The organism is Cellulomonas sp. URHD0024 (genome assembly GCF_000426185.1).
GTDB lineage: Bacteria > Actinomycetota > Actinomycetes > Actinomycetales > Cellulomonadaceae > Cellulomonas.
The window spans coordinates 113,050-226,283 of record NZ_AUEW01000008.1; the positions used below are offsets into that span (position 1 = coordinate 113,050).

General features: G+C 71.7%; 116 protein-coding genes and 1 pseudogene (2 of these 117 only partly in view). 47 read left to right on the forward strand and 70 right to left on the reverse strand.

Annotated features, from left to right (window positions below; all coding sequences use genetic code 11):
* Positions 1-1,095, reverse strand: partial view of a penicillin-binding transpeptidase domain-containing protein gene (locus I847_RS0109595; RefSeq protein ID WP_081680713.1) — the 5' portion only. The gene continues 900 nt to the left of window position 1, outside the view; only the first 1,095 of its 1,995 coding nucleotides appear in the window; it begins with the start codon at positions 1,093-1,095; its stop codon lies beyond the left edge, outside the window.
* A 101-nt stretch (positions 1,096-1,196) separates the two neighbouring features.
* Complete coding sequence (locus tag I847_RS0109600) at positions 1,197-2,114, reverse strand: SDR family oxidoreductase (protein WP_028049524.1); 918 nt, start codon at positions 2,112-2,114, stop codon at positions 1,197-1,199.
* A gap of 74 nt (positions 2,115-2,188) precedes the next feature.
* Between I847_RS0109600 and I847_RS0109605 the strand changes: the two genes are divergently transcribed.
* From I847_RS0109605 to I847_RS0109615, 3 genes are all read left to right on the forward strand, one after another.
* The gene (locus I847_RS0109605; protein ID WP_028049525.1) at positions 2,189-3,028 is read left to right on the forward strand and encodes an aldo/keto reductase; all 840 of its coding nucleotides are present in this window, start codon (positions 2,189-2,191) and stop codon (positions 3,026-3,028) included.
* A 99-nt stretch (positions 3,029-3,127) separates the two neighbouring features.
* Positions 3,128-3,469, forward strand: coding sequence for a YciI family protein (locus tag I847_RS0109610; protein WP_028049526.1), 342 nt, complete (start codon positions 3,128-3,130; stop codon positions 3,467-3,469).
* The gene (locus I847_RS0109615) at positions 3,466-4,668 is read left to right on the forward strand and encodes an RNA polymerase sigma factor (RefSeq protein ID WP_028049527.1); all 1,203 of its coding nucleotides are present in this window, start codon (positions 3,466-3,468) and stop codon (positions 4,666-4,668) included. The genes I847_RS0109610 and I847_RS0109615 overlap by 4 nt, the downstream gene beginning before the upstream one ends.
* 12 nt (positions 4,669-4,680) lie before the next feature.
* On the opposite strand, the gene I847_RS0109620 is transcribed toward I847_RS0109615, so the two are convergent.
* From I847_RS0109620 to I847_RS0109640, 5 genes are all read right to left on the reverse strand, one after another.
* Positions 4,681-5,313, reverse strand: coding sequence for a GNAT family N-acetyltransferase (locus tag I847_RS0109620; protein WP_028049528.1), 633 nt, complete (start codon positions 5,311-5,313; stop codon positions 4,681-4,683).
* Between the two features lie 204 nt (positions 5,314-5,517).
* Positions 5,518-6,750 (reverse strand): RNA polymerase sigma factor, encoded by a 1,233-nt coding sequence (locus I847_RS0109625; protein WP_028049529.1) that lies wholly within the window; start codon positions 6,748-6,750, stop codon positions 5,518-5,520.
* Positions 6,751-6,773: 23 nt separating this feature from the next.
* A complete protein-coding gene (locus tag I847_RS0109630) occupies positions 6,774-7,199 on the reverse strand; it encodes a YciI family protein (RefSeq protein ID WP_028049530.1) in 426 nt (141 codons plus the stop codon).
* Between the two features lie 111 nt (positions 7,200-7,310).
* Entirely contained in the window at positions 7,311-7,982 is a 672-nt protein-coding gene (locus I847_RS0109635; protein ID WP_155856087.1) for a hypothetical protein, read from the reverse strand.
* A 253-nt stretch (positions 7,983-8,235) separates the two neighbouring features.
* Entirely contained in the window at positions 8,236-9,048 is an 813-nt protein-coding gene (locus tag I847_RS0109640; protein ID WP_028049532.1) for a putative protein N(5)-glutamine methyltransferase, read from the reverse strand.
* 86 nt (positions 9,049-9,134) lie between these two features.
* Between I847_RS0109640 and I847_RS0109645 the strand changes: the two genes are divergently transcribed.
* Positions 9,135-9,932, forward strand: a complete 798-nt coding sequence (locus tag I847_RS0109645; RefSeq protein ID WP_028049533.1) for an arylamine N-acetyltransferase — start codon at positions 9,135-9,137, stop codon at positions 9,930-9,932.
* Here the strand turns inward: I847_RS0109645 and I847_RS22925 are convergent.
* Positions 9,929-10,876: a diacylglycerol kinase family protein gene (locus I847_RS22925; RefSeq protein ID WP_034609843.1), complete on the reverse strand. Its 948-nt coding sequence runs from the start codon at positions 10,874-10,876 to the stop codon at positions 9,929-9,931. The genes I847_RS0109645 and I847_RS22925 overlap by 4 nt on opposite strands.
* Before the next feature lie 114 nt (positions 10,877-10,990).
* Here I847_RS22925 and I847_RS0109655 point away from each other — a divergent pair, with 114 nt between their 5' ends.
* Together I847_RS0109655 and I847_RS0109660 are read left to right on the forward strand one after the other, a co-directional pair.
* Positions 10,991-11,335, forward strand: a complete 345-nt coding sequence (locus tag I847_RS0109655) for a helix-turn-helix transcriptional regulator (protein WP_028049534.1) — start codon at positions 10,991-10,993, stop codon at positions 11,333-11,335.
* Between the two features lie 5 nt (positions 11,336-11,340).
* The gene (locus I847_RS0109660; RefSeq protein WP_034609847.1) at positions 11,341-11,817 is read left to right on the forward strand and encodes an SRPBCC domain-containing protein; all 477 of its coding nucleotides are present in this window, start codon (positions 11,341-11,343) and stop codon (positions 11,815-11,817) included.
* Here the strand turns inward: I847_RS0109660 and I847_RS22930 are convergent.
* Positions 11,814-12,947, reverse strand: coding sequence for an AI-2E family transporter (locus I847_RS22930; protein WP_081680715.1), 1,134 nt, complete (start codon positions 12,945-12,947; stop codon positions 11,814-11,816). The two genes, I847_RS0109660 and I847_RS22930, sit on opposite strands and share 4 nt — an antisense overlap.
* Before the next feature lie 111 nt (positions 12,948-13,058).
* On the opposite strand from I847_RS22930, the gene I847_RS0109670 reads away from it, so the two are divergent.
* Both I847_RS0109670 and I847_RS22935 read left to right on the forward strand, forming a co-directional pair.
* On the forward strand, positions 13,059-14,240 hold the full coding sequence (locus tag I847_RS0109670; RefSeq protein WP_028049536.1) for an MFS transporter: 1,182 nt from the start codon (positions 13,059-13,061) through the stop codon (positions 14,238-14,240).
* 37 nt (positions 14,241-14,277) lie between these two features.
* Complete coding sequence (locus I847_RS22935; protein WP_051274694.1) at positions 14,278-16,665, forward strand: DEAD/DEAH box helicase; 2,388 nt, start codon at positions 14,278-14,280, stop codon at positions 16,663-16,665.
* Here the strand turns inward: I847_RS22935 and I847_RS22940 are convergent.
* The gene (locus I847_RS22940; protein ID WP_034609741.1) at positions 16,662-17,522 is read right to left on the reverse strand and encodes a DNA-3-methyladenine glycosylase; all 861 of its coding nucleotides are present in this window, start codon (positions 17,520-17,522) and stop codon (positions 16,662-16,664) included. The genes I847_RS22935 and I847_RS22940 overlap by 4 nt on opposite strands.
* A 9-nt stretch (positions 17,523-17,531) precedes the next feature.
* Positions 17,532-17,654, reverse strand: coding sequence for a hypothetical protein (locus I847_RS27560; RefSeq protein ID WP_255346373.1), 123 nt, complete (start codon positions 17,652-17,654; stop codon positions 17,532-17,534).
* A 278-nt stretch (positions 17,655-17,932) separates the two neighbouring features.
* Here I847_RS27560 and glsA point away from each other — a divergent pair, with 278 nt between their 5' ends.
* Complete coding sequence (glsA, locus tag I847_RS0109690) at positions 17,933-18,937, forward strand: glutaminase A (protein WP_028049537.1); 1,005 nt, start codon at positions 17,933-17,935, stop codon at positions 18,935-18,937.
* A 27-nt stretch (positions 18,938-18,964) separates the two neighbouring features.
* Positions 18,965-19,897 carry a CAP domain-containing protein gene (locus I847_RS25580; RefSeq protein WP_155856088.1) on the forward strand — a complete coding sequence of 311 codons (933 nt, stop codon included), beginning with the start codon at positions 18,965-18,967 and terminating at the stop codon, positions 19,895-19,897.
* Positions 19,898-19,921: 24 nt separating this feature from the next.
* Here the strand turns inward: I847_RS25580 and I847_RS26695 are convergent, their stop codons facing one another.
* The 6 genes from I847_RS26695 to I847_RS25590 form a co-directional block, all read right to left on the reverse strand.
* Entirely contained in the window at positions 19,922-20,530 is a 609-nt protein-coding gene (locus tag I847_RS26695) for a copper resistance CopC family protein (protein ID WP_051274698.1), read from the reverse strand.
* A gap of 5 nt (positions 20,531-20,535) precedes the next feature.
* Positions 20,536-21,288, reverse strand: coding sequence for a YcnI family protein (locus I847_RS0109705; protein ID WP_028049538.1), 753 nt, complete (start codon positions 21,286-21,288; stop codon positions 20,536-20,538).
* A 66-nt stretch (positions 21,289-21,354) separates the two neighbouring features.
* The gene (locus I847_RS22955) at positions 21,355-21,963 is read right to left on the reverse strand and encodes a hypothetical protein (RefSeq protein WP_051274700.1); all 609 of its coding nucleotides are present in this window, start codon (positions 21,961-21,963) and stop codon (positions 21,355-21,357) included.
* Positions 21,964-22,006: 43 nt separating this feature from the next.
* On the reverse strand, positions 22,007-22,282 hold the full coding sequence (locus I847_RS0109715; protein ID WP_028049539.1) for a hypothetical protein: 276 nt from the start codon (positions 22,280-22,282) through the stop codon (positions 22,007-22,009).
* Between the two features lie 7 nt (positions 22,283-22,289).
* The gene (locus I847_RS0109720; protein WP_028049540.1) at positions 22,290-22,586 is read right to left on the reverse strand and encodes a DUF4287 domain-containing protein; all 297 of its coding nucleotides are present in this window, start codon (positions 22,584-22,586) and stop codon (positions 22,290-22,292) included.
* Between the two features lie 257 nt (positions 22,587-22,843).
* A complete protein-coding gene (locus tag I847_RS25590) occupies positions 22,844-24,646 on the reverse strand; it encodes an HNH endonuclease signature motif containing protein (protein ID WP_051274702.1) in 1,803 nt (600 codons plus the stop codon).
* Positions 24,647-24,939: 293 nt separating this feature from the next.
* On the opposite strand from I847_RS25590, the gene I847_RS22965 reads away from it, so the two are divergent.
* A complete protein-coding gene (locus I847_RS22965) occupies positions 24,940-25,269 on the forward strand; it encodes a PGPGW domain-containing protein (RefSeq protein WP_081680721.1) in 330 nt (109 codons plus the stop codon).
* A gap of 39 nt (positions 25,270-25,308) precedes the next feature.
* On the opposite strand, the gene I847_RS0109735 is transcribed toward I847_RS22965, so the two are convergent.
* The 3 genes from I847_RS0109735 to I847_RS0109745 all read right to left on the reverse strand — a co-directional run bounded on the left by I847_RS0109735 (position 25,309) and on the right by I847_RS0109745 (position 28,268).
* Entirely contained in the window at positions 25,309-26,241 is a 933-nt protein-coding gene (locus tag I847_RS0109735) for an aldo/keto reductase family oxidoreductase (protein ID WP_028049541.1), read from the reverse strand.
* 53 nt (positions 26,242-26,294) lie between these two features.
* Entirely contained in the window at positions 26,295-27,176 is an 882-nt protein-coding gene (locus I847_RS0109740) for a discoidin domain-containing protein (protein WP_028049542.1), read from the reverse strand.
* A 117-nt stretch (positions 27,177-27,293) separates the two neighbouring features.
* A complete protein-coding gene (locus I847_RS0109745; protein WP_028049543.1) occupies positions 27,294-28,268 on the reverse strand; it encodes a phosphotransferase family protein in 975 nt (324 codons plus the stop codon).
* Between the two features lie 69 nt (positions 28,269-28,337).
* Here I847_RS0109745 and I847_RS22970 point away from each other — a divergent pair, with 69 nt between their 5' ends.
* Complete coding sequence (locus I847_RS22970; protein WP_034609744.1) at positions 28,338-29,420, forward strand: serine hydrolase; 1,083 nt, start codon at positions 28,338-28,340, stop codon at positions 29,418-29,420.
* A gap of 119 nt (positions 29,421-29,539) precedes the next feature.
* On the forward strand, positions 29,540-29,725 hold the full coding sequence (locus tag I847_RS26700; RefSeq protein ID WP_155856090.1) for a hypothetical protein: 186 nt from the start codon (positions 29,540-29,542) through the stop codon (positions 29,723-29,725).
* Positions 29,726-30,160: 435 nt separating this feature from the next.
* On the opposite strand, the gene I847_RS0109760 is transcribed toward I847_RS26700, so the two are convergent.
* Together I847_RS0109760 and I847_RS0109765 are read right to left on the reverse strand one after the other, a co-directional pair.
* Positions 30,161-30,484, reverse strand: coding sequence for a helix-turn-helix transcriptional regulator (locus tag I847_RS0109760; RefSeq protein ID WP_028049544.1), 324 nt, complete (start codon positions 30,482-30,484; stop codon positions 30,161-30,163).
* Positions 30,481-30,963 (reverse strand): SRPBCC family protein, encoded by a 483-nt coding sequence (locus I847_RS0109765; RefSeq protein WP_155856091.1) that lies wholly within the window; start codon positions 30,961-30,963, stop codon positions 30,481-30,483. The genes I847_RS0109760 and I847_RS0109765 overlap by 4 nt, the downstream gene beginning before the upstream one ends.
* 98 nt (positions 30,964-31,061) lie before the next feature.
* On the opposite strand from I847_RS0109765, the gene I847_RS0109770 reads away from it, so the two are divergent.
* The 5 genes from I847_RS0109770 (at position 31,062) to I847_RS0109790 (ending at position 34,957) form a co-directional block, all read left to right on the forward strand.
* Positions 31,062-32,366 (forward strand): CoA transferase, encoded by a 1,305-nt coding sequence (locus I847_RS0109770; RefSeq protein ID WP_028049546.1) that lies wholly within the window; start codon positions 31,062-31,064, stop codon positions 32,364-32,366.
* 208 nt (positions 32,367-32,574) lie between these two features.
* Positions 32,575-33,069: an FBP domain-containing protein gene (locus I847_RS0109775; protein WP_028049547.1), complete on the forward strand. Its 495-nt coding sequence runs from the start codon at positions 32,575-32,577 to the stop codon at positions 33,067-33,069.
* Positions 33,070-33,228: 159 nt separating this feature from the next.
* Entirely contained in the window at positions 33,229-33,834 is a 606-nt protein-coding gene (locus I847_RS0109780; RefSeq protein WP_028049548.1) for a dihydrofolate reductase family protein, read from the forward strand.
* Positions 33,834-34,361 carry a GNAT family N-acetyltransferase gene (locus I847_RS0109785; protein ID WP_028049549.1) on the forward strand — a complete coding sequence of 176 codons (528 nt, stop codon included), beginning with the start codon at positions 33,834-33,836 and terminating at the stop codon, positions 34,359-34,361. The genes I847_RS0109780 and I847_RS0109785 overlap by 1 nt, the downstream gene beginning before the upstream one ends.
* Complete coding sequence (locus tag I847_RS0109790; RefSeq protein ID WP_028049550.1) at positions 34,361-34,957, forward strand: alpha/beta fold hydrolase; 597 nt, start codon at positions 34,361-34,363, stop codon at positions 34,955-34,957. The genes I847_RS0109785 and I847_RS0109790 overlap by 1 nt, the downstream gene beginning before the upstream one ends.
* Here I847_RS0109790 and I847_RS25595 read toward each other — a convergent pair.
* The 4 genes from I847_RS25595 to I847_RS0109810 all read right to left on the reverse strand — a co-directional run bounded on the left by I847_RS25595 (position 34,950) and on the right by I847_RS0109810 (position 38,902).
* Positions 34,950-36,182 (reverse strand): hypothetical protein, encoded by a 1,233-nt coding sequence (locus I847_RS25595; RefSeq protein ID WP_155856092.1) that lies wholly within the window; start codon positions 36,180-36,182, stop codon positions 34,950-34,952. The genes I847_RS0109790 and I847_RS25595 overlap by 8 nt on opposite strands.
* Positions 36,179-36,721, reverse strand: coding sequence for a sigma-70 family RNA polymerase sigma factor (locus I847_RS22985; RefSeq protein ID WP_034609752.1), 543 nt, complete (start codon positions 36,719-36,721; stop codon positions 36,179-36,181). The genes I847_RS25595 and I847_RS22985 overlap by 4 nt, the downstream gene beginning before the upstream one ends.
* A 95-nt stretch (positions 36,722-36,816) precedes the next feature.
* Positions 36,817-37,974, reverse strand: a complete 1,158-nt coding sequence (locus I847_RS0109805; protein WP_028049552.1) for a peptidoglycan-binding protein — start codon at positions 37,972-37,974, stop codon at positions 36,817-36,819.
* A gap of 139 nt (positions 37,975-38,113) precedes the next feature.
* The gene (locus I847_RS0109810; protein WP_028049553.1) at positions 38,114-38,902 is read right to left on the reverse strand and encodes a DinB family protein; all 789 of its coding nucleotides are present in this window, start codon (positions 38,900-38,902) and stop codon (positions 38,114-38,116) included.
* Between the two features lie 93 nt (positions 38,903-38,995).
* Between I847_RS0109810 and I847_RS25600 the strand changes: the two genes are divergently transcribed.
* Positions 38,996-39,454, forward strand: coding sequence for an NINE protein (locus I847_RS25600; RefSeq protein ID WP_051274706.1), 459 nt, complete (start codon positions 38,996-38,998; stop codon positions 39,452-39,454).
* Positions 39,455-39,456: 2 nt separating this feature from the next.
* On the opposite strand, the gene I847_RS0109820 is transcribed toward I847_RS25600, so the two are convergent.
* The 18 genes from I847_RS0109820 to I847_RS0109905 form a co-directional block, all read right to left on the reverse strand.
* Positions 39,457-39,642: a hypothetical protein gene (locus tag I847_RS0109820; protein WP_028049554.1), complete on the reverse strand. Its 186-nt coding sequence runs from the start codon at positions 39,640-39,642 to the stop codon at positions 39,457-39,459.
* A 55-nt stretch (positions 39,643-39,697) separates the two neighbouring features.
* Positions 39,698-41,710 carry an aminodeoxychorismate synthase component I gene (gene pabB / locus I847_RS0109825; protein WP_028049555.1) on the reverse strand — a complete coding sequence of 671 codons (2,013 nt, stop codon included), beginning with the start codon at positions 41,708-41,710 and terminating at the stop codon, positions 39,698-39,700.
* Entirely contained in the window at positions 41,707-42,450 is a 744-nt protein-coding gene (locus I847_RS22995; RefSeq protein ID WP_051274708.1) for an aminotransferase class IV, read from the reverse strand. Before I847_RS22995 ends, pabB begins: the two co-directional genes overlap by 4 nt.
* The gene (locus tag I847_RS0109835; protein WP_034609755.1) at positions 42,450-43,610 is read right to left on the reverse strand and encodes an NAD(P)/FAD-dependent oxidoreductase; all 1,161 of its coding nucleotides are present in this window, start codon (positions 43,608-43,610) and stop codon (positions 42,450-42,452) included. The genes I847_RS22995 and I847_RS0109835 overlap by 1 nt, the downstream gene beginning before the upstream one ends.
* The gene (locus I847_RS23000) at positions 43,607-45,121 is read right to left on the reverse strand and encodes a class I adenylate-forming enzyme family protein (RefSeq protein WP_051274710.1); all 1,515 of its coding nucleotides are present in this window, start codon (positions 45,119-45,121) and stop codon (positions 43,607-43,609) included. The genes I847_RS0109835 and I847_RS23000 overlap by 4 nt, the downstream gene beginning before the upstream one ends.
* The gene (locus I847_RS0109845) at positions 45,121-45,966 is read right to left on the reverse strand and encodes a hypothetical protein (protein ID WP_028049557.1); all 846 of its coding nucleotides are present in this window, start codon (positions 45,964-45,966) and stop codon (positions 45,121-45,123) included. The genes I847_RS23000 and I847_RS0109845 overlap by 1 nt, the downstream gene beginning before the upstream one ends.
* Positions 45,963-47,345: an AMP-binding protein gene (locus I847_RS23005; protein ID WP_051274712.1), complete on the reverse strand. Its 1,383-nt coding sequence runs from the start codon at positions 47,343-47,345 to the stop codon at positions 45,963-45,965. The genes I847_RS0109845 and I847_RS23005 overlap by 4 nt, the downstream gene beginning before the upstream one ends.
* On the reverse strand, positions 47,321-48,058 hold the full coding sequence (locus tag I847_RS27075; protein WP_028049558.1) for a hypothetical protein: 738 nt from the start codon (positions 48,056-48,058) through the stop codon (positions 47,321-47,323). The genes I847_RS23005 and I847_RS27075 overlap by 25 nt, the downstream gene beginning before the upstream one ends.
* The gene (locus I847_RS0109860; protein ID WP_028049559.1) at positions 48,055-48,279 is read right to left on the reverse strand and encodes an acyl carrier protein; all 225 of its coding nucleotides are present in this window, start codon (positions 48,277-48,279) and stop codon (positions 48,055-48,057) included. The genes I847_RS27075 and I847_RS0109860 overlap by 4 nt, the downstream gene beginning before the upstream one ends.
* Positions 48,276-49,208, reverse strand: coding sequence for a hypothetical protein (locus I847_RS0109865; RefSeq protein WP_028049560.1), 933 nt, complete (start codon positions 49,206-49,208; stop codon positions 48,276-48,278). The genes I847_RS0109860 and I847_RS0109865 overlap by 4 nt, the downstream gene beginning before the upstream one ends.
* Complete coding sequence (locus I847_RS23010; protein ID WP_051274714.1) at positions 49,198-50,715, reverse strand: class I adenylate-forming enzyme family protein; 1,518 nt, start codon at positions 50,713-50,715, stop codon at positions 49,198-49,200. Before I847_RS23010 ends, I847_RS0109865 begins: the two co-directional genes overlap by 11 nt.
* Positions 50,708-51,814 (reverse strand): SDR family oxidoreductase, encoded by a 1,107-nt coding sequence (locus I847_RS0109875; RefSeq protein WP_028049561.1) that lies wholly within the window; start codon positions 51,812-51,814, stop codon positions 50,708-50,710. Before I847_RS0109875 ends, I847_RS23010 begins: the two co-directional genes overlap by 8 nt.
* Positions 51,811-52,050: an acyl carrier protein gene (locus tag I847_RS0109880; RefSeq protein ID WP_028049562.1), complete on the reverse strand. Its 240-nt coding sequence runs from the start codon at positions 52,048-52,050 to the stop codon at positions 51,811-51,813. Before I847_RS0109880 ends, I847_RS0109875 begins: the two co-directional genes overlap by 4 nt.
* The gene (locus tag I847_RS0109885) at positions 52,047-52,910 is read right to left on the reverse strand and encodes an alpha/beta fold hydrolase (protein ID WP_028049563.1); all 864 of its coding nucleotides are present in this window, start codon (positions 52,908-52,910) and stop codon (positions 52,047-52,049) included. Before I847_RS0109885 ends, I847_RS0109880 begins: the two co-directional genes overlap by 4 nt.
* The gene (locus I847_RS23015; RefSeq protein WP_051274716.1) at positions 52,907-54,391 is read right to left on the reverse strand and encodes an MFS transporter; all 1,485 of its coding nucleotides are present in this window, start codon (positions 54,389-54,391) and stop codon (positions 52,907-52,909) included. Before I847_RS23015 ends, I847_RS0109885 begins: the two co-directional genes overlap by 4 nt.
* A 522-nt stretch (positions 54,392-54,913) precedes the next feature.
* Positions 54,914-55,639: a DUF998 domain-containing protein gene (locus tag I847_RS0109895; RefSeq protein ID WP_028049564.1), complete on the reverse strand. Its 726-nt coding sequence runs from the start codon at positions 55,637-55,639 to the stop codon at positions 54,914-54,916.
* A gap of 51 nt (positions 55,640-55,690) precedes the next feature.
* Positions 55,691-56,878: a hypothetical protein gene (locus tag I847_RS0109900; RefSeq protein ID WP_155856094.1), complete on the reverse strand. Its 1,188-nt coding sequence runs from the start codon at positions 56,876-56,878 to the stop codon at positions 55,691-55,693.
* A gap of 97 nt (positions 56,879-56,975) precedes the next feature.
* Positions 56,976-57,764: a hypothetical protein gene (locus I847_RS0109905; protein ID WP_155856095.1), complete on the reverse strand. Its 789-nt coding sequence runs from the start codon at positions 57,762-57,764 to the stop codon at positions 56,976-56,978.
* A gap of 174 nt (positions 57,765-57,938) precedes the next feature.
* Here I847_RS0109905 and I847_RS0109910 point away from each other — a divergent pair, with 174 nt between their 5' ends.
* The 4 genes from I847_RS0109910 to I847_RS0109925 are packed head-to-tail and all read left to right on the forward strand — an operon-like array spanning position 57,939 to position 60,352.
* Entirely contained in the window at positions 57,939-58,391 is a 453-nt protein-coding gene (locus tag I847_RS0109910; protein WP_028049567.1) for a hypothetical protein, read from the forward strand.
* Positions 58,388-59,617: an NRAMP family divalent metal transporter gene (locus tag I847_RS0109915; protein ID WP_028049568.1), complete on the forward strand. Its 1,230-nt coding sequence runs from the start codon at positions 58,388-58,390 to the stop codon at positions 59,615-59,617. The genes I847_RS0109910 and I847_RS0109915 overlap by 4 nt, the downstream gene beginning before the upstream one ends.
* Complete coding sequence (locus tag I847_RS0109920; RefSeq protein ID WP_028049569.1) at positions 59,614-60,009, forward strand: hypothetical protein; 396 nt, start codon at positions 59,614-59,616, stop codon at positions 60,007-60,009. Before I847_RS0109915 ends, I847_RS0109920 begins: the two co-directional genes overlap by 4 nt.
* The gene (locus I847_RS0109925; protein ID WP_028049570.1) at positions 59,996-60,352 is read left to right on the forward strand and encodes a hypothetical protein; all 357 of its coding nucleotides are present in this window, start codon (positions 59,996-59,998) and stop codon (positions 60,350-60,352) included. The genes I847_RS0109920 and I847_RS0109925 overlap by 14 nt, the downstream gene beginning before the upstream one ends.
* Positions 60,353-60,609: 257 nt before the next feature.
* Here the strand turns inward: I847_RS0109925 and I847_RS23020 are convergent, their stop codons facing one another.
* The 6 genes from I847_RS23020 to I847_RS0109960 all read right to left on the reverse strand — a co-directional run bounded on the left by I847_RS23020 (position 60,610) and on the right by I847_RS0109960 (position 67,192).
* Positions 60,610-61,596 carry a discoidin domain-containing protein gene (locus I847_RS23020; protein WP_196804526.1) on the reverse strand — a complete coding sequence of 329 codons (987 nt, stop codon included), beginning with the start codon at positions 61,594-61,596 and terminating at the stop codon, positions 60,610-60,612.
* A 192-nt stretch (positions 61,597-61,788) separates the two neighbouring features.
* Positions 61,789-62,508, reverse strand: a complete 720-nt coding sequence (locus tag I847_RS0109940) for an MBL fold metallo-hydrolase (protein WP_028049571.1) — start codon at positions 62,506-62,508, stop codon at positions 61,789-61,791.
* 141 nt (positions 62,509-62,649) lie between these two features.
* On the reverse strand, positions 62,650-63,564 hold the full coding sequence (locus I847_RS0109945) for a pseudouridine synthase (RefSeq protein WP_028049572.1): 915 nt from the start codon (positions 63,562-63,564) through the stop codon (positions 62,650-62,652).
* Positions 63,565-63,729: 165 nt separating this feature from the next.
* Entirely contained in the window at positions 63,730-63,978 is a 249-nt protein-coding gene (locus I847_RS27080) for a hypothetical protein (protein WP_028049573.1), read from the reverse strand.
* A gap of 157 nt (positions 63,979-64,135) precedes the next feature.
* Positions 64,136-65,512: a hypothetical protein gene (locus I847_RS25610; RefSeq protein WP_051274720.1), complete on the reverse strand. Its 1,377-nt coding sequence runs from the start codon at positions 65,510-65,512 to the stop codon at positions 64,136-64,138.
* A gap of 66 nt (positions 65,513-65,578) precedes the next feature.
* Positions 65,579-67,192, reverse strand: a complete 1,614-nt coding sequence (locus I847_RS0109960; protein WP_028049574.1) for an FAD-dependent oxidoreductase — start codon at positions 67,190-67,192, stop codon at positions 65,579-65,581.
* Between the two features lie 101 nt (positions 67,193-67,293).
* On the opposite strand from I847_RS0109960, the gene I847_RS0109965 reads away from it, so the two are divergent.
* Both I847_RS0109965 and I847_RS25615 read left to right on the forward strand, forming a co-directional pair.
* Positions 67,294-67,767: a hypothetical protein gene (locus I847_RS0109965; protein ID WP_028049575.1), complete on the forward strand. Its 474-nt coding sequence runs from the start codon at positions 67,294-67,296 to the stop codon at positions 67,765-67,767.
* Positions 67,768-67,811: 44 nt separating this feature from the next.
* Positions 67,812-68,258 carry a GNAT family N-acetyltransferase gene (locus tag I847_RS25615; RefSeq protein ID WP_051274722.1) on the forward strand — a complete coding sequence of 149 codons (447 nt, stop codon included), beginning with the start codon at positions 67,812-67,814 and terminating at the stop codon, positions 68,256-68,258.
* Positions 68,259-68,297: 39 nt separating this feature from the next.
* Here the strand turns inward: I847_RS25615 and I847_RS0109975 are convergent, their stop codons facing one another.
* From I847_RS0109975 to I847_RS0110000, 7 genes are all read right to left on the reverse strand, one after another.
* Complete coding sequence (locus I847_RS0109975; protein WP_231384161.1) at positions 68,298-68,600, reverse strand: hypothetical protein; 303 nt, start codon at positions 68,598-68,600, stop codon at positions 68,298-68,300.
* Between the two features lie 103 nt (positions 68,601-68,703).
* Positions 68,704-68,946: a hypothetical protein gene (locus I847_RS26705; RefSeq protein ID WP_155856096.1), complete on the reverse strand. Its 243-nt coding sequence runs from the start codon at positions 68,944-68,946 to the stop codon at positions 68,704-68,706.
* 207 nt (positions 68,947-69,153) lie between these two features.
* Positions 69,154-69,450 carry a hypothetical protein gene (locus I847_RS0109980; protein ID WP_155856097.1) on the reverse strand — a complete coding sequence of 99 codons (297 nt, stop codon included), beginning with the start codon at positions 69,448-69,450 and terminating at the stop codon, positions 69,154-69,156.
* An 11-nt stretch (positions 69,451-69,461) separates the two neighbouring features.
* A complete protein-coding gene (locus tag I847_RS25620) occupies positions 69,462-70,775 on the reverse strand; it encodes a putative T7SS-secreted protein (protein ID WP_155856098.1) in 1,314 nt (437 codons plus the stop codon).
* Positions 70,775-71,146 carry a hypothetical protein gene (locus tag I847_RS0109990; protein WP_028049579.1) on the reverse strand — a complete coding sequence of 124 codons (372 nt, stop codon included), beginning with the start codon at positions 71,144-71,146 and terminating at the stop codon, positions 70,775-70,777. Before I847_RS0109990 ends, I847_RS25620 begins: the two co-directional genes overlap by 1 nt.
* 145 nt (positions 71,147-71,291) lie before the next feature.
* Positions 71,292-72,107: an MBL fold metallo-hydrolase gene (locus tag I847_RS0109995; RefSeq protein WP_028049580.1), complete on the reverse strand. Its 816-nt coding sequence runs from the start codon at positions 72,105-72,107 to the stop codon at positions 71,292-71,294.
* Complete coding sequence (locus tag I847_RS0110000; RefSeq protein WP_028049581.1) at positions 72,107-72,697, reverse strand: dihydrofolate reductase family protein; 591 nt, start codon at positions 72,695-72,697, stop codon at positions 72,107-72,109. Before I847_RS0110000 ends, I847_RS0109995 begins: the two co-directional genes overlap by 1 nt.
* A gap of 72 nt (positions 72,698-72,769) precedes the next feature.
* Between I847_RS0110000 and I847_RS0110005 the strand changes: the two genes are divergently transcribed.
* Positions 72,770-73,270 carry a helix-turn-helix domain-containing protein gene (locus tag I847_RS0110005; RefSeq protein WP_028049582.1) on the forward strand — a complete coding sequence of 167 codons (501 nt, stop codon included), beginning with the start codon at positions 72,770-72,772 and terminating at the stop codon, positions 73,268-73,270.
* A 97-nt stretch (positions 73,271-73,367) separates the two neighbouring features.
* Positions 73,368-74,171, forward strand: a pseudogene (locus I847_RS23045) (FAD-dependent oxidoreductase); the annotation flags it as partial.
* 237 nt (positions 74,172-74,408) lie between these two features.
* On the opposite strand, the gene I847_RS0110015 reads toward I847_RS23045, so the two are convergent.
* Together I847_RS0110015 and I847_RS0110020 are read right to left on the reverse strand one after the other, a co-directional pair.
* Positions 74,409-74,993, reverse strand: coding sequence for an SMI1/KNR4 family protein (locus I847_RS0110015; protein ID WP_028049583.1), 585 nt, complete (start codon positions 74,991-74,993; stop codon positions 74,409-74,411).
* Positions 74,994-74,995: 2 nt separating this feature from the next.
* The gene (locus I847_RS0110020) at positions 74,996-77,173 is read right to left on the reverse strand and encodes a hypothetical protein (protein ID WP_028049584.1); all 2,178 of its coding nucleotides are present in this window, start codon (positions 77,171-77,173) and stop codon (positions 74,996-74,998) included.
* A gap of 449 nt (positions 77,174-77,622) precedes the next feature.
* Between I847_RS0110020 and I847_RS23050 the strand changes: the two genes are divergently transcribed.
* From I847_RS23050 to I847_RS0110080, 12 genes are all read left to right on the forward strand, one after another.
* Complete coding sequence (locus tag I847_RS23050; RefSeq protein WP_304412681.1) at positions 77,623-78,567, forward strand: GMC oxidoreductase; 945 nt, start codon at positions 77,623-77,625, stop codon at positions 78,565-78,567.
* Positions 78,568-78,628: 61 nt separating this feature from the next.
* A complete protein-coding gene (locus I847_RS0110030; RefSeq protein ID WP_028049585.1) occupies positions 78,629-79,066 on the forward strand; it encodes a VOC family protein in 438 nt (145 codons plus the stop codon).
* Positions 79,067-79,254: 188 nt separating this feature from the next.
* Positions 79,255-80,994, forward strand: coding sequence for a fatty acyl-AMP ligase (locus I847_RS23055; protein WP_081680729.1), 1,740 nt, complete (start codon positions 79,255-79,257; stop codon positions 80,992-80,994).
* On the forward strand, positions 80,991-82,676 hold the full coding sequence (locus tag I847_RS23060; RefSeq protein ID WP_051274727.1) for an acyl-CoA dehydrogenase family protein: 1,686 nt from the start codon (positions 80,991-80,993) through the stop codon (positions 82,674-82,676). The genes I847_RS23055 and I847_RS23060 overlap by 4 nt, the downstream gene beginning before the upstream one ends.
* Positions 82,669-84,435: an acyl-CoA dehydrogenase family protein gene (locus I847_RS23065; protein ID WP_051274729.1), complete on the forward strand. Its 1,767-nt coding sequence runs from the start codon at positions 82,669-82,671 to the stop codon at positions 84,433-84,435. Before I847_RS23060 ends, I847_RS23065 begins: the two co-directional genes overlap by 8 nt.
* On the forward strand, positions 84,432-84,692 hold the full coding sequence (locus I847_RS0110050) for an acyl carrier protein (RefSeq protein ID WP_034609764.1): 261 nt from the start codon (positions 84,432-84,434) through the stop codon (positions 84,690-84,692). The genes I847_RS23065 and I847_RS0110050 overlap by 4 nt, the downstream gene beginning before the upstream one ends.
* Before the next feature lie 2 nt (positions 84,693-84,694).
* The gene (locus I847_RS25625; protein WP_051274731.1) at positions 84,695-85,282 is read left to right on the forward strand and encodes a 4'-phosphopantetheinyl transferase superfamily protein; all 588 of its coding nucleotides are present in this window, start codon (positions 84,695-84,697) and stop codon (positions 85,280-85,282) included.
* Entirely contained in the window at positions 85,279-85,947 is a 669-nt protein-coding gene (locus I847_RS23075; protein ID WP_155856099.1) for a TetR/AcrR family transcriptional regulator, read from the forward strand. Before I847_RS25625 ends, I847_RS23075 begins: the two co-directional genes overlap by 4 nt.
* 11 nt (positions 85,948-85,958) lie before the next feature.
* Entirely contained in the window at positions 85,959-86,315 is a 357-nt protein-coding gene (locus I847_RS0110065) for a DoxX family protein (RefSeq protein ID WP_196804527.1), read from the forward strand.
* A 9-nt stretch (positions 86,316-86,324) separates the two neighbouring features.
* The gene (locus tag I847_RS0110070; protein ID WP_028049588.1) at positions 86,325-87,944 is read left to right on the forward strand and encodes a class I adenylate-forming enzyme family protein; all 1,620 of its coding nucleotides are present in this window, start codon (positions 86,325-86,327) and stop codon (positions 87,942-87,944) included.
* Positions 87,944-88,846, forward strand: coding sequence for a hypothetical protein (locus I847_RS0110075; RefSeq protein WP_028049589.1), 903 nt, complete (start codon positions 87,944-87,946; stop codon positions 88,844-88,846). Before I847_RS0110070 ends, I847_RS0110075 begins: the two co-directional genes overlap by 1 nt.
* Positions 88,843-89,403 (forward strand): hypothetical protein, encoded by a 561-nt coding sequence (locus tag I847_RS0110080; RefSeq protein ID WP_155856100.1) that lies wholly within the window; start codon positions 88,843-88,845, stop codon positions 89,401-89,403. Before I847_RS0110075 ends, I847_RS0110080 begins: the two co-directional genes overlap by 4 nt.
* A gap of 33 nt (positions 89,404-89,436) precedes the next feature.
* Here the strand turns inward: I847_RS0110080 and I847_RS23080 are convergent, their stop codons facing one another.
* Together I847_RS23080 and I847_RS0110090 are read right to left on the reverse strand one after the other, a co-directional pair.
* Complete coding sequence (locus tag I847_RS23080) at positions 89,437-89,826, reverse strand: hypothetical protein (RefSeq protein ID WP_051274735.1); 390 nt, start codon at positions 89,824-89,826, stop codon at positions 89,437-89,439.
* Positions 89,823-90,983: a hypothetical protein gene (locus tag I847_RS0110090; protein ID WP_028049591.1), complete on the reverse strand. Its 1,161-nt coding sequence runs from the start codon at positions 90,981-90,983 to the stop codon at positions 89,823-89,825. The genes I847_RS23080 and I847_RS0110090 overlap by 4 nt, the downstream gene beginning before the upstream one ends.
* Positions 90,984-91,082: 99 nt before the next feature.
* On the opposite strand from I847_RS0110090, the gene I847_RS0110095 reads away from it, so the two are divergent.
* Positions 91,083-91,700, forward strand: a complete 618-nt coding sequence (locus I847_RS0110095) for a LysE family transporter (protein WP_028049592.1) — start codon at positions 91,083-91,085, stop codon at positions 91,698-91,700.
* A gap of 46 nt (positions 91,701-91,746) precedes the next feature.
* Here the strand turns inward: I847_RS0110095 and I847_RS0110100 are convergent, their stop codons facing one another.
* Positions 91,747-92,748, reverse strand: coding sequence for a LacI family DNA-binding transcriptional regulator (locus I847_RS0110100; protein WP_034609769.1), 1,002 nt, complete (start codon positions 92,746-92,748; stop codon positions 91,747-91,749).
* Between the two features lie 166 nt (positions 92,749-92,914).
* Between I847_RS0110100 and I847_RS0110105 the strand changes: the two genes are divergently transcribed.
* The 4 genes from I847_RS0110105 to I847_RS23085 all read left to right on the forward strand — a co-directional run bounded on the left by I847_RS0110105 (position 92,915) and on the right by I847_RS23085 (position 98,918).
* On the forward strand, positions 92,915-94,270 hold the full coding sequence (locus I847_RS0110105) for an MFS transporter (RefSeq protein ID WP_081680735.1): 1,356 nt from the start codon (positions 92,915-92,917) through the stop codon (positions 94,268-94,270).
* Complete coding sequence (locus I847_RS0110110) at positions 94,270-96,732, forward strand: beta-glucosidase (protein WP_034609771.1); 2,463 nt, start codon at positions 94,270-94,272, stop codon at positions 96,730-96,732. The genes I847_RS0110105 and I847_RS0110110 overlap by 1 nt, the downstream gene beginning before the upstream one ends.
* Positions 96,733-96,857: 125 nt before the next feature.
* Positions 96,858-97,868, forward strand: coding sequence for a S66 peptidase family protein (locus I847_RS0110115; RefSeq protein ID WP_028049596.1), 1,011 nt, complete (start codon positions 96,858-96,860; stop codon positions 97,866-97,868).
* Positions 97,869-97,895: 27 nt separating this feature from the next.
* A complete protein-coding gene (locus tag I847_RS23085) occupies positions 97,896-98,918 on the forward strand; it encodes an alkaline phosphatase family protein (protein WP_034609773.1) in 1,023 nt (340 codons plus the stop codon).
* A gap of 83 nt (positions 98,919-99,001) precedes the next feature.
* On the opposite strand, the gene I847_RS0110125 is transcribed toward I847_RS23085, so the two are convergent.
* The 5 genes from I847_RS0110125 to I847_RS0110145 all read right to left on the reverse strand — a co-directional run bounded on the left by I847_RS0110125 (position 99,002) and on the right by I847_RS0110145 (position 105,945).
* Positions 99,002-99,538 (reverse strand): putative immunity protein, encoded by a 537-nt coding sequence (locus I847_RS0110125; protein ID WP_028049597.1) that lies wholly within the window; start codon positions 99,536-99,538, stop codon positions 99,002-99,004.
* Between the two features lie 119 nt (positions 99,539-99,657).
* Entirely contained in the window at positions 99,658-100,581 is a 924-nt protein-coding gene (locus I847_RS0110130; RefSeq protein WP_028049598.1) for an NADP-dependent oxidoreductase, read from the reverse strand.
* A 28-nt stretch (positions 100,582-100,609) separates the two neighbouring features.
* Positions 100,610-101,911: a 3-phosphoshikimate 1-carboxyvinyltransferase gene (gene aroA / locus I847_RS23090; RefSeq protein WP_051274737.1), complete on the reverse strand. Its 1,302-nt coding sequence runs from the start codon at positions 101,909-101,911 to the stop codon at positions 100,610-100,612.
* Between the two features lie 35 nt (positions 101,912-101,946).
* Positions 101,947-105,366: a DUF11 domain-containing protein gene (locus I847_RS0110140; protein ID WP_028049599.1), complete on the reverse strand. Its 3,420-nt coding sequence runs from the start codon at positions 105,364-105,366 to the stop codon at positions 101,947-101,949.
* An 81-nt stretch (positions 105,367-105,447) separates the two neighbouring features.
* Complete coding sequence (locus I847_RS0110145) at positions 105,448-105,945, reverse strand: DUF427 domain-containing protein (RefSeq protein WP_028049600.1); 498 nt, start codon at positions 105,943-105,945, stop codon at positions 105,448-105,450.
* 94 nt (positions 105,946-106,039) lie between these two features.
* Between I847_RS0110145 and I847_RS0110150 the strand changes: the two genes are divergently transcribed.
* Positions 106,040-106,504 (forward strand): hypothetical protein, encoded by a 465-nt coding sequence (locus I847_RS0110150; protein WP_028049601.1) that lies wholly within the window; start codon positions 106,040-106,042, stop codon positions 106,502-106,504.
* A gap of 21 nt (positions 106,505-106,525) precedes the next feature.
* On the opposite strand, the gene I847_RS0110155 is transcribed toward I847_RS0110150, so the two are convergent.
* Positions 106,526-107,347: a tryptophan-rich sensory protein gene (locus I847_RS0110155; RefSeq protein WP_028049602.1), complete on the reverse strand. Its 822-nt coding sequence runs from the start codon at positions 107,345-107,347 to the stop codon at positions 106,526-106,528.
* A 156-nt stretch (positions 107,348-107,503) separates the two neighbouring features.
* Here I847_RS0110155 and I847_RS0110160 point away from each other — a divergent pair, with 156 nt between their 5' ends.
* Positions 107,504-111,265, forward strand: coding sequence for a fibronectin type III domain-containing protein (locus I847_RS0110160; RefSeq protein ID WP_155856101.1), 3,762 nt, complete (start codon positions 107,504-107,506; stop codon positions 111,263-111,265).
* Between the two features lie 38 nt (positions 111,266-111,303).
* Here I847_RS0110160 and I847_RS0110165 read toward each other — a convergent pair whose 3' ends face one another.
* Entirely contained in the window at positions 111,304-111,717 is a 414-nt protein-coding gene (locus I847_RS0110165; RefSeq protein ID WP_028049604.1) for a cupin domain-containing protein, read from the reverse strand.
* Between the two features lie 41 nt (positions 111,718-111,758).
* Positions 111,759-112,778: a zinc-dependent alcohol dehydrogenase family protein gene (locus I847_RS0110170; RefSeq protein ID WP_028049605.1), complete on the reverse strand. Its 1,020-nt coding sequence runs from the start codon at positions 112,776-112,778 to the stop codon at positions 111,759-111,761.
* A gap of 143 nt (positions 112,779-112,921) precedes the next feature.
* Here I847_RS0110170 and I847_RS0110175 point away from each other — a divergent pair, with 143 nt between their 5' ends.
* Positions 112,922-113,234: the beginning of a helix-turn-helix transcriptional regulator gene (locus tag I847_RS0110175; RefSeq protein WP_028049606.1), read on the forward strand. The gene runs 572 nt beyond the window's last position; the window shows 313 of its 885 coding nt (coding positions 1-313); it begins with the start codon at positions 112,922-112,924; its stop codon lies beyond the right edge, outside the window.

A 113,234-nucleotide genomic window follows, 5' to 3' on the forward strand; every position in this document is an offset into this window, starting at 1 on the left:
GGCGGGCTGGACGCCCTCGATGGGCACCACGCCGGTCAGCACGTTCTCCGCGGCCTGCTGGAGGTTGAGGTCGAGCGTCGTCTGCAGCGGTGTACCAGGCACCGGCTCCTGCTTGTACAGCTCGCGCACCGCGGCACCGTCCGGCGACGACGCGTCGATGGTCAGGCCGGGGAACCCGCGCAGCTGCGCGTCGTACTGCCGCTCGAGACCGGACAGGCCCGTGAGGTCACCGGCCGCGATGGCGCCGTCGGACCGGTCGATGATCTCCGCGGTCGCGTCGCCGACCGTCCCCAGGATCGGGCGCGCGAACGAGCGGGTCGGTGCGAGCGGGATGGTGTCGGGGACGATGTTGACGCCGGCGATCTCGCCCAGCTCGCCGAGGTCGTACCCCGGGTCCCCGTCGCGCACCACGATCGCCTCGACGAAGGCCTTCGCCCCGGCGGCGGCGACCTTCGCCGCATAGGCGGCTGGATCCATCTCGAGCCGGGTCGCGAGCGCCTGCGCCGAGGCGGCCTGCGCCGCAGGATCGGTCAGGTGGGTCTTGTCGATGCCGATGCGGTTCACGGGCCGCGGCTGCACGATCGGCGTGCCTCCTGCGCCGAGCACCTCGGCCCGTGGGGCCGTCGTCCGCTTGACGTGGAGCTCCTCGGCTGGACTGAGGTCGGGGGCGAGAAGCGTCGGAGACCAGGAGGCCCGCCAGAGGTCGTCGTCGCCCCGGGTCAGCCTCGCGTGCGTCTCGTAGGTCCAGTCCTGGTCGCTGGCGTCCACGTCCCACGTGAACCGCAGGACCGCCGTGGCGGCGTCCTTGTCCTTCGCGTCGACCGTGCTGGACGCGACCGCGACGGTCGGCTTCCACGGGTCGAGACCCTTGTACGCGGCGGCCCACTGGGATGCGGCCGTGCTCGCGTCCGCGGGCGCCAAGGGCGCCGAGGTGAACTTCCCCGACGACAGCGCGGCCGCCAGCGCCTTGCTCGCCGCCTCCGGGCCCGGCGGATCCGCCGAGCACGCCGCCAGCCCGAGCGTCAGCCCGACGGCCGCAGCCAACGCCCCCGCGGCGCCTCGCAACGCCCTGCTTCGTTCCCCTGCGAACGTCATCCGACCCTCATGTTCGTCGTGCGCGCGCGTTTCCGGCGCAGCGCGGGCACAGCCTCGCAGACCAGGCGCCTGCGAGTGAGGCAATTCCGCCGATCGGACGATCAGGACGGGAGCGTGGTCTCCGTCAGCTCCTGCGCCACGCCCCAGAGGCGGGCGGCGGTCTCGTCGTCGCGCATCCGGCGGTTCAGCCGCGCAGGTCCCGCCGGGCCGACGAGCGCGAGGGGGCCCGTCGGCCCGTAGTACCCGCCCTGGGCGGCCTGCAGGCTGGTCGCTCCGACCAGCATCGGCTCGGCTCCCTGCGGGGGCAGCTGGGACGGAACCAGCGGCAGCGTCGCGATCCACGCCGTGTGCACCCCTTCGCGCCCGAGGGAGGCTCCCGCGGTCTGCAGGTTGGTCCGCGTGTAGCCCGGGTGTGCGGCGTTGCTCATCAGGGGCCAGCCACGGCGGTCGGACACGTGCGCCAGGTGCCGAGCGAGCAGCAGGTCGGCCAGCTTGGACTGCGCGTACGACCGCGACGGGCTGTACCGGCGCCGGGTCCACTGCAGGTCGTCGAACCGGATGCGCCCGACGTTCGCCATGCCGCTGCTCATCGTCGTGACGCGCGGGGCCGGCGCCGCCAGCAGGAGCGGCAGCAGGCGGTTGGTGAGCGCGAGGGGGCCCAGGAAATTGGTGCCCAGCTGCAGCTCGAAGCCGTCGTCGGTCTCCAGGCGGACCGGAGGCGTCATGACGCCGGCGTTGTTGAGCAGGACATCAAGGTGGGGCAGGTCACGCGCGAGCCCGTCGGCGAACGTGGCGACCGACGCCAGCGACGCGAGGTCGAGCAGCCGGACCTCGGCGCGGGCGTCGGGGTGGGCGCCCCGGATCTCCGCGAGCGCATGCTCCCCCTTCGCCGCGTCGCGCACGGCGAGCACCACGTGGGCGCCCGCGGCGGCCAGGCGTTCGGCGGCCTCCCGGCCGGTTCCGCTGTTCGCTCCGGTGACGACGACGGCGCGGCCTGTCAGGTCCGGAACGGTGTACATGGGGGCACGGTATGCCCCGCGGCTCGGGTGGTCACCCAGAGGCACGCGACGCCCATCGGCGGTGTGATGGATGCATGAGCACCGTTCCGCACCTCACCCTGAACAACGGCGTCGAGATCCCGCAGCTCGGCTTCGGCGTCTTCCAGATCCCGCCCGAGGACACCAAGGACGCGGTGCTCCAGGCGTTCGACGTGGGCTACCGGCACATCGACACGGCGCAGAGCTACCGCAACGAGGACGGCGTCGGCGAGGCGCTGCGGGAGTCCGGTCTGGCCCGCGAAGACGTGTTCGTCACGACCAAGCTGAACAACGGTGCCCACGCTCCGGAGGCGGCCGTGGAGGCGTTCGAGCGGTCGCTGGAACGGCTCGACACCGACTACGTCGACCTGTTCCTCATCCACTGGCCGCTGGCGATGCTGAGCGACTTCGTCGACACCTGGAAGGCCCTCGAGGACATCTACGGCTCGGGACGGGCCAAGGCGATCGGCGTCTCGAACTTCCAGCTCCCCCACCTGCGGCGGCTGCTGGTGGAGACGACGATCCTTCCGGCCGTCAACCAGATCGAGGTGCACCCGTACCTGACGCAGCGCGAGCTGGCGGCCTTCGGGCGCGAGCACGGCATCGTCATCGAGGCCTGGTCGCCGATCGGCCAGGGCACGGTGCTCGACGACCCCACGCTCCAGCGGATCGCCCGCGACCACGACCGGTCGGTCGCCCAGGTCACGCTGCGCTGGCACGTGCAGCGCGGCCACGTCGTCTTCCCGAAGTCGGTGACACGCTCGCGGGTCGAGGAGAACTTCGCCCTCTTCGACTTCGAGCTGTCCGACGAGGACCTGGCGGACATCGACGCGCTGAACCGGGACGAGCGCACCGGCCCGGACCCCGACACGTTCGACAGGGTTCCGCCGGCGTGATCCCGTCTGCCTGAGGACGCTGTCGATCCGGACGGCCTCCGTCCGTACAGAGGGTGAGACGCTGGCCGACGGTCGGCGACACACATCGAGGAGGACGCCATGACCCGCTACCTGCTGAGCGTGATCGAGCCCGACGGCCCGATGCCCGCTCCCGAGTTCCTGGAACCGATCATGAAGGCGGTCGGTGTCGTCGACGACGCCATGCACGACGCCGGCGTCTGGGTCTTCTCGGGTGGCCTGCACAACCCGAGCACCGCGACCGTCCTGCGCGCGAACGACGGGCAGGTGCTCACCACCGACGGCCCGTACGTCGAGGGCAAGGAGCACCTCGGGGGCTTCACCGTCATCGACGTGCCCGACCTCGACGAGGCGATGTCCTGGGGCGGCCAGCTGGCTCAGGCCACGACGCTCCCGATCGAGGTCCGGCCGTTCCGGGAATGACGATCTCCGACGACGACATCGCGGCCGTGTTCCGCACGGAGCACGGCCGCGCCGTCGCGGTGCTGACCCGGGCGTTCGGGTCGCTGGACGTGGCCGAGGAGGCCGTCCAGGACGCGTTCGTCGCGGCGGTCCGGCACTGGCCGAGCGAAGGGCTGCCCCCGAGCCCCGCCGGCTGGATCCTCACGACCGCCCGGCGCAAGGCGCTCGACCGGCTGCGGCGGGAGGCATCGCGCCACGACCGGCACGCCCAGGCCGCGTTGCTGTTCGCCCAGGAGCACGTGGAGGTGGGACCGGTGCGCGACGACCAGCTCCGGCTCGTGTTCACGTGCTGCCACCCCGCGCTCTCGCCCGAGGCGCAGGTGGCGCTGACGCTGCGGATGGTGGGCGGGCTGACGACCGAACAGATCGCGCACGCCTTCCTGGTGCCGGTCTCGACGATGCAGCAGCGGCTGGTGCGGGCCAAGGGCAAGATCCGCGACGCGCACATCCCCTACCGCGTGCCGTCGGACGCGGACCTGCCTGACCGGCTGCGCGCCGTGCTCGTGGTGGTCTACCTGGTGTTCACGGAGGGCCACCAGGCGTCCAGCGGGCCGTCGGTGGTGCGTGACGACCTCTGCACGGACGCCATCCGGCTCGGTCGGCTCCTCGTCGAGCTCATGCCCGACGAGCCCGAGGCGGCCGGCCTGCTGGCCCTGATGCTCCTGGTCGACGCGCGCCGGGCTGCCCGCCCCACGCTCGTCCTGCTCGCCGACCAGGACCGGTCGTTGTGGGACCGCGCGATGATCGACGAGGGGCTCGCCCTGCTCCGAGAGTCCCTGCGCCGCAACCAGCCCGGGCCGTACCAGCTGCAGGCGGCGATCCAGGCCGTGCACACGTCGGCTGAGTCCACCTCGGACACCCCGTGGTGGCAGGTCGTCGCGCTCTACGACCAGCTGCTGACGATCGCGCCGAGCCCAGTCGTCGAGCTGAACCGGGCGGTCGCGGTCGCGGAGGTCGAGGGACCGGCCGCGGGGCTCCGCCTCGTCGACGACCTGCCGCTGCAGTCGTTCGCGCTCTTCCACGCGGTACGCGCCGACTTCCTGCGCCGGCTGTCCCGCCGGGCCGAGGCCGCCGACGCCTACGCCCGGGCGGCCGCGCTCACCGGGAACGCCGCCGAACGCACGTTCCTCGACTCCCGTCGCGCCGCCGTCCTCACCTGAGCTCTGAACCCGTCACCCCAACCGGCCCACCAGACCTGAGCGAACCTGCGGCCACTCGGAGGCGACGATCGAGTAGTACGCCGAGTCGCGCACCGTGCCGTCGGTCGCGACCGTGTGCGCGCGCCGGACGCCCTCGAACCGGCCGCCTATCCGCTCGATCGCCGTGCGGGACGCGCTGTTGCGCGCATCGGTCTTGAGCGTCACGCGCAGCACCTTCCAGACCTCGAACGCGTGCGTGAGGAGCAGCAGCTTGGTCTCGGTGTTGACCGCCGTCCGCTGCGCCGACGCGGCGTACCAGGTGCTGCCGATCTCGGCGACCGACGGCGGACGCTCGTCGCTCGGCTCGATGCCTCCGACCACCCCGGGAGGCCAGGGCGCGGGCGTCTGGAACACCTCGAGGTCCAGGAAGCGCGTGCTGCCGACGACCGCATCGTCGGCCATCCGCCGAACGGCGAACGGCACCGACCGTGGCAGCTCGAGCGCGCCGCGCACGTAGCGCTCGGCGTCGTCGCGCCCCGCGGGAACCCAGGTGTACCCGAAGCTCCCGCGCTCCCCGGACGCAGCCTCCGCGAGCGCGTCCGCGTGGTCAGGGGTGAGCGGCTCGAGCCGCACGTGGCGGCCCTGGAGGACGAATGGCGCGATCACGGGCTCATCCTGCCCCGGCTCTCGCGCCGAGCCCCACCAGATTGAGCCGCCCCCGTCGGCGGCGCCCTCGAGTTCGTGCGTTCGAACCGAGTTCGTCTGTTGGAACGAACGAACTCGGTTCAGACGCACGCACTCACCGACCGACGCTGCCACCGCCGTAGGTGCGTCGGGAACCTCCACCGGGCTCGTGACCGGTTCACGGCCCTAGTCCGCGACCGCCGCAGCGGCCCGCTCGAGCAGCAGGTTCCGTTCGCGCTGCGTCGGCGCCAGGTCGGCGGCGCGCTCCAGCTCGGCGGCGGCTTCGTCCGGTCGGCCGAGCTGCGAAAGGACCTCGGCACGGACGGCGCCGAACAGGTGGTACCGCGCCATCCGGGGGTCCCCGGCGATCGCGTCGAGGGCGTCCAGGGCCGCCCGCGGGCCGTCGGCGTGCAGGACCGCGACGGCGCGGTTGAGCCCGACGACGGGGCTCGGCGCCAGCTGGGCGAGCGCGTCGTAGAGCGCGACGACCGCCTCCCAGTCGGTGCTCTCGAACGACGGCGCACGGCTGTGGCACGCCGCGATCGCGGCCTGCACCGTGTACGGACCGAGCGGCCGACGCAAGGCGATCGCGGCCTCCAGTGCCCGTAGACCGTGCTCGATCAGGGCGCGGTCCCAGAAGCGGCGGTCCTGGTCCTGCAGCAGCGTGCCGGCACCGCGAGCGTCGAACCGCGAGGCCTGCAGCTCCATGAGCGCGACCAGCCCGTGCACCTCGGGCTCACGCGGCAGCAGCCCGGCGAGCACGCGGCCCAGGCGCATCGCCTCGTCGGCGAGGTCGCGGCGCACCCAGTCGTCGCCCGAGGTTGCCGCGTACCCCTCCGTGAAGATCAGGTAGACCACCTCGAGCACCGAGCCGATGCGCGAGGGCATCTCGTCCGCCTGCGGGATCTCGAACGGGACGTGCGCCTCGGCCAGCGTGCGCTTGGCGCGGGAGATCCGCTGCCCGATCGTCGGCGACGGGGTCAGGTAGGCCCGGGCGATCTCGTCGGTGGTCAGCCCGCCGAAGAGGCGCAGCGTCAACGCGATCCGGGACTCCTTGGGCAGCACCGGGTGGCAGGTCAGGAAGACGAGGCTGAGCAGGTCGTCGCCGACGGGGTCCTCGACGATCCCGTCGGCCGGCACCTCGTCCGTGAGCTCCCGCACCAGGACCGCGTACTTCGCGTCACGGTTCCGCTCCCGCCGGACCACGTCGATGGCCCGGCGCCGGGCGGTGGTCATCAGCCAGGCGCCGGGCTTGTCCGGGACGCCGTGCGTGGGCCACTGCTCGAGCGCCGCGACGAAGGCGTCCTGGGCGAGCTCCTCGGCCAGGCCGACGTCCCTGACCAGACGGGTGAGCGAGGCGATCACCCGCGGCGACTCGATGCGCCACACGACCTCGACGGTGCGCCGCGCGTCGGCCATCGCCCCACTCCTCGCCCGGTCGCTCAGGCGTTGGACCTGGACCGCTCGATGATGTCCTGCTCCTTGGCCAGGATCTCCGGCGAGACGACCTGCGCGAAGTCCTCCATCTCGAAGAACGGCCGCACCTCGAGCACGGATCGCATCCCGGGCGTCGAGGGGCAGCGCTTCGCCCACTCGAGCGCCTCGTCCATCGAGCCGACCTGCCAGATCCAGTAGCCGGCGACGATCTCCTTGGCCTCGGTGAACGGCCCGTCCACCACCGACGTCTCGCCGTGCTCGAACACCACCTTCGCGCCCTGTGAGCTCGGCTTGAGGCCCTCGCCGCCGAGCATGATCCCGGCACTCACCAGCTGCTCGTTGTAGGCGTTCATGGTCTCGAACATCTCCTGCGTGGGCGCGACCTTGGCCTCGTCCGCGCCGTCACCCTTGATCATGACCAGGACCTTCATGGCTAGCTCCTTCGCTGTGGATGCCGTCTCGACGCTAGTGCCGGGACCAGGCCTTCACCACTACGTCGAACGGGCGGCCAAGTTCTTCGACACGGCCGCCCCGCGGGTTCCTCAGGCGTGCGACGCGCCGGCGACCTCGAGGATCCACGGCGGGGTCGCGGCACCCAGGGCCACGTCGGTCGCCACACGCAGTCGAGCCGCCGCGACCTCGTCCCGCCCGACCGCAACGTGCTGGGTCTGGCTCGTGACGCGCGACGGCCCGTCGGGTGAGTCGTCCAGCGCGAACGGACCCGCGCCCCGCGACCGCACACCCGTGAGCGGCTCGAGCGTCAGCCCGCGCAGGAACTCCACGTCTCCCGGGCCGGCCAGCCGCGACCGCGCCAGGAGCACGAGCGCCTCGAACCCGACGGTCCGCCGGTGCCGTTCCTCGTCGAACGACAGGTCCACGGCCCACTGCACCCGCGACCACCACTGCGCCTGCGCGTCCGAGCTGGCCCGTTGCCGGATCGTGAAGATCCCGACGACGATCGCGCCGATCGCCCCGAGCGCCGCGACGAGGGTCGCGATCGTGGCCGCGACCTCGTACCAGGGTTGCGACGACGCCGGCAGGAGCCGGGCGACCACGTGGCTCTCGGCGCTCGCGATCCGTGCGCCGGTGCGCAGAGCGAGGCTCGCCACGGACTCGATCCCGGTGCTGGATGCGGCGTCCGCGAGCACGCGTGTCACCGTGCCCACCGTCGCCTCCGCCATCGAACCGAAGTCCATCGCCGCTGCCCCCGACATCGTTGCCCACCCTGGCCCCTACGCCTCGCGTAGCGTAGCGGTGAGCCGCTGACCTCGACGTCTGTTCCGCGCCCGCGCGAGGCACCGGGGCGGAGGTCGACAGTGGTCCCGTGCCCGGTGCGGGCACCGGCGAGACGGAGCGCACACCATGACCGGCACCGGGAGCGAGGGTCCGCGGCAGCGCACGACCGCGCCCGGCTCGTCGGCGTACCCGATGGACCCCGACGAGGCCGCGTACCCACGCGCCCGCGGCTCAGTCCGCGACCAGGGTCCCGACGATCGCCGTCGCCTCCCGGTCGACATCCACGGCCACCCGCGCGGTGAGGCCCACGGCCTCGAAGATCGCGCGTGCCTCCTCGGCCTGCGCGTCGCTCGTCTCGACGAGCACGTGGGCGCCAGGCGCGAGCCATCGGGGCGCGAGCGCGGCGACGCGGCGCAGCACGTCGAGCCCGTCGGGACCGCCGTCGAGCGTCACCCACGGCTCGTGCAGCCGGGCCTCGGCAGGCATGCTCCCGATCACGCCGCTGGGCACGTACGGCACGTTGGCCAGCAGCACCTCGACGCGCCCGCGCAGGTGCTCCGGCAGCGGCGCGTCGAGGTCACCTTGGAGCACCAGCCCACCGACCGGCTCCGTGTTGCGGCGCGCGCACTCGACCGCCGCCGGATCGATGTCGACGGAGTACAGCTCGACGTCCGTGTCGAGGGTCTCGGCCAAGGCGACACCGAGGGCGCCGGAACCGCAGCACAGGTCGAGGACCACGACCGGCTCGTCGGAGGGCAGGACGAGCCGCACGAGCTCGACGAGCCGGGCAGACTCGTCCACCAGGAACTCGGTGCGCATGCGGGGGACGAACACCCCGGGGTCGATCTCGATCCGCAGCCCGCAGAACTCCGCCCACCCGACGACCACCTCGAGCGGCTCTCCGGACACCCGCCGCTCGACCATCCTGGTCAGCTCGCCCGCGGACTGCGCGGAGGCGAGCAGGAGGGTCGCCTCGTCCTCGGCGAACACGCAGCCGGCTGTGCGCAGCATCCGCACGACCACCTCGTACGACAGCTCTGTCACGACTTCCTCTCACGCCTGGGCCGGCCCACATTGTCCACGAGTTCGACGCGGACCGTGCCCGATCCTTCGACGACCCTGGAGGCCAGGTGACCGACGACTGGGGCGCCAGCCGGCTCGACCTCGACGCGTACCTCGACCGCATCGGTCTGCCCCGCGGCGGTTCTCTCGACGAGATCCATCGGGCCCACCTCGCCACGATCCCGTTCGAGAACCTCGACGTCCTCCTCGGTGCGGGCGTGAGCGTCGACCTGCTCGACATCGAGCGCAAGCTCGTCCACGGTCGACGCGGTGGCTACTGCTACGAGCACGCGCTGCTGCTCGGGGCGGCCCTGGAACGCCTCGGCTACCGGGTGCGACGGCGGCTGGCTCGGATCGGCGACCCGGCCGTGACTCCTCGCCCGCGTTCGCACCTGACCGTCTGGGCGCTCGTCGACGACGAGTGGTGGCTGGCCGACACCGGCTACGGCAGCGGTCTGCTCTCCCCGGTGCCGCTGCGCGACGGCGCAGAGGCGACCCAGGGCAGCGGCTGGACGTTCCGCACGGTCCTGCTCGCCGACGGTGGATGGCAGCTGCACGAGCGGCGGTCGGGCCACTGGTTCACGCACTACACCCTGCCGCCCGAGGAGACGTTCCTGGTCGACGTCGTCGCCGCCAACTGGGTCACGTCCACCGCGCCGAACTCCCGGTTCACGGCGCAGATCGTCGTGCAGCGCAAGGACGAGCACGTCGCGCACCTGCTCACGGGTCGCGAGCTGGTGGTCGAGGACCCCGCCGGCCGGCAGTCCACCACCACGGTCGCCGACGACGAGCTGGGTGCCGTCCTGCGCGAGATGGGCCTGGACCTGACCCCGGAGCAGCTGGCGGTGCTGGTCGCCAGGTTCTAGGGCGAGCCCGTCGCCAGGTCCTGCGACTCCTCCGGCTGGTAGACGCACACCAGCAGAGCACCGGGGCGGACCGTGACCTCCAGGGAGTCGGAGGAGTCGATCACGTCACCGTCGAGCTGACGCGGCTGGCGGCGGTCGGTGGTCACCACGATCCGCGAGCCGCGCAGCTTCTCCATGTTCGGCACGCGACGCCGGCGTCGCAGCACGCCGGCGACGAGCTGGAACCAGTGCCCGATGTTCTGCGGGGCGAGCACGGCCACCTCCATCTGCCCGCTCTCCGGATCCGCCTCCGGCAGCAGGTTCACACCACCTTGCAGACGACCGACATTGGCGACGAGGACGCTGCGTGCACGCCGCCGCAGCACCGGGAGGTCGTCCACCTGGACCTCGACCCGCATCTCGTCGTCGGCGAGGTGGCGCAGCGCCGAGTACACGTACGCCAGCGCTCCGACCTTGGCCTTGAGCGCGGTCGGGGCGTCGTCGACCATCGCGGCGTCCAGCCCCATGCCCGCCATCACCGCGAACACCTGCCCGTCCACCTCGCCCACGTCGACCGTGCGCCGGCCACCCTCGAGGGCGACCCGCACGCCGTCGGTCGTCTCGGTCGGGATGCCGAGATTGGCGGCGAGCAGGTTCCCCGTGCCGCCCGGGAGCACCACGAGGGCGACCCCGGTGTCGACCAGGCCTTCGATGCAGGCGCGCACCGTGCCGTCACCGCCGGCGACGAAGACCACCTCGGCGCCTTCCTCGACCGCCTGCCGGGCCTGGCCCGTGCCGGGGTCCTCGGCGGTCGTCTCGTGCCAGACCGGCGCGGGCCACCCGGCGGCCGTCAGCTGCTCGTCGACCGTCGCGCGGAGCTCGTCGAGACCCTCGACGCGGTTGGGGTTCACGATCACTGCGGACCGCTGCGGCTCGGAAGGTCGGGGGGAGGGTTCGGAGGTCACCGGGCGAGTCTGACGGCGGAAGCACGCCTCGGCCACCGGACGTCCGAGCCCGAGCGCCGGCGCGTGCCGCCGCTCTTGTTGCACCGAATGGTTCAGTGTCGTATGGTGAACCACATGGTTCAGCAACTTGACCGGCTCTACTCCGCGCTCGCCGACGCGACTCGTCGCGACATCCTCGTCCGGCTGGGCGCGGGTCCCGCGACGATCGGCGAGCTGGCGGAGCCGCACCAGATGAGCCTGACCGGCATGAAGAAGCACGTACAGGTGCTCGAGGACGCCGGTCTGGTGGCCACGGAGAAGGTCGGCCGGTCGCGGCAGTGCCGCCTCGGCACCGAGCGACTGGACGACGCCATGGCCTGGATCACGTTCTACCAGCGGCTCTGGGAGCGTCGTCTCGACGGCCTGGACGCCTACTTCACCCTCGAGAACGGCACCTCCCAGGAAGGCACGGACCCATGACGACCATGCGTACCACGACAGACGACGACACCCTCGAGCTGCGCCTGACGCGCGTCCTGCCCGCGACGCCCGACAGGGTCTTCGACGCCTACACCGACGCCGAGAAGCAGCGGATCTGGTTCTCGATCCTCGACGCGACGCCGGGCATCGTCGAGATCGAGGTCGATCTGCGCGTCGGCGGGCAGCAGACGGCCGTCTGGGGTCCTGACCGCGACACCCTCTTCCGCGAGACGCAGACGTTCCTCGTGATCGAGCGGCCCACCGCGGACGGCGTCGGGCGGTTGGTCACCGAGTCGGCCGGCAGCAGCCCCGACGGGCTGACGATGACGACGCACATCGACGTCACGTTCGAGCCGGTCGACGGCGGCACCCTGATGACCGTCGTGCAGAGCGGCTTCCCGTCCGTCGACGTGCGCGACTTCTTCGCCTCGACCGCCTGGGTCGGGGCCCTCGACCGGATCGAGGCGTTCCTCACGCGCTAAGCGGTCGCCTCGGCGGCGGCAGAGGGCCGGTCCTCGGGGCCGGCGATCTCGGGGACCGGGTCCGGGACCGCGTCGTCCGGACTGGCCAGCTCCTTGGGCCCGGTCTCGCCGGAGATCCAGAAGTAGAAGGCGTTCGAACCGGTCTTCTGCAGGAGCATCGCGCGAGTCAGCAGAGTCATCGGGACGGCCAGGATCGCGCCCAGCGGGCCGATGATGAACGTCCAGAAGACGACCGAGACGAAGCTGAGCGTCAGCGTGATGTTCACGGCGTCGGAGACGAACCGCGGCTGCACCATCACCTGGAGCGTGACGTTGACCAGGCAGTAGACGACCAGCACCGCGAGCGCCAGCTGCCAGCCGCCCACGACGAACGCGAGCAGCATCGGCGGGATGAGCCCGATGACGAAGCCGATGTTCGGGATGAAGTTGGTGACGAACGCGAGGATCGCCCAGACGACCGCGGCCGGGACGCCGAGAAGGTAGAGCGCAACGCCGTCGATGACGGCGACGATGGCACCGAAGGTCGCGCTGACGACGAAGTAGCTGCGCACGCCGCGGTTGAAGATCGTGGCCCGCTCGAGGATGTCGGACTTGGTCGGGGTGAACGCCGGGCGTCCGCGGTCGTACCGGGCGGCGTCGACGCCCATGAAGATCACGTACGCGAGGACGAAGAAGAACGACCCGGCGATGCTCAGCGCGGTGCTCGCGACCGAGGCCGCCGCGTTGACGACCTGCGTCGGGTTGATCTCCTTCGTGATCGAGCTCGCCGTGTCCTCGTCGACACCGATCGAGGCGAGCCACGTGGTGACGTCGGCCAACGACTTCTGCAGGTCGTCCTTGTAGTCGCCGATCAGGTCCGCGAACCGGATGCCGGCGAACACGAGCATCGCGACGAGGACCGCGAGGATCAGGTAGACGAGGACGATCACGGCGGTCGTGGCCATCCACGGCTTCCAACCGCGCCGCTCCAGGGGGATGCGGATCGGGTGGCAGATGATGACCAGCACCGCGGCGAGGATGATCGGCGCCAGGAAGCCGCCGGCCGCGTGCAGTCCGGCGAGGGTCACGACGAACGCGGCGAGGGTGATCAGCGTGCGTGTGGCGGGCGCGAGGCCCAGAGGCGAAGCCATCGGGCGCGCTCCTTCGCGGGATGCGGACAGGTCGCTCGCAAGATACAAGATGTCCGGACCGCGACGGGGGATCTTCCTCGCTCTGTCCGACGCTCGTGCGAGCATGCGACGGTGACGAGCGACCACCTCTGGCAGCCCGGCACGGTCCGCGACGCGGCCGGCGGCATCGTCGCCCTCGCGCTCGCCACCTTCGTCGCCATCACCACGGAGCTCGTCCCCGTCGGGCTCCTGCCGCAGATGAGCGACGACCTCGCCGTCACCGAGTCGATCGCCGGTCTGCTGCTGACCGTCTACGCGTTCATGGTCGCCACGCTCGCCGTCCCCCTCGTGCTGGTCACGCGGAGGCTGCCGCGCAAGGGCCTGCTGCTCGGCACCCTCGTGGCCTACACGCTGAGCAACGCGCTCGTCGCGGTCGCGCCGTCGTTCGGTGTCGTCGCCGGTGCGCGTGCCCTCGGCGGGGTCGCCCATGCGATCTTCTTCTCCGTCGCGATCGGGTACGCGTCGCGGCTGGTCACCCCGCAGGTCACGGGTCGCGCGCTGGCCCTGGTCACCGCCGGGGCGTCCGCGGGGTTCGTCCTCGGCGTGCCGCTGACCACCGCGCTCGGTGCAGCCGTCGGCTGGCGGGCCGCGTTCGCGGTCCTCGGTGGGGCCTGTGCGGTGGCGGTCGTGCTGGTCTCCCTGTTCCTGCCTGCGGTCGCCGGTGGCGGAGCGCCGGTCGCCGACGAGGCTCGCACCGTGAACCGCACCCGGCTCGCCGTCGTGTCCGCGACCAACTCGCTGACCTACCTCGGGCAGTACACCGTCTACACCTACGTCGCCGTCCTGCTGCTCGCCGCCGGTCTGCAGGAGGTGGCCGTCGGACCGGTGCTGCTCGGCCTCGGCGCCCTCGGGCTGATCGGCACCGCGTACGCCGTCGCCGCGCTGGACAAGCGGCCGCGCCGGTCGACGATCCTCGTCCTGCTCTCGGTCGCGCTCGGCCTGCTCGCGCTCGGCGCCGTGTTCCCGTCGCTCGCCGGGGTCCTCGCTGCCGCAGCGGTCTGGTCGGCAGGGTTCGGCGCGGTCGCGTCCGTGTTCCAGACGGCAGCGATCCGGACGCGTGGCGCGTCGCCGGACGTCATCGGCGCGCTGGTGAACAGCACCGCGAACATCGGGATCGGCGGCGGCGCAGCACTGGGTGCGCTGGTGCTCGCCGGCCCCGGTCTGGCGTGGCTGCCGTACCTGGGCGCGGCGATCATCGCCGTCGGCCTGGTCGTCGTCCTCGTGTCCCGACGAGCCTTCCCGGCGACCCCGTGACGCGGGCCGTCCCCGCTCCCCGATCCGGCGGGCAGCTGTGACAGACGCCCTCGCTGCGCGGTTCGGCGGCTCGACGCTGACCGACGCCCTCGCCCTCGTCACGAAGCACAGCGTGCTGGCCGGCGACGCGAGCACCGTGCTCCGAGTCGTCGACGACGCCGTCGCCGCGGTCACCGCCCTCGTCGAGCAGCGTCGCGACGAGCGCGTGCGCGACGAGCTCTCCCTGGTCGGCGTGGATCGGCTCGGCGAGCTCACGGACAAGAACCTGCGGCTGCGTGCGCTCGCGGCCGCCGGCTACGCGACCGCGGCCGACCTCCTGGGCCGGACGCCCGAAGACCTCGACGCGGTGCCCGGGGTCGGGCTGCAGACGGCACGCAGCGTCGTGGCCGCGATCGCGCAGCTGTCGGACACCGTCCGGACCAGCACCTCCGTCCGGATCTCGCCTGATCCGGCTCGCCGCGCCGACGGCCCGGACGTCGAGCTCCTTCGCCTCCTGCACCGCCTCCGCCGCCTGCGACCGCTCGTCGAGCCACAGCGGCCACGACTGGTCGAGTACGCGTCGTCGATCCACGACCAGCTCCCGGACGCGCGGCGCAACACCCACCCGTTCCGCCTGGCCCTCTCGCGGCACCGCACCAAGGTCCGCGCCCGGGCCGCGCTCGCCGCCCTCTTGGGCTGGGAGAACCGGTTGGCCGACCTGCCGGCCGTCGTCGCGAGCCTGCTCGACGCGTCGCGCCAGCCCGACCCGACGACCGACGCGCTCTGGGACGACTTCGAGCAGTACAGCCCGACGTACTACGCCACGCTCGAGGTCATCGTCCCGAGCGGCGACCGCGGGCTCGCCGCGCGCGGCCTGCTCACCACCGAGCTCGCCGACCTCGTCGCCGCGCAGCCGCTCGACCTGACCTGCTTGCGCGTCGAGCTGCGCGGGTACCAGGCCTTCGGGGCGCGCTTCCTGCTCCGTCAGGGGCGTGCCCTGCTGGGTGACGAGATGGGCCTCGGCAAGACCATGCAGGCGTTGGCAGCGATGTCGACGTTGGCCGCCGACGGGCAGCGCCGGTTCCTGGTCGTCTGCCCGGCGAGCGTGCTGGTCAACTGGCTCCGGGAGATCGCCTCCCACAGCGCGCTCGTGCCCCACCGGTTGCACGGTCCCGACCGTGAGGCGGCGATCGAGGCGTGGCTCGAGTCCGGCGGCGTCGGCGTCACCACGTACGAAGGGCTGGCGCACGTGCCGGCGTCTCCCGTCGGGCTGCTGGTGGTCGACGAGGCGCACTACGTGAAGAACCCGACGGCCCATCGCTCCCGCCTGGTCGAGCGGTGGACCTCGGAGGTCTCGCGCGTGGCCTTCCTGACGGGCACCCCGATGGACAACGAGCTCGAGGACTTCCTGGCCCTCGTGCGGCTGCTGCAGCCCGAGCTCGCCGGGATGCTGCCGCCCCACCTCGGACTCGTGGGCGCCGACGTGTTCCGGCAGTCCGTCTCACCGGTGTACCTCCGACGCAACGCGCAGGACGTGCTGGTCGAGCTGCCGGAGCTCGTGGTGGTCGACGAGTGGGAGGAGCTCTCACCGGCGGGTGAGGCGGTCTACCGCTCCGCCGTCGCGAACGGCAGCCTCATGGCCATGCGGCGGGCGGCTTTCGTCGGACCCGGCTCCACCAAGCTGGAGCGGCTCCTGGAGATCGTCGACGACGCCGCGCTCAACGGGCGCCGCACGGTCGTGTTCTCCTACTTCCGCGACGTCATCGACACCGTGGTCCACGCCCTGGCGACCCGTCCGGTGTACGGCCCGCTCACCGGCGACGTGACGCCCGACGACCGGCAGGCGATCATCGACGACTTCTCGGCGGCCGACACCAACGCCGTCCTGGTCGCCCAGGTGAGCGTCGGTGGGGTCGGGCTGAACCTGCAGGCCGCGAGCGTGGCGGTGCTCTGCGAGCCGCAGCTGACGCCGTCCGCCGAGGCGCAGGCGTTCGCGCGGCTGCACCGCATGGGCCAGGTGCGCAGCGTGCGCGCCCACCGGTTGCTGGCTGAGGGCGGGGTCGACGAGCGGATCACCGAGATCTTGACCGGCAAACGCGAGCTCTTCGACCAGTTCGTGCGCGAGTCGAGCCTCGCTGCCGGAAGCGTCCGCGCGGTCGACGTCACCGAGGCGCAGCTGGTCCGGGCCGTCATGGCCTCCGAACGCGCACGCCTCGGGTTCGGCCCCATCACGGACGGCGGCAGCGCCAACTGGGGAGCATCCGACCCGACCACAACCGACCCGACCACAACCGACTCGACGGCAACCGACTCGACCACAACCGACCCGACGGCAACCGACCCGGGCACAACCGACCCGACGGCAACCGACCCGACCGCAGCCGACCGGTCCACGATCGAATCAGCCACAACCGATGAAGGGCCGCGGGCGCAGTCGACGAGCTAGTGCCCGGCCGTCGCCCGGAGCGCTACCCCGACCCAGGTGCGCCACGGCCGCCACGCCTCTGCGACCTGGGCCAAACGATCCGGTTCGAGCGGCTGCGCCTCGCCGAGCGCGAGCGCTGCCGCGCCGCGGACCATCGGCTCGTTCACCGGCAGCACGTCGGTATGGCCGAGCGCCCTGACCAGGACCAGCTCCGCGTAGAACGGCCCGATCCCCTCGAACGTCTGCAGCTGCTCGCGGGTCTGGTCGGGGTCCTGGTCGCGGAGCGTCGCGGTGTCGAGCAGACCGTCGAGCGCCGCTCGCGCGATGGCGTGCATCCGGTGCAGCTTGATCTCCGGGACGGCGCCGAACTCGTGCACAGCGAGCAGCTGCGCGGGGAGCGGGACAGCGGCCATGGCCTCGTCGGCCACGGTGAAGGTCCGGCCGTGCGCTCGCGCGAGCTGGTCCCGCACCGCCGCCATCTGCCGCTGCGGCCGGCGCGCGGACAGGACCGACCAGAGCAGTGCCTCGTAGGCCGAGTAGAACAGCGGCGGGCGCAGACCGGGCCGTGCGCGCTGGGCCGCGCCGACGACCGGGTCGCGTTCGCCGAGGTCGTCGTACCCCGTCGCGTCGACGTCCACCGAGAGCACGCGGGCGACGTGGTCGGCCACGCGCTGCGGGTCGGCCTCGCCCTGCACCTCGACGCCGAGCACCTGCGGGGACGGTTGGGTGACGGCTGCCGCGACCTGTTCGGTGTACCCGTCCAGGCAGAAGGCGAGCCGCATCACCGACCCGTCGCCGGCGTCGCGCCCCCCGAACCCGAAGGTGATGCTCTGAGCCAGGTCGAACCGACCACGCACGGGAACCTCGACGACGGCCATGCTCGAACGCTAGGCGGAACCACCGACAACCCGTACTGCCCAGGCCGCGCGCGCGGCCGGGCCCCAGCCTCCCGTCTCCTGCCCGGTGACCACGGCGACGAGGAGCCGGACGACGTACACGACGACCGCCACGCAGCGGATAGACGGCCCACGCGACGAAAGGCCGCGAGGCCGTACCGTCCGAGTGCCGCGGCGAGGATGCGGCAGGCATGACACAGCCGTCCCGGCGCGTCCGCGAACGGCGGCGGTTCAGCCATCCGGCACGAGTCCTCGGCGCACGGACGCGCACACGGACTCCCCGCACGGACGCCCCCCACCGACGCCCCTGACCGCCGTTCCACGCCGTCGTTCACCGGATGGACTCCTCGCACGCGCCCCTGTGGCACGCTGACCTGTGCTGATATAGGCACATGACCAGCGAGGACGTGCACCCGGACGTTGTCTCCACCGGCACGCTGCCGCGCCGCGAGCTGGTCGAGCAGCTCATGCAGGAGGCGTACGACCGGTATGCCGGGGTCGACGACGGCGAGGTCGCCGACTACATCCCGGTGCTCGCGCAGGCCGACCCGGAACTCTTCGGTCTGAGCATCGTCTCGGTCGCCGGCGCCTCCCACAGCGTCGGTGACGCGCTGCACGAGTTCTCGATCCAGTCCGTCTCCAAGGCGTTCGTCTTCGCGCTCGTCTGCGACGCCCTCGGACCCGAGAGCGTGCTCGACGCCGTCGGTGTGAACAACACCGGCCTGCCGTTCAACTCCGTGATGGCGCTCGAGCTCAACGGTGGCAGCCCGATGAACCCGCTGGTCAACGCGGGTGCCCTGACGACGACGAGCTTGGCGCTGGGGGAGACCGCCGACGAGAAGTGGGCGTTCGTGCACGCCGGGTTGTCCGCGTTCGCGGGCCACCCCCTCGTGCTCGACGACAAGGTGTACGCCTCCGAGGCGGCGCACAACCGTCGCAACCAGGCGATCGCGCGCCTGCTGGAGAGCTACGGTCGCATCGTGCACGACCCGCTCGAGGTGACCGACGTCTACACGCGGCAGTGCTCGCTGCGGGTCTCCGCCAAGGACCTCGCCGTCATGGGCGCCACACTGGCGGACGGCGGCGTCAACCCGATCACCGGCGAACGTGTGGTGGACCCGGCGGTGTGCCGGTACGTGCTCGCTGCGCTGGCCACGAGCGGGCTGTACGAACGCTCGGGCGAGTGGCTGTTCAGCATCGGGCTGCCGGGCAAGAGCGGCGTGTCCGGGGGCATCGTCACCGTGGTGCCCGGGAAGGGCTCCCTCGCCACGTTCTCGCCTCGTCTCGACGCCGCCGGGAACAGCGTCAGAGGCGGGTTGGCCACCCGATTCCTGTCCGGCGCGCTCGGTCTGAACCTGTTCGCTTCGCGTCCAGAACCCAGGACGGACTCCCGCTAGACCCCGTGGAGCCGATAGGTTCCCGAGATGTCCCTTTCGTCCCCTCCAGACGAACCGCAGACACCAGGAGCGGTTGCGCCCTCGCGGGTGCGCTCTGCGCACGACCCGACCGCATCGCTGCCCGGTCCCCAGCACAGCCGGGCCGTCGCCTCGAGGTTCTGGGACGTCACACGCATCGTCGCGCTGTGCACGTTGGCCCTCGCCCTGGTCACGGTGCCGGTCGCCTGGGTGCAGCGTGGCGGCGCGCCGACCCAGGCCGACTCGTCGAACGCCGCGAAGTCACACGAGAAGGTCCCGCCCGACGAGCTCGGCTTCTCGACGGACACGCCGTCCCCCGACGACCAGGCGTCCCCCGGTCCGGGCGCGGCCACGGCACTCGCGACCGCGCCCGCCGCGGGCTCGACCGCCGCGCCGACCGCCAAGCCGCGCCCGAGACCGAGGCCGAGCAACAGCTCGACGCCGAGGTCGAGCGCCGCTGCCCCGCCGGTTGCGGCGGCCGCACCCGCAGCCCCGGCGCGAGCTGCTCCGACGCCGACCACGCCTCCGCCGGCTGCACCCTCACCGGCCGCCAAGCCACCCCTCGTGGTCCCTCCGCCGCAGACGGCCCTGACCGACGAGATCGTCCGGCTGACGAACATCGAGCGCACCAACGCCGGCCTCGACCCGCTGACCAAGAGCCAGTGCCTCACCGGCCAGTCGAACTACCGCACGGCGGTCCTGGTAGCCGAGGACCGGTTCGAGCACGACCCGCTCGACCCGGTGATCGCCGCCTGCGGGATGCCGCACACGATGGGCGAGAACATCATCCTGGGTTACAGCGACGCTGCGGCGGCCGTCCAGGGCTGGATGGACTCGCCCGGTCACCGCGACAACATCCTCAACCCGGCCTACACCGAGATCGGCGTCGGGTGCACGCTCGGTCCGAAGGGTCAGCTCTGCGGGCAGCTCTTCCTCGGCTGACCCGGCTGACCCGGCTGGCCTGCCTCACTCGTCCGCCGGCACGTCCCGCGGTCGACGTCGGCGCCAGAGCAACCAGGACGTCGCGACGGCCGCGATGACGACCAGCACGACCACCGGACCACTCGACCCGGTACCCGAGCCCGAGGCAGCCGGGCTCGGGGACGACACCGGGCTCGGGGACGACACCGGGCTCGGGGACGACACCGGGCTCGGGGACGACGCCGGCGAGCCGCCGATCGTCGTCGCACCCGTCGCCGTGAACGAGAGCTCACCGACGATCGGGTGGCCATCGGCCGACGTGACCCGGTACGTGACCGAGTAGGCGCCCGCGGGCAGCTCGCCCGTGAGGTTCTCGGTCACCGTGCTGTCGACCAGCCGGGGTGGTCCGTCGCTCACGACGGTGCCGTCAGGAGAGCGCACCTCGATCTCTGTGCCCATCGCCAGGGCCGGCTCGTCGAACGTCAGGGTCACGTGGTTCGGCGCGACAGCGACCGTCGAACCGTCGGCCGGGTCGGTGCTGCGCAGCACGTCGTGGGCCTGGGCCGCCGGTGCACCGATCACGCCCGCGACCACCAGCCCGACGAGGAACAGCCCGCAGATCCCGGCAGCGCGCGGACCGGGACGCTCCCGCATCCCCATCAGGCGCCCGCCCGCCGGCCGCGAGCGGCCAGCGCGACGACGAGCGCCGCACCGCCGAGAGCCAGGGCGACGACCGCGAGCGTGCGGGCGATCGTGTCGGGCTGGTCCTCCTGCTCGGAGGCGGTCGGGGTCGCTGTCGCAGCCGCCGAGACCGTCGGGGTCGCCTCGGCGCCGGCCGGCGCCGCGTGGTCGTGGCCCTCGCCGTCGGCGGCCGTCGTCGTGAAGGTCGGGAGTGGGTGCTCGGGCTCCTCGCCGCTGTCCGGCGTCGGCTCCGTCCAGTCGACCACCGTTCCGTCGGTGTACACCTGGTGCGTCGGGAACGCCAGCTCGGTGCCATCGTCGGGAAGTGGGCCCACCGAGATCTCGAACTCCTGGAACTGCCCGTCGGCGATCTCACTGCCGGCCGTCGCCGTCCAGGTCACCGTCGCGGGGGCCTCGGTCAGCGTGGTGCCGAAGAAGTCGACGGGCTCGGGCAGCGGCGCCTTGACGACCGCCGCCGTCCAGCCCGGGATCGGCTTGGTCGACACGGAGAGCAGCGGGTGGTCGGTCGGCAGGTCGACGACGACCTGACGGGTCTCGGCCGTGGCCGACTCGTTGGGGACGCGGACCGTCAGAACGGTGAACTCACCTGCCGCGGTCTCGTCGGGGTCGACGTGGACGTGCGCGGACGCGGCTGCCGCAGTGAGCACGACGAGTGCGAGGGCAGCGACGGCGACGGTCGCGATGCGGGTACGACGGCGGATCGATGGCATGAGGAGCTCCTGGCTGGGGTGGTCGACGGGGTGCGCATGCGCACGCCCCGCCGCCGCCTGAGGAGCTCAGGCCGCCAGCGTGACGTGCGCAGGGCAGACCGGTGGCCCGCGCAGCGGGACGACGCCGGCATCGCGTCGCCCCACCGCATGCGGCATCTCGACCATGACCGGAAGACATGCCAGCGTCGGCAGTGGGACAGGCGCCAGCAGGGCGATCAACGGTCGGAGCCACGTACCGACCCACGCGAGCGCGCGCTCCGTACCCGCGATCAGCAGTGCGGTGACAAGCGTCGCGACGACGTGCACCCAGAGCATCGCGGACCCGCCGGCGCCGGGCAGCTGCGGTGGGACCGCAGCGCACGCAACCTGGACGGTGTGCACGTGGCCGGTCATCTCCTGTGCCGGTACGCAGCCCATGCCGCTCAGCGCCCCGAACGCGTGGTGGAGACCCAGCTGCCCGACGCCCAGCAGCGCGACCGCGGCCGGCGCACCGATCCGACGACCGCCGAACGGCACCCCGGCCGCCAGCACGACGGCGACGAGGGGCACCACGACGACCGCCGGTGGGACGGCCCCGCCGCCGAGCACGTGAGCGCCGAGCGCGAGAGCGACGCTGCTCAGAGCGACGACGAACGCACGCACCAGGCGCGCGGGTCCGGTCGCGTGTTCGGGCACGGCCGCAACCGTACCGGTGAACGAGCGGCGTGGGCAGGGCCCGTCAGGCAGGTGCGACCGACCGTCGTCGTCGACGGGCCCGAGCCGCGACGACGATGCCGATCCACAGCACGGCCACGCACGCGTAGAAGGTCGTCACGACCACGAACGTGCCTGGGGCCTGCTCCCTGAGGAGCGTCCCGCAGTACGCGTCCGGACCGGCGCTCAGGTCCGCTCCGGGCGTCAGGACGTCCCGTTCATAGCAGTGCTTGACCGTCGCATAGGCGCCAGCGGCGAGAGTCAGCACCCACGCTGGCACGAGAGCGAAGACCCAGCGCACCTCGTGGCTAGTGCCGCGCGGGGTTCGTCGCGGCGCCGTCGAGCCACAGCTGCTCCGACTCGTCGCGATGCACCCCGTCCGTGCCGACGTGCTTGGTACTGATCGTCGGTCCGTTCTTGATCACGTGCACCAACGCCATCGCGTGACCCCTGCCCAGGCCGTAGTCGTCCTTGAGCCACTCCACGATGACGGTCGCTTTCACCGCAGGGTCGTCGTACCCCCGCTCCTTGCCGATGTCGACGAGCTGCCGCGGGGTGAGTCCCGTCTTCGCCTCGATGGTGTCGAGGTACGCCTGGAACGACATCTCTCCTCCTTGGGCGCAGGGGCGCGCTCCTGATGGGCACCGGGGGCGAGCCTATCGACGCCTCTGCGAGCTCGTCGCTTCAATGCGCGCGCAGCGTCGACCCGATCCGACCCGGCCTAGCCTTGTCGCGACCGAGACCCACACCCGGTCCCAGCCCGATCGGGACCCAGACCCACACCCGGTCCCAGCCCAGCCGAGGCCAAGGCCCAGGCCCAGGCCCAGGCCCAGGCCCAGGCCACGCGGCTCGCCTCGCGCGATCAGAACGGTGGTGGCTCGTCGAACTGCCCCCACGCTTCGACAGAGGGTGGGAGCGCGTCGAACGCCGAGCCTTCGGACGTCGCGCCGTCGGACATCGCACCTCCGGACGTCGCACCGTCGGACATCGCACCTCCGGACGTCGCACCTCCGGACGTCGCGCCGTCGGACGTCGCGCCGTCGGACATCGCACCTCCGGACGTCGCGCCGTCGGACATCGCACCTCCGGACGTCGCACCTCCGGACGTCGCGCCGTCGGACATCGCACCTCCGGACGTCGCGCCGCCGGACGTCGCGCCGTCGGACGTCGCACCTCCGGACGTCGCGCCGTCGGACGTCGCACCTCCGGACAGCCGGCCTCGGGACAGCGGACCAGCCGGCGGCGGATCGCTGGGTGGCGGCCGTTCCGGCGTCGTCGATGAAGGATGTTCCGGCGTCGGCGATGAAGCATCGGGCCGTCCGGGTGGTGGGATCTCGGCGGCCCTCGGGCTGTCGAGTGCGTGGTCGGTGACTTCGGGAATCCCCACCATTCGGTACGGATCTCGCCGGTAGGTGAAACCGAGCCAGGACGTCCAGGTGGAGATCCCGCTCGTGCTGTCGTAGGTGACGTTCCAGCGTCTGGCGGTCTTGGCCCGGTGGTGATGTCGACACAGCGCGTGCAGATTCGCTTCGCAGGTCTGGTCGTGCGACGAGCGACCAGGGTCGAACGGGACCCGGTGGTCGAGGTCGCACCGGGCAGCCGGTTGGCGGCACCCGGGGAACGTGCAGGTGACGTCCCGCGCCAGGACCGTGCGTGTCACGTCGATGCCCGGCCGGTACGTCACGGTCCCCCCCTCGCAGACCAGTCCGGTCGCCGGGTCCGTCAACAGCCGGCGCCAGGTTCCGTCCTGCGCGAGCTCGCGAGCCAGCGGTGCGGTGATCGGCCCGTACGAGTCCAACCAGCCCGGGCGCTCGTCGAGCCCGAGCAGAGTCGATGCCGCGACCGTGACGTTGACCGTCACCGCTTGTCCATGGCGTCGGGGTAGCGGGGAACCGTCCGGTGTCGCCTGCCGCTGCAGCATCCCGACGAAGACCTCAGTGAACGCGTCCGCACGCCGCTGGTCCGCGGTCCGCTGGTCACCGCGCACCCGGGCCGTGCGCGCCAGCGCGTCCACCGCGGTGAACACCGCCACGGCGTCCTGGGCAGGGAGCAGGGCATTGATCCACGCGACCCCGTCCACCGACGGCGTCAGCGTCACGCACCGGTCCTGAACCGTGGTGACCCGCCGTCGTTCCGCGGCACCTGCGTCCGCGAGCAGGACCTGCTTGCGCACGTGCTGCGCCAACTGCGGTGCCGTCAATCTGGGCGCGTGCGCGACCGCGTCCGCGAGAACCACGGGCTCGACCAGCGGCGCGTCGGCGTTGAGGTAGGCGATCTCCTTCAGGATCACGTCCACCTTGCGCGCATCGACGGCTCCGGCGGCCCAGGCATCCCGGAGCGCAGGACGCGCAGCCGCCAGGCAGGCACGCAGGAACAGGTCCTGCGCGGACCGACGTGTGACCGCCAGCTCCGAGGCGATCTGATCCGGCACCCACTCGTCGGGCATCGAGGCCCGCGCGCCCAGCTCGGCCAGCCAGATCGCCTGAGCCGCCTGGACCGCACACAGCACCTGCTGCCATCCAGCGACCCCGTTGACCAGATCCCCGTCCGACACATCTGCCGGATCCACGGCCTCCAGCAACGCGGACAGCTCCGCCACACTGCCGCACGCAGCCGGGAACGAGGGGAACGCCGAGTCGCGCCAGGGCTCGGACCAGTCAGCCACAGCGCCCACCCCTCCCCCACACGCAGTCCCCGACCATCGGGCCGTTCGAACAACTGTACGATCGACCACTGACACACTGGCCCCTGCGCTCTCGGCCGATGGTGAACGGGCGCGGGCGCGGGCGTGCGGCGTGCGGCGCGGGGCGCGGGGCGGGCGGCACGCGGGCGCGGGCGTGCGGCGTGCGGCGCGGGGCGCGGGGCGGGCGGCACGCGGGCGCGGGCGCGCGGCGCCCATGGCGATCAGGCGGTCGTCGTGAGACGCTCCGTTCTCGACCGAGCCACGCTGGAGACCGCATGATCGACGACGACACGGGCACCACGACGGACGCCGAGCACGACGACGCCGGCGATCCCCAGGCCGGCCGGTTCTCGGCGATCAACCGCACGCTCGACCGGCTCCCGCACCCGGTCCGGGTCGTCGGTGTCGCGCTGTTCGGCGGGGTGCTGGTCCTCGCCGGGCTCGCGATGCTCGTCCTGCCGGGTCCTGGCGTCGTGGTGATCCTCGCCGGGTTGGCGGTGCTGGCCACCGAGTTCGTGTGGGCTCGTCGGATCCTCGAGCGCACCAAGGCGGCCGCCAAGGCAGGTCTCGACAAGGGCAAGGCGGTCGTGAAGCGCAAGGGCTGACCGGCCGCCATCCATCGGCGACCGGGTCGCGACGACGAACTACGGGACGGCGTGCCCGGCAGCGCGGAAGAGCTCGTACCACTCGGCACGGGTCAGCGGGATGTCGGAGCCGAGCGCGGCACCCTGCACCCGCGAGGGGCTCGTCGTGCCCAGGACCACCTGCATCTGCGCGGGGTGCCGGGTGATCCAAGCCGTCGCGATGGCGATCGGCGGAACGTCGTACGCAGCGGCGAGCCTGTCGATGACCGCGTTGAGCTCGGGGTAGTCGGGGTTGCCCAGGAACACCCCCGTGAAGAACCCCGCCTGGAACGGCGACCACGCCTGGATGGTGATGTCGTTCAGTCGGCAGTAGTCGACGATGCCGTTGTCGCGGGAGATGGACTGGTCCAGGTCGGCCATGTTCGACGCGACGCCCTGCGCGACGAGCGAAGCGTGCGTGATCGACAGCTGGAGCTGGTTGGCCACCAGCGGCTGCGTCACGTGCCGCTTCAGGAGCTCGATCTGCCCGGGCGTCTGGTTGGAGACGCCGAACGCCCGGACCTTTCCGGCTGCCGACAGCTCGTCGAACGCGCGAGCGACCTCCTCGGGCTCCACCAGGGCGTCGGGCCGGTGCAGAAGGAGGATGTCGATGTAGTCGGTCTCCAGGGCGGCCAGCGACGCGTCCACGGACGAGAGGATGTGCTCGTACGAGAAGTCGAAGTACGGCCCGCTCGGCACGATCCCGCACTTGGTCTGGATGATCAGCTCGGCGCGATCGGCCGGCGTGAGCCTCAGCGCCTCGGCGAACCGCCGCTCGCACCCGTGCAGTGCGGAGCCGTACACGTCTGCGTGGTCCAGGAAGTTGATGCCCGAGTCGCGGGCCACGGAGACCAGCTCACGGACCTCGTCGTCGGTCTTCTCCTGGATGCGCATGAGGCCGAGCACGACGTTGGGCACGACGAGGTCGGTTCCGGGCAGGGTGAAGGTCTTCACAGCGGTGCGGTCCTCTCGGGGTGGATCAGTCCGATGTCGAGACTAATCGCCGTCTACGGCACCGGCGGCCCGAGGATCTGAAGGTCGCGGATCGAGACCCCGTACTGGGTGCCCCGAGCGGTCGCGTACACGCGAAGGAACTGCACCTCGCGGCCCGGCAGCGTGACGTGATCGGGGGCCGACGACGTCTTCGACATCGTCGACACCGTGGTCCAGGTGACCCCGTCCAGCGAGGTGTCGATCCGGTAGCTGCGGGCGTAGGCCGTCTCCCAGACGATGTCGACCTCGACGATGGGCTTCGGCCGCCGGATGTCCACGACGATCCACTGGGGGTCGGAGAACTGGCTCGACCACCGGCTGCTCAGCAACCCGTCCGTCGCCGCCGTCGCCGGGAAGTGCGGTCCCTCGACGGAGGACGCGGTCGTCGGCTTGCCGCGGGCGAAGTCCACGAGCGGCGTGCCGTAGACACTCAGGTCCGACACGGACGCGTGACCGACGGTGTAGAGGCTCACGTACCGGGCCCTGAAACCCTGGAGGTTGCCGACGACGACGTGGCTGGGCCCCTGCGGGAAGTCGTACTCGAGCGTCGTCCAGGTGGTGCCGTCGTCGGAGATCCGGAACTCCACCTGCGTGCTGACGTTCGGGTCCGGCACCGCCCAGTCGTAGGAGACCGAGTCCAGCTGCGTATTCCACTGCAGGTCGACCTGCAACCACTCACGGCTGCCGTTCGCGGACGACCAGCGGGTGCTCGCCTGCCCGTCCGTCGCGGCGGACGCCGGGTACGCCGGGCTCTCGACCGACGACGCCGTCGTCGGCTTGCCCAGCGAGACGAGGGTGGAATACGGCAGAGCAGCCTGCGACGGAGGCGCGACGAGCACCGTTCCGACGAGCGCGATCACGAGAAGCAGAGCCCAGCGAGAGATGCGTGCGGTCATGGTGTGCCCCTGGTCGTCGTTGACTGGTGCGGATAGAGCGCTCTATCAACGATGACGGCACGCATCGACGGCTGTCAACAGCAGAGATCAGGACTGTTCCCGACGACGAACGGCGGATCAGGGCTCGGAGAAGCGCGTCACCGCCTGGTCGAGGAGACCGCGTGCCCAGTCGTACTGCGACGGGTCCGTGTGGCCGCGGTAGACCGTCTCGATGGTCATGACGAGGAACAGGTACACGTCGTACAGGCACCGTCGCTCACGCTCCGACGGAGTCAGCGCACCCCGGCCGTAGCCACGCTGGAACGCACCCGGCTCGCCGCCGTCCCACGACGTGAACCCGGACTCGATGAGTGGATCTCCGAACAGCGCTCTCTCGTGGTCGACGACGCCGGTGATCGCACCGTCGCGGACCAGCACGTTGCCCACCCACAGGTCCCACTCGACGAACCGCGGCTCGGTGACCTCGTCGAGGCAGCCGGCATGCGCGGCGACGAGGGTGCGGAGGTCGTCGTACGCCTGGCCGATGTCCACCCCCCGCCGCTCGCCGTCGGAAAGGACGTTCTCGAGCATGCCGAGGAACACCAGCCGCCAGCTGTCGCCGCCCGGTCCACCGAGCGGGCCGAAGTGGTCGCCGACGATCTCGTTCATCGCCCGGTTCGCCGCGCCGAGCTGTTCGTCGTACGCGTCGCGCTCGGCCGGCGGCAGGGTGTCGCGGAGCAGCGACAGGTTCTCCCCGTCGACGAACGACATCACGAACCAGTCGGCGTCGCACAGCTCGCGGGTCTCGTCGACGAACAGGACCTCCGGCACCGGGACGTCCGTGCGCTCGCGGACCAGCCGCAGGGCGTGCACCTCGGTGGCCAGCATGTCCCGCTCGTAGGTGAGCACGTCGACGGCGCCCGGCGGAGCGATCTTGAGGACGACCGTCCGGCCGGTTCGAAGCCGCACGAGGTACACGACGTTGAACCAGCCGTGGGTGATCTCCGTCGCGTCGTCGACCACCGCGTCCGGGCCGAGCGCGCGGGTCAGCATGGCCTGCAGCACCGTGACGGGCTGCCTGTTCTTGGTGACGCTCTCGGTCACGGCGGGCACGCGGCGTCCTCCTCTTCTGTACCGCGCAAGGGTAGCGACGATGTCAGAGGTCTCGTGCACGCTCTGTGCATGGACGAGGTACGGGCGGCAGTCGAGAGGCATATCGGTGCCGAGGTGCACGGAGCGGCGTGGCTGGTCGACCGGGCGGGGTTCGTGTCGGCAGGCGCCGCCGGGGTCAGCGCACCCGACGCGATCTTCCGGATCTCGTCGGCGACCAAGCCCGTGGTGGCCACGCTGGCGATGCTGCTCGTCGACGACGGCACCCTGGTTCTCGACGACCCGGTCGAAGCCCTGCTGCCCGAGCTCGCCGACCGACAGGTCCTGCGCACCCCCGAGAGCCCGCTCGAGGACACCGTCCCCGCCGACCGGCCGATCACCGTGCGCGACGTCCTCGAGTTCCGGCTCGGGCTCGGCATGGACTTCGCGGGACCGTTCCCGGGGAGCGTCCTGGGTGCGCTCGCGGAACGCGGCCTCCCGGTCGGCCCGCCTGCCCCTCAGCTGGCACCGCCGCCGGACGAGTGGATGCGGATCGTCGGCGGCGTGCCGCTGTCCGCGCAGCCCGGCACCCGATGGCTCTACAACGTGGGCGCCCAGGTCCTCGGGGTGCTCCTGGCACGGGCCTCGGGGACGACGCTTCCGGCGCTCCTCGCGTCGCGGATCACCGAGCCGCTCGGCATGCGCGACACCGCCTTCCACGTGCCGGCGGACCGGCTCGCCCGGCTCGGCCGGTTGTGGATGGGCGACGAGGTGTACGACGAGGCCGACGGTCAGTGGTCCCGCCCGCCCGCCTTCGCTGACGGCGGCAGTGGCCTGGTCTCGACGGTGGACGACCTGCACGCCTTCGCGACCGCGCTGCGCAACGGCACCCTTCTGCCGCCGTCCCGGCTCGCCGAGATGGTCGGTGCGGCGGTCGGCCCGCACGACCCGGACGGCGTGGAGGGATGGGGCCTGGGGCTGGGAGTCACGGTCGCGGACCGCACGGACGGGCGGCATGCCGGCAGCTACGGGTGGGACGGGGGAATGGGCTCGACCTGGTGGACCGACCCCGTCACCGACACGATCGCGATCCTGCTGACGACGGATACCTGGACCTCTCCGCAGCCGACGCCGATCTTCCGGGAGTTCTGGGCGGCGGCTTTCGGCGGCGCATGACCGCGTCGTCGGTCGTCGTCCGCGCCCGGGTCGGGTCTGGTGGACGCAGCGGCGCTCAGCGTGGCGGGAGGACGGCGAGGCGCATCGTGACCGTGTCGCCGAGCTCGAGGTCCTCGGCTTTGCGCCCGCCCGCGGCCCGCGACGTGTTCCGGGACGAGCTGGCGGTCGACGACGTGTCCTGGAAGCGCGGCCGGGCGTGCGCGCTCGCGCAGGCCCCGGTCCAGCTGCCGTACTACCGGGACACCAACCCGGTCCTCGCGGCGAACGCCCGGCACGTCATCGCGGAGGTCACCGCCGACGCGTGAACCTGGGACGGCGCCGATCGGAGGACCCGGACCACACGGCCGGGGTACGGCCGCACCCGCACACCGGCACACGAAGCCGCCCAGCAACCGGCGCCGATGGCCCACCGGGTGGCGCCCACCGGTCGGCGGCCAGCCGCCGGCGGTCGGCGGCGGTCGGCGGCGGTCGGCGGCGGGCGGTCGGCGGTCGGTGGTCAGCCGCCGGCGGTCGGCGGCCAGCCGCCGGCGCCCACCGGTCGGCGGTCGAGAACAACGTTGGTTGCGCTAAACCGTTCTATAACGGTGTTGAGGTTGTTCTCGACGGTGTTGAGGTTGTTCTCGACGGTGTTGAGGTTGTTCTCGACGGTGTTCAGGTTGTTCTCGACGGTGATCCGTCCTCCGAGAAGGGGGCTCTGGATCCCCCGGCAGGCGGCGGCCCGTCCTCCGAGAAGGTGGCGGTCAGTCGTCCGGGAGGGACTCGGCGATGCTCGCGATCGTGGACAGGCGGCGGTCCCACTCCGCGCCGATCCGCTCGAGCGCGCGGGCTGTCTGGTTCAAGCGCGAGCCGAGGGCGCGGTAGCGGACCTCGCGGCCGACGCGGACCGGTTCCACCAGGCCGGCCTCGGCGAGCACGGTGAGGTGCTTGGCGATCGCCTGACGCGTGACCGGGACGACCGTGGCCAGGGCGGACGCGGACAGGTCGGCACGTCCGAGCTCGGCCAGGATCGCCCAGCGGGTGTCGTCGGCGAGCGCGGCGAAGACCGGGGCGAGGGTCGCGGTCATGCGGAGCCCTCGAGGTAGGCGATGAGCTCGTCGAGCTCGGACGTCCACCCTTCTCGGTTCGAGTTCATGGCCTCGATCGGGTCGCGGTCGAGCAGTCCGAAGCCGGACTCGACGACGGACAGGATCGTCGCGTCGCCGTCGGGAACCAGCGAGAAGCGGACCTGCGTGGAGTTCTCGGGCGTCAGGTGCGCACCCTCGCCGTCGACCGGCGTCGCCGGCGTGCCCCAGGTGAACGCGAAGACGGCGGGCTCGTCGTACTCGTCGATCCGGATCGGGAACTCGCCGTAGCCCTCGAACCCGAACGTCCCGAGTCCGCCCACCCGCAGGTCGGGCAGCTCGGCCTTGTTGCCGAGCCACTGCGTGATGAGCTCTGGGCGGGTGATCGCGGCCCAGACGCGGTTCGGGGTCGCCTTGATGTGCACGGTGCGGGTGATCGTGAAGTTCTCGCGGTCGATGACGGCGGCAGGCTGCTGGCTCATGGGTGTCGATCCTCCGGGTGCGGTGGCTAGTGCAATCCGATGGTTGCACATCACCTACGGCGACTGCAACCCACGAATTGCCTCTCTACTGTGAGGGGATGCTCGAGCAGATCCTTGCTGCGGGTCATCGACCGACGTCCGCCTCCCTGACGGTGCACGGAGTCGGCGACGTGGCCTCGGCATTCCCCGTCACCGCGTTCGCGGCGGCGACGATCGGTGCGGCGGGCCTCGCCGTTGCCGACCTGGTCGGTGCCCCCGAGGCACGAGTCGACCGGCGGCTGGCCTCGATGTGGTTCGGGATGTCGCTCCGACCCGAGGGCTGGAGCCCGCCACCACCGTGGGACCCGATCAGCGGCGACTATCAAACGTCGGACGGCTGGATCCGCCTGCACACCAACGCGCCGGCGCACCGGGCCGCCGCGCTCGGGGTCCTCGGGGTGCAGGGGAGCAGGTATGCCGTCGCCGAGGTGGTCGCAGCAGCGCCCGGCGACGAGCTCGAGGATGCGGTCGTCGCTGCCGGCGGCTGCGCGGCCGTGATGCGCACCGCTGAGGAGTGGTCCGTCAGCGAGCCCGGCCGGAGCGTGCACGCCGAACCGCTCATCGACTGGGCCACGACCACGCAGGCTGCGCTGAACCCGATCGGCGAGGCCGGGCGGCCGCTCGCGGGCCTCCGGGTGCTCGACCTCACGCGCGTTCTGGCCGGGCCCGTCGCGACGAGGTTCCTCGCTCTGCTCGGCGCCGACGTGCTGCGGATCGACCCCCCGTGGTGGGACGAGCCCGGCGTGGTCCCGGAGGTGACGCTCGGCAAGCGGACGGCCCGTCTCGACCTCACGAAGAGCTCCCTCGACGACCTGCTGTCGCGCGCCGACGTGCTGGTGCACGGCTACCGCCCCGGAGCCCTCGAGCACCTCGGGCTCGACGCCGCGACCCGCGGCCGGACCAGCCCGGGGCTGGTCGACGTGGGTCTCGACGCGTACGGCTGGACCGGCCCGTGGCGGGACCGCCGCGGCTTCGACAGCATCGTGCAGATGAGCACCGGGATCGCGGAGGCCGGCATGCGCCACTTCCACCGGGACGCGCCCACGCCGCTCCCGGTCCAGGCCCTCGACCACGGCACCGGCTACCTCATGGCGTTCGCCGTCCTCCAAGGACTCATGCACAGACGCGCCACCGGCGTCGGTTCGACGGCCCGCCTCTCCCTCGCACGCACGGCCGAGCTGCTCGTCGGCCCGCCCGGGGACGGGTCGTTGACGCCCGAAGGTCCCGAAGACACGGCACCGGCCGTGGAGCACACCTACTGGGGGCCGGGTCGGCGCCTCGTGGTCCCGCTGTCCGTCGACGGTGTGCGGCTGGAGACGAGCCGACCAGCCCGAGCACTCGGGTCCGACGAGCCGACGTGGTGACCGCGTTGGACTCCGGCGCCCCACGGACGGATGATCGACGCCGGACTGCACCGCGCACCTCAGCGCGGAGCAACGACGACGGAGCGAACGACGATGCAGCGGGGAAGCGAGGCGGCCGTCCTGGCCTGCTCGGGCCACGGCCCGACGCCCGCAGCCTGAGACGGCCGGCGGGCCACGTTCCCGTGCCCTCCCACCGAAAGACACCACCATGCTTCCCCTGACCGAACCCCAGATCCGGGCGTCGTTCGTCAACTGCTCCCGCGGCGAGGCCTCCAAGCTGACCCTGCCCGCGGACGTGGACGACACCCCCTGGGACCGCCTCGACTACTACGGCTGGATCGACCGCAAGGCACCCCTGCGCGCCTACGTCGTCGTGACCGTCGACGACGCGCCCGTCGGCATCGCGCTGCGCGCGCCCGAGGATGCCGCCAAGCGCCGACGAGCCGTCTGCGCGTGGTGCGAGGACGTCTACGCGACCGACGAGGTCTCGCTCTACGTGGCCCGTCGGGCCGGCGCCTCCGGTCGCAACGGCGACACCATCGGCACGCTGATCTGCACGACGTTCGGGTGCTCGCGCAACGTGCGTCGGATCCCGCGGATCGTCGAGGCCGGCGACGACCCCGAGGGTGTCGTGCTGCGGCGCATCGAGGGACTGCGGGAGCGGTCCGCCCGGTTCGCCGAGGAGGTCCTCCGGGGCATCTGAGTGGCGGCTGCGGCTCGACGCTGCTGGCCGAGCCGCAGCCGCACTCAGACACGACGGCGCCATGTGCAGCGCGCGCCGGGCGCCGTCGCGAAGGGTCGACGACGGCGCGGCGCGACCGTGGCTGCGACACCCACCCTGCTCCACGGCTAGCGTCGTCGGATGGCAGTGATCCTCGACATCACGATCTCCCTCGACGGCTTCGTCACCGCCCCGAACGCGGGACCGGAGAACGGGCTCGGCGACGACGGGCTGGGCCTGCACGCGTGGGCGATCGGCGACCGGACGCCCGAGGACCTGCAGATCCTCGCCGGCGCCGCCGACGTGACCGGCGCCGTCGTGATGGGGCGCAACACGTTCGACGTCGTGGACGGGCCGCGCGGGTGGAACGACGAGCGCCACTACGGCGCCGACCAAGGTGACCCGGCCGCACCACCGCCGTGCTTCGTCGTGACGCACGAGGCGCCTGAGCACGTGCGCCTGACCGACCGGATGACGATCGTCACCACGGGACTCCGCGACGCGCTCGACCAGGCGGCCGAGGCTGCGGGCGGCAAGCACGTGGTCATCATGGGCGGCGGGTCGGTGGGCGGGCAGGCCCTGCGCGAGCGGCTCGTCGACCGGCTGAACCTGCATGTCGCGCCGCTGGTGCTCGGCGCCGGCACACCCCTGTTCGACGGCGGCCCACGGGTCGAGCTGCGTCTCGACGAGGACGCCACGGTCGTCACCCGCAACGCCGCGCACCTCTTCTACGAGGTGATCCGCTGATGCCCGCGACCGTCCGACGGATCCGCGCCGACGAATGGTCCCTGGTCAGGACCCTGCGGCTCGATGCGCTCCGCGACCCGGCCGCCCCCCTCGCCTTCCTGGAGTCCTACGACGACGCCGCCACGCTCCCGGACGAGTTCTGGCAGGCGCGCGCCGCGGGTTCCGCGGATGGTGACCACGCCGCTCAGCTCGTCGCGATCGACGACGACCGCTGGGTGGGCTCGACGACCGCCCTCGTCCAGCGCTCGGGCACGCAGGACCACCACGGTCGACTGATCGCGCGGAGCCGGCCGGTGCTCGTCGGCGTGTACGTGCGTCCCTCGCACCGCGGCACCGGCGTCGTCGGGGACCTGATCGAGGCCGCTGCGGACTGGTGCCGGGAGCGCGGGTTCACCGAGCTCGTGCTCAACGTCCACCGCGACAACCACCGGGCGGTCGCCGCCTACCGGCGAGCCGGCTTCGTACCGTCGGGCCTCGAGTTCACGGGCGTGATCGGCCCCGAGATCGAGATGGTCCGTCCCCTCTGATGCCCGTCTACCTGCCCGGAGCCCTCGGCACCGCGGCCTTCTGGGCGCCCGTCGCCGAGCGGCTCCCCGAGCTCGGCCCGGCCGTCCGGCTGGGCTGGCCCGGCTTCGGCGACGAACCTCACGACCCGGCGGTGCGGTCCGTCGCGGACCTCGTCGGGTGGACGCTCGCGCGGCTGCCGGCGGGCGCGAGCGACGTCGTCGCGCAGTCGATGGGCGGGGTCGTCGCGACCCTGCTCGCTCTCGACCACCCCGAACGCGTGCGACGGCTGGTGCTGTGTGCGACGTCGGGCGGCATCGACGTCGCCGCCCTCGGTGCGGCCGACTGGCGGGTCGGCTACTCCCGCGAGCTCCCCGACTGGTTCGTCGTGGACCGGACCGACGTCACCGACCGGCTGAGCACGCTGCGGGCACCGACGCTCGTGGTCTACGGCGACGCCGACCCGCTGTGCCCAGAGGCGGTGGCACGAGCCCTCGTCGACGCGATTCCCGGCGCGACCCTCGCGCGCGTCCCGGGTGGCGGGCACACGATGGCGCACGACCGGGCCGGCGACGTGGCGCCGCTCGTGCGCCGCCACCTCGCCGGACCGCCTACCTGACCGTGATGCGGTACGGGCCTCCCACGGCGGTGAGCGTCGTCGAGCCGGACGCGGCCGGGAACGTGTCGTAGACGTAGAGGTCGTACGAGCCGCGCGCCGCCCAGCCGGTGTTCGGGTCCAGGTGGTCGCACATGTCGAACCACGAGAACAGCGACGTCCCGAACGACTCGCCGGCGCCGACGTCGAACGTGGCAGCGGAGGGGAAGTCGCCCATCATCTGGTTCTCGCTCACGACCACGCCCGCGTCGTCGACGAGCACCGCGCTCAGCTCCTGGGGCACCTGCCCGCGCAGACGCCCGGGGCCGTTGGCCGTGACGGTGACGGGCACGTGGATCCCGGCGCTGCGGGCCTCGTCCGGCGCGAAGCCAGGATCGAGCGTGACCGTGAAGTCGGCCCCCGCTCCACCGGCAAGCAGTGCCGCGGGCGCCGGCTCGCCGCACGTCGGCAGGGTCCCCCGGTTCCATGAGAGCGGCCGGGTGCCGTCCGGGCCGAAGGTCAACGGGGCGAGCTCGATGGTCTCGGCGGCGCTCGGGTCGCTCGCGAACGCACGATAGGTGCCGGCGAGCGGGCGGCCCGTCCGGCAGTCGACGGCGGGGTAGTAGCCGTACGTCGAGAGGACGCCGCTCCCGTCCGTCGCACGGAGCTGCGGAAGCTGGCGAGCGGGGTCGGACCAGAACGCGATCGTCCCGCTCTCGTCGACGAGCACGGTCATCAGGTGGCTCGCACCGTCCCCGTCCGCCCCGGCCGGGGTTCCCGGCGTCTCGGGGCCGGCCTCGACGAGGTCCAGCAGGTCCGCGCCCGCCGGGTCGGCGTCGAGCATGGCGGTCGCCGGGTCGAGGTCACCGATGATCAGTCCGCCGCGCAACGACAGGTACGGGGAGTCCTGGGGCGTCGGCACGTCGGTGGTGCCGCAGGGCGCGGCGCCGACGACCCAGCCGTCGACCGCGGTCGTCGGCGCAGGATCCGGCGACGGTGTCGGCGTCGGCGTCGGGATCTCGGTCACCTGAACGGCTGCGGGCGGCGGCGGGGTCGCGTGCTCGGCCACCAGTCCCGCACCCGCCACCAGCCCGCCGACGACCGCCAGGCCACCGACCGACCGGAGCACGACCCCTTGCGCGCGGCGCCGCCGCACACGCGCCGTGACGGCGCCGATCTCCACCGACCGGACGACGCGCTCGGCGTCCGCGGCGATGTCCTGCAGTGCGCGTCCGAAGTCCATGCTCATCTCACCTCGTGGCGGCTCATGACGACGGACGCTTCCGTGACGTCGAGGGGACCCAGCAGGGTCTCGAGGCGGCCGACGGCCACGCTCAGGTAACGCTTGACGGTCCCGGCGGCCAGCTCCAGCCGGACCGCGATCTCGGGAACGGTGAGGTCGTCGTAGTAGCGCAGCACGACGCACGCCCGCTGCTGCGGGGACAGCTGCTGCAGCGCGAGCTGGACGTCGGTGCGCGTCCCGACCGCCTCGGCCGCGCTCTCCACCCGCTCCTCGCGCACGACGAGGTGCCGCACCCGCTCCCAGTGCCGGCGGCGACGGTACTGGTCGATCCAGGTCGAGAGGATCGCCCGGCGCACGTACCCCTCGGCGGACTCGATCTCGATCCGCCGACCGCGCACGAACGTCTTGACCAGCGCGTCCTGCACCAGGTCCTCGGCGTCGCGCAGGTTCCCGGTCAGCAGGTACGCATACGCACCCAGCGCGGCGCCGCGCTCACGCGCGACCGTCGCCATGACGTCGTCGCTACGTCGCCGTGCCTCGTGCATCTCGCCCCCTCTGGAGGTGGTGGGTGACCACCTTCCACCCCAGAGGACGTGCGGGACGTTCGATTCGTTGTGGTCCGACCCGATCGGGTGCGGACTCAGCTGCTCGCGGTGGGTTCCGGCTCCGGCGACGGGAAGGCCGACGGTTCCAGGACGGAGGCCAGCTTGGCCTGGAAGGCGGCGAGCGTCACCGCGTCGACGGTGCCCGTGGCAGGGACGCCGAGGTCGGTCTGGGCCGCCGCGACCGCTGCGGTCAGCTCGTCGGACCACTGACCGTCGACGGGCTTGTCCCAGTACCCCGCGAGCTTGAGGGTCTGCTGCAGCGCTGCGGTGGCCAGCGACTGCTCTGCCGCGGCGGCGGCACCCTTCGCCTCCAGCTCCTTGCGCAGGGCAGCGTCGGTCGCCTTGTCCACGGTCCCCGTCTGGGGGAGCTCGTTCGCAGCCTGCAGCGCGACCACCGCCTCGACGGTCAGGGGACCGTAGATCCCGTCGACCTTGCCGGTGTAGTAGCCGGCGTCGGCGAGGGACTGCTGGATCGCGAGGGTGTAGTCGCGGATCGCGTTGGACGCCTCGGCCTGCCGGGAGTCGGTGAGGCAGCCCGACTGCGCGAACAGCTGGATCCAGGCCATCTCGAGCGCGACGGCGGCCGAGTTGAACTGCTCGGTCGCCTTCGCCAGCGGCGTGTCGTCGGTGATGCCGGACTGGGCCGACTGGAAGTCGGTCTCGGCCTGCTTGACCCGGTCCACGGTGGCCGCCGGGATCGTCGGCGTCGGGCTCGGCGACGCCTTCACCACCTCAGGCGCCGGGGTCCCCGACTCCGCGGCCTGCGCAGCCGCCACTGCGGCCTCCGCATCGGCGACGTCCTGCTCGGCAGTCGCCACGTCCTCGCGCGCGCTGACCACGGCCTTCGCGGCGTCCTGCGTCTCGCTGCTGGGCTCCTTGAGATCCGCCCCGCCCGTCTTGACGTCGCCGACCGTCACCGTCGACTGGTCGAGCACGTCGCCGTACCGGTCGATCGCCGTGATGTACGACGAGGCGGAGCTGCAGAACGTCTCGGAGGCTGCTCCCTCGGCCTTCTTCGCCGCGTCGAGCGCTTCCTGCTTCTTGGCGAGGTCGGCCTGTGCGACGGCCAGGTCCGAGTCCTTCGTGGGCTCGTCGGTGGAACCGCCACTCGTGCACCCCGCCAGCAGGAGCAGGCTCGCGGCGATCGCGATCGCTCCGAGTCGGGCGGATGACGGCTTCTTCTGGGCGGCCACGGGAGCCCTTCCTGTTGCACGGCGTCTAGGTGCACGGCTCGGGACGAGTCCCGAATCGACACTATCTAGGCATATGTCCTGCTTGGCAACAACCTGCGGACTATTGGCGCGCGTCGCTCTCCGTGGCCGTTCCAGCAGGTCAGGGAGCCCCGTCCGCCTCACGCTCCTCGAGGATGCTCAGGTCGCGCTCCGCGTACCAGCGGTGGGCCCACTCCTCGTTCAGGACGATCCGCAGACACGCACGGGCGGAGAACGCGTCGCCCTCGTCGGGCCAGCCCGGACCCTGCAGCGGTTCGCCGGGGCGGTCGAGCTGCTCGTCGGTCAGTCCGTCGATCACGCCGCGCACCAATGCCATCGCCTCCAGGCGCAGCGCCAGGGCGTCGTCGAGCGACGGACGCGCCCCCCGGTCGTGGGGGACACCCTGGCGCGGCCGCATCTGGTCCCAGGGCAGCGAGAGCGGATGCCACGGGCTCGGGTCGCCCAGGACGCCCCGGCCCACCCAGGACTCCGACGCGAACGCGAGGTGCCGCAGGGTCTGGATGAACGACCACTCCTCGTCGACAGACTCGTGCAGCCTCTGCTCGGGCAGCCGGCGCGCCCGCTCGACCGTCTGCGCCCACAACCGCTCGTCGAGCGCCCACGCCTCCCGGAACCCGTCGGCGGTGGTCGGACGGAACAGCGGCCGTTCGGGGAATCGCCGGTCGAGCTCCTCCTCCACGTACTGCGCGACCTCGACCCCGTTGACGACGAGGCTCTCGACCTCGCCGTCGACCCTCATGGCGGAGATCTCGACGTCGCGCATCACGACGCCGTGGAGCCCCACCGAACGGAAAGTCGCGTCGGTGAGGTTGACCATCGAGAACCGCGCGCCGCTGAGGTCGACGTCGTCGAAGATCGCCGGGACGCCGCCTGGCTCGAGCTCGCTCATGGAAGTTCAGGCTAGGCGCGCCAACCGACATCGGCCCGGGTTAGTCTCGGGTGATCCGCCGCAGCCCGCGGCGAGCGACCCACGGGAGTTCCCGTGACCGACCTGATCGACCGCCCCGCGGACCTCGACGACGACTGGTTCGAGCGCCCGGTGGTCACTCGCCTGCCACCGCAGTCCCCCGTCGACGTCGTCGCGCCGTTGTCCGCGACGGTGCGCTACCCCCTCGGCCGGGTGCCCGACCTCCAGGACGCGCCGCCCGCTGTGGCGCCTCGGATGCCTGCAGCCAGGCCGGCGCGCGTCTGGATCCGGTCGCGCGTCGCGGCGGGTCTGCTCGGGGTGTTCCTCGGCGGCCTCGGCCTGCACCGGATGTACCTCGGCTACTGGCGACGAGGGTTCACGATGCTGGCGGTGTTCTTCATCGGCGGGCTCTTCACGCTCGGGCTCGCGACGCTGGTCGTGTGCATGGTCGGGTTCTTCGAGGGCCTGCTGTACCTGTCGATGCACCGAGGTCGGTTCTCCCGCGACGCACGTGGCCGGCCTCTGCGCGGCTGACGTCAGCCGCCGTAGATGCCCTTGAACAGCTCGTACACCAGCACGCCGGGCCAGATCAGCGCCTTCGGCACCGCCAGCACGAACTCCCAGAACGTGTCGCCGGCCTGGAAGTAGTACACGGCCGCCCCGATGAACCCGAAGCCGTAGACCACTCCACCGCCGGCGCCCCTCGCCGAGTCCTTCGCCATGCTGGGCTCCCTCAGTCGTCCGCGCTGACACCGTCCCGTGCGAGGGGCGCCGCGGTCAAGACACGAGCGCCGTCGCCATCCCCCGTGCCTTGACCAGCGTCTCGACGTACTCCTCGTCGGGGTCGGACAGCGCCGTGACCGCGCCGCCCACGCCGAAGGTGGTTCCGCCGGGGCCGGTGACGATCGTGCGGATCACGATGCTCAGGTCGGCCGCACCCGTCAGCGAGTACCAGCCGAGCGCACCCGAGTAGACGCCGCGCGGGCCGCCCTCGAGCTTCTCGAGGATCTGCACCGAGCGGAGCTTGGGCGCGCCGGTCATCGACCCGCCCGGGAACGCCGCGACGGTGCACGCCACCGCCGACCGGCCCGGCGTCAGCTGGCCGCGCACCGTGCTCACCATCTGGTGGACCAGCGGGAACGTCTCGATGTGGAACAGGCGCGGGACGTGCACCGAGCCGATCTCGCAGACCGTCGACAGGTCGTTGCGCAGCAGGTCGACGATCATCAGGTTCTCGGCGCGGTCCTTGACGCTCGTCCGCAGGTCCGTGCAGAGCTCGGCGTCCTCGTGCGGTGACCGCCCGCGCGGCCGGGTGCCCTTGATCGGCTTGGTCTCGACCGCTCCGCCGGCGCTGACGGTGAGGAACCGTTCGGGCGAGGCGCTCAGCACGGACACCGGGCCGCACGCGAGGTAGGCGCCGTACGGGACCGGGCTGAGAGCGCGCAGCCGCAGGTACGTCTGCCACGGGTCGACCACGGCGTCGGTGCGGAACTCGTTGGTCAGGCAGAGCTCGTACGACTCGCCGCGGCGGATGTAGTCCTGGCACTCGGCGACGAGGCTGACGTACTCCCGCCGACCGTGGCGGGGCTCGAAGAGCTTCTCGATGTCGTCGAGGTCGAGGCTCGACGGGGCGACGTCGGGAACGGCAGACGGCGTGATCGCCGCGATCCACCCCGGCAGGTCGTCGAGCCAGCGTTGCGACGACCGCGAGAGCTCGTCGTCCGCGGGGTGGTGCAGGGCGAGCGCGTGGACGTCGCCGGTCTCGTGGTCGACGAGCAGCGCACGCTCGGCGAACACCAGGTGCGCGTCGTCGTGCTCGGCCGCGACGCCGACGTCCGTCGCCATCGTCTCGTCGCGCAGCTCGTAGCCGAGGTACCCGACGTAGCCGAGGGCGAACGGGTGGGGCAGGTCCGACGACACGGGGACGGCGTAGCGCGCCAGGGACTCCTCCAGGTAGGAGAACAGGTCGCCGGCGTGCTCGGTGACGGTGCCGTCGGACCCCGTGACCCGGACGTGGCCCGCGCCCCGGCGGTAGGAGACGGTGTGCGCCCGGACGCCCCGGCCGGAGCCGAGGATCGAGAACTGCCCGACGCCGCCGCTGTCGAGCCAGAACGCGGTGCGGTCGTCCCGGTAGAACGCGTCGAACAGGTCGACGGCCGACACACCGTGGGCGACGCGACGGGACCGGACCTCGTAGCGGGCGGCGGCGTCCGACGAACCACCGGCCAGCCGCAGGAAGTTCCGGATCAGCGTGTGGCCGTGCTCGCTCAGCACCGACTCCGGGTGGAACTGCACCCCCCAGACGGGTCTCTCGCGGTGACGCACCGCCATGACCGTGCCGTCGTCGGCGCGGGCGACGACCTCGAGCGGGTGGGTGACGTGGTCGATCATCAGCGAGTGGTACCGGACGGCGTCGAACTCCTCCGGAACGTCCGCGAACAGCTCGTCGCCGTCGTGGCGCACCCGGGAGACCTGGCCGTGCATCGGCGGGTTCGCCGGGACGACAGCGGCGCCGGCGAGGTGCCCGACCAGCTGGTGGCCCAGGCAGATCCCGAGGACCGGCAGGTCCGTGTCGGTCAGGAGCCGGGCGCAGATGCCGACGTCCGAGGGCAGCTCCGGCGTACCCGGCCCAGGCGAGAGGATCACGGCGTCGAACGCGTCGAGGTCGAGCGTTTCCCACGGCACGTCGTTGTGCACGACGACGGGAGCCTCCCCGCACACCTCCGCGACGAGCTGGAACAGGTTGTAGGTGAACGAGTCGTAGTTGTCGACGATCAGGACGCGTGTCACGCCGAGGTCCTCTCCGTCGGGCGGGCGCCGATGTTCGTCAGCACCTGGCGCCAGTGGTCGATGGGTCGTGCGGTCGCGACGAGCCGGCGCTGCCAGTGGTCGCGCCGGCCGTCGTCGGCCATGGGCGAACCGTCGACCGCGACCACGGTCCGGATGCCGTGCAGGGCGCTGAGCAGCCAGACCTCGTCGGCGTCGCGCAGCTGGTCGGGCCGGAGGTCGGCGCGTCGGACCGGGGCGTTCTCGAGGTCGAGCACCGCGGCGCGCGTCACGCTCGGCAGCAGCGCGGAGGTCCGCGGCACGACGAGCGAGCCGTCCTGCCACCAGAGGACGGACCCGAAGACCGACTCGACCACGTGACCGTCCGGGTCGGTCAGGAGCGCGTCGTCGGCGCCGGCGGCGCGAGCGGCGGTGCGCAGCCTCTCCTGCAGCGGGAAGTCCGGACCCTTGACGGTCGGCCGGCGGCGCGGGTCCGGGCCGTGCGTCACCAGGGTCGCCGTGTGCGCGACGGGCGGCGCCGGACGCGTGCGGGTGTGCACGTGCCCGCCGCACAGCTCGATCCGCGGGAACCACCGCCCGCTCTGGGGCAGCTCCTCGAGGAGCAGGAGCACGTGCTCGACGACGAGACCCCGTGCCAGCCCGGTGGAGCGCGTGAAGCGGTCGACGTGGGCGGTGAGGTCGCGGATCCGCCCGTCGTCGACCAGCCAGGAGTCGACGACCTCGGGTGCGCCGGGGCAGTACATCAGTACCGTCCCCCGGTCCGCACGGTCGGTCCGTAGGGCGCGCGTTCGAGCCACGTGCGGGCGCGTCGGGAGACCGGTGCAGCGGCGGCGACGGCCGTCTGGCGGCGGCGACGGGCGGGCGTCGGGTGCAGGTGGTCGAAGGCCGCGTGGGCCGCCTGTGCGTTGAGCTGCGCGGCGCCGCGCCGGAGACGGTCGAACTCGCGCACCGCTCCCGGAGAGCCCAGGGCGATCGCGTGCGCGGCGGCGTGCGCGTCCGGGATGGCCGAGTTCATCCCGCGGGCCCCGAACGGCGGGAACAGGTGCGCGGCCTCGCCGACGAGCAGCACCCGGTTCGTGTCGTCGACGAACGACGTCGCCACCGCGCGGGCGAACCGGTACGTCGAGATCCAGGCGACCTCGCCGGACGCGTCGCCGACGCGGGCCAGCAGGGGCTCCACCCACGACGGATCCGCCGCGAGCGCTGCCGCGTCGTCGGCGTCGCGGCACTGGACGTCGAGCTGGAAGCCGCCCGCGAACGGGACCACCAGCACGGTACGACGGTCGAGGGCCGGGCACTGGTACCAGAGCCGCCGTGCCGCCGGGACGGCACCCAGCACGTCGACGACCACGTGGTAGCCGTCGAGCCGCGGACCTTCGAGCGCCAGCCCGACGGACGACCGGACGACCGAGCGCCCACCGTCCGCGCCGACGACGAACGCTGCGGTGAGGACCTCGTCCGCGAGGTGCACCCGCACGGCCGTGTCCTCGGCCTCCACCCGCTCGACGCCCGTGCCCCAGCGGATGTCGATGCCCACGCGTCCGCACGCGTCCCGCAGGTGCCCGACCGTGTCGACCTGCCGCAGGCTCGTGTACGGCGGCAGACCGTCGCCTCGCCACACCGGCTCGTCGCACCCGAACACCCGGCGACGCCCGTACCAGGTCTCCCGCCGCGACCACCGGATCCCGGCGGCGCCGATCCGCTGCCCGAGGCCGGGCTGAGCCGCCTCGAGCAGCCGCAGGCTGTCGCCGTGCAGGAACAGTGCACGGCTGCCGGCGACCGGTTCGTCGACGGGTGCCCGCTCGAGCACGAGCGGACGGCGACCGAGGGTGTGCAGTGCGAGGGCGGCGGTCAGGCCGGCGGGTCCGGCGCCGACGACGACCACGTCGGGTGCGGTCGTCATACCGGGACCGCCGGTGCGTTCAGGCCGGCGTCGATCGCGGCACGGACACGGTGCCGCTGCAGCTTGCCGCTCGGCGTGCGTGGGATCGCGTCCGTCGCGACGACCTGGCGCGGGAGCTCGAACCGTTCGAGCGAGTCTGCGACCCGGCCGGCAAGCAGCCTCAGGACGTCGTCGGCGGAGAAGCCGTCGGCCGGGACGACCAGCGCGGCGAGGCTGGACACTCCACGTTCGTCGACGACGCTCGCCACCGCCGCGTCGGCGACGAGCCCGGTGCGACGGATCACCGCCTCGATGCGGACGGCGGAGACCGAGATGCCGCGGACGAGCAGGATGTCGTCGTGCCGACCCAGCACCACGAGCGCGCCGTCGGCGTTCCAGTGCCCGAGGTCGCCTGTGCGCAGCCAGCCGTCGCGCAGCAGCGGAACGGGCCCGTCCGCGGTCTCGGCGGTCGCCGGGATGCTCTCCCCGCGGACCCAGACCTCACCGGTCGGGGTGCCGTCCGGGGCGCTGAGCTCCACGGTGCTCGGGCGGAGCTCCACCTCGTAGCCCGGGCTGACGAAGCCGGTGCTGTACCGCGACGAACGGGCGGACCCGTTCGCGCAGAACGCGTTGCCGACCTCCGTGCAGCCGATCTGCTCGAGGACGGGAGTCCCCCACGTGCGTTCCAGGCGATCCTGCAGCGTCGCAGCCAGCGGCTCCCCCGCCGAGACGATCCCTCGCACGTGGTGCCGCTCGGGGGCCTGACCGTCGAACGCCCCGAGCGCCGAAGGCACCGAGAAGAGGAGAGTGGTGCGGCGCGGACCGACGACGGCGAGGACGTCGTCCGCGGTCCGCCGACGGCGACGGAGCGTGACGTGGCAGCCGTAGGTCATCGGGTAGACGAACTGGTTGTTGAACCCGTAGGCGAAGTAGAGCTGCGACACGGACAGGATCCGGTCGTCCGGGGTGATCTCCAGCGCCGCCACCGCTCGGGAGTACGCGACGAGGTCGCGAGCGCGGTGCAGGACGACCTTCTGGGCACCCGTCGCGCCCGAGGACAGCTGGCCGTAGAGCACCTCGTCGCCGAGGACACCCTCGGCCGCGTCCTCCGGGAAGCTCAGCCCGGTGAGCAGGTCGTCCAGGTGCCAGCGGGCCTCCAGACCGGTCGGACGCGCCGCGAGTCGCAGCACGTCACCCTCGTCGTCGAGCAGCCAGGTGGCGCGGCACTGCTCGAGCACGCTCTGCCGCATGGTCGGGGTGACGTCCGGGTTGACGAGGAACGGGACCGCACCGACGCGGGCGGACGCGAGGAACGCGACGAACCAGCCGGCGCCGTCTCCGACGCAGAAGCCGACCCGGTCGCCGGCCCCCAGGCCGCGGTCCCGCAGGCGGCGGGCGAGCACCCTGGAGCCGGCGTGGACCTGCCTGTGGGTGAGGTCGCGACCGGTCCGCTCGTCGGTCAGCACCGGCCGGTCGAGCCAGCCGGAGCGGTCGGCGAGCCCGTACAGGTACCCCGGCAGCGTGCCGGCCATCAGACCTCCGCCGGGTCGGCCTGCCGGGCGCGCGTGGCCGCCGGCCAGGCTTCGACGTCGGGACCCAGGACGTCGATCGCGTACAGGGCGAAGCGTTCGAGGCCCACCCCGAAGCAGGCCGAGAACGCCGCCTCGCCGCCCCGGACGATGCCGAAGCCGTTGCCGAAGGCCTGACCGTGGAAGTTCACGGACGCGATCGACACCCAGCCGTGCCCCTCGACCTCGGCCTGCAGCTCGTACTTGACCTTGACGCGCTCCTGGTAGGACTGCTGGACGCGGGCCGTCGGACCGAAGAACGCGTCGTGGGCGATCTCGACCCGGGTCTGCGGGAAGACCTGCGACAGCTCCTCGATCAGGTCGCGCGCCGCCTGGAAGAACGCGACCGCCTCGGCACGGGTGCCCAGCCGGACCGACTCGTACCCGTGGTACGCCGCGAGCCGGAACGGGTCTGCGTGGCTGCCGGCCTCGTAGCGGCCGAGCGCCGCGACCAGGTCGAGGGTGGTCGCCTCCGTCAGCTCGCGGCCGCGGTACGCCTCGTAGAGGCACAGGCACGCGGCGGGGGAGGTCGTGTAGTCGGCGGGCGGCTGCTCGATCTCCTGCAGGAACGGCGCCTTCGTGAACACGTGCTGCGGGAAGTTGGTGAAGTAGCCGGCGTCGCGCAGCGTCTGGGCGGTGAGCGTGCCGGTCGCGTGCACCCGGCTCGCGCCGAGCCGCCGACCCCAGACGTCGCAGGCCCGCTGCACCTCGGCCAGCACCGCCGTGAACTGCGGGCCGCCGAGCACGAGGCCGGGGCCGACGAAGGTGAGCGTGTCGGGTCCGCCGGGCATGCGCTTCTGCGTCGTCATCGGGGCGTCCTTTCGAGGGTCAGGAGGGCTTGGCGGTCGACCTTGCCGACGGACGTCACGGGGATCGTGTCGACCGCGACCAGCCGGTCGGGGACCTGCTGGACGTCGCCGTGCTCGCGCAGGAGGTCGAGGAGCACCGTGTCGGGGCCGACGTCCTCGGCGAGCACCGCGAACGCCGTGGCGATCTGGCCGAACGTCCTGTGCGGTTCCCCGGCGGCGGCGACGTCCAGCACACCGGGGTGCGCCCGCACGAGCTGCTCGACCGCGGTCGGGTCGATGAGCTCTCCGCCGCGGTTGATGACGTCGTCGGCCCGACCGATCACGCGGAACCTGCGGGGGGTGACGGCGATCGCGTGGTCGCCCGTGCGGAACCAGCCGTCCGGCGTGAACTTCGCGGCGTTGACCTCGTCGGACGCCACGTACCGCTCGATCGTGTACGGACCGCGGACCTCCAGCAGCCCGGCGCCGTCCGTGGCGTCAGCGTCGACGATCCGATACTCGTCGCGCTCGGAGAGCGTGCGCCCGATCGAGGCCTCGCGCAGGTCGTCGGAGTCGCCGGGCGCGGACTGGCAGAGCAGCCCCTCGGCCATTCCGAACGAGGCCTGCACCTGACCGCCCCACTGCGCGCGCAGCCGCCGGACGTCGTCCGCGGTGACCGGCGACCCGCCCACCTGCACGAGGCGAACGGGGTGCTTCGGGCGGGCGACGGCGTTGTCGAACCTGGCCTGGGTCGGGACCAGCGGGAGCACCGAGACACCGTGCCGGTCGACGATGGGGACCAGGTCGGGCGTGCGACGCGCACGGGTCACGACGAACGACGCACCGTGCAGGATCGCGCCGAGCACCCCGGGGCAGGCGAGCGCGTAGTTGTGGGCCACGGGGATCGGCAGCAGGACCACGTCGCTCTCGCCGAGCTCCAGGTTGCGGGCCGAGAGCCACACGTTGACCAGGTACTCCGCGTGCCCGCGCGCGATGAGCTTCGGCGTCCCGGTGGTGCCGCCGGACGTGAGCAGCAGCGCCGTCCCGTTCGGCAGGTCCGTGGGCAGGCTGTTCCCGTCCAGCGCCCCGGGCTGGGCGAGGACCGGCACGCGACCGGCGCGCAGGGTGGCGAGGATCCGGACGACGAACGCGAGCGAGCTCTCGGACTCCAGCAGGGGGACCGGGCTGTCGTCGCGGGGGTCGAGCTCGGTGGACAGGTCGAGCAGGTCGGCGAACCGGAGCCCGCCCTCGTCGTCGAACGCCCGCTGGTCCCCGAACCGGGTCAGGGCGGCCTCGAGCTGGTCACCCAGCGACGTCCGCGCTGCGAGGTCCCAGGCCGCCGGTTCGCTCGTGGCGTCGGCGAGCGAGAGGGACGTCATCGCGGTGCCGCCGCGAGCCACGACTCGAAGGTCGGCCCGACGATCTCGGCCGTGGTCGAGGGGAGCAGCGTCCCGTCGCGCAGCGCCCGGCCGCCCGCGCCGGGCACCAGCAGCGGGACCGCGAGGCCGTGGCTGGGGAGCGCCTTCGTCATCTCCCACAGCGTCGTGACGCCGGGGCCCGACACGTCCAGCTCGTCGAACGTGCGCAGCCCGGTGCACCGCTGCGCGACCACCTCGGCGACGGCGTCGAGCGCGACCGGCTTGACCCGCATGCTCGGGACCAGGGCGACCGGGCCGACGCGGAGCCGCTCGGTGTTCTGACGCGCGAACTCGAACCAGAGCGTGGTGCGCAGCAGGGTGGTCTTGCTCGGGCCGGTGAGGAACGCCCGCTCCTGCGCGGCCTTGCCGGCGTAGTACCCGTTGCTCGCGAGCGCCGGTGCCGTGCAGCCGACGATCGAGACGAGCAGGTGCCCGATGCCCGCCGCGGCGGCCGCCGCACCGATGTGCCGGGTGGAGGCCTCGAAGAACGCGGTGGCCTTGCGCGCGTCGTTGGTGAACACGTCGGTCGCCTCGACCACCAGGTCCAGCGGTCCGTGCGCCTCGAACGATATCGGCCGGGTCACGTCGAACCCGTCGGCGCGGCTGAGCTGGACCACCTCGACGTCCCGGTCGACGAGAGCGTCACGCACGGCAGAACCCAACCGCCCGCGGCCGACGATCGCGACGCGGGTCACCGGGCCACCAGCCCGGCGTCGACCAGCGCCTCGAGCTCGCCGACGGTGCCGACCTGGGCCAGCTCGTCGAACGACAGCTGCTCCGCGAGCTCGTCCTCCACGCGGGCGAGCAGGATGACCAGCCGCTTGCTGCTCACCCCCAGGTCGACGAGGGTCGACGCGCGGTCCACCCCGTCCAGCTCCAGGCCGATCGTGCGGCGTGCGATGTCGGCGAACGTCATCGTGACTCCTTCCGAGCCGTGAACGTGTGAAGAACGTCGTGCCCCCCGACCCGGACCGCGGTCCCCGTGCCCGCCCAGCCCGGCATGGCGTTGACGACGTGGCCGCGGAACGCGTCCGCCCGGTCTGTGTCCCGGCCCCAGAGGCGGCGGCTGTGCACGGCGAGCATCGGGTCGAACCGCTTCCACTCGCCGTCCTCGTCCAGGACGCTGAGCCAGACGTGCTGGGCGTCGAGCAGCCCGAGCACCCGGCCGCGCTGCAGACGGGTGGCGAACCCGAGCCGGGCCAGCCGGTCGGCGGCGACGAGCGCGAGGCAGACGCAGTCGACGCGCCCCTCGGCGAGCCGCGCCACCGGGTCCTCGCGACCGACGTCCGAGACCCACTGGAACTGCAGCGGCCCGTCCGGCGCGACGTCCGCCACCCACCGGTCGAAGCTGCGGTCGAGCTCCGCAGCGACGAACGGCGACCAGCGTCCGAACGTCCGCAGCCGGCCGGTGACCGTGCGGCGCCCGGGAGCGACGGACAGCAGCACTCCGCCCTCGGACGGCTCGCGGACCTCGACGGCACCGTCGGACGCGGACGGGTCCAGGGTGACCGTGAACGCCCAGTCGACCGGACCGAGCAGCGGCTCGACGCCGCCGCGTGCGAACCGCATCATCATGGCGATCCCACGCTCGGAGACCGACGTGCCGAGGCCGCTGTTCAGGCCGAGCGCCGCGACGTCGTGGTACGCGATGCCGCGCGGCCCGGTCGGAACGAGCCCGCTGCGCAGGAGCGCCTCGACCGAGGCGTCGTCGACCCCGAGGAACTCGGCCGCCGAGCGGGCGTCGAGAGCCTCGTCGGCCACCCGCTCCGCCGCGGTGGCGAAACGGGTGCGCTCGGCCGAGCGGGCGAGCGCCTCAGCCGGTGCGAGCGCCGTGTCAGCCGACACCGTCGCCGACCTTCTCGGCGGTGAGGTCGGCGAGCAGGACGGAGCGACGCACCTTCCACGTCGAGGTCATCGGGATGGTGTCCCACTCCCGAGGGACAATGTGCACGTCCTGCGTGAGCCCGCTCGCCCGCAGCAGTCGATCGTGGTTCACGACCGCACCCTCGTAGGGCACGTAGACGAGGAACTGCTCGCCCGCGCCACCGACGAGGATCGTCTCGCGGACCTCGCTCATCGCGTTGATGATGCGGTCCTCGACGCGCAGGGCGCTCGGCACCCCGGGGATGCGGTCCTGGCCGCGGTCCTCGATGAGCACCTGACCGGTGCGGTCGACCGAGCCGTAGTCGCCCATGAGCCACCAGCCGTCGGCGAAGTTCGACGCATACCGGTCGTGCTCGCCCAGGTAGTCGAGCCCGAGCCCCTTCGACGTGATCGCGATACGTCCGACGGTGCCCGTGGGGACCTTGCGGCCGTCCTCGTCGATGATCTTCACCTTGGTCAGCGTGGGGAACGGGCGGCCGACGCAGCGGTCGTCGATGCGCAGCATGCTGCGCAGCGTGTACGTCTTCATGCTGATCGGGCCGGTCTCCGTCTGGCCGTAGCTCTGGAAGAACATCGGCGAGCGCCGCTCGGAGGACATCATCAGGGTGCGGACCGTGCGGGGGTGGATCGCGTCGAAGGTGCTGATGATGACGCGCGCCTTGGCGAACGGCGTGGGGTCCAGGCGCAGCTCGGCCTCCCACGCCATCGCCATGTTCGGGTGCGTCTCGATGGCGCCCGGCTGGAACTCCTTGAGCAGCGGGAGCGCGTTGCCCGGCGTGGGGTCGCTGATCAGCAGGGTGGTGAGGCCGAGCTTGAGCGCGGTCGCGAAGGCGGCGACGGTCCTGCCGTGCACGAACGACATCGCCATCGCGACGGGCTCGTCGTACCGCAGGGCGGCGGCGAACGCGGCCTGCACGGTGATCGGCATCTGGGTGCCGCGGCGAGCCTGCGGGACGAGCTTCGGAACGCTCGTCGTGCCGGACGTGTGGGTGATCAGGTAGATGTCCTCGGGACCGGGCGCGGGCGCCGCCGGCACCGAGGGCACCCCCGAGGCCCAGGCGGCCGAGACGTCCGCACCGACCTCGTCGGCCACGATCGTGTCGGGCGACTCCGGGTACCAGTCGGCGGACGTCACGAGGAAGCGGGCCCCCAGCCGCTCGATGAGGACGTCGGACTCGTGGCGACCGAGCTTGGGCGCGAGCATCGCCGGCACCGCGCCGAGCCGCCCGATCGCGCAGGCGATCGGCAGGATGTCGGGGTTGGCACGCTTGTGCACGACGACCACGTCACCGGCGCGCACGCCCCGCGCGTGCAGCACGGCCGCGACGTGCTCGACCACCCGCGCCATCGTGGCGTACGTCAGGCGCGTGCCGAGGTGCGGTGCGACGTCGAGGGCTGCGTCGAGGGCGAACTGTGCGTCGGGGTGGCGCTTCGCTGCGCCGGACATGAGGGTCGACAGGTCAAACATTGACGTAGTCCTTGCTCGAGGCAGGCTGGGCGCGGGGGCGGCGGGTGCGCGCGTGGTACTCGTCGACGAGGTGGCTCAGGGCGGCCGGGTCGAGCTCGTGTGCGGTCAGGTCTCCCACGACGGCGTCCTGCTGGTGGAACGACTTGTCCTGCCGGACGTACGGCGCGTAGAAGTCGATGCGCTCGTCGAGCGTCCGGTCGATCACCGAGAGCATCCCGGGCTCGTCGACCATGACCGGCGGGAGCAGGTCCGACGCCGTGAACACGGCGGCCAGGACGCTCGCCATCCGGGGCGCCGACCGGTTCGCGAGGTGCGTGATGGTGCCGGGGTCGCGCTCGAGCCCGGCGTGGACCATCGCGCGCACGCACAGGTCGATCGGGACGAAGTCCGCGCCCGCGTCCGGCTTGCTCATCAGGTGCAGCGGGACGTTGGAGTAGAGGTCCCCGAAGGTCTCCGCCACCTTGTCGCGGAAGGCCTCGAGCTTCCCGCAGAACCCGTACAGGCCCGAGGTGGACAGCGCTCGACGGGTCACGCTGTGGCCGACGACGATCGACGGCCGCATGATCCGCCACTCGAGCCCCGAGTCGCGCACCACGCGCTCGCCGGCCCGCTTGCTCTCCTCGTAGACGTTGTTCACCGGCGAGTCGTCGTGGAACTCTTCCCGCACGACACCGTCGAACTGCCCGACCGTGTAGGCGGTCGACACGTGGTTCAGCGCGCGCACCCCGTGCGCCGTGACCCAGGCGGTCAGCCGCTCGACGGCGGCCACGTTGATCGCCTCGATCTCGGCCCGGTCGCGGTCCTCGAACTTGAGCGAGGCCGCGGTGTGCCAGACGCGCTCGACGTCCGACGGCAGGTCCGGCAGCACGTCGAGGTCACCCTCGACGACGCGGATCCGGGATCGCAGGTCGTCGGTGCTCAGCGGGCTGGCGTACGCGTCGACCGCGGCGTGCAGCTGGGCGTGCACGCGGTCCGCGGCCGAGCGACCGCGGCGCGGACGCGCGACGCAGACCACCTCGCGGTTCGGGTCGGCGGCGAGGAGCTCGAGGATCAGGGCAGAACCCACGAACCCCGTCGCGCCGGTGACGAGGTCGCTCATGACGCCACCTGGTCGAGGTGGTGGGCGATGGTGCGGACGGAGTCGAACGTCTCGGCGGCCACGTCGAAGTCCCACTCGATCCCGAACTGCTCCTCGAGCCGCGCGAGGAAGGCCGTGAACGCCCACGACTCGACCCCGATCTCGGCGAGCGAGTGCTCGAGCAGCTCGTCCAGCCCGACGTCGTGCCGCAGCACCGACATCAGGCACTGGGCCACTGCGAGGTCCGTGTCACTCATCGCTGCTCCTCCTGCGCGAGGAAGGCCAGGACGGCGTCCTGGAACTCCTCGGGCTTCTCCATGTACGGCAGGTGACCCGCGCCGGTGAGCTCGTAGATCTGCAGGCCGGGCACGTCCGCGAGGACCTCGCGCGCCTCGTCGACCTGGTCCTGCGGCCAGAGCGTGTCCAGCGACCCGAGCACGAGGGCGACCGGGATGCCGAGCTCGGCGAGGACGGCGAAGTCGTCCTTCTCCCGTGCGGCCGCGACCATGTTGGCGAGCATCGGGTCGCGTCGGTGGATCGCGGTGAACGCGGCACGCAGGCCGAGGTAGCCGGGTGCGCCCATCTCGCGCATCGCCGCCGCCGAGAACGCCATCGAGTACAGGTGGTCCCAGAGCGCCTCGGTCCCGCCGTTGGTCAGCGAGTTGACCAGCGCCCGCTCCGTCGCCCGGCGCACCGGGTGGTTGCTGGGCGTCGTGGAGGGGCCGACGAGCACGACCGCACGGACGTCGTCGGTGAACCGTCGGGCGTACTCGCGGACGATCAGGCTCGACGACGACGTGCCGACGAGGATGATCTCGCCCAGCCCGAGGTCGGTGACGAGCGCCTTCAGCGTCTGCGCGTGCGCGGCGATGGTCGGCCCGGGGTTGGCGCTGGAGCCGCCCTGGTTCTCGAGGTCGTAGAACACGCAGCCGTACGCCTCGCGGATGCGCTCGGTGTACGTGCGCCACATCGGGCCGACGACGTAGAAGTTGTTGACGAAGACGAGGGTGGGGCCCGACGTCTCGACCGGCCAGTGCTCGTGGTAGACCGTCGCGCCGGTGTCCAGGACAGCGGCGGAGTCCCGGCGGTAGCGCAGGTCGGGGGCGGTGAGCGTCATGCGTCGACCGACTTCCGCTCGTCGAGCGCGTCATCCAGGAGCGCGTCCAGCTCGGCGTCGTGGGCGCTGACGTGCACGCCCGTCGGGCCGATCATCGCGAAGGCCACCGCGGACCCGACGAGGCACAGCGCCGCGGCGACGATCATCGTGTCGCCGAGGGAGTCCACGAACGCGATGCGGAACGCGGCCGGGTCGGCCGCCGTCACGCCGTGCAGGCGGGTCTCGAAGAACGAGCCGAGCGCGGCGACACCGAGCAGGACACCGAGCTGCTGCGCCGTCTCGTTGATGGCCGAGGTCATCCCGGCCTTGCTGGGCTCGGCCACCGAGACCGACAGGTAGGCGCGCGGAGGGTTGAACATGCCCATGCCCGCACCCACGAGCACGCAGGCGGGGATGACGGCGGTCCAGTCGGAGCCGGGCTCGACGACGAGCGGGACGAGCAGCAGCCCCAGTCCGACGAGACCGACCGCGATGCCCACGGTCAGGTGCTTGGGGATCGACTCGATCGAGCCGGTGACCGCGGCAGCGACGAAGACGGCGAGCGTGAGGGGCAGGAACCGCAGGCCGGTCTCCCAGGGCGTGTACTGCAGCACCTGCTGCACGTAGGCGACCATCAGGAACACCCCGGCCATGGTGCCCAGGCCGAAGAGGAACGTCGCGATGTTCAGGCCGTTGAAGGTGCGGTTCCGGAAGTGCTCGACCTCGAACAGCGGATGTGCGGCGCCGCGCTGCTGCAGCACGAGCGCGACGCTGAGCAGGACCGACGCGTTGAGCAGCGTCACCGTGAGGTTGCTGGTCCAGCTGGCCTGGCCGGCCTCCAGGAACCCGAGCACCGAGGTGAAGCAGGCCGCGGTGAAGAGCGCGAGGCCGACGAGGTCGATGGGCTTGCCGGGCTGCGCGCGGCGGCGCCAGTCGCGTTGCACGACGATCGAGCCGATCGCGACGACGCCGATGGGGACGTTCAGGAAGAAGATCCACCGCCAGTCGTAGAAGTCCGTGGCGGCGCCGCCGATCAGCGGGCCGACGGCGATCGCGAGGCCGGCGGTCGCACCGAGCAGGCCGATCGCACGGTTGCGGGCTGTGCCCGTGAAGCGCTCCGACAACAGCGCCGGGCCGACGGCGAACAGCACCGCTCCGCCGAGTCCCTGCAGGAACCGGCTGGCGTTCAGCTGCGTCATCGAGGTGGCGATGCCGCACGCTCCGGACGCGACCGTGAAGACCACCAGGCCGACGAGGAAGACGCGGAGCTTGCCCCAGCGGTCCGCGGCTGTCCCGGCGGCGACGAGCGCGACCACGAGACCGAGCGCGTACGCGTCGAGCGCCCACTGCAGCGACCGGAAGTCGGCCTGGAACTCGCGCTGGATGCTCGGCAGCGCGACGTTGATGACGGTCAGGTCCAGCAGCAGCATGAAGGTCGCGAGGCAGACCGTCACGACCAGCAGGACGTCCTGCAGCTTGCCGTTCGGACGCGCAGAATCCACTTTTATTTTTCTCCTGAATCAACACCCCGAAGGCGAGGAGTTTGCGTGGTCCGGCGCCGCGACTCGCCGAATCGAAAGGATCTCTGGTCGGGGGTCCGAGCATTTCCGATGACCCGCGCCGGACAAGTTAGGGGTGATTTGTCCGGTGGGGAACAGGATCTCAGGATGTGGGCGCACAGCGTCGGGCGACCCGGTGTGAGTTCCGCGGTTCTGAGCGGAAAAGGCGGCACCGGCGGCCGTCCGGCCGGCCGCGCGGGCGCGCTCCGACGGTTCGTCTCGTCCCGTCGGTCCCGCCCGCGATCCGTTGACCTGCCGGTTCTCCAGCGCGGGCGGTCCGGTCTGTCGAACCGGCACCGGCGCGAGCCCGTCGACGACCGAGGGAGCGTCCGCCGTCGGCGTGCGGGCGCGGAAGAGGACTCAGGGCGCGGCGGTCCGACGCGAAATTCGCCGTCGCCGCAACCAATCCGTCGCCGCATTCTGGTCAGTTGTTCAACAGCCGAGCTGGAACGACTGACGCAACATCTATGTCCGTTCCTGCCGCGGAATCGTCGCATTCTCTTGCCCTTCGCTGCGCGGACCCGGGGCGAGTCCCGGCGGTCGCGGAAGAGCGGCGAACAGGCCCAGGCTCGCGAGCCAGGCGCTCATGCACACGATGTGCACACGCTGGCTGACCCCCACGGCCCAGGCGGGGTCGCCCGTGCGCGTGAACCAGCCGAACACGAGGCTGGCGACGATCCCGCCGACCACCACGACCAGTGCGGCGGCCCGGCGGAACCACACGGGGCCCGTGCGACGGGTCGCGAGCCACACCGCCCCCGCACCGACGAACAGCGCCGTGTCAGAGACGATGCTGCTGGTGTCGTGCACGAGAGTCGCCCGGGCGCCGCCTTCGCACACCGCGCCCGGCCCGCAGGGCGAGGCCACCACCGCAGCCAGCGCGGCGCCCAGGGCGAAGACGACGGTGGCCACGACGAACACCTCGCGCCAGCCGCCGGACGGCAGCCGTCGCCGCACACGCGGCAGCAGGCACACGACCAGGACGGCGCACACCACGTCGGTCACGCGCAGCAGGGTGGCGTTCCGCTCGCCGGGGGCCTCGAGCGCGCTCACCAGGTCGCCCATCCCGGCGAAGCCGCGCAGCACCCAGTCGAGCAGGAAGTTGCTGTAGAGCAGCGCCGCTGCGGCCCCGATCAGCAGGGGCACCACGTGCAGGCGCCCGCCGGCGGTGGCGTCCTGGTCGTCGGTCACGTGGCCCTTGTCGTCGTGCGAGGCAGGTGCCCCATGGTCACAGATCGTGCGTCAGTGCGCCGCAGTCGGGTCCATCTGGTCCTGCAACGCGTTCAGGTCGGCGACCGAGGCGTCGATCCGCGTGCGCTCGGCAGCGGCGGCCGCCGCTGCCGCGGTGATCGGAGCGTCCCGAGCCGCCAGCGCCGCGTCGTCGCGCGCGATGAGTGCGGCCGCCGACGCGAGGGTCTGCTCGGCCGGTGCCATCGGCAGCTTCGTCCCGTCCCACCACACCCACGACAGCCGCAACCGCGAGCGCGCACCGCTGGACATCGCCGCGACCTCGTCGGCCTTGGACTGGTACGCCTGGCGGTAGTACTCGAGCGAGGACCTGTCTGCCGTGAGCTGCGCGCGCGCCTGTCCGTTCGCGTTCTCTGCGTCGACGAGGGCGTGCGACGCCGTCGTGATCGTGGCGGCCATGCCGTCGAGGAGGTCACGCAGACCCGTGTCGACCGCGACCAGCGCCGGTCGGTCGGTGATGTACCGCGCGTACACCGCCTCGAGCCGCGGGTCGAGACCGTCGACCTGGGTGCCGAGGTACGCGAACTCCTCGGTCGGACGGTTCTCCGCGTGGGCGCCGACCGAACCCGCGATCTGCTCGTGGACGTCGTCGTCCGCGGGAACCGCGGCGGTCGCCGCGTCGAGGATCGGTGTCAGCTCCGCCCGCTCGGCCGGCGTGAGTCGCCCCCACACCGCGTGCAGGGTCTCGTGGGCCGCCGTCGTGACGGCCTGTCCGGCCACGCGTGGGTCGGCGGGGCGGTAGACGACGATCGAGTCGGAACCCGGTTCGTAGCAGCCGACGCGCCCGCCGGCACCGAGCCGCGGCGACACCCCGACATCGCCGCACCGCCCCGCGAACGCGGCCGCGTCGAGGATCTGGGGCCGGGTGGTGTAGAAGATCTGCCGACCCTTCTCGGACAGGTGCGCGGCGTCCGCGAGCGCGACGACGTCGGCCGTCGGGGGCGGGAGCGCCGGCGTCCCCCGCACGTGGTCCACCGCGGCCGTCAGCTCGTCGGCGGGCGCGCCACCAGTCACCCACCACCCACCGGCCAGGGTCGCGACGAGAAGGAGCACGACCCACACGCCGCGGCCCCGTCGGCGCCGGGGTGGGGGAAGGACGGGCGCGAGGAACCGATCCTCGACGATCCACTGCGGCACGCGTCCCGTGGGGGACCGGGGCAGATCGTCGGGAACCAGGTGCACCTACGGACTATCGGTCACCGCAGCCGCTCACTGGAGGAGGTGGGTGGCGCGACATTCGACGTGCCGGGGTCACGGTGGTGCCGCCCCGGAGCTCTCCTCAGCGGGTGATCCGGGACCGGATCACGTCGCGCAGCCCCGTCGCGGAACGCCGCCACGCCTCTGCCCGCCGTACGACCTCGCCGACCTCGGTCTCGTCGACCGGCACGTCGACGACCGGGACCCCGTGCGCGCGGGCCGCCGCCACGATCGCCTCGGACGTGCCGGGGAGCGCCACCTGCAGCAGCGCCGACGTGGAGCTCGCAAGCGCCTCGCCGTGGCCGACCAGCCGTCGGTAGACGATCGTCGAGACGACGGGCGCGAAGATCGTGACCCGGTCGTCGTGCGGCTCGCCGTCCTCGTCGACCGGGAGGGCCGTGAGGTACAGCGTGAACAGGAGCTCACTGACCTGGCGCACCAGCCAGCGGCGGCCGGGCAGGGGCGGGATCACGTTGGTCATCCTCAGCAGGTCGAGCTCGAGCATGCCTGCCGACAGCCGGGTCCACGCCGGCTCGGTGCGGATCTCCAGGACGCGACCCCAGTCGATGTCCTTGCCGTCGAGGCCGACGCGCTCCGGGCCGACCGTGACCGCGCCGAACCGGTCGAGGAGCGCGAGCGGCGCCGTGGCGATCCGTGGGACGTAGGGGACCATCCGCACGAGGCCCTGCACCGACACGTCCCACTCGCGCTCGAGCGGATCGCTCGGCCGCGGGTAGAGGCTGACCGCCTTCGAGACCCACGTCGAGAACAGGTCGGGCGCGTCGGCTGCCTCGTCGGCATCGGGCGCCAGGGCGTCGACGACGGCCGCCGTCGGCGCGACCGGGTCCGTCTCGTCGCGTGTGTCCGCCACGTGGTCGGCTGTGGAGCGGTCCTGACCTGGCACCCGGTCACGATGCCAGATCGAGTCCCGTCACGCGGCCGGTTCATCCGAACGCCGCCGAACAGTCCCGCCGCGCCGCGGGGAGGTCTCGGACGAGCGGAGGGCCGACGTGCGACGACGTCCGCGAGGGGCCACCATGCGGGAATGGTGGTCGAGCGGGCCGTCCCGGTCCTCGTCGCCGTCGCAGCCCTCGCCGGGTGCGCGGTGGGTTCGTCGTCCACACGCGCCGACGACGCCCAGGCGCTGACCGACCCGCTGACCCAGGCCTCGTCTGCGGTCGCGACAGCCTCGATCGCCGTCGACCTGCTCGGTGACGACCGCACGACGCCCACCGTGACCGACACGGCACTCCTGGACCAGGTCGCCGTCCTGGACGAGGCGGCGTTCGCGGTGACGACGCTCGTCCCGACCGACCCGACGACCGCCGGCTGGCAGGAGGCGGCGCTCACCGCGGTCCGGCAGGCGCAGGGGTCGGTCGTCGCAGCCCGGTCGTGGGCGAACGGTGCGGGCACCGGCGAGACGGCCGTCCAGGACGCGCTCGACGCGAGTGCGGACCGCCTCGACCGGCTGACGACCCAGCTCGAGGGCTCCTCGTGAAGAAGATCCTCGGCGTCGCGCTGGGGATCCTCACCGCTATCGGTGGGTTCCTCGACATCGGGGACCTCGTCACCAACGCTGTCGTCGGATCGAGGTTCGGCCTCTCGCTCGCGTGGGTCGTCGTGGTCGGCGTCGTCGGGATCTGCCTGTTCGCGCAGATGTCCGGCAAGGTCGCCGCCGTGAGCGGCCGCGCGACGTTCGAGATCATCCGCGAACGCCTCGGTGCCCGGGCAGCCGGTGCGAACCTCGGGGCCTCGTTCCTGATCAACCTGCTCACGCTGACCGCCGAGGTCGGCGGCATCGCACTGGCCCTGCAGCTGGCCAGCAGCGTCGAGCCTCGGCTGTGGATCCCCGTGGCCGGCCTGGCCGTCTGGCTCGTGATCTGGCGGACCAGGTTCTCGATCATGGAGAACGTCACCGGCCTGGTCGGGCTGACCCTGATCGTCTTCGCGGTGGCCCTGTTCCTGCTCGGACCGGACTGGAGCACGCTGGCCGACCAGGCGCTCCACCCGCGGGTCAGCGCCCAGGAGGGCCTGGCCTCGTACTGGTACTACGCGATCGCCCTGTTCGGTGCCGCCATGACCCCGTACGAGGTGTTCTTCTTCTCGTCGGGCGCGGTCGAGGAGAGGTGGACCATCAAGGACCTGTCCCAGTCGCGCCTCAACGTGCTCGTCGGCTTCCCGTTCGGCGGGGTGCTCTCCGTGGCCATCGCGGCCTGCGCAGCGGTCGTGTTCTTGCCGAAGGGCGTCGAGGTGTCCTCGCTCTCGCAGATCGTGCTCCCCGTTGCGCTCGCCGGCGGCAAGCTCGCGCTCGCCGTCGTCATCGTCGGCATCGTCGCCGCGACCTTCGGTGCCGCCCTGGAGACGTCCCTCTCCAGCGGGTACACGCTCGCGCAGTTCATGGGATGGTCGTGGGGCAAGTTCCGTCGACCGGCGCGCGCGGCCCGGTTCCACCTGACCATGATCATCTGCCTCGTCGTCGCCGTCGGGGTGCTGATGACCAGCGTGAACCCGATCGCCGTCACCGAGTACTCCGTCGTGTTCTCGGCGGTCGCGCTGCCGCTGACCTATCTGCCGATCCTCGTCGTCGCCAACGACCCCGAGTACATGGGCGAGCACGTGAACGGGCGCCTGACCAACGCGTTCGCGCTGGTCTACCTCGTGATCATCGTCGTGGCCTCCGTCGCGGCGATCCCCCTCATGATCGTGACGGGAGCAGGCTCATGAGCGACCTCCCCCAGGACCGCCGACCGCCGGGCCTCATGCTGGACGCGCGCCTGCACCTCCTGGACCGGCAGATCCTCGACGTCGACGGCACACCGGTGTGCACCGTCGACGACCTGGAGCTGCACGGCCTGGACGGTTCCGACCGGCCGGACGGGACGCAGCCCACCGTGGTCACGTCGCTCCTCAGCGGCGCCGTCCTGACCACCCGCATCTTCGGCGGCCGACCGCCGCCGTCACGCTGGCACCGCATCCGCTGGACGCACGTCAGCGACGTCGGCACGACGCTCAGGCTCGGCGTCCGCAGTGCGGAGCTCGACGTCACCTGGCCTGAGCGCTGGATCCGCGACCAGATCATCCGACGCATCCCCGGAGGCAGCCATGATCCTGGGTGACCTGCTCGACGCGCCCGTGAACGACGCTTCCGGGAACCGCCTGGGGTACGTGGTCGACGTGCGCCTCGTCCTGGACGGGCCGCTCGACGGTCTGCTCGCGGCACCGCGCCTGCACGGCCTGCTGGTCAGCCCGCGCACCGGCACCTCGTTCCTCGGCTACGAACGCTCCGGCGTCGAGGCGCCCGCCCTGCTCGCGCGCTACTTCGCCTGGCGGCACCGCGGCACGTTCCTCGTGCACTGGCAGGACGTCGCCGAGGTCGCCCCGGGAGCCGTGCGTCTCGTCGACCAGTTCCGTCGCTTCTCCCCGGCACTGCCCGCCACGGGTCGGCAGGCCGGACGCTAGAGTCCACGCCCGACGCTCCTCATCCCGCAGCCGCTCGCCGGCGCCGCTCGCCGGCGCTGCTCGCCGGCGCCGCTCGCCGGCGCCGCTCGCCGCGGTGTGAGGCGGACCGGGCCCCGGTGGGACGCGACGTTGTGGAGCAGCGTCTCGGCCTGCACGCGGTGGAGGCATCGTCGATGGCGATCGGTCGGGTCACGGACATCCCAGCACTCGCGTCCGGCAGTACCGGAGCACCAGCGACGAAAGACGAGCGGGCTCCGTCACGGGGTGGGCGGCGGCGGCGGGAACCGCAGTCCGTACACCTCGAAGTCGAACAGGGAGACGCCGTACGAGGTGGCCCGCGCCGTCGTCGTGAGGCGGACGTAGCGTCCAGACCACCCGCCGACGAGCGTCTGGGTTCCCCCGGAGCTCGGCTCGACGTGCGTCGCCTGATGCCACGCCACGCCGTCGTCGGACACGTCGAGGGTGTAGGCCGAAGCCCAGGCGGCCTCCCACCGCAGCACGACCGAGTCGATCGTCTCGATCCGCCCGAGGTCGACCTGGATCCACTGCGGGTCGCTCCACAGGCTGGCCCAGCGACTGGTGGGGTCGGCGTCCGTCGCGTTCGACGCACGGAAGTTGGGCCCCTCCTCCGAGGAGGCAGTCGTCACCGCCCCACGGGACAGCAGCACCCGCACCGGCTGCGGCGGGAAGCCGAACACCTCGAACTCCCACAGCGAGACGCCCCACTGGGTTGCCTTCCCGAGCGTCGCCAGCCGCACGTACCGGCCGGCGATCCCGGCGAACGAGAAGCTCTGCTTGGCCGACGACGACGCGCCGGGGTAGGCGATGGTGCGGAAGTTCACGCCGTCGTCGGAGACGTCGATGGAGTACACCGTCGCGTAGGCCGCCTCCCAGGTGAGGTCGACCCGGCTGATCTCCCTCTTGTGGAGGAGGTCGACGGTGAGCCACTGCTTGTCCGTGTCGAAGGCGCTGGACCACCGGGTCGAGAGGTTGCCGTCGGTCGCGTTCTTCGCCGCGTAGGCCGGACCTTCGACGGACGAGGCGGTCGTCGGCATACCGCGGGAGAGCAACGGCGCGGGCGGCGGGCTGAGTGCCGGGGCGGCGGCGGCGGGGACGACGACCAGGGCCGCACCGAGCGCGACGACAGCCAGCAGGGCGCGGGCTCGGCGGACGGGGCCCCGCGTGTCGGGGGCGGTCGGGCCGGCGGTCGGCGCGGACGGCGGCACGAGCGTGAAAACGGTCATGGTGTCCCCTGGGTCGTCGTCGTTGACGGGCATCGGTACGGCAGAGCTACGCCTCGGCGGCGACCCGCAGGTCCAGCGGCGAAGGCTGATAGAGCGCTCTATGGCCAGGACAGCGTCCCACCCGACCTCCCGTCAACAGCCGTCGGACGAAGACCGCCCTTTGGGGCAGCTCCGTCGGTCGTGAGCGCGTCGTCAGGCTCCGGCGGCTGCCGCCCGCACCCGACGGACCACCTCGGCCGTTCCGCCGTCCCACGGCGACCCGTGCCCGGGCAGGACCCAGCGAACGCCCAGACCGGCGAGACGATCGAGCGACGCGAGAGCTGTTGCCGGGTCGTCGGTGAACGGCGCCGGCGCCGGGCCCGTGGCGCCCGTGAGGACGTGCCGGGTGGTCAGTCCGTCGCCGACGAAGACGGCGTCGACGGCGGGCACGTGCACGGCGATGCTGCCCGGGGAGTGACCCGGCAGGGCGATCACCCGCGGGGACCCCGGCAGGTCGAGGACGTCGCCGTCGTCCACGTCGACGACCTCACCGAGGTAGTGCGTCCTGAGGCCACCCTTGCGCATCACGTACGCGAGGAAGCGGCCGGTCGCACCCAGCCGGATCCGGCCCCAGGACGGCGAGGTCTTCTTCTCACCTCGGGCACGGGCGGCGTCCGCCCGGCCGACGAACACCGGGACTTGGCGCGCCCTCCGCAGCCGTTCGGCGAACCCGACGTGGTCGCTGTCGCCGTGCGTCAGGACGATCCCGCGCACGTCGCCGAGCGACCTCCCGAGCGAGGAGAGCTCGGCCTCGAGATCCTTCGCGTGCCCCGGCAGCCCTGCGTCGACGAGGGTGATGCCCTGATCCGTGACGACGAGATAGCAGGCGACGATGTCGTTGCCGAGGCGGTGCAGTCCTGGCGCCAGCTGCATGGGGTTCTCCCGACTCAGGGTGACGCCGGTGGACCGCGCGCCATGTGTGGCATTCTCGCGAAGCCGGTGGCGAAGACGCGACCGCAGCGATCGTCGGCACAGTGGACCTCCGGTCGCGCGTCTGTACGTCGCCGAGCACGGTTAGGCGGCGGTCAGGGGGATCCGGCGGATGCTGTGGAACCGCCGGGGAGTGCCGTCGACCGGGTCGTCGAAGGCGAGCTTCCCGGCCAGCAGCTGCAGCGGCCTGCTGAAGTCGTCGACCGCGACGTCCTGCACCTGCGGGTAGAGCGGATCGTCGACGATCGGGATGCCGAGACCGCACAGGTGCACGCGCAGCTGATGGGTGCGCCCGGTGCGGGGCGTCAGGCGGTAGACCCCGAGATCACCCACCGTGGACTCGAGCTCGACGAGCGTCTCTGCGTTGACGGGGGCGTCCGGCACGACCTCGGCCTGCCAGGATCCGCGCTCCTTGCGCAGGTGGTTGCGGACCACGACCGGGAACGTCAGGTCCTCGCGCAGCGGCGCCAGGGCCCAGTACGTCTTGTGCACCGCGCGGTGCTCGAACAGGGTCTGGTACGGCCCGCGCCAGCGGGACTCGGTGGCGAGCATCAGCAGCCCGGATGTGACCCGGTCCAGCCGGTGCAGCGGCGACAGCTCCGGCAGCTCCAGCTCGGCGCGCAGGCGGACGACGACGCTCTGCATCACGTGCCGCCCGCGCGGGATGGAGGACAGGAAGGCCGGCTTGTCGACGACCACCAGGCGCTCGTCGCGGTGCACGACGTGGATCGGCTCGGTGACCTCCGGCTCGTCGCGCAGGTCACGGTGGAACCACACGAACCGGTGCGGGGCGAAGGGGTCCTCGGCGCGCACGGCCCGGCCGTCCTCGTCGACGAAGCACTGCCGCTCCAGCATGTCGGCGACGTCGACGTAGTCGGGCAGCCGGTGCGTGAGCCAGTCGCCCATCGTCGGCGAGACCAGGGCGTGGGACCGGTCGGGGGTGCGCAACCACGCGGCGCTCAGGCCGTTCCGTGCCGGCAACGGCGATCTCGGGGGCACCACCCCGATGCTACGGGGCCCGCCAGGCGCCACGACCCTCGGTCGGTCGCCACGGTTGCCGCGCCGGGATCCATGGCACCCGCTCTGCCGCGGCGGTGCCCGGCAGGGCGACGACCGACTCGTCGTACAGGTGCCACTCCTCGCGGGAGTACGCCTCGGCGGCGATCAGGAGGGTCGTTCCGACGGCTCCGTGGAGCAGGGTCTCGGTGACGAGCCCTGGGAACGGCCCCCCTCGACGGTGGTGTCGTAGACGACCTCGACGGCCTGCACCGGCCCCCGGGCCAGGCCGATCCCGTGGCGCGGCGCAAGCGAACCGACCGCGAGGGCCGGCAGCTGGTGGTCGACGCCGTCGACGAACGACGGTCCGACGTCGGCCGGCGCCTCGAGCTGGTCGCGAGGCGCCGGCTGTCCCACGAGGAGAAGACCGGAAACGGACCGCCGTCCTCCCGGAACACCGCCCACACCGCCGTTTCCGTGACAGCGTCGGTGAACTCCCCGCCCAGCCCGTCGCGTGCGCCGACGTCGCTCGCGGTGGTCACCTGGAACGTGGAACGCCAGTCGCCCGCCGTCGTCACGGTTCTGTGCGATCCAGAGCGCGCCGATAGGACTCGAAGGCGATCGGGTCCCGCTCCGGATCCGGGCGGTTGGCTGGATCTCGCGTTGCTGCGCGAGCCACGCCCCCCAGCACGCGGTCGACAGCGAGGGTGGCGTCCTCGATCGAGAGGGAGAACTCGCGCGCGACGGCCGACTGCAGCTCGGTGCCGGAGACGCCCTGATCGATCAGGGCGCTCGTGAGAGCGACGAGCTCGGGCACGTTGCGACCGACGGGCAGCGAGACGGTCATGTCGTCTGTCCACACCACTGCCTGCTCGGATGCCGCGGCCTGGTCCGCCGCCGGTCGTACACGGGACAGCCAGGAGCTGGCGTCCTCGGCAGCGAGCGGGACGACGTCGACGGTCGCGCGCAGGAGCGGGTAGGCGCGGCCGGCACTCCACCCACGCACGTAGGGCGGCGGGTCGAGCACGATGATGCGTACGCCATCGGTCAGCGGGATCTCGTCGGGCCTACCTTCGTTCCAGATCCACGCCCCCGTCGCGTCGACCAGGTTGAACTGACCGGTGATGCCGCCGGGCGGGGAATGGGCCCCGGAACCGTCGGCCGCCGCCGTCATCGCCGGGGTCGGCGGGTCGGGCAGGACGACATCGCCGCGATCACGTCGCCCGGCGGACAGCAGCGGGATGACGTGTCCCGCGAGCAGCGTGTGAAGCTGGAAGTTGTCAGCGATGCCGCCGATCGTGACCTGGAAGCCGGCGCCAGAGGGACGGTGCAAGACGACCAGACGCTCTCCGTCCAGGACGCGCAGCAGGCCGACCAGCCACGGCGCGACGGCTGGCATCGCGTCCTGCGCCGCAATCGCGGCCGCCAGCAGACGTTCCCTTTGCGGCAGTGCGCGACGGACGTCTGCGCGCTGCGACAGGAACAGGATCGGCTGCACCGACGACTCGGCGTACATCCAGGACAAGGCAACAGCTCGCGGGTCGTCGACTCGGGCGCCTGCGGCTGAGAGGAAGAGCTCCAGCTCGTCGGCACCGCAGGCTGCTCGCTCAGGGACCGGGCCGACCAGCTCTTCGTACGGCGACGCGAACAGCCATGTGCCTTCCAACGCCCGACAGGCCTGCTCGACCAGGGCGTCGAGCACAGGTGTCGGGTCGCCGGCCATGCCGATCAGCGAGCCGATGTACTGCGCGAGCGCCCCGCCCAGCCAGGGCGGCGCCGCGGCGAGCACCGGCGCGAGCAACGCCACGGCGGCGTCGAGCTCGTGCTGCGTCGCTTGGCGGGACTCGTCAGCCAGCCGCTGCCCGGCAGCGAAGAACGCGTCATCCTCGCCGTCACGTACCGCGGCCGCCAGGTCGTCGACAAACGGCTTGAGAAACCCGGGAGACGCCACGGCGGGATCGTACAGCTCGGCTCTGCACGACAGTCTTCGCGCCGGCGCTGCCGTGGCCTCGAGCCCTCAGACGCGTGCCGACCCGAGCGCCAGGTACTGGTGGACGAACGCGATCGCCATGCCGCCCTCACCGACCCCGGCCGCGACGCGCTTGACCGAGCCGGACCGCACGTCGCCCGCCGCGAAGATCCCGGGCGCGGTCGTCTCGAGCGCGAACGGGGCCCTGGGCGGAGTCCATCCCCCGCCACGCAACGCGTCGGCCCCCGTGAGCACGTAGCCGTTCTCGTCGCGCGCGACCTCGTCGGGAAGCCACGACGTGACCGCGTCCGCGCCGATCATCACGAACAGGACCTCGATCTCCCGCGCGTCCACAGCTCCGGTCCGGCGGTCGACCACGTCGATCTGCTCAAGCCCGTCGACACCGCGCAGTGCGACGACCTCGGACCGGGTCTCGACCGTGATGCGTCGATGGGACGCGATCTGGTCGATCAGGTAGGTCGACATGCTCGCCTCGAGCGACTCGCCCCGCACCACGAGCGTCACCGACCGCGCGTACCTGGCGAAGAACAGCGCCGCCTGGCCCGCCGAGTTGCCGGCCCCGATGATGACGACGTCCTTGCCGTGCGCCAGCCCGGAGTCGCTGCGCGCCGCCCCGTAGTACACGCCCTTGCCGACGAAGCGGTCGATCCCGTCGATCGCGACGTGCCGCCACTCGACGCCGGACGCGAGCACGACGACGTGCGCGACGACCGCCGTGCCGTCGTCGAGCACGAGCGTTCCGGCTGCGGGCTCGATCGCGTGGATCGACCTCGTGACGACGATCTCCGCGCCCAGCCGCTGCGCCTGCCGCAACGCCTTGCTCGCCAGCTCGTCGCCCGACACTCCGAACGGGAAGCCCGTGTAGTTCTCGATGCGGGTCGAGGTGCCGGCCTGACCGCCCGGCGCGAACTTCTCGACGACGAGCGTGTGCAGCCCTTCGGCCGCACCGTTGACGGCGGCCGTCAGCCCGGTCGGGCCGCCACCGACGATCACCACGTCGTACTCGTCGCGAGACGGGACCACCGACAGTCCGCCCGCGAGCGCGATCTCGCGCATCGTCGGGTTGTCGAGGACGCGCCCGTCCGGAAGCTCGACGACGGGCGCGTCCTCGGCGCCCTCGACCGTCTCGGACGAGATGCGGTTGCGGTGCAGGAAGGTCCGGATGTCGTGCACACGCGGGTCGGCGAGCCGGCCCCGCACGACCATGTCAGGCGTCGGCTTCTCGGCGGCGATCTCCTTGAGCCCCTCCATGCGGCCCTGCGCCAGCGTGCCCACCGTCGCGACGACCTGTGGCGCCGTCGCCGCCAGCGTGAAGAACGTCCCGACGTCCACCCGCAGGACCCGCGAGGGCTCGATCGCCGCACAGCTCGCCGGCATGTTCATGCTCAGCATCACCGGCACCTCGCCGTACAGCTCGCCCGGCCCCCGCGGACCGATCACCCGCTCGACGCCGTTGATGTTCTTGGTGAGCTCGACCAGGCCTTCGACGACGACGAACAGTGCCCGCTCGTCGCCCTCGTGCACCGCGAACTCGCCCGGGGCCAGTGCGATGTCCTCGACCGACCGGGCCAGCAGGTCGAGCTGCTCAGGCGTGAGGTCCGCGAACAGCGGGATCGCGGTGAGCTCGTCCGGACGGATCACGTGACCTCTTCGTCGTGCAGCGGGTCGTCGATTGTCGCCATCGTCGCAGACCACCCGGCCGTGCGCGGCGGTGTCGCCCGGCACTCCCTACGCTTCCTCCCGTGAGTCACCGATCAGCCGAGGAGCCTCAGGACGCTCCGTTCCTGGCCGCACGCGACCGCGCGGCAGCCCGCAACCACGGGATCCTGGCGGGCCGGTACGTCCTGGCGGACGGCGAGCTGTTGCCGCGCGCGTGGGGCTCGCACAACCCCGCGGGGATGGAAGTCGTGGTCCCTGCGGACTACCCCGGCGCCGCGCGCGACGGCAGCGGGCGCTGGTGCGTCCTGCTCCCTCACGACCGCGTCCTCGCCCAGGTCCTGTACGAGACGCACGCGCGGCACATCGGTGGCGCCACCCTGGAGCTCCGGGACGCGAACGACGTGGGCGACGTCCGCGTGATCTGGTGGCGCGGCCTGAACGCCGACGCCGCCCGGACGATCCCGTCCCGGTTCGTCTGGGAGAAGAACGACGACTACTACTACGGGACGGTCCAATGGGACGACCTGAGCGACGTCCGACTCGTCTTCCGACGCTGATCCCCGTTCGGCACGGTCCTGCCCGACGGGAGCACGATGGTGTCGTGACGACGGCGAGACGACTCACCCCGGGTGACGAACAGCTGGCCCTCGACATGTTCGCGGTCATGGTCGCCGCGTTCGGCGAAACACCCGAGCCCCTGAGCGACGAGTACGTCCAGCAGCTGCTGGCCTCCCGCTCCTTCTGGGCGGTCGCGGCCTTCGAGGGCGACCGCGTGGTCGGCGGGATCACCGCGCACACGATCCCCATGACCCGGTCCCACTCAGCGGAGCTCTTCGTCTACGACCTCGCCGTCCACGAGGACTCCCGCCGGCACGGCATCGGCGCCTTGCTCGTCGACACGCTCCGCGCTCTGGCTGCGGACGCGGGCATCACGGTCGTCTTCGTCCCGGCCGACGCGGACGACGACGACGCGCTCGCGTTCTACCGGTCGCAGCGGTGCGAGGAGTCCCCCGTCAGCATCTTCACGTGGGACGCCGCGAGCGACTGAGCGCGGTGGGCGACGGGACCGCGATAGGACGCCGGCGTCTCATCGGACCATCCCGGCAAGCTCGTCCATCTGGGCGATGAACGAGTCCCGGTACGCCTCGTCGGCCGCGATCGCACGCGCGACCGCCGGCAGCTGCCCGATCAGGGCGAGCAGCTCCGCCCGCTGGCTCTCCGGGAGGTCGTCGACTCCGAGGAACCCCACGTTGGCGTCGAACCGCTCGCGCAGGTACGCCGCGAGGCCGGGATCCGTCGCGCGGCTCGCCAGGGCGTCAAGGACCCAGAAGTAGGCGGACGAGTTCGAGTGCCACTCGCGACCGTCCGGAAGAAACATGCTGCCCGACACGACTACTCACCCTCCCCGGAAGACCCGGCCGGCACCGGCGGTCCGGCGCGGGACGGCCGGGTCCGGACCTCTTCGGCGGGCAGCGGGACGACGTCGGCCGTGGTCACGAGAACACCGAGGCATTCTCGGGCCGTTCGCCGGTGCGTTCATGGTGCAGCGCAGCTCGGCCAGCGACACGCGCCGCTCCACCAGGGCGGTCATCGCGACCTTCCATGAACCAAGCACTGGGATCCATGATCGGGATCACGAGCACTCCTCGGGCAGGGTCCGCCTCGTTCAACCCGTAGTCATAGCGGACATGGGTCGAGTCAAGCGAGAGCCGGCGGCCGAACGCCATGAACGCCATCAGAAGTGTTCCTCCCAGTTCGCGAGACTGTTCGCGCAAGTGCGCGCCTAGCGCTAAGTGGCATGGGGATGGGCCTGCATGGAGACCGACGACGAAGCGCTCCATTGAGGTTGGTCGAACAGGAACACCTTGCCAGCCATCACTCACCTGCGATCGCTCGGCCACCCATGTCGAGCACGTAGCGCTGGCTACCTCCGGTACGACTCGTCATGTCGACTCGACGAGCTGAACTAGCTCGGTTAGGCGCGTCGCGATGGGTTCGCGGGCTGGGGTATCCGGGAGCTGAGCGAGCGCGGTCTGCGGCAGCGCCGCGATCAGCGCGACAAGTTCGCGCCGCTGATCAGGCGTGAACTCGTCGAACATCAGCATGCCGACGTTGAACTCCGAGATCTCCCGGAGCTGCTTCGCCACATCGTCGTCCGTGACCTGTTCCGCGAGCCTGTCTACGACCCAGTAGAAGACGGACGACTTGTCGCTCCAACGCGCCTGGTCAGACACGAACACCGTGCCACCCATTAGTCACCCACAATCAGTATTCGATCGCCGAACTGTTCGACGAACTGCTTCACCATCGCCCGCTGCTCAGCGGAGAACTGTGCCACGTCGACCGGGACGACATCGGCCTTCTCGAGGTGATCTTGGATTCGTCCCTCAAAACGAGGCCACCTGCGTTCCACGAACTCCCCGGGAAAGTTCCCAATGGCGTCGTACGTCTTCCCTGTCGTCAGGTCGATCCAGTCATACGAGGCTGGAGGCTTCCCTCGAACGAGGTCAAGACCATACTGATCGATGAGGCGGGTCGCCGTCTGATACTCGCCCGGGCGGAATTGGGCGACCGCGTGGTCGTAGCCGAGGTCGTACTCGGGCGTGCCTTCCGCCGGCTTCTCAGGCCACTTCCTCAAGACTCGTTCTACAAGGGCTCGCTCGTCCCAGGTGGTCGCTCCCAGCGACTCGGCCGTTGCAAGCCCGTCAGCGACGCGCAGACCGCGCCCGACCTTCGTCGCGACGCCGGCGCCACCCACTGCGGCCAGGGCGATGTCGGGGCTCAAGGCACCCCACCACTGCGCGGGTCGGTCCTTCAGGGTCTGCCAGTCGGACAGCTGGATGGCCGCGCTGAACGGGTCGGAGGTCACGCTGTCCCAGGCGTTCGCGGATCCGGTGATCCTGTTCGAGACGTCGCCGCGGTAGCCGACCGGGTCGGTCGCCGCGCGCAGGAAGTGGAAGCGCCACAGCACGTCGAGCATCCCGGTGACCCACGAGCCGACCCCGCTGAGGAAGTCTCCCGAATGCCAGCGGCCGTCGGGCAGGCGGTCGTCGAGCTCAGCGAGGACCGCTGCTGCTGCCCGTGCCGATTCGCCGGCGTGGTGCTGGGCGGAGGCGAGCACCTCCTCGCCCGCCCACCGGTAGGTCGCGCCGGGATCCGTGTCGAACGTCGCGCCGAGACCGACGGGAGGCAGTCCCGCCGCGGTCCGCAGGTGGCAGCCGTGGGTCCAGAGCGCGACCGCCGTCTGCGCGCGACCTTGAGCCCACTCGACCGCGTCCGCGTGGTGGCGCAGCACGCCAGCCGCGATCGCGTGGGCCGTTCCGGCCGTGTCCAGGAGCGATCCGAGGTCGGAGCGTCGCTGCGCCCACCCCGCCGCCGCGTCGCCGGTCCACGCGGGCGCGGACGCGCGGCGGACGTCCTCGGCCTGTGACGCCAGGGCACCCGAGCGTTCGGTGAGGACCGCGGCGTCGTCCCGCAGCGCGAGGACCGACCCCGGGACCAGGACCGTCGCGTCGGAGCAGGTCGCCAGGGATGCGCCGAACCCGGTCGACACAGCTCGGAGCATCACGGGACCTGCCACAGGGGTTCGCCACGCAGCCGGGCCTGGACGTCGAGATCGACCTCGTAGTAGGCGTCGGCGGTGCCGCGGAGCTGGTAGCCGGCGTGCTCGACCTCGTCGGCCAGCCCGCGCAGCAGGTACTGGAAGCGGTCGCCCCACGTGTGCGCTGCACCCGCAAGAAACGTCCCGAACCCCGACGCCCCGCCCATCGTCCGACGACGCGCCAGGGCGTCGGTCCGGTCGGCGACGCCGAGCACCTTGTTGGCGGTCACCCGCAGCTCGTCGATGTCGACGACGTATTCGCCCGTCCGCAGCACCGCGATGGGCTCCTGCCGCGCCCGCCGACCGTTTGCCTCCGGCAGCATCAATCCGCTCATCTCAACCCCCCGTCGCAGGCGAGGGTAGTGATCGACGGACACCCGGCGTCCCTGCCCTGTGGATAACCCCCTGCGGGCCAGGGCTACACGCTGCTGTCCGGGAGCACGTTGGGGATGCTCGAGGCGAGGTGGGGTACCGGTCCCGTCAGGACGTTTCTGCGCTCTCGCGGCGCTGGGTGACCTGGTTGGACTGCCAGTCGTGGACGCCGGCCACCCACTCATAGCCGCGCTTCGCGGACGGGCCGATGCGGGGGTCGTCGGGGGCACGGCCGTCGCGCAGAGCCTCGAGGTAGGCGCGGTCCTGGTCGATCCGCACGCGGAGGTCGCCTCCGACCGATCCGTGACCCGGCACGACGACCTCGGCGTCGCCCGCCGCGTCCTCGATCAGCTGCAGTGCGGCGAAGTAGTCCTCGATCGGGTCGGCGGCGGAGAACGCGAGCATCGGGACGAGGACGTCGGAGAGCATGTCGCCGGCGACGAGCACGCCACCCTCCTCGATCAGCAGCGCGGCATGCCCGGCGGCGTGCCCTTGGTGCTCGATGATCCGCACGGCGGGGCCGTTCCACGGGATCCGCACCGTCTCGGCGGGGAGACCGGTGAGGCGGCCGAAGACCTCGTCGACAGGCACCTGCCCGGCGATGTCCTCCGGGATCATCCCGACGACGCCGGCCTGCCAGTCCGGCTCCGACAGCTTCGCCTGGATGAGGGCCGCACAGCGGGCCGTGCCGTAGCGAGGCGGCTCACCGAGACCTACGTGCCAGAGCAGGTGGTCCCAGTGCGGATGCGTCGAGAAGCCTGCGACGACCGGCTCGCGAAGGTCCGTCGCGAGGCAGACCAGCTCGTCGCTGAGCACACCCGGGTCGATCAGCAGGACGCCGGACCCGCCGTGCACGACGACGGTGTTGCTCTTCAGGAACTCGCTCTCGTGGACGAGTACTCCGTCCGCAACCTGCCTCAGCATCAGCCGGCCTCCCTCTCATCGCGGATCGCGTAGTGGCGCATCGTGACGCCCGAGTCGAACGATCGGTGCTCGAGCAGATCGAGCTCGATCGGCAGGTCGTAGTCGTCGAACAGCGACCGACCGAAGCCGAGGATTGCGGGATGGGTGGTCAGCAGCAGCTCGTCGAGCAGCCCCGCGCGGAGCAGCTGGGTGGCGAGCGCCGCCCCGCCGACCCCGATGACGCCATCGGTCTGGGCTTTGAGACGAGCGAGCTGGTCGATCGCGTCGTCCCCGCCGATGATGCGGGTGTCGTGATCGGCACTGGTCCGGGTGCGGGAGACGAGCACCTTGGGCATGGCGGTCCAGATCTCGCCGTACTCACGCAGGAAGTCCGGCAGCGAGGCGTCCTCGCGCGCCCCCGGCCAGAAGTCCTCCATCGTCTCGTAGAAGACCCGGCCGTGGACGATCATCGCGGCCGCCCGGGCCTGAGCGTTGAGCGCCCGGTGCAGCTCCTCGTCGATGCGCAGCCACTCGCCTGCGCCGTCGTCCCCGGGGACCTGCTCGATCCGCAGGTCGAGGGACACGTTCATCGCGTACACGAACCGGCCCATCGTCGCCTCCCTAGTGCTTGCGTTCTGCAAGCACTATATTGACGACGAAGCGGGTGATGTCAAGGAGGAGTCGTGGAACAACGGTCCGGGGGTCCGATCAACGCCGCCGTCGAGGTGCTCGGAGATCGCTGGTCGCTGCTCATCCTGAGCGACGTCATCTTCAACGACCGCCGCCACTTCCGGGCGCTGCTCACCGGATCGGTCGAGGGCATCGCGTCGAACATCCTCGCCGACCGACTCGTCCGCCTCGTCGAGGCGGGAATCCTGACCCGCGGTACCGCCGCGCGGGGACAGCGCGCCCGCTACAGCATCACCGAGGCCGGCGTCCAGACCCTCCCGATCCTCTGTGCGCTCGGCAACTGGGGTCTCGACTGGCGCTCGGGCAGCGACGAGCTCCGGAACCGGCAGCAGGTCATACGCGACGGAGGTCCAGCGTTGGTCGAGGACCTCATGGACGAGCTAAGAGTCCGCCACCTCGACGCACTGCCGAAGTCCGCCGACGGTCCGAGCCTGCTCGAGCGTCTCGGCGCCGCCTCGACAGCCGCCGCGAGCGACAGACCTACAGACCCGTGAGCGCCATTCGCATCCCAGCTCGAGCACGGGTCCTCGCCGCTCTCGGGGTGCGGCTATCGTCGGCTTCTCGACCTGCGACGACGCTTGGGGGTGGGTGATGACGGACCCGTCCGCCCGCCACGTCGTCGTCGTCGGCTCCGGGTTCGGCGGGTCTGTCGCGGCGCTGCGGCTCTCGGAGAAGGGCTACCGCGTCACGGTCGTCGAGGCGGGCCGTCGGTTCACACCCGAGACGCTCCCGCGCACCTCGTGGGACGTGCGCCGGTTCCTGTGGGCGCCGCGTCTGGGGTGCCACGGCATCCAGCGCATCCACGTCCTGCCGGACGTCGTCCTGCTCGCCGGTGCCGGAGTGGGCGGCGGCTCGCTGGTGTACGCGAACACCCTCTACGAGCCGCGCTCGGACGAGTTCTACCGTGACCCGCAGTGGGCGTCCGTCACCGACTGGCGCAGCGAGCTCGCGCCGCACTACGACCAGGCCCGCCGCATGCTCGGCGTCGTCGAGAACCCCACCGTGACACCCGCCGACGAGGTCGTCCGGGCCGCCGCCCGGGATCTCGGCGTCGAGGGCACGTACCGCCAGGCCCCCGTCGCCGTCGTGTTCGGCGCACCGGGCGAGCCGGTACCCGACCCGTTCTTCGGCGGGGTCGGCCCAGAGCGCCGCGGCTGCCTGGAGTGCGGGGAGTGCATGACCGGCTGCCGGCACGGGGCGAAGAACACGTTGGAGACGAACTACCTGTGGCTCGCCGAGCGCGCCGGCGCGTCGGTCGTCCCGGACACGACCGTCGCCTCACTCGTCCCCCGGCTCGACGGGCGCTGGGACGTCGTCACCGTCCCGGCCGGCCGTCGCCGACCGCGCACGACCCTGCTGGCCGACGAGGTGGTCGTCGCGGCCGGGGCCTGGGGCGCATGATCGCCTTGTCGGAAGACGAGGTGCTCGCGGGCACCACGCACCCGGTCCGAAGGGGTCGTCCGTGAGCATGTCGCGGACCCGCTCTAGCTTCGTCGGACCACGATCAGCGCGCGGGTCGCGTTGGGCAGGACGCGCCCAGGGTGGCGGAACGCCCGAGCACCGGTCGGTGTCTACTACGTACGGACCCCAGTGGCGCTGGAAATCCTCCCCTGTCGGCAGGGTCCGGGCCCGCTAGGAGTAGAGCCGGAACTCGGGGCGTGTGGGCTCTTCCATGTCCCAGGCCTGGCGCGCGGCGTCCCACCAGACGTAGCGCTGTTCGAGTGCCCGCAGCCAGGTCGTCACGACCTCGGCGAGGGAGCGTTCCGCGGTGTTCATCGTGTCGTCGTCGAACATGTCGATGATTCCCACCTGAGCGCGCTCTGTTGTCGAGTCGTCGAGCAGGACTGCGAGGCGGGTGTGAGCTCCGAGTCCTGCGATCGGGAGCCATGTCGGGTCCCAGGGCATTTCACTGCCGGAGGGCCACAGCTCCATCCATCGGGCGCGATCGGCGAGGGCTTCGTCGAGCGACAGGAGAGTCCAGCCGCCAGGACCGATGGTTGCTCCGAGGTAGCGCCCCTGCACGAGCCGGGAGCCGTTGTGCCAACGCCACCACTCGAGCAGCTCGGTGGGCGGTGTGGACAGGCCGGCGTCGGCCAGTGCGGCGGTGACCTCGTCCTCGTCGATTCCGGGGTTGGCCATCTCCAGGAACGGGGCCCCAGTTGCGACCAGAGCGGCGTCGAGCTCGGCCAGCAGGGCAGTGAGCGGGGTGGTGTGCATCCTCAAACCTTCGGGCAGACGAAGAACGACGGCACGTTAACCTCGACGAGCGGGATGGTCAGGTATTTCTTGCCGCCCGTGCCCGGGTTGCCGACCGCCGACTGCGCCTTCAGACCACAAGCTGTTGTGTTGACCATGCTGCGGAGGGCGTTTCCTTCAGCCTGGTTGTCGTTGTAGGAGATCGGCTTGAGGACGGCCGGGCCATAGGTGTTGAACGCTGATGGGCCGCCTTCGACACTCGTGAAGAACGGGTACTCGTCGCACTCCTGGAGGCCCGACGTCTTCTCCTCGCAGGGTTTGTTGTACGCCGCGAGGTTGTACCAGTAACGCTGTGCGCCGGTGGCGCGCTTGTTGGCGGTGGACATGTACTCGAGCTGGACGAGTTGCGGGTGTGCGGCGATGACTTCCAGGTCATGCTCTGCTGCTTCTTTGCCGAAGTCGGTGCGGCCGCCGACGAACAGGATGGGCTGGTCGGCGCATTGGGCTTGTGCTTGGGCGCGGGTCGTGGCTGCGGAGGCGACTTGGAGTAGGGCTGTGCACTGGTTGGCTGCGGTCTTGAGTGGTTCGGGTTCGGGATCCTCTTGAGGGCCGGGCCCGAATAGATGGTCTTCGAAGATGTTGTCGTCCAGGCACACGCCGCTGCTGCTGATCTGGTCGCAGTCGGGTGTGAAGGTCGGGGGCTTGGGTGCTTGGCCGGCTGCCTCGGCCAACGTGGCGACAGCGATCGCCGGGCCCTGGGCGCCACCGGTGTCGGAGATGAACTGCAGCGCGCGCGGCAGGTCGAAGTCGGCGCAGATGTACACGACGTCCGGGACCGCCAGAGGAGCGGGCCCGCGATCGAGGCGCACCTGCTCGCCCAGTGCTTTGCAGGCGGCGTCGGTGTCGTTGTCGTAGCGCTGCTCGAGCCGTGAGCGCAGGGTTGCCACGACGTCGCTGTCGAGTTCGAGAACTGGCCACGGGATGTAGTGGGTCAGCCCGTCGTCGCCGCGGGTCGCGTTGGGCAGGACGCGCCCAGGGTCACGGAACGCCGAGCACCGGTCCGTGTCCACCACGTACGGACCCCAGTGGCACTCGAAGTCGTTGCCGCGATCGGGGTCGAGGTACCAGTCCGGGCACGCGACTGCGAGCGATCCGCAGGTGGCGGCCGGGGACGGGTTGGCCTTGAAGAGCTGTAGCCGGCAGTCGGCGTTCAGGCAGTCTGGGTACTCCGTCGGAATCGACGTGACCCACGCCGGTGTCGGCGTCGGCGGGAAGATCGCCTGAGCCGAACCGCCCGAAGGGGTCCAGTCGACACCGCCGCTGCCGGCCACCGTACGCGGCGGGCACAGCAGCGACGGGACCTCGAACTGCCCACCGTGCGAGATATCGGCATCGAACGTGTCCGTGACGTCGATCGAATAGCCGGCCGCGCCCACGCAGTGCACCTTGCGCGTTACGACACCGAGCCCCGGCGGCGGGGGATCGACGTACGTCGGCGCACCATCCGGCACCCACACGGTGTAGATCCCTGTGTCGCGGATCTGCTCGACCATGTGCGCGGCGTTGGCGCGGTCCCAGGGGATGGATTCGGAGTCGGGGAAACTGGCGCCGTAGATCAGCGCACTGGCGATCGTTCCCTCAGGGCAGGAGCCAGCGGGGAAGGTCTGCGGCACGACCCCGCTGAGCACTGGCGGGTGTCCGGGGTGGGTGTTCCAGTTCGCGCCGCCGTTAGCGCCTGTACGGACCCATCCGCCAAAATGGCCAGCGGGGTCTTGGCACAGGACGGACCCGTACATGCCCACCGAACCGAAGCTCGCCGCAGGGACTGGACCAACCTCCCAGGCCCACTGGGTGCTGAACGAGACCCAGGAGCGGTCACCCCACGCGAACGGGTCGACGCTCGGCTCGTCCACGATGATGCGGTCAGTCGAGCCGGGGAAGTACGACGTGGGCCACGTCGGGTGCTGCAGGAGCAGGGGCGACCAGCCGGTGAACTCCGACCCCTGGTCGAGTCCCGTGGCGCCCCCGTCCTGGACCGTGAACCACCCGGCCGTCCACCCGTAGATGCCGATTGTCGCCACAGCCGTGCTGGCCGCGAGCGTGCCCAAGCTGATGCCGGCGACACCAGGCGCCGCCACCGACGTCGTCGCCACCGCGCCGGCGGTTTCGTCGCCCAGGGCGTCGAGCTGGGCCTCGACCACCAGGCCATTCGGCGAGGACAGTGAGCCTGGACCGGCCTGCGCTGGCCCCGCGACAGCGGATAGAGCGAAAAGAGCTGCGACGAGGACGAGCCCAATCGCGCGACCGGTGTTTGACAAGCGCATCGCGCGGCCCCCTTTTGTACTCCAAGTGGGGCGGGGCAGAACCTAGCGCTGCGGTGAGCGGCGCGTCGGCATTCCTTCGCACATTCACTCTCTTGAGCGCGAACCATCCGCACTCGGGCAAGGCGGAGCAAGGCATGAGTCCTGCCGGCGTCTGCACGTGGGGCGTGGGACGTTCGCCGGCTGCGTTCCAGCGGCCAACCTGCCTTCGCCGAAAAGTGGGGAGGGGACCCAGGTACGGTCGCCCACTGGATGCTACGGTTCAAGCGCGCCGGTTGCTGACAAATGAGGCCATTTTGTCATAATCGCCATTATCGGTAGTCAAACCAGTGCGAGCGGTTACGCAGGTCAAGGCGACTTTCGCCGCAGGGGGCACGCAGGAGCTGCTGCACCGGCTGAAGGCCGACGGCACGCTGCCGCACCTGTCCGACCGGCTCGGGCACCTCACGCGCACGAACTCCGAGGCGCTCGGCGGCGCGGTGCGGCGGCCGCGAGCGCCCGGGCCGCGCGTGAACAGCGGCGTGGCGATCACCTCGTCCGTCTGGCTCGACGAGCGCACCCACCTCGAGCCGGTCCGGTACGGGCACGGGTCCAACCTCATGGGCCTGCTGGGCACGGTCCTCACCGACGGGGGTGGGCGGGTGCCCCGCTGGGTCCGGTGGCTCGCGCAGGTGGCCCGGCACCCCCGGCACGCACTGTCGGTGGTCACGGCGCTGCGGTCCTTCTCCGACCGTGCCGTCATCGGCCTCGTCATGCAGACCGGCGGAGCGTCGCTCACCGTGCGTCCCCGTCGGACCTGGACGCGGCGGTGGCGGCTGACGTCGACGCGCGGCGACGAGCCGAACCCCACGTGGATCCCGGCGGCGAACGCCGCGTACCGGCGGATGGCCCACCACCTGGACGGCTTCCCGATGAGCAGCCTCGGGGAGGTCGTCGACGTGCCCATGACGGCCCACTTCCTCGGCGGCTGCACGATCGGCACGGACGCCTCGACCGGCGTGATCGACCCGTACCACCGGGTCTTCGGCTATCGCGGCCTGCACATCATGGACGGGTCGACGATCTCTGCGAACCTCGGGGTCAACCCCTCGCTGACCATCACCGCCCAGGCCGAGCGCGCGTGCTCGATGTGGCCGAACGTGGGTGAGGCCGACCCCCGTCCAGCGGCCGGCGAGCCCTACCGGCGCCTCGCCCCGGTCCGGCCGCACGAGCCCGCGGTCCCGGCCCACGCCCGGGCGGCGCTTCCACTGACGGTGCTGCGCCGGACGACCTGAGCCGCCCAGGTCGAACAGCCGGTCACCAGTCCGCTCGGCTCGGCTCGATAGCATCGATCGCGTGCCCATCAGGCTGGAGAACGTCGGCATCGCCGTCCGCGACCTCGAGGCGACGATCGCCTTCTTCACCGACCTCGGTCTGACGGTCGTCGGACGTGACACCGTCAGCGGTGAGTGGACCGACACTGCCGTCGGACTTGACGGAAACAACGCCAACATCGCGATGCTCCAGACGCCCGACGGTCACGGTCGCCTGGAGCTCTTCGAGTACCTCCACCCCGAAGCGATCGAGACCGAGCCCACGCGTCCGAACGAGATCGGCATGCACCGCGTCGCGTTCTCCGTCGACGACATGGACGAGGCCCTGGAGATCGCCGCGCGGCATGGATGCCGTCCGCTCCGCGGGGTCGCGACGTATGAGGACGTCTACAGGCTCACGTACCTGCGCGGCCCCAGCGGCATCCTCGTGATGCTCGCCGAGGACCTCCGGAAGGGCTGACTGCTCACACCTTCTGACAGTGCGCCCGACGACCTGAGGGCGCAATCGGCCGGAATTATGACGTTTTGACCCATCCGCGACAGGCGGATAGAGTCCGTCCGCTCGGTGAACCCGTTCAGTGAACATGTTCGCAGTGCTGGCGCGTGACCCACGCTGCGTAAGGACCTCGGACGGAGAACGGAGACCCGATGCGATCTCCGTCGACCATGCTCGAGGCCATGATGGCTGCCGCGGAGCTGCCGGAGAACATCGGGATTCGGTTCCACCGGACCCTCACCCAGACCGAGTTCCTCTCGTTCGCCGACCTGGACCGGCGAGCGCGCAACGATGCGCTTCGACTGCACGCCGAGGGCATGCGACCGGGAGAGCGAGCGCTGCTGGTCTTCGATGCCGGGATGGAGTTCGTCCGGGCGCTGTATGCCGCCTTCTACGCCGGACTGATCGTCGTGCCGGTGCCCGTCACGGCATCCGAGAGCGCAGATACCGCCCGCGCACGGATCCAGGCCTTCGCCGCCGACTGCGGTAGCCGGACGGCACTCACCACGTCGGCGAACGAGGGCAGGCTTCACGGCTGCGACCCGCAGATCGTTGCGTACAGCCTCGACGAGGCCCCCGTCCATGCGGTGCCGGCGGGTCTGGAGTGGACGCCGACGGGCACCACGGCCGAGAACGTCGCACTGATCCTGTACACCTCGGGCTCGACGGGTGCCCCCAAGGGTGTGCAGGTGAGCCATGGGAACCTCACGGCGAACCAGCGCAGCATCGCCGCAGGCGCCCTGCTCGACGAGGGGTCCGTGCTGGTGGGCTGGCTGCCGCACTACCACGACATGGGTCTCGGCATGTTCATGCAGGCCATCTACTGCGGCTTCCAGCTCGTCTTCACCGCTCCGGCTCAGTTCCTCCGACGGCCCGTGACGTGGCTGCGCCTGATCACCACGTACGGGGCCACGGTGTCCGTCGCTCCCGACTTCGCCTACAACCTCTGCACGAAGCTCGTCAGCGACGAGCAGCTCGCCGAGCTCGACCTGTCGACCCTGCGGACACTGATCACCGGAGCCGAGCCGGTCCGCGCTGCCACGATCGACCGGTTCGTCGAGCGCTTCGCGCCCGCAGGCCTGGCCCCTGAGGCGTTCACTCCGGCATACGGCATGGCGGAGACGACGCTCCTGGTCACGGCCAAGAGCGCGGGCTCCCCGATCCGCCGCGTGACGGTCGACGCCGACTCCCTGGAGCGCGGTCTCGTCGTACCCGGTCAGGGTGCAGGTGCACGCGAGCTGGTCTCGTGCGGCGTCCCTGACGCCGTTCACGAGGTAGCGATCGTGGACCCGGCGACAGCCCGGCGGCGGCCCCCGGGACGCGTCGGTGAGATCTGGGTCAGCGGCCCGAGCGTCAGTCAGGGGTACTGGGGACAGGCCGAGATCACCAGCCTGTCCTTCGGTGCCCGCCTCGACGGCGACGCGCGCCCCTACCTGCGCACCGGCGACCTCGGGTTCCTGGACGACGGTGAGCTCGTCGTGACCGGCCGGCTGAAGGACCTCATCATCGTGCGAGGGAGAAACATCGAGCCGACCGACATCGAGCGGGTCTGCTCGCGCGAGCTCGGCACGCCCGACGACTGCGCGCAGACGGCGTTCGAGTGGGGCGACCACGGTGTCGCCGTCGTGGCCGAGACGGATGCGGGGAGTCTCGCGCGAGCCGTCGAGCGGATCGACGCCACGCGGGAGCACCTCTCGCGCCAGTTCTCCGTGCAACCCCTGAGCCTCGTCCTGGTGCGACGCGGCGCCGTCCCCCGCACCACGAGCGGAAAGGTCCAGCGCCGAGCGACCCGGGCGTTGCTCTCGGCCGGCGCGCTGCCGATGCTGCGCGTCGCCGGCCCTCACGCCGTGGACCCGGTCGGACCGGCCCCGCTGCACCAGGTCGCGCGATGACTTCTGCGCTCGCGCAGGCCGCCCGGCTCGACCGGTTCCTCGGCGACTCCGCATCCACCGGCGGAGTGATCCGCGACGCCGACACGCTTGCCCTCGACCAGGCCAGCGGCTTCCCGGGCCAGGCCGTCGATGCGCTCGACGGCTGGGGACTCCACCGCGCGTACGTCCCCGTGCGGTATGGCGGAGAGCTCGCCGACCTGCTGACGCCCATGCTCTCCATCCGTCACCTCGCGCGGCGTGACCTCACGGTCGCCGTCGCGCACGGAAAGACCTTCCTCGGTGCGGTGTGTGCCTGGGTCGACGGTGGCGACATGGCCCAGCACATGGCGTCGATCGTGCTCGACGGGGCACCTGTCTCCTGGGGCCTCACCGAGTCAGGTCGCGGCTCCGACCTGATGAGGAGCTCAACCCGGTTCGACCCGGAGCGACGGCGGCTCGACGGCGGCAAGTGGCCGGTGAACAACGCCACCCGGGGTCGAGCCATGTGCGTCCTCGCGCGTACGGGCGAGGAGTACGGCCCTCGGTCGATGTCGCTCGTCCTCGCCGACAAGAGCGAGATGGGTCCGACCGGGTACACCTATGAGCCCAAAGTTCGGACTCACGGCGTCCGCGGTGCCGACATCAGCGGCATCCGATGGGACGACGCGCGCGTGCCCGAGGGGCGATTGGTCGGGCAGCCCGGCTACGGCCTCGAGATCGTGCTGCGCTCCCTCCAGCTGACCCGTCCCTCGTGCACCGCGCTCTCGCTCGGCGCGGCGGACCGCGCCGTCGCCGAGGTTCGCGGCTTCATGGCGAGTCGGAGCGCGAACGGGGGCAGGCTGCGCGATGTCCCGGTCGCGCGCGTGGAAGCCGGATCCATCTACGCCGACGCCCTGCTCGCCGAGGCCACGTCGTTGGTCGGTGCCCGCCACGTCGGTGCTCTCCCGGGCGAGATGGCGCTGGTCAGCGGACTGGTCAAGTTCGTCGTTCCGGCCACGGTCGACGACCTGTTCCGCGACGCGACGAGATTCCTCGGCGCGCGGTCCCAGATCGTCGGTCCGCGCGGCGCCGCCCTGTTCGAGAAGGCGGCGCGGGACAACCGGGTGGTCGGCATATTCGACGGCAACTCGGTCGTGAACCTGCACGCGATCATCAACCAGTTCCCGGTCGTCGCGAAGAGTCCGCTCGCAGCCGAGCCTGATGCGCGCTCGATCGCCGGGCAGCTGGATCCGGGCGTAGACGTTCTGCCCCTCGACCTGGACGGCCTCAGGCTCGTCGCCCGTCGGGGCTCGACCCTGATCCACGCCGTGCAGGCCCTGGTCGAGGCCGTGCGGCCAGGGGTGAACGCACCGTTCGCCCGTGCTCTCGAGGTCTACGCGATCGCGACGGCTGCTCTGCTTCGGGACGTCGCGGCGCTCCCTCGGACCGCATCGCCCGGGCTGGTGCACTTCGACGCGGCACGGCGCCTCGCCTACGTCTTCGCGGGTGCGTGCTGCCTTTCCCTGCTCGTGCAGAGCGGGGCACCGTCCGGTCTTGCTCGCGGCACCGAGTGGGCTCATGCGGCACTCGCCCGAGTGAGTCAGCGGCTCGGCCACGCCCTCGATGACGCGGACGCCGCGTACGCGGACCTGTGCGTCGCTGCGGACGAGATGGTGGCGCCGGGCGTCGTCGTGTCGTTGCTCGGCGGGTGGCTCGATGGCTAGCCCCCCGTCGCTCGAACGTGCCCTCGGCGACCCGCGGGAGCACGGCGCGCCGGCCGGTCACCGGGCGACCCTCACGTCGGACGAGCGGCGCGAGCTGCCCTCCGACGTCGAGCAGGCGCTCGTGGACTGGGGCTTCGGCGCCGAGCTCGTCCCGGTCAGCCTCGGCGGTCGGTGGAGGTCGACGGAGGACTTGGTCCGCCGCTTGCTCCCGATCTTCCGACGGGACCCGGCGATCGGCCTCGGACATGGAGTGACGTCCCTGATGGCGGCCGTCAACGTCTGGACCGGCGGGAGCGAGGCGCAGCAGCAGGAGCTCGCCGCGCGTCTGCTGTCGGGCGCACGCGTCGCCGTGGCCTTTCACGAGCTCGACCACGGCAACGACCTGCTGCGAAACGAGTGCGTGGCCGTCCGCGAGAACGACGCGCCCGCGTGGCGGATCAGCGGGCGCAAGGAAGTCATCAACAACATCAATCGCGCCGAGTCCGTCCTGCTCTTCGTCCGTACTGCCCCTGCCGCCGGGCCGAAGTCGTTCTCGCTCCTGCTGTGGCACAAGGACCAGGCGCTCGGTGGACGTGCGCGGACCGACGAACGTGTCCTCACGGCCGGTGTCCGCGCCTGTCAGATCGGCGTCGCCGAGCTCGATCAGCTGAGGATCCCCGCCGATGCACTGGTGGCCGGTGTGGGTGACGGCGCCGCGGTCGCCCTGCGGGCGTTCCAGGTGACGCGCGCCGTCGTCCCGGCGCTCGCGACCGGGACGGTCGATGCTGCCCTCCGACTGGCGGTGCAGTACCTGCGCGGACGTCACCTCTACGGGTCGCCGGCCTGGGAGCTGCCCCACGCGCAGGGGACGCTCGCTCGGGCGTGGGGCACCTTCCTCGTCGCCGATGCGCTCGCGCGGGCCACCGTCAGGGCTCTGCACCTTCACCCCGACGAGTGCTTCGTGGTGACCGCGGCGTCCAAGTACCTCGTCCCGACGCTGATCAACGACGTGATGCACGAGCTGTCGGTGCTGTTCGGCTCGACGTTCTACGCGGTGAGCGACGACTACGGCGTGTTCGAGAAGTGGCTGCGCGACCTGATCGTGCTGCCGATCGGGCATGCGGGCTCGACGGCGTGCCTGGTGAGCATCGTCCCGCACCTGCCGTCGTGGGCACGCCGCTCCCGGAAGGGCACACCCTACGACTCACGACTCTTCAGCCCGCACACCGAGCTCGACGAGGTCGACTTCTCCCACTTCGGCCTCGGCGCTGGGCACGGCGACTCCTTCAGCGCGCCGTTGGAGTCCGACGTCGTGGCCGCTGCGCTCGCCGAGGCGTGGCCCGACCTGGTGCCGGTGCTCGGTCGGTGGCGCGTCGAGCTGGAGCTCGTGCGTGACGAGGTGTCCTGCCTCTCGCCCCAGGAGCTGGCGCCTGGCGCCTCCCCTCGGGCGTTCGCGTTGGCCCGGCGCCTGACCCAGCTCATGGCAGCAGGAGCCGTCATCGGCTCGTGGCACGAAGGTCGCGGCGTTCACAGCAGCCCGTTCCATCGCCATCCTTCGGCGTTCCCCCTGGCGCTCCACCTGCTGAGCGAGAGTCTGCCCGGGGGTCCGTCGGGACGGACCGGCCTCGACCCCGACGTGTGGGCCGGGTTCGACGTCGGAGCGATGGCGGCAGCCGTCGCCGCGGCCGTCGACTCGGGGTTCTCGTTGGGCATCGAAGAACTGCCGCTGCACTGGACCACCACCATCCACGCACCGACACAGGGGAGCAGAGAAGCATGACGAGCGCCACCACCACCACCGACGACATCGTCGCCTGGATCAGCAGCCGAGTCTCCGAGTACGGCGCCGTCGACGCGGGGCCGCTCGACGCGGGGAGCGTCCTGGCAGAGCTGGGCTTCGACTCGGTCTACGCGCTGACCCTGTGCGGGGACATCGAAGACCACTACGGCCTCGAGGTGGAGCCGACGATCGTCTGGGACCACCCCACCATCGGCGCGCTGGCGCAGGCCATCCGCGACCGCGTCGAGTCGAGCTAGGCGTGCAGGTCGCGTGGGCGCTGCGTCGCATCGGGAGCGTCCCGGTGCCGAAGGACGCGCTCGTCGGGGAGGACTGGCACCGGTGGATGCGTTCGGGGCCAGTGGTGCGTCGCCAGCTCGGCGCGGGTCGGTCCGTGGTCCGGCAGCTCGTGCAGTCGACCGGTTGGGCCACGTGGCAGGGAATTCAGAGGGCCGACGGTGGCCGGCCACTCCTCGCTGGAGCGCCGGGCACCGATGTCACCATCTCGCACTCCAGGGACTGGGTTCTCGTCGCGATCGCACGCGGCGGACGCGTCGGGGCCGACGTCGAGGAGGTGACGTCCGTGTTCGGCCGGCCCGCACTCCGGCAGCGCGCGTGCACACCCGCTGAAGCACAGGCGCTCGACCGCCTGCCGGGCCCGCAGCAGGCCGCTGCACTGGCGGACGTCTGGACCGCGAAGGAGGCGCTCGTCAAAGCCTCCGGTCTCGGGCTGAGCGTCGATCTCCGGCTGCTGGGCGCGTCATCGGGCACGGTGACGCGCATCCGCGACGGAACATCGGGGGTATCGGCCTGCATGGCCTTCGTCCCTGACGAGATTAGGGAGGAGTGAATCGGCACAGCCGCACAGCGAGGTGCGTACCGAACACGTGCCCCGACAGGCTCGGTCTTGGAATTCCGGGAGGAACGATGACAGCTCGAGACGACCACCGGCGCGAAACGCAGGAAAAGGTGCTCCTCGCCGCCGAGGAGCTGTTTGCGGCTCGCGGCTTCAAGGGCACGACGATCCGCGACATCTCGCACCAGACCGGCATGAGCGTCGGGGCAGTCATGTCCGTCGGCGACAAGAGCGCCCTGCTCGTCACGATCTTCGACCGGAAGATCGGCAAGATCCACGCGCACCGGCGCGAGGACGTGACAGCGACGCACGAGACGGAGGATCCAGTCGACAGGATCATGAATCTCATCCTGCCGTTCGTCGAGGTGTTCACCGAGCACCCGGACCTCTCCCGCGAGTACGGCGCAGTGCTCATGGGCGGCTCCCACGCGTCGGCGGTGTTCGACGACCTCGGGGGGCACCTGCTCGCCGAGATCGAGACGGCGGTCGTCGCGGCCGGCGTCACAGGTCCGGAGGCGGCCGTCTCCGCACGCACCATCTATCTCAGCTATCTCGGGCTCATCTTCGTGTGGGCCGGGCGTGGGGCTGTCGACGACGACAACTTTGCGGCGAATCTCCACGCCATCGTCAGTTTCATCATCGAACGCAAGGGAAACTAACCGTGTCTCACGTGTACCTGCCTGATCCTTCCTGGACCGTCGTGGCCCTCGCCGCGCTCCTCCTGCTGGACGCAGTCCTGTCGGTCAAGCCCGCGAAGTTCATCGACGTCTGCCTCACGGGTGTCAATTTCCCCCGGAACTGGTGGTGGGCGCTGATCGTGATCAAGCTCGTCGCCGTCGCGGGCCTGATCATCGGCATCTGGGTCCCTGGCGTGGCCCTGGCCGCGACCGTGGGCGTCATCGCGTACTTCCTCTGCGCCGGCGTGGCTCATGTGCGCGCGAAGTTCTTGCAGCAGGAATTCTGGGTCAACTGCCTGGGCTTCCTCGGTTCTGCTGTCCTGGTCCTCATCTTCGCGTTCATCGTCTGAGGCCCGGACATGACCTGGACGGGGCTTCCGCCGAAACACCTCGGCATGCTCTTCGACTGGCACGCCGGCAAGCGGCGCCAGACGGAGATGCACCTGGACCGCCCCTTTGACATCGCTCCGGACGGCGGGCTCGTGTACGACGGAGCGGCCCTCGCCGGCCTCGTCCAGCAGGCTTCGGCCTGGTTCTCCGCGGCGGGGGTCCGTCGCGGAGACCGGGTCGCGGTCATCAAGCGCAACCACTTCGACATGGTGCTGCTCGCAGCGGGGGCGGCCCGTATCGGGGCGGTCGCGGCCACGATCTCGTCCGCGAACCGCTCCGTGCACCTCCAGGAGATGCTCGAGAAGCTGCAGCCGCGCCTGACTCTCACGTCGTCCGACGTGCTGGACCGGGCGCGGAGCGCCGGGGTGGACCTGGCGCACGCCGGGAGGCTCCTGCTGCTGGACGAGCCGCAGGACGGGCTGCCGCAAGGCGCCACGCTCCTTCGCGAGCTCCAGGGGTCGGTCGTCCCGGAGGTGTCCCTGGGAGGCGACGACGAACCGATGATGATCACGCACACGTCGGGCACCACCAGCACGCCGAAGCTGGTCGTGCACACGCCGAGCTCGGCGCGTGCGGGCACCCGCCTCGAGCTCCTGCCGCTGCCGTTCGCGGTGAACGGGTCCCGCGACGTCGCGCTCAGCTCCATCTCGTTCGCACACTCTCGCGCCTATGCGTGGGCGGCTGCGCAGCTGCGCTGGGCGCCGAAGCGGCTGGTCATCGCGAGCAGCCACGACGCTGCGGACGTCGAGCGTGTCCTCGAGACACACCGCCCGAGCACCGTCGAGGCGACGCCGAACGTCTTCCAGAGCTGGGTCCCGCTTCTTCGGCGCCGACCGGAGCTGTTCGGTCACGTCCGCTACTACATGAACACGTTCGACATGATGCATCCGTCGATCGCTCGTCAGTTCCTGCAGGCGTCGCGACGGACGATGCCGATGTGGGCGCACAGCTGGGGACAGAGCGAGGTCGGTCCGATCGCGGGCAGCGCCTGGGGCCGACGGCAGATGCTGTCGCACGCTGGGACCGCCGAGGACAACATGAACACCCTGGGCTGGCCCTGGCCGGGTCTGATCCGTCTGCGAGTCGTCGACGCCGACACCGGCCGCAGGGTCCGCCGCGGCGAGCGTGGAGTCTTCATGGTGAAGACGCCAGCGCTCTGCACGGACTACTGGGGGGACACCGAGCGCTATCGCTCGAAGCGTGCCGGGGAGTGGTGGAACACGGGCGACGTCGGCTACCAGGACCGACTCGGACGAGTGCACTTCGTCGACCGCGCCGTCGACGCGATCGACGGGACGAGCGCGACCGAGCTCGAGAGCGTTCTGCTCGAGAGGCTCGCCGGAGCGCTCGAGATCATCCTTCTCGCCCGCGACGACGGGGACCCCGTGCCCGTCGTGTGCGTAGACGGTGAGTTCTCGATGGCGGCATGGCGGGACGCCACACGAGACCTGCCCGCTCTTGCGGAACCGGTCGTGATGCCCTGGTCCGACCTGCCGCGGACGTCGACGTGGAAGGTCCGGCGCAAGGAGCTGCGGCAGACCATCTTCGTCGGAGGCGACGACACCGTGCTGGACGAGCGGTTCATCTGATGCCCCCCACAACTGCTCCCGAGGTCCAGTCCGCTCCCACCACCGGCTCCCTCGATCCCTACGAGTCGGCGCTCACGCAGGTACTGCGGGATATGCCGTACAACAGTGCGACCGAGTTCCTCTCGCGCTTCGGCGACCGCCGACCCGACCCGAGGATGGGTGCGGCGTGCATCCACCAGACCCTCGAGGTCGCACGTCGGGCCGAGTCGTTCGGCGCACCCGCCGCTGTCCTGCTCCAGGACGAGAGGCATCTCGCCGCCGTCTGGGACACGGGCACCGAGATCGTCGTGCTCGATCCCTACCTCCTGCACCGGGAACCGATCCGCTTCCCGTACACGGCGCTGGCGTCCGGCCCCGCGACGGTGACCGTAGCTGCCGCACCGACCCGTGCAAGCGCCGAGGGAGAGCGTCGAGAAGGGCGGCTCGTCGCCCGCTGCAAGTGGACTGAGTCCGGCTATCGCATCCGGCTCTCCTACTCGCGGTTCAGTCGGACGCAGGGACGCTACGTCCTCGCTCGACACTTCACGCTCAAACGCGACCAGGTCTTCGACCTCGCTGCGTTCACGGCAGACATGACTGCTCTCCTGACCCATCCGGAGCAGAACAGCCTGTCCATCCGCGCGCTGACCCCCGACCTGACGGGGACGATCGAAGCCATCCTCCCGCTGCGCGGCTTCGCTCGACACGACTTCAGCGAGGACGACCTGTGGCTCCGGTCCGGCGACGGTCTGCCGGTGCGGAACCTCTCGCCGGAGAGCGGGTCGCTCTGGCGCGTGCTCGAGGAGTCGGTCGGGGCGACTGGCGCCGAGATCGCCGACCACATCCTGTCCGCCGCCAGGATCTACCAAGATCTCGCTGACCCGGACGCCGAGCTCGAGCCATACCGACTGGAAGACTCATGACCAATTTCACCAGGGTGTTCATTGCCGGCACGATCCAAGGGGCGAACCGCGGCGTCGATGTGGAGGACCAGTCCTATCGACGCGTCATCCCCGACATCGTGCGTGAGGTCTTCCCCGAAAGTGAGTGCTTCGACCCGAGCGCGCCGGTACGCGACGCGATCGCCGACCCGGAGCTCGCCACGACGATCCGGCAGATCGCCCAGGAACCGCCCTCGGTGATCCGCACGAGCCAGCTGCCGGGGAGCATCGCCACGCTCCGCGAGACCTTCCAGGCGATGACAGCTGAGGCCGGGCGGTGCGATCTGTGCATCGCCTACCTGCCCGACCGGATCCCGTCCATGGGCACCGCGATGGAGATGTACGCCGCCCACCTGGCCGGCGTGCCCGTCGTCGCAGTGACCGCGCTCGTCGAGAACCTGGCCGTCGTCTCGACCTCCACGTGGATCGTTCGCGATCTTGCCGCGTTGCGTGAGCTCTTGGTGCGGGAGCGAGCGGGTGGATCGAGCGGCGCGGGCTCCGCGTCGACAGGCTCCGCGGTCGCAGCGGCATCCTCGTGATGCTCGCCGAGGAGCTGAGGAAGACCTGACGGCTCACACGGGCTGCGTCGGCGGGGCGCTCTCCCGAAGGGCGCGCCTGACGTCCGCGCGCGAGGGCGGTCGCGGCTGGTCCCACAGTCGCTCGAACGCCTCCCGGAGAAGCGGCCAGACGAGCCCCTGCGCCTCCTCGAAGGAGAGGGCGCCGTCCGACAGCGGCGGCATCAGGACGACGTCGTGCGGGATGGGGCGGCCGGCTTCGTCGCGACGGCCTTCGGGATCGGGGAACCGCAGCGCCACGAGCGTGCCGACGCGCCGGCACACGGTCCCCTCGTCCTCGACTCCTGCGAACGCGCGCTCGTAGGTCGGGAGTGGGTCCCGGTACCCGCCGTCGAGGAGGAACCGGAAGCCCCAGGACCGTCCGCGGGTGGCCCAGACCAGTGTCACTTGACGCTCTTGACCAGCACGGCGTCCTTCACGCCCTGGGCGAGGTCGAGCTGGAACTGGGTCAGGACGGCCGTGAGGTAGTCGTGGTTCGCCCGCGCCCGGGTGTTCCGCTCCTCGATCTTCGGACCGTTCGCCTTGATCGCCCGCGCAAGGAACGGGAGCGCCAAGGCCAGGTACCGGCCGACCCTGGGGACCTTCACCATCAACGGCGCCGCACCGACGAGGATGCGGGCGATGACGTCGGCGTTGTCGACGAGGCGGTCCAGCCACTTGCGCGGGATCTCGAGCCGCTCGGCCCAGTGGACGAGCCGCTCGAGGGGCAGGATGCACGCCACGGGCAGGAGGAGGTCGAGGCCCTTCCGTTCGGCCACCTCGATCTTGCCGGGCTCGAACCTGGCGGAGGACAGCAGCATGAAGTCCTCGCCCATGGACAGCGCCTCGGGGAGCTTCACGAGTCCCTTGAGCACGTCGTGCAACGAACTGATGTCGCCGGCCGCCTTCTCGACGACGAGGTCCTCGAACCCGTGGACGTCGAGGTCCGGGTGCAGGTCGGCCTTGGACAGCGCGAGGATCCAGATGCGCGGGAACTCGGCCAGCGGCTCGCCGTCGTCGAGAAGGTCGTCCTTGAACCGCAGCAGGCCTTCGCGAAGACCCCAGAGCAACGACTTCAGGTACTTCTCCTCCTCGCCCGCGTAGTCGAGGAGCTTCTGGCCGTCGACGAGGATGACCGCGACGTCCGACCGCAGCAGCTTCCTGAACACGTCGAGCCGACGCCTCGCCTCCTGCGCGCTGCTGGGTTCCTCCTCGAACCACTCGCCGGGGTAGTCGTGCCAGACGAGCCGAAGAGCGTCGAACGGCCTCGCCTTGGCCGCCTTGGCGTCGCCGCCCTGGTCCTTCAGCTTCACGACGAACGAGTAGGGCGTCGCCGCGAACCGGGTGGGCTCCGGCGCCAGCGCGCGGTTCTTCATGCCCAGATAGTTCTGGCGCAGGCGGTTGCCCTGCCCGGTGTCGTCGGCGATCAGGTCGAAGAGGCTGTCCTTCTGGAAGCTCTGCTCCTGAGCCGCGCCGTAGAACGAGGAGACCAGGACCGTCTTGCCGCTGCCGCTGCCGCCGAACACGGCGATGTTCTGTTCCCGCACCCGAAGAGTCCCCGCCACAGCCGTCACGATACGGCCACCCGATCGGCCCGGCACCGACCCGTTCCGGGACCGGCGGCGAGGCATGATTCAGTCCGTGACCGTCCCGGTGACTCCCGCGTGAGCCTGTCCCTCTGGCTCACGCTGGTCGGCGCCTGCCTCGTCATCTCGTGCACGCCCGGCGCGGGCGCGATCAACACGATGTCCAACTCGCTGGGCTCCGGCTGGACGCGGTCGATCTGGGGCATTCTCGGGCAACAGCTCGCGCTCCTGGTGCACATCGCGATCGTCGCTGCGGGCGTGGGTGTCCTGGTCAGCCGGTCGCAGGTGACGTTCGACGCGATCCGCTACGTCGGGGCCGCCTACCTCGTCTACCTGGGCGTGCGTCAGTTCCGGGCGCAGACGGCCATGGGCGGCGTCGCTCTCCTGGACCGTGAGCCGGCGTGGTCGATGTTCCGGCGCGGGCTGCTCGTGAACCTGACCAACCCCAAGGCGATCGTCTTCTTCCTCGCCTTCATGCCGCAGTTCGTCCGGCTCGACCGGGCGCTCGTCCCTCAGTACGCGATCGTCGCCGCGACCGTCGTGGCTGTCGACGTCCTCGTGATGTGGTTCCTGTTCGCCAGCGCAGCGCGCGGGCTCGTCCGGCTCACGGCGCGGGAGTCAGGGCGCCGGATCGTGAACCGGGTGTTCGGCGGCCTGTTCGTCGCCGTCGGCGTCGTCCTTGCGGTCGTGCACTGACGAGCGGGGCGACTCCGTCGTCTGCAGGGAACCGGCGGCTACGTGCTCACGCCGACTCGCGGCGGATGAGGTGGACGATGTCCGACCCCGGCCGGCGAGGGGCGGGCTTCCCGGAGATCGCCCGGGTGACGATAGCGGCGATGTACTCGGCGATGACCCCCTGCTCGGTGTCCACCGTGGTCAACGGGGGTGAGGCGAACGGAGCGGCGGGGATGTCGTCGACGCCGACCAGCGCAAGGTCGCCGGGTACGGCCACCCCGGCGATCCGGGTGCCGGCGAGGACCGCGAGCGCGACGTCGTCGTTGTAGGCGCACACGCCGGTGACGCCCTCGGCGACCCACGCCCGCACGGCGTCGGCCGCGGCCTCCGCATCCATCGGCACCGTGCGGACCACCGGGGCGTCGAGGCCGAGCTCGGCGCACGCGGTCCGGACGCCCTCGAGCCGTGGCTCGGCGAAGCCCTTCACGCGGGGGTCGTCCGGGTAGGCGTAGCCGATCAGACGGTGCCCGGTGGCCGCGAGGTGCTCGGCCTGGACACGTCCGATGCGCTGCTGCGGGACGAGGAGCTCGCTGTGCCGGCGACCCGTCGGGCTGAGCAGGGCGACCGTGACGGCGATCCCGGCCGAGCGCATGGCTGCTATCTCGCTGTCGTCGAGCTCGTCCCACAGCACGACGGCGGCGGGTCCAAGCGAGCGCCACACCGCGGAGACCGGCCGGCCGGCCGCCCGGGGGTGGGCGTACAGCGTGAGGCCCTCGGCGGCGAGGCTCGTCGAGAGGGTCTCCAGGAGGCTTCCCATCGCGGGGCCGATGGGCCAGTCGGGCAGGAGGCACAGGACCACGTCGGACCGGCCGCTGCGCAGTGCCCGAGCGGCGGCCGACGGGGCGTAGCCGAGCCGCTCGGCGACGTCCAGGATCCGCTGCTGGGTGGCCTCCGGGATCTTCTGGTGGGGGGTCCCGTTCAGCACGTAGCTCACGGTGGTCCGCGAGACGCCGGCCTCGCGTGCGACATCCGCACTGGTCACCCGCTTGGGGCGATCGTCGACCGACATCGTCACCAACCTCTCTGATCGGACATCTTGCGCTCGGCCCCACCCTGTGCCACATTACTGACACGCGCAAGTGACACGTGTCAGTGACACGAATGAGTGATCGGTCCGAGCAAGGAGGCCGTGCTCCCGCAGAAGTTGCTCCCCTCGCACACGACGGAGAACGGCTATGAGCCCGGAAGTGCAGCACCACCTCAACCCGCTCACGGACGAGACGCCCAGCAGCACCGAGCTGCCGGCGTCCATCGTCACGTCGGGCATCCCGGGCCACGAGCGCCCCGTCCCCCCGTACGCCATCGACCCGCCCACGAAGTCGGTCACCCCGAAGTTCGTGGCGGCGTTCGCCTTCGCCCAGCTCGCGTTGTTCATCGCGCTGCTCGGGCCGGTCACGATCAGCATGGCCATCAAGGTCACCGCGGTGGTCGGCGACGCCCAGGCCACCACGGCCCAGGGCCTCATCCTCGGCGTCGGCGCCCTCGCGGCCCTCCTCGCCAACCCGTTCTTCGGCCGTCTCTCCGACCGCACGATGTCGCGCTGGGGCCGTCGCCGCCCCTGGCTCGTCGGCGGGTCGCTCGGCCTCGCAGCGTTCCTGTTCGTCATCGCGGTCGGCACGAACGTCCCGACCCTGCTGATCGGCTGGTTCCTCGCCCAGCTCGCCGCCAACGCGTGCTTCGCGGCCTACCTCGCGACGATCGCCGACCAGGTCCCGCCCCGGCAGACGGCGAAGATCAGCGCCCTCGGTGGCGTCATGCAGAACGTCGGCGTCCTGGCCGCCATCTGGATCGCCACCATGTTCACGTCGCAGATGATCGCGCTGTTCATGGTCCCCGCCGCGATCGGCGTGGTCGGCATGGTCGTCTACGCGCTGGTGCTCCCCGACAAGCAGCTGCCGCAGCGGCCGCCGTCGATGACGGTGCGCGCGTGGCTCGACACGTTCTGGCTGAGCCCGCGCCGCTACCCCGACTTCGCCTGGGCCTGGATCTCTCGGTTCCTGCTCATCCTCGGCAGCTTCCTGTTCTCGACGTTCCGGTTCTTCTGGATGAAGGACCACCTCGGACTCTCCGACGCGGAGGCGGCCGGTGTCGTCTTCAAGGGTGTCCTCATCTACACCGTCGTCCTGGTGGTCGTCGGCCAGCTGGCCGGGATCGTGTCCGACCGGCTCGCCCGTCGCAAGGTGTTCGTGTTCGCCTCCACCGCCCTGTTCGCCCTCGGCCTCATCCTGCTGACCCAGGTGAACGGCGTGAGCGGCTTCTACGTGGTCGAGGCGATCCTCGGCGCGGCGTACGGCATCTACATGGGCGTCGACCTCGCCCTCGTCATCGGCGTCCTGCCCAACCCGGACGACTCCGCCAAGGACCTCGGTGTCTTCAACATCGCCAACGCCGCGCCGCAGTCGCTGGCACCGTTCCTCGGTGCGCTGCTGATCGGTGGGGCCGCGAAGAACTACGACCTGCTCTACATCTCGGCGGCGGCCCTGACCTTCCTCGGAGCCCTCGCGATCATCCCCGTCAAGAAGGTGAAGTGATGACGAACCCGTCCTCGATCGACCCGTCCGTTCTCGTCGCGAAGGTCGACCTGGAGACCAAGGTCCGGCTGCTCACGGGAGCCAGCGCGTTCACGCTGGCCCCGGAGGAGTCGATCGGCCTCGGCGAGGTCAACCTCTCCGACGGTCCGACCGGAGTCCGCGGCCTGAAGTTCAGCGGCGGCCGTCAGGTGGCCCTGTTCCCGAACGCCACGCTGCTCGCCTCGGCCTGGGACGAGGAGACGACCGCCGAGGTCGGTCGGATGCTCGCCGAGGAGGCGATGGCGCAGGACATCCACGTGGTGCTCGGCCCGACGATCAACCTGCACCGCTCGACGCTCGGCGGCCGGCTGTTCGAGGCGTACTCCGAGGACCCGCTGCTCACCGGCAAGCTCGCCGCCGCGTACGTCCGGGGGCTGCAGTCGCTCGCCGTCGGCGCGTGCCTCAAGCACCTCGTCGCCAACGAGTCCGAGACGGCGCGCAACACCATGAACTCGGTGGTGGACGCCAAGACGCTGCGCGAGCTGTACCTGCTGCCGTTCGAGATCGCGACGGCCGAGTCGGACCCGTGGTCGATGATGGCGGCCTACAACGACGTCAACGGCGTCGCGGCCACCGAGCAGGACCACGTCATCAACGACGTGGTCAAGGGTGAGTGGGGCTACACCGGCCTGATCATGTCGGACTGGTTCGCGACGAAGACCGCTGCGCCCGCGGCAGCCGGCGGCCTCGACCTCGTGATGCCCGGGCCGGAGGGGCCGTGGGGGGCCACCTTGGTCGCCGCCGTGCGCAACGGTGACCTCGACGAGTCCGTGGTCGACGACCACCTGCGCCGGCTCCTCGTCCTCGCGGACCGGGTGGGCGCGCTCGGCGAGCTCCGGTCGCTCCCGACGGATCTGCCCGCCCCCGACTCCCCGGTACGCCGGGAGCAGCTCACCCGCCTCGCGGCTGCCGGGATGACCGTGCTGACCAACGACGACGTCCTGCCGCTGACCCGCGGCACGTCTGTCGCGCTCATCGGCCGGCACGCCCTGGAGACCATCGACATGGGTGGCGGCTCCGCGCAGGTCAACCCGCCGTACCAGGTGAGCGTGGCCGAGGGCCTCACTGCTCTGCTCGACTCCGTGGAGGTCGTCGACGGGGTCGAGGTCCGCACCCGGCCCGTCCCCGCCCGTCCGGGCTTCGTGCTCGACCCCTCGACAGGGAACCCCGGCGTCCACATCACGCTGCTCGCGGCCGACGGGTCGGTGCTCGAGGAGCGCCACGACGCCCCGTCCACCGTGATGGTCGGGTTCGACGACGACTTCAGCGAGCCGGTCGCCACCGTGCGGTTCCGCGCTCGAGTCGCTGCCGACGGTCCCGTCGAGGTCGGCGTGATCGGCGTCGGCGCGTGGGAGCTCACCGTCGGCGAGACGTCGCGCTCGTTCGAGCTGCGCTCGTCGGGCGGGTTCGCCGAGGAGATGCTCGCGCCGCCCGTCGAGACCGGGACGGTCGAGATGGGCCCCGACGACATCATCGACGGGGAGGCCATGCTGCGGCCGCCGGCCCGGACGGACGTCCTCGACGGCGTCTCGACCGTCGAGGCGACCGCCAACCCGCTCGCCGGCGTCGGCCTCTTCGGGCTCGTCGCCCGCCCGGCACCCCAGCCGGTCGAGTCGGTGATCGCCGCGGCTGCCGCGGCCGCCGCGCAGGCCGACGTGGCCGTGGTCGTCGTCGGGCTCACCGAGGAGCAGGAGACTGAGTCCGTCGACAAGTCGACGCTCGCCCTCCCCGGCGCGCAGGACGCGCTGGTCAGCGCCGTCGCCGCGGCCGCCCGACGGACCGTCGTCGTCGTGAACGCCGCCACCCCGGTGCTCATGCCGTGGCTCGACGAGGTCGACGCCGTGCTGTGGGCCGGACTGCCCGGCCAGGAGGGCGGCCACGCGGTCGCCGCCGCGCTGCTCGGTGACATCGAGCCCGCCGGCCGGCTCGTCACCACGTTCCCCGCCGCCGACGGTGCCGCGCCCGCGTGGTCCGTCACGCCGGTGGATGGCGACCTCGAGTACACCGAGGGAACCTTCATCGGCTACCGCGGGCACTGGGCAGGGAACGCTCCGGCACCGGCCTTCTGGCTCGGCCACGGCCTCGGGTACTCGACCTGGTCGTACAGCGACGCGGCCGTCTCGCTCGACGGCCCCTCGCCGCAGGTGTCTGTGACGGTGACCAACACAGGCCCCCGCGACTCGCGCGAGGTCGTGCAGGTCTACCTCGAGCCGTCGTCGTCCGACGAGCCCGTCCGGCTGGTCGGCTGGACCGCCGTCTCGGTCCCGGCCGGTGCGTCAGCCTCCGTCCAGGTCCGCACGGACGACCGGCTCTGGCGTTCGTGGGACACCGACTCCGGTGCCTGGTCGCGGATCGCGGACGGCGGTCGGCTGCTCGTCGCCCGCGGCCTCGGCGACGTGCGGGCCAGCCTGTCGCTGGACTGACCGCCGAGCACGAGGGGGGCGTCCGCGACGCCCCCCGCGTGCCCTGCCGGCGCAAGGTGACCGCCCAGGCGGCAGCCACCTGTAGCTGCAGAATCCCGCCGGCGGCCCGTCTGGGACCATGGCGCGTGCTCACGTTTCCGCCGCCGCTCAGGCCAGGCGACCGCATCGGTGTCACGTCTCCGTCGTCCGGCGTCCACGGGCCAGCGGCTGCCCGCATCGAGTTCTGCGAAGACTGGCTGCGGAAGGCCGGTTTCGAGGTCGTCGTCGGGCGCGTGATGGACGGCACCGGCCTCACCGCGGGGCCGGCCGCCGCCCGCGCGGCCGAGCTCACCGCGATGCTGTGCGACCCCACGATCCGGTGCGTCATCCCACCGTGGGGCGGCGAGACGGCGATCGACCTGCTGGACCTGCTCGACTGGGACGCGCTCGCCGCCGCGGAACCGACGTGGCTCGTCGGCTTCTCCGACCTGTCCACGGTGCTGCTTCCGTTCACGACCCGGTTGGGGTGGGCGACGGTGCACGGGGACAACCTCGCCGACACCCCGTACGAAGCGCCGGAGGGGCTGTTGAGCTGGCTCGATGTCGTCGCCGGGCCAGGCCCGCACGTGCAGCGGGACTCGGGCGTGGTCGCCGGCTGGTGGGGGTTCGAGGAGGACGTCCGCGCCACGCAGTGGAGGCGCGTCGGCGAGGGCCGGTGGACCCTGCACGGCGCCGAGTCCCTGCACGTGACGGGGCGACTCGTCGGCGGGTGCGTCGAGACGCTGTGCAACATTGCCGGAACGCCGTACGGCGACGTCGCGGCGTTCGGTCGCGAGCATGCGCAGGACGGGCTGATCGTCTACGTCGAGGCGGCCGAGGACGAGGCCGCGACGATCTGCCGCAACCTGCACGGCCTGCGCCTGGCCGGGTGGTTCGACCATGCCCGCGCGGTGCTCGTCGGCCGGACGGCAGCACCCGACCACCCGAGGATGACCCAGCGGGAAGCCGTCCTGGACGCCCTGGGCCGGCTGGGCATCCCGATCGTCTTCGACGTGGAGATCGGGCACGTCCCGCCACATCTGCCGCTGGTCAACGGGGCGCTGGCGACCCTGACCGTCGACGGGGACACCCGCGAGATCCGGCAGCTGCTCCGCTGAGCGTCGGCACGAACTAGCCTCGGAAGGGTGGGTTGGACCGACCGGGCGCCGGGCCCGACGAAGCACGCACACGCGCTGCGTGGTCTGTCGGTCGCCCTCGCCCTGCTGCTGACGACGGCGTGCCAGGCAGGACCGACCACCCCACCCAGTACGCCACCGTCCACGCCGGCCGGGCAGACCGTCGCCGCCGCACCGCCGACCAGTGCCACGCCTGACCCGTCGGCGTCGACCGTGGTCGTGAGCGACCCGGACGGAGCGCCGTGCCTCGGCGCGCCGCCCCCGCAGCGCTGGGAGCACGTGCTGTGGATCTGGTTCGAGAACAAGGCCGACGTCGCTGTGCTGGGCTCCCCCCAGGCGCCGTACCTCAACCGTGTCGCGACGATGTGCGGCAGGGCCGACGACTACCACGGCATCACCCATCCGTCCCTGCCGAACTACCTCGCCGCGACGTCGGGTTCGACGCACGACGTCCGCAACGACGCCGGTCCGGCCGTCCACCCGATCGCCGGACCGTCGCTGTTCAGCCAGGTGGCCGAGGCCGGGCTCGAGTGGCGTTCGTACCAGGAGGCGATCCCCGCGCCGTGCGCGCAGGACTCCGCGGGCCCGTACGCGGTGAAGCACAACCCCGCCGCGTACTACACGGAGCTCCGGTCGGACTGCGCGCGGTGGGACGTGGGGCTCGATGCGCTGACCGCCGACCTGGCCGCCGGATCGCTCCCGGCATTCGCCTTCGTCACGCCGGACATGTGCAACGACACCCACGACTGCTCGGTCGCCACGGGCGACACGTGGCTGAGCGACGTCCTGCCGACGATCCTGCGCAGCCGGTCGTACACCGACGGCACGACGGCCGTCTTCGTGACCTACGACGAGGACGACTCCGCGCACGACAACGTGGTGCCGTTCGTCGCGATCGCGCCGAGCGTCCCGGCCGGCTCGGTCTTCCCGGGCCGGACCGACCACTACACGCTGCTCCGCACGACGGAGACCATGCTCGGCCTCCCGCCTCTGGGGCTCGCAGGCTCCGCCTCGACGCTGCCCCACTTCTGACGACGACGAGCCGGACGGCATCACACGACCTCCGGCCGGTGACGTGGCCCGTCACGGACGACCGTCGTTGATCCGCGCGGTCGTCAGGTCGAAGCGAGGTCCGCCTGGATCTCGCGGATGACCGTCGCGAGGACGCCGGACGCGAGCAGCCCGGAACCGAGCGGTCCCGCCGAGTCCTCACCGAGCGGGGGCAGCCTCCGCAGCGCCGCCCGGGTGGCTGGGGTCATGTGCTGAAGCTGCCAGCGGACCTCGTCGCCGACGGCGTCCGCGCGATCGGGGCGCCCGAGGCCGGCCGCCTTCGCTGCGTAGGCGGCTGCGCCGAGAGCGTGCGCGCCCATGTGCGCGACGCCCCAAGCCTGCGCCGCCGCCCTGGCTGCGGCGACAGCCGCGGGCGAGCGGACGACATGCGCTGCACGGCCGCCGACGAAACGTCGGCGGATCTCGTCGGCGGCACGCAGCTCGCCGCGACTGAACGCCCGCGCGCGTGCGATGGCGTCGCGCGGACGATCGTCGTCCGGCGCCTCGGCCTCGAACAGCGGCAGGACACGCTCTGCGCAATCCGCCGCCCACCCCGCGACGGTGCGCCGATCAGCCTCGCTGAGCGCCTGGGGAGAAACCACACGGACCTCCAACGGGCGGCCTACGCGGAGACGGACTCCTGGGCGGCACGCTCCAGGAAGTCCGTCAGCGCGTCCCGCATCTTCTCGGGGCGACGCACCTGTTCCGGCTCGGGCCGGCGTCAGATGCGCACGACGACCTTGCCCCGGACATGACCGGTCGCGCTGGCCTCGTGCGCCGCAGCGGTGTCCGCGAGCTCGAAGACCTGGGCGATCTCGACCTTCAGCCGACCGTCGTCGGCCAGCGCGGCGAGAGCCTCGAGGTCCTGGGTCGACGGCCGGACCCAGACGTAGTGCCCGCCGAGCTCGTCGCGGGCCGCGGCGTCCAGGATCGACGCGATGGTGCCGCCGTCGGCCAGCAGGGCGGGGGCGGTCGCGATCGCCTCGGTGCCGCCGTAGTGCAGGATCACGTCGACGCCCTCGGGCGCGAGGGCGCGGACGCGCTCGACGAGCCCGTCGCCGTACTCGACCGGCTCCGCACCCAGGCCCCGCAGGTACTCGTGGTTCGCCGAGGACGCGGTGCCGAGGACCCGGGCGCCGAGTGCGGCGGCGATCTGGACGGCGAAGGAGCCGACGCCACCGGCGGCTGCGTGCACGAGCACTGTCTGACCTGCCTGGACGCCCGCGCGCCGGATCGACTGGTACGCGGTGAGGCCGGCGAGCGGCACGCCGGCGGCCTCCTCGAACGACAGCGACGCGGGCTTGCGTGCGAGCGTCCGGACGGGCGCTGACACGTACTCGGCGAACGTCCCACCGTGCACCCAGTCCTTGCGGACGTAGCCGAAGACCTCGTCGCCGACCTGCAGCTCGGGGGTGTCCAGGCCGACCCGCTCGACGACGCCGGCGACGTCCCACCCGGGGATCGCCGGGAAACCGACGTCCATCGCCCCGTCGAGGTAGCCGGCACGGACATACCCGTCGACGGGGTTCACGGACGCTGCCCTGACGCGGACGAGGACGGAGTCGGCGCCGACCTTCGGGATCGGCTGGTCGGTGAGCTCGAGGACGTCGGGGCCGCCGTAGCGGGAGTAGGTGATTGCTCGCATACCCGTCGCAGCAGCCGCGGCAGCAGCCCTATTCCGGCCCGACGCTGCCGGTGTCGAGGTGCGCCGCGAACTGCTCGCCGTTCCGGGCGAGGCGGGCTTCGCGTGCGATCTCCTGCACGACCTCGGCCAGCACGCTGTGGAACGTGGGAAACGTCTTCTTGACGCAGGTGGGGTCGTCCAGCGTGATCCCCGGCGTTCGCAGACCGGCGATGCTGAAGGCCATGGCGATGCGGTGGTCGCGAAAGGTCTCGACACGCCCGGCGTTCGGGGTGCCCGGATGGATCCGGATCCAGTCCGGTCCCGTGTCCACCTCCACACCGAGCCGACGAAGGTTCCCGGCGCACGCCTCGAGCCGGTCGCACTCCTTCACCCGAGTGTTCGCCACGTCGACGATCGTCGTCGGGCCCTGCGCGTAAGGAGCGATCGCGGCAAGCGTCGGCATGGTGTCGGAGATGTCGCGCATGTTGACGGTGACGCCCTGCAGCCGTCCGCCGACGACGGTCGTCGACGTGCTCGTCTGGCGGACCTCGGCGCCCATCTGCTCGAGCACGCGGACGAAGGCCAGGTCGCCCTGCAAGGCATCCCGCCCGAGACCTGGCACCTCCACGGTGCGACCGAGCAGGGCAGCAGCCGCGAAGAAGTAGCTGGCCGACGACGCGTCCGGCTCGACCTGGTACCTGTGCGCCCGGTAGGTCGCCGCCGGAACGGTGTAGGTGCCGCCGTCGACCTCGACGTCGACACCGAAGTCGCGCATCATCGCAAGGGTGATGCCGACGTAGGGAACGGATACGAGGTCCGTGACCTCGATGGTCAGGCCGTCACGCGACAGCGGCGCAACGAGCAGGAGCGCCGTCAGGAACTGCGACGACGTGCCCGCGTCCAGGCGGATGGTGCCGCCCTCGATACCGCGCGCCTCGACGACGAACGGGTGGTGCTCCGGCTCGCCCTGGAACGTGAGGCCGGCGCCGAGCGAGCGCAGTGCCCGCGTCAGGGGCGCCATCGGCCGGGCACGCATCTGGTCGGAGGCGTCGAACGCGAACGTCCCGCGGCCCGCTGCGGCGAGGGCAGGCAGGAACCGGGCGGTCGTGGCGCCGTCGCGGCAGAAGACCTCGGCACGCGACGCGCCCGGGCCTGCGGCGCGCCCGTCGATCGTCCACTCTCGTCCGTCAGCGACGACCTGGTACCCGAGCGCGCGCAGGCCGTCGACGAACGCCTCCGTGTCGTCCGACAAGAGCGGGTCGACGAGCGTCGTGCGGCCGGCCGCCGCCGCGGCGAGCAGCAGGGCGCGCGCGGTGACGGACTTGGAGCCCGGGATGGTGACGACTGCCATGGGCCGGGACTCTAGCCGGACCGGCGGTGCCGATGTCAGGCAGTACGCCGGCCGGTCGCGCCTCCCGCACCCGGGCTGCGCCTGACCGAGCGGGCCGGGCCCGGCCGAGCGAACGAACGAACGAGGACCGCGCAGATCCCGGCGAGCAGCGCCAGCAGAGCGAGCCCCGCCAGGCGGGCCCCCTCCCATCCGCTGCTCGCGAGCGGCTGCGCCGGCGCGCCGGCGGCCAGCACCTCGGCGGTGTAGGTCGCGACCGCCTTCTGGCCGTAGGCGTCGGTGACCTCGAAGGTCACCGGCGTCGCCGTCCCGACGAAGCCCAGGACCGGAGTGAAGACGAGCGCACCCGTCGCCGGGTCGATCGTGTAGGTGCCCTCGCCGGGAAAGGTCACGCTCGTCACCGCGGAACCGCTCGAGTCGAGCAGGGTGGCCGACCCACCGACCGGAACGGCGACGACGTGGACGGGGCTCTGCGGCACTCCGGACGGACCCGTCGAGGTGAGGCCGGCCGCCGTCGGCCCGGCCGGCGGCGTCACGACCGGTGCGTAGCGGCCGTCGGCGACCTGGCCGTACGCGTCGACGACGCGAACGACGACGGCGGGCGGCGTGCCCTGGAACCCGAGCACGGGCTCGAACACGACGACGCCATCGGGGCCGAGGGTGTACGTGCCGGCAGGGGTCGTGACCGACGCGACGGCGTTGCCGTGGCTGTCGACGAGCGTGACCGAGCCGCCGGCCGGCACCACGGGCGTCCACGTCTGCGGCGCCGTGCCGGTGCCGGTCGTCGTACCAGCGGGAGCCGTCGTGGCGGGAGCCACGACTCTCGGCGTGTAGGTGCTCGTCGCCCGCGTCCCGTATTCGTCGGTCACCTGGAAGTCCACGGGCTGCGGAGTGCCGGCGAAGCCGCTCACGGGGACGAACGTGATCGTGCCGGTCGCGCCGTCGAGCGTGTAGCTGCCACCGGTGACCGTCAGGGACGTGGTCGGGTTGCCGTTCGCGTCGAGGAGGGTGACCGAGCCGTGCACCGGCACGGGAACCGCGAACTGCTGCGGATCGGTCCCGGTGCCCCGAGTCGTGCCTGCGGGCGGCGCGGGCAGCGGCGGCACCACCACGGTCGGGGTGTAGGTGCCGGTGGCGGTCTGTCCGTAGGCGTCCGTCACGCGGAACGAGGCAGGGTCGGCCGCACCGTCGAACCCGGGCACCGGGATGAAGGCGAGGACGCCCGTCGCCGGGTCGAAGGTGTACGTGCCCTGCCCAGGCATGATGACGGAGGTCGCCGGGTCACCTTGAGCATCGACCAGGGTGACGGTGCCTGACGTGGGCGGCGTCAGCGTCACCGACTGCACGGCGGTGCCGATGCCGCTGGTCGTCCGCGGAGGTCCCGCAGGCCCCGCGGGCAGCAGGACCGTCGGGGTGTAGGTGCTCGTCGCGGTCTGGCCGTACGCATCGGTCAGCTGGTAGTTCACGGCCGAGGCCGTCCCCGTGAACCCGAGGCGTGGCGTGAACGAGAGCGTGCCGGTCGCGGGGTCGACCGTGAACGTGCCGTCAGCAGAGGTCACGGAGGTGGCCGGGCCGCCCTCGGCGTCGAGCAGCCGGATCGAACCGGAGACCGGTACGGAGACGACGCTCGCCGACTGCGTCGCCGTGCCGTAGCCGACCGAGGTCCGCGGCGCGGCGCTCGGACCCGCCGGGATGGTGACCGTCGGCGTGTAGGTGCTCGTCGCCGACTGCCCGTAGGCGTCTGTCACGCGGTAGTCGACGGGCTCGGCCTCGCCCACGAAGCCCAGCGCGGGCGTGAACGTCAGGACGCCGGTGGTCTCGTCGACCACGAAGGTTCCGGCGCTCGTCGTGAGCGTCATCGCCGGATCGTCGTCCGCGTCGAGCAGCGTTGCGGTGCCGCCGGTGGGCACGCTGAGGGTCACCTGCTGCTCGGAGGTGCCGGTGCCGGTGGACGTGAGCGGTGCGGCACCTGGGCCGGCGGGGCTCATCACTGTCGCCGTGTACGTGCCACCGCCGATCGTCTCGCCCGACGGCGACGTGACGGTGTAATCAGCCGTCGCGGAGCCGGTGAACCCGAGCTCCGGCGTGAAGGTGAGGATGCCGGAGACGACGGTGAACGTCCCGCCGGGCACCGTGAGCGTCGTGACGGGCGTGTCGTCGTCGAGCAGTGCCAACGTGCTGCCCCCGGGGACCGTGACTGTCTTGGTCTGGGCTGCCGTACCGGCTCCGCTCGAGACGAGCTCGGCCGGTGTCGTCGTGATCGTCAGGGTCGACGTCGTCGTCACCGGGTCGAGCTCGTTGCCGACGACCGTGATGGTGCTCGTCGCCGTGGCGCCCGCTGCCGACGGCGCTGTGGCCGTGAAGTCGTACGTGTCGGAGTCGCCGTCGGCGAGCGGTCCGCTCACGCACTGGACGACACCGGACGTCGTGGTGCAGCCGCTCGGCAGCGTCAGTCCGGTGACCCCTGTGGGGACGGGGAAGGAGAACGTGCCGCCCGACGAGCCGCCCGGGCCCTCGTCCGTGAGCGTGACGGTCCAGCTGATCGCGTCGCCCGGCGCCACCGTGGGCGGCGTCGTGACCGCCGCTGAGAGGTCCGTGGGCGACGACGGCGTCGTCGTGCCGTCGTTGTTGCTCGTGGCCGGGCCGACGATCCGTGAGACCAGCGCGACCGTGGGCGCGGCTGCGGTGGGGTTCGTGACGGCGACCTGCGTGATCGTGCCCGTGGCGTTGTGCGAGAACCCGAGGTTCCCGTTTCCGTACGTCCATGCCGCTCCGTAGCCGCTGCCGCCTGTGCCGTCGGCGGTGAAGAGGCTGCCCGTCGCGATCTTCGTCACGGTGCCCGTCGGGCTGATGCGGACGAGGTCCTTCGACGTGTTCTCGACGCCCCACAGGTAGCCCTGGAGCCAGGTGAAGTCGATGACGTCCGCGTTCTGCGTCAGCGCCACGGACGTCACCGTGCGGGTCGTGGCCGACATGTCGATCTTGTAGAGGGCCGACGTCGCGGAAAGGGGCTTGAGGAAGAAGGTGTCGGCGTAGCCGCCGTCGCCGAACGCCCCGGAGACCACCTGGGTCGGCATACCCGTGACCGCTCCCAGGTCGGTGGGCGCACCGAGGCTGTCGACCTGCACGAGGTGCCCGGTCGCGGACCCGCTGAATCCCACCGCGTACAGGTAGCCGTCGGCGGTGCGGTAGCCGAGGGCGTTGTACTGGTAGGCGGCCTGCGAGCCCACCGTGACGATCTGGACGCCGCCCGCTCCCGCGTTCGCGAGCCGCGACTGGGCGACGCGCCGCATCGTGGTGTTCGTGTCGCCGGTGATCACCTGGGAGATGAACACCGTCGGGTAGGCGGGCGCGACGGGGGCGGCGCTTGCGCCGATCCCGAGGCCGGTGGCAAGGAGCGCCGTGATACCAGCGATCGCGGCGCCACGGAGCAGCGGCGTAGAGCGGGGGGTGCGCACGGCGATCTCTTCTCAGTCCGGGGTCATCGACACCATCGGCGCCCGCACCACGTTGTTGAGGGCTCGCAGGAGTCGGCAACCTCACCAGCCCAAGGTGCCCGGCCCGCCCTTGAACGGTCCGACGACGCTCGAGGTGATCCAGCCGCCGTAGAAGCCGCCGTCCTGGGCCTGGACGACCTCGCCGTCGACCGTGCACCGGTCCATCGCCCCGGGCATGACGGCGATCGCCCCGGCGAGCACCTCAAAGCCTGCCGCTGGTTCCGGATACGTCCACCCTGCGCCGGGCGCCACGACCGACCCGCCGAGGATGTCGACGTACGCCGCCTGCCCTTTCCACTCGCACCAGGAGGCTCCGACGGCAGGGCGCACCGACCCGTCGGCGAACGCCGAGCGCGGCAGGTAGTACGTCGGCGGGTGGCTCGTCTCGAGCACGCGCCACGCGGACGAGGTACGCGCGACCACCTGGCCGCCGAGCTCGATGACGAGCTCGGCGGTGCACGGCTCGACACGCGGGGGGCGCGGGTAGTCCCAGACGGACTCCTGCCCGGGTGCGGGACGGACCGGCTCGGGACGCGGCATGCGATCGACGGTACGTCGACGCCAACACCCGCGCAGCGGCTCCACGTCCTTCGTCGGCCGCGCGGGTTCGCCCGGTCCGGGTGACGATGGGGCGATGAGTCCGTCGCCGGACGGTCCGGACGAGGACCACACCGCCCCCGCGGGGGTCTCCGAGGAGCTGGTCGAGGCGGTCGGAGGCGTCACCGCCGCCTTCGAGGTGATCGAGCACGCACGCGGGATGCTCTACGCGTTCCACCGGCTCGTCGGCCGGGCGGACAAGGAGCTCGCCGAGGCCCTCGATCAGCTCGAGTCCGCCGGGCGGCCCGACCTCGCCGAGGCGTTGCGGATCGGGGTCGTCGGACGCAACGTGCTCGACGGGCGCTGGACGTTCCAGCTCGTCGAGGAGTTCGACTCCGGGTACTACACGGCGTTCGCCGACGCCGAGCGGTCCGTCCGGGACGCGACGATGGGCGGCCGCCGGCACGTCTTCGAAGCGCAGCTGAAGGAGCGCGAACGGACGCGCGGACGCGCAGGGCACGAGGCGCGCCCCGCGGCGCAGCACGAGCGGGAACCGGAGTGACCCGCACCTACGGCGTGCGCCTCAGCGGCGGCGCGCGACAAGGGAGGTGACGATCGGCGCGAGCAGGGCGATCCCGGCCGCCACGAACGCGGCTGTCGCGACCGTCCGGTCCAGCACAGGGCCGTTGGCGCGGCCCAGGCCGATCCACGCGAGGCCCCACGCCATCGCCACGCCGATCGGCAGGATCACCGACGGACGAGTGCGGCCGAACACCGCATAGGCGACCGCCAGCGCGGCGGCGGCCCCGAGCACGATCACGGACCAGGCCGTCGCGCCGAGCCCGAGCTCGCCCACGTCGGCGACCGTGAGGAACGCGGCGATGTTGGCGAGCGACGCGACACTGACCCAGCCGAGGTACAGACCCATGGTCACGTCGGTGATCAGGGACGTCGCGGACCCGGTGTGCGGGAGGCGCACGAGCCGGACGAAGACCACCGACAGGACGGCGAGGAGCGCGAGGATGACCACGACACTGCCGCCGACCGAGCCGGCCTGCACGACGCCGATCCACAGTGCGTTGAGCAACATCGACGCCAGCACCCACCACGACACCGCACGCAGTCGTGGGTCGGCGCCCCGAGAAGGCAGGGCCTGCACGACCGCGAAGACCCCGAGACCCAGGTAGATCAGCGACCAGATGGAGAATGCCGGCGTGTCGGGCGCCAAGGGCGTGGCCGTCGCGGACAGGGCGCCGTCCGCGGCCTCCGCGATGGGCTGGCCGCCGAACGCGCCGGAGCCGACGGCAGCCCCGCCGATCGCGACGATCGCGCCGACGAGGACGGTGACCTGTCGGACCCGGTCGCGGGAGGTGGCCGTGGCGCGGGTGTCGAGGGCGGTCTCCATGGCGCCATCGTGCCAACCCTCGGCCCTTGAGCATCTCGAGGGACAGACGAGTTGTGCGGCGTCGCCTACCCCGACGAGTGATTTCCGCGGCGTCGTGGGGTGAATATCCCGTTCGACACCGGTTTGGGTGGGTATGTCGCCCCTACGGTTGGCGCCATGGCTCCGTCGCCCCAGTCAGCGCCCAGCTCTCGTCGTGCGGTCGCGGGGGTGATGGTCGCGGTGCTCGCGCTGGCCACGGCCCTCGTCGTCTCGGTCTCGGCCCTACCCGCGGCCGCGGTCGACGCGACCTGCGACTGCGTCGAGGTCGGCCCGTACCAGGCTCCCGACGCGGTCGAGCCCTTCGTCCCGGACGCGCTGACCGGGCTCTCCGCGCCGAGTGGTGCGCGCTACCACCTCGACGCGGACTCGGTCGCCGGCGGCATCCACCTCACGGTGACCCGCGTCGCGGGCGGCGCGACGGTGCTCGACCTCGTCACGACGCTCACGCAATGGGGATTCAGCCCGGACCAGGACGCCCTGCTGCTGACCGGGGAACAGGCCGGGTTGCAGGTGGTCGAGCTGTACCAGCTCACGCGGCCCCAAGCGCAGGCCCGGGTCTACAACCGCAGCGTGCAGACGGGCGCCGACGGCTTGTCCTTCAGCCCGCACGGCGAGTTCCTGGTGGACACGTACATCATGACCGGCACGGCCGACCACGTGGTGCAGCGGGTGCTCACCACCGCCGACGGCACCACCCGTCACCTGTCGGAGTACTCGTTCGCGATCCAGGAGGCCGCGGGCGACGAGTTCGGGGCCGTGGCGTTCGGCTTCAGCCCGGACGACGACGAGTTCTTCCGTGCGTACGTCAGCGGCCCGACGACGGTCGACCCGCTCGTCGTGAACCTCGAGACGACGGCGGCGTACAGCCTCGGGACGATCTCCGGCGGGATCGCCTGGTCCTTCAGCCCGTGCGGCTCGATGCTGGCCCTCCGGTACGACGCGCCAGGTGCGCAGCAGGCCGTCGTGCTGCGCGACACGGGCAGCGGGGACATCGCCTACTCGGGCCAGCACCCGCTCGCGGCGACGAGCCTGCAGACGACGGCGACCAAGCACGTGCTGACGGTCGGCGGCGTGGTCACCGAGATGGCCGACGTGGTGGCGCCCTCCCCGGACCGGTGCGCCCCGCGCTGGCCCGGGGCCGCGCTGACGGCCGACGCGATCACCGACGCGTCCGCGCGCCTCACCTGGACCGCCGCGGTCGACGCTGCAGGCGTCACGCAGTACCGCGTGCTGAGGGAGGGCTCACCCGGGTCGTGGACCGAGGTCGGCTCGGTGCCGGCGTCCGCGACCGCGTTCGTCGTGAGCGGTCTCGCCGCCGACACCGCGTACCGGTTCGCCGTCGAGGCGCGCGACGCGGCCGCGAACTGGTCCACGGACGGGCCGACGGTCGACCTCCGGACCCTCACGGCAGGCCCGCGCTGGCGCGAGGGGTCCCAGCTGTGCGCCGCGCCGCAGTCCGGCACCGTCGTGAGGCTGTGCTGGCCGAAGGCCTGGGACGGCGACCCCGTGAGCGCCTACCGGGTGCTGGTCGACGGCGCGCAGGTGGCCGAGGTCCCCGGCACCATCCGGCACTACGACGTCCCGGGGCTGACCGCCGGGTCGACCCACGAGTTCCGGGTCCAGGCGGTCGCACCGGACGGCCGCGTCACGACGGACGGGCCATCGAAGACGGCGACGACCTTCGGCTTCGGCGCGGGACCCACCGGAACGCTCAGCGGCGAGGTGTGGGTCGACATCGTGGAGAACGGCAGGCATGACGCGCTCGAGCACGCGATCCCCGGCTACCTCCCTGAGATCGGTGCGTACCGGGTGGGCGCCGGCGGGCTGGTGCTGGAGACCCGGGGGACGACGGCCAACGGCGACGGCACGTGGTCCATCGCGGACATGACCGTCGGCAGCTGGGTCGTCGTGCTGAAGGCGCACAACGGGTTCAAGGGCTGGGCGCAGACGACTCCGGCCAACCAGCAGCCGCACGTCGTCACGGTCGGCGCCACGGGCGTCACCGGCGTCGACTTCGGCGTGCGCTTCGAGGACTACAGCTTCCCCGAGGGCACCCTGCCCCGGACGGCCAGCATGGCCGTCAGGTACTTCGAGGACCTCGACGCGAACGGGTCCGTCGACTCCGGCGAACCCGGGGTGCCGGGCAAGCAGTCGAGCTGCACCTACCTCAACACCTTCGGCGGGTCCGCCTACTGCAAGGGCGTCTCCGACGCGAGCGGGGTGGCCCGGAGCGACGACCTGTGGCCGGGCGTGTACCTCGTCTTCGCCGGAAGCTGGCCTGACGGCTGGTACCCGACGGCACCCGGCCGGGAGTACGTGGTTGTCACCGGAGGCGACGGGGTGGACTGCCCACCGGACCCGGTCGCGCCGTCGGCCTCGTTCGGCGCCGTCGCGGGACACGCCGTGATCAGCGGCGACGTCTGGGTCGACGCCGACGCCGACGGCGTGCGTCAGCCGGGCGAGCTGCCGTTCCAGGACTATGCGACGGTCTGCGCAGAGGGCGCGGCGATCACGCTCTGCGACCACGCGGTCGACGGCGCGTACGCGATCGAGAACCTGCCGGCCGGCACGTACCAGGTACGTGTGCGCACCGGCGACGGCGCCACGACCTGGCGCCAGTCCTACCCCGCGGGGGGTGCCGCGTACACCGTCGTCGTCGGGTCGGCGGGCGAGGTCACGGGTCGGGACTTCGGCATGGACCCGAGCGGCTTCGCGCGGGTCGTCGGGTTCGTGTGGCACGACGCGGACGGCGACGCGACGCGCGATCCCGACGAACTCGGGCTCGCGGGCGTCGAGGTGTGCGCGTCCGGGAACCAGCCGGTCCGGTGCGCGACCACGGACGCGACCGGGGCGTACGCCGTGGAGCGCGTGGTGCCCGATGCCGCTGTCGACGTCTTCGTGCCCACGCCGCCGGACGGGCTGTGGCCCACCTCGTCGCCCCAGGTGACGGTCGCGCTAGGCCAGGGCCAGACGGCCACCCAGGACTTCGGGTTCGACGAACCGTCGGTGCGCGCCCCGTCGGCGCCCACGAGCGTCGTCGCGGCGCCTCGGGCGGGCGCGGTGCGCCTGACCTGGGCGTCGCCCCAGGACGACGGCGGCGCAGCGGTGACGAACTACGTCGTGCAGCGCGCGACGACATCGGGCGGGCCGTGGACCACGGTGCCGCACCCGACGTCGACCGCGGCGTCGTTGACCGTCAGCGGGCTGACCAACGGCACGAGGTACTGGTTCCGCGTCGCCGCGGTGAACGACGCCGGGACCGGGGCGTGGTCGTCGGTGCGGTCCGCGACGCCCCGCACGGTGCCGGGCAAGGTCACGCGCCCCACCGCCACCGCGCTCGTGCGCTCCGTGAAGCTGACCTGGTCGCTCCCGGCATCGACGGGTGGCGCGCCGATCCGCGACTACGTGGTCCAGCGCGCCACCGCCGCCGGCGGTCCATGGGTGACCGTCACGGACGGCGTCACCACCACCCGCTCGGCGACCGTCGGCTCGCTGACCAACGGCAAGGCGTACTGGTTCCGGATCGCCGCGGTGAACGACGCCGGGACCGGGGCGTTCTCGTCGGTGGTGTCGGCGACTCCCCGCACGGTGCCGGGTAAGGTCACGCGCCCGGCCGCCACCGCGCTCGTGCGCTCAGTGAAGCTGACCTGGTCGCTCCCCGCGTCGACGGGTGGCGCGCCGATCCGCGACTACGTGATCCAGCGCGCCACCGCCGCCGGCGGTCCATGGGTGACCGTCACCGACGGCGTCAGCACCACCCGCTCGACGACCGTCGGCTCGCTGCGGACCGGCACGGCGTACTGGTTCCGTGTCGCGGCGGTCAACGACGCCGGGCGGGGCGCTTGGACCTCCACGACGCTCAAGGCGACGCCCCGATAGCGTCGCGGCGGATTCCCGGTGCTCGACCGACCTGGCATCTACCTCCGTCCCGACGGGCTGCGGCCGTAGTCGTCGTCGGACACGTGCTCGAGCCAGGTGACGACCTGGCCTTGCTGGTCCGCCTCCTGCATCGCGACGTGCGCCATGAACCGGTCGGTGGTGGCCCCGTGCCAGTGCTCCTCGCCGGGCTCGATGTAGACGACGTCGCCAGGACGGATCTCGCGGATCTCGCCGCCCCGCCGGGCGACGTAGCCGATGCCGTCGGTCACGTAGAGCGTCTGCCCCTTGGGGTGGGTGTGCCAGGCGGTGCGCGCGCCGGGTGCGAACCGCACGTGGGCACACCCGATCGCGGTCTGCGCGTCGGGGTTTCGGATGGTGTCGATGTACACGGTGCCGGTGAACCAGTCGGCGGGTCCTGCGGCGGTCCGCCCGCCGCTCTCAGTGACGATCATGGGCTTACTTCCTTCCATCAAGCAGCGGGTCGATCCGGGGGTCAGACGGTGAGCAGCACCTTGGTGGCGCGGCGCTCGTCCATCGCCCGGTAGCCCTCGGCGGCCTGCTCGAGGGGCAGCGTGAGGTCGAAGACCTTGCCGGGGTCGATGGCGCGGTCCCAGATGAGCTTGATCAGCTCGGGCAGGAACCGGCGCACCGGCGCGGGTCCGCCGTGCAGGTGCACGCCGGAGAAGAACAGCTCCTCACCAGGCAGCACGACCTCGTGGGACACGCCGACGTACCCGACGTGGCCGCCCGCCCGGGTGGCACGGATGGCCTGCATCATCGACTCCTGGGTGCCGACCGCCTCGATGGTCGAGTGCGCGCCGAGCCCATCGGTGAGCTCCTTGATCCGCTCGACGCCGGCGTCGCCTCGCTCCTCGACGATGTCGGTCGCGCCGAACTCCCGGGCCAGGGACTGCCGGTCGGCGTGCCGCGACATCGCGATGATGCGCTCGGCACCGAGCTGCTTGGCGGCGAGCACCCCGAGCAGACCCACGGCGCCGTCACCCACGACGGCGACCGTCTTGCCGGGGCCGACCTCGGCGGCGACGGCGGCGAACCAGCCGGTGCCGAGCACGTCGGAGGCGGCCAGCAGCGACGGGACCAGGTCGTGGTCCGGCATCGCCGGGGTCGCGACGAGGGTGCCGTCGGCGTGCGGGATCCGCGCGTACTCCGCCTGGGCGCCGGGGACCGCACCGGGTCCGCGGTGCACGCAGTGGGTCTGGTAGCCGGCCCGGCAGATCTCGCACGTGTTGTCGGAGGAGAAGAACGTCCCGACGACGAAGTCGCCGACCCTGATCTCGACCACGTCTGCGCCGACCTCCTCGACGACGCCCACGTACTCGTGGCCCATGGGCTGGTGATGGACGTCGTCGGCGCCGCGGTAGGGCCACAGGTCGGAGCCGCAGATGCAGGTCGCGGCGAGCTTGATGACGGCGTCGGTCGGCTCGACGATCGTCGGCCGCTCGGTCTCGTCGACCCGGACCTCGCCGGGGGCGTACATGACGACTGCGCGCATGGTGGTGATGCCTCTCTGTCGGGTAACGAAACCAGCGAACCGGACGGCTCGCGCGCCGGGGAGTCCCTGACGTGGGGTGTACCCGCGGTACACCCCACGTCGTGGACTCCCTGGACGGCGGCCTCCGGCCTACCGTCGTGACCATGGACAACCGATCGGACGTGCGCGAGTTCCTCATGTCGCGGCGCGCGAAGGTCAGCCCCGACGCCGTCGGCGTCATCGGCGGGACCAACCGCCGGGTGCCGGGCCTGCGCCGCAGCGAGGTCGCGATGCTCGCCGGGGTGAGCGTGGAGTACTACGCCAAGCTCGAGCGGGGTGCGATCGCCGGCGCCTCGGCCTCCGTCCTCGAGGCCGTGGCCCGGGCGCTGCAGCTCGACGACACCGAGCGCGCGCACCTGTTGGACCTGGCCCGCGCGGCCGACGGGGTTCCGTCGTCCGGCCGTGCGCGTCGTCGGA

Coding starts and splice junctions, on each gene's coding strand:
- I847_RS0109600 (WP_028049524.1), bottom strand. CDS start 2,114: ATGTACACCGTTCCGGACCTGACAGGCCGCGCCGTCGTCGTCACCGGA.
- I847_RS0109605 (WP_028049525.1), top strand. CDS start 2,189: ATGAGCACCGTTCCGCACCTCACCCTGAACAACGGCGTCGAGATCCCG.
- I847_RS0109610 (WP_028049526.1), top strand. CDS start 3,128: ATGACCCGCTACCTGCTGAGCGTGATCGAGCCCGACGGCCCGATGCCC.
- I847_RS0109615 (WP_028049527.1), top strand. CDS start 3,466: ATGACGATCTCCGACGACGACATCGCGGCCGTGTTCCGCACGGAGCAC.
- I847_RS0109625 (WP_028049529.1), bottom strand. CDS start 6,750: ATGGCCGACGCGCGGCGCACCGTCGAGGTCGTGTGGCGCATCGAGTCG.
- I847_RS0109630 (WP_028049530.1), bottom strand. CDS start 7,199: ATGAAGGTCCTGGTCATGATCAAGGGTGACGGCGCGGACGAGGCCAAG.
- I847_RS0109635 (WP_155856087.1), bottom strand. CDS start 7,982: ATGTCGGGGGCAGCGGCGATGGACTTCGGTTCGATGGCGGAGGCGACG.
- I847_RS0109655 (WP_028049534.1), top strand. CDS start 10,991: ATGGTTCAGCAACTTGACCGGCTCTACTCCGCGCTCGCCGACGCGACT.
- I847_RS0109660 (WP_034609847.1), top strand. CDS start 11,341: ATGCGTACCACGACAGACGACGACACCCTCGAGCTGCGCCTGACGCGC.
- I847_RS22930 (WP_081680715.1), bottom strand. CDS start 12,947: ATGGCTTCGCCTCTGGGCCTCGCGCCCGCCACACGCACGCTGATCACC.
- I847_RS22940 (WP_034609741.1), bottom strand. CDS start 17,522: ATGGCCGTCGTCGAGGTTCCCGTGCGTGGTCGGTTCGACCTGGCTCAG.
- glsA (WP_028049537.1), top strand. CDS start 17,933: ATGACCAGCGAGGACGTGCACCCGGACGTTGTCTCCACCGGCACGCTG.
- I847_RS25580 (WP_155856088.1), top strand. CDS start 18,965: ATGTCCCTTTCGTCCCCTCCAGACGAACCGCAGACACCAGGAGCGGTT.
- I847_RS26695 (WP_051274698.1), bottom strand. CDS start 20,530: ATGCGGGAGCGTCCCGGTCCGCGCGCTGCCGGGATCTGCGGGCTGTTC.
- I847_RS0109705 (WP_028049538.1), bottom strand. CDS start 21,288: ATGCCATCGATCCGCCGTCGTACCCGCATCGCGACCGTCGCCGTCGCT.
- I847_RS0109720 (WP_028049540.1), bottom strand. CDS start 22,586: ATGTCGTTCCAGGCGTACCTCGACACCATCGAGGCGAAGACGGGACTC.
- I847_RS22965 (WP_081680721.1), top strand. CDS start 24,940: ATGATCGACGACGACACGGGCACCACGACGGACGCCGAGCACGACGAC.
- I847_RS0109740 (WP_028049542.1), bottom strand. CDS start 27,176: ATGACCGCACGCATCTCTCGCTGGGCTCTGCTTCTCGTGATCGCGCTC.
- I847_RS22970 (WP_034609744.1), top strand. CDS start 28,338: ATGGACGAGGTACGGGCGGCAGTCGAGAGGCATATCGGTGCCGAGGTG.
- I847_RS0109760 (WP_028049544.1), bottom strand. CDS start 30,484: ATGACCGCGACCCTCGCCCCGGTCTTCGCCGCGCTCGCCGACGACACC.
- I847_RS0109765 (WP_155856091.1), bottom strand. CDS start 30,963: ATGAGCCAGCAGCCTGCCGCCGTCATCGACCGCGAGAACTTCACGATC.
- I847_RS0109770 (WP_028049546.1), top strand. CDS start 31,062: ATGCTCGAGCAGATCCTTGCTGCGGGTCATCGACCGACGTCCGCCTCC.
- I847_RS0109775 (WP_028049547.1), top strand. CDS start 32,575: ATGCTTCCCCTGACCGAACCCCAGATCCGGGCGTCGTTCGTCAACTGC.
- I847_RS0109780 (WP_028049548.1), top strand. CDS start 33,229: ATGGCAGTGATCCTCGACATCACGATCTCCCTCGACGGCTTCGTCACC.
- I847_RS0109785 (WP_028049549.1), top strand. CDS start 33,834: ATGCCCGCGACCGTCCGACGGATCCGCGCCGACGAATGGTCCCTGGTC.
- I847_RS0109790 (WP_028049550.1), top strand. CDS start 34,361: ATGCCCGTCTACCTGCCCGGAGCCCTCGGCACCGCGGCCTTCTGGGCG.
- I847_RS25595 (WP_155856092.1), bottom strand. CDS start 36,182: ATGAGCATGGACTTCGGACGCGCACTGCAGGACATCGCCGCGGACGCC.
- I847_RS22985 (WP_034609752.1), bottom strand. CDS start 36,721: ATGCACGAGGCACGGCGACGTAGCGACGACGTCATGGCGACGGTCGCG.
- I847_RS0109810 (WP_028049553.1), bottom strand. CDS start 38,902: ATGAGCGAGCTCGAGCCAGGCGGCGTCCCGGCGATCTTCGACGACGTC.
- I847_RS0109820 (WP_028049554.1), bottom strand. CDS start 39,642: ATGGCGAAGGACTCGGCGAGGGGCGCCGGCGGTGGAGTGGTCTACGGC.
- I847_RS22995 (WP_051274708.1), bottom strand. CDS start 42,450: ATGTACTGCCCCGGCGCACCCGAGGTCGTCGACTCCTGGCTGGTCGAC.
- I847_RS0109835 (WP_034609755.1), bottom strand. CDS start 43,610: ATGACGACCGCACCCGACGTGGTCGTCGTCGGCGCCGGACCCGCCGGC.
- I847_RS23000 (WP_051274710.1), bottom strand. CDS start 45,121: ATGGCCGGCACGCTGCCGGGGTACCTGTACGGGCTCGCCGACCGCTCC.
- I847_RS0109845 (WP_028049557.1), bottom strand. CDS start 45,966: ATGACGACGCAGAAGCGCATGCCCGGCGGACCCGACACGCTCACCTTC.
- I847_RS0109860 (WP_028049559.1), bottom strand. CDS start 48,279: ATGACGTTCGCCGACATCGCACGCCGCACGATCGGCCTGGAGCTGGAC.
- I847_RS23010 (WP_051274714.1), bottom strand. CDS start 50,715: ATGTTTGACCTGTCGACCCTCATGTCCGGCGCAGCGAAGCGCCACCCC.
- I847_RS0109875 (WP_028049561.1), bottom strand. CDS start 51,814: ATGAGCGACCTCGTCACCGGCGCGACGGGGTTCGTGGGTTCTGCCCTG.
- I847_RS0109880 (WP_028049562.1), bottom strand. CDS start 52,050: ATGAGTGACACGGACCTCGCAGTGGCCCAGTGCCTGATGTCGGTGCTG.
- I847_RS0109885 (WP_028049563.1), bottom strand. CDS start 52,910: ATGACGCTCACCGCCCCCGACCTGCGCTACCGCCGGGACTCCGCCGCT.
- I847_RS0109910 (WP_028049567.1), top strand. CDS start 57,939: ATGGTGGTCGAGCGGGCCGTCCCGGTCCTCGTCGCCGTCGCAGCCCTC.
- I847_RS0109920 (WP_028049569.1), top strand. CDS start 59,614: ATGAGCGACCTCCCCCAGGACCGCCGACCGCCGGGCCTCATGCTGGAC.
- I847_RS0109925 (WP_028049570.1), top strand. CDS start 59,996: ATGATCCTGGGTGACCTGCTCGACGCGCCCGTGAACGACGCTTCCGGG.
- I847_RS23020 (WP_196804526.1), bottom strand. CDS start 61,596: ATGACCGTTTTCACGCTCGTGCCGCCGTCCGCGCCGACCGCCGGCCCG.
- I847_RS0109940 (WP_028049571.1), bottom strand. CDS start 62,508: ATGCAGCTGGCGCCAGGACTGCACCGCCTCGGCAACGACATCGTCGCC.
- I847_RS26705 (WP_155856096.1), bottom strand. CDS start 68,946: ATGGCGTTCATGGCGTTCGGCCGCCGGCTCTCGCTTGACTCGACCCAT.
- I847_RS25620 (WP_155856098.1), bottom strand. CDS start 70,775: ATGCTCCGAGCTGTGTCGACCGGGTTCGGCGCATCCCTGGCGACCTGC.
- I847_RS0109990 (WP_028049579.1), bottom strand. CDS start 71,146: ATGAGCGGATTGATGCTGCCGGAGGCAAACGGTCGGCGGGCGCGGCAG.
- I847_RS0109995 (WP_028049580.1), bottom strand. CDS start 72,107: ATGCTGAGGCAGGTTGCGGACGGAGTACTCGTCCACGAGAGCGAGTTC.
- I847_RS0110000 (WP_028049581.1), bottom strand. CDS start 72,697: ATGGGCCGGTTCGTGTACGCGATGAACGTGTCCCTCGACCTGCGGATC.
- I847_RS0110015 (WP_028049583.1), bottom strand. CDS start 74,993: ATGCACACCACCCCGCTCACTGCCCTGCTGGCCGAGCTCGACGCCGCT.
- I847_RS23055 (WP_081680729.1), top strand. CDS start 79,255: ATGCGATCTCCGTCGACCATGCTCGAGGCCATGATGGCTGCCGCGGAG.
- I847_RS23060 (WP_051274727.1), top strand. CDS start 80,991: ATGACTTCTGCGCTCGCGCAGGCCGCCCGGCTCGACCGGTTCCTCGGC.
- I847_RS23065 (WP_051274729.1), top strand. CDS start 82,669: ATGGCTAGCCCCCCGTCGCTCGAACGTGCCCTCGGCGACCCGCGGGAG.
- I847_RS0110050 (WP_034609764.1), top strand. CDS start 84,432: ATGACGAGCGCCACCACCACCACCGACGACATCGTCGCCTGGATCAGC.
- I847_RS0110070 (WP_028049588.1), top strand. CDS start 86,325: ATGACCTGGACGGGGCTTCCGCCGAAACACCTCGGCATGCTCTTCGAC.
- I847_RS0110075 (WP_028049589.1), top strand. CDS start 87,944: ATGCCCCCCACAACTGCTCCCGAGGTCCAGTCCGCTCCCACCACCGGC.
- I847_RS0110080 (WP_155856100.1), top strand. CDS start 88,843: ATGACCAATTTCACCAGGGTGTTCATTGCCGGCACGATCCAAGGGGCG.
- I847_RS0110100 (WP_034609769.1), bottom strand. CDS start 92,748: ATGTCGGTCGACGATCGCCCCAAGCGGGTGACCAGTGCGGATGTCGCA.
- I847_RS0110105 (WP_081680735.1), top strand. CDS start 92,915: ATGAGCCCGGAAGTGCAGCACCACCTCAACCCGCTCACGGACGAGACG.
- I847_RS0110110 (WP_034609771.1), top strand. CDS start 94,270: ATGACGAACCCGTCCTCGATCGACCCGTCCGTTCTCGTCGCGAAGGTC.
- I847_RS0110130 (WP_028049598.1), bottom strand. CDS start 100,581: ATGCGAGCAATCACCTACTCCCGCTACGGCGGCCCCGACGTCCTCGAG.
- aroA (WP_051274737.1), bottom strand. CDS start 101,911: ATGGCAGTCGTCACCATCCCGGGCTCCAAGTCCGTCACCGCGCGCGCC.
- I847_RS0110145 (WP_028049600.1), bottom strand. CDS start 105,945: ATGCCGCGTCCCGAGCCGGTCCGTCCCGCACCCGGGCAGGAGTCCGTC.
- I847_RS0110150 (WP_028049601.1), top strand. CDS start 106,040: ATGAGTCCGTCGCCGGACGGTCCGGACGAGGACCACACCGCCCCCGCG.
- I847_RS0110155 (WP_028049602.1), bottom strand. CDS start 107,347: ATGGAGACCGCCCTCGACACCCGCGCCACGGCCACCTCCCGCGACCGG.
- I847_RS0110160 (WP_155856101.1), top strand. CDS start 107,504: ATGGCTCCGTCGCCCCAGTCAGCGCCCAGCTCTCGTCGTGCGGTCGCG.
- I847_RS0110165 (WP_028049604.1), bottom strand. CDS start 111,717: ATGATCGTCACTGAGAGCGGCGGGCGGACCGCCGCAGGACCCGCCGAC.
- I847_RS0110170 (WP_028049605.1), bottom strand. CDS start 112,778: ATGCGCGCAGTCGTCATGTACGCCCCCGGCGAGGTCCGGGTCGACGAG.